A 115,343-nucleotide genomic window follows, 5' to 3' on the forward strand; every position below is an offset into this window, starting at 1 on the left:
GCGCGCAACATTATCTTGAGTTGCGAGTAGGGCTTGTGGGTCGATATCGGTTCCCGTGGCATGGCTGGCGCCGAGCAGTAGCGCGGCAATCCCGAGTATACCCGAGCCACAGCCATAATCGATGACGTTTTGTCCATCAAGCTTTTGTTCTGCTAGCCATTGCAGGCAAAGAAAGGTGGTGGGGGGGTACCTGTACCAAATGCTAGCCCTGGGTCGAGTAGCAGGTTTACAGCATTTGGGTCGGGCGAGGGGTCCAGCTCGGGCAGATCCACAGGTTGTCAGCACATTGAATTGGGTGGTAATGGCTCATCCACTCCCGTTCCCAGTCTTTATCTTCGAGTATGCGCCAAACGGCAGAATCCAGGGTTTCGCCTGCTTGTTGGTGATAACTTTCCTGAATGTTTTTCAGGGTTGTTTTTGTGTCGATATCGGCTTCGTATAGGCCTGTTACCCGAGTTTCCCGCCAAAGAGGGGTTTCACCCAGTTGGGGTTCGAAGATGGGTTGGTTCGCGTTATCTTCAAGGGTGACAGCCAGTGAGCCGCTGTCCAATAAGGCATCTTCCGCAATGGGAGCCTTGTCGCGCGAACTGTCTATTCGCAGCTGGAGCCAGGGCATAGGGGTACCTCAGGGGTGTGGGGTGCTGTCGCAACCCCTAGGGGTTGCGACATGGGTCGGTTAGAGGCCGAGTTTCTTTTCAAGGTAATGGATGTTCACGCCGCCATCGATAAAGGCTTCATCGCGAACTAGGTCCATTTGTAGACTGGTGTTGGTCTTGATACCGCTTATTACGAGTTCGTCCAATGCGCCTTCCATTCTTTTGAGTGCGCTTTTACGGTCTTCTGCGTGGGTAATGACTTTGGCAATCATGGAGTCGTAGTAGGGTGGTACTTTGTAGCCGCTGTAGAGGTGGGTGTCTACTCTAACACCCAGACCGCCTGGAGCGTGGAAATTACTGACAAGTCCGGGTGAGGGCATGAAAGTGGTTGGATCTTCAGCATTAATACGGCACTCGATGGCATTGGCCGTTTACGCGAATGTCTTCTTGGCGCAAACTTAATTTTTCGGCCTGCGCATATCACGAATTTGTTCCTTGATCAGATCGACGCCAGTGATCATTTCTGACACATGGGTGTTCAACCTGAATACGTGTATTCATTTCGATGAAGTAGAAGTGACCGTCTTCGTAGAGAAATTCGAAAGTGCCAGCACCTTTGTAGCCTATTGCGTTACAAGCTTTAATGCAGGAATCAAACACCTTTTGCCGGGCCTCTTCGTTTATAAGGAGGGGCTGGTGCTCTTCAATAACTTTTTGGTGGCGTCGCTGCATGGAGCAGTCACGGTCGAATAGGTGGACGGTGTTGCCTTGACCATCGGAAATGATCTGTACTTCTACGTGACGGGGATTTTGTAGGAATTTTCCATATAAACCGTATCGTCACCAAAAGCGGCTTTGGCTTCCGCTTTGGTTACTTGGACGGGAGGTCCAAAGGCTGGCTTCGGTGTGCACAACACGCATACCGCGACCGCCGCCGCCAGAGGCAGCCTTAATAATGACCGGGAAGCCAATTTTGCGGCCAATTTTTACGCAGGCTTCTGGGTCGTGGGGCAATGGGCCGTCAGAGCCGGGAACGGTCGGTACGCCTGCTTTCTTCATGGATTGAATGGCGGATACTTTGTCGCCCATTAGGCGAATAACATCGGCGTCTGGGCCGATAAAAACAAAACCGCTTTTTTGAATTTGCTCTGCAAAGTCAGCGTTCTCGGCGAGAAAGCCATAGCCTGGATGAACCGCAATCGAGTCCGTTACTTCCATCGCAGAAATGATGGCTGGGATGTTGAGATAGCTATCGGCGGATGCGTTTGGACCAATGCACACGGACTCGTCGGCTAGCCGAACATGCTTCAGATCTCTATCGGCTTTTGAGTAGACGGCGACAGTTGTAATGCCTAGCTCACGGCAGGCGCGAAGCACACGCAGTGCAATCTCGCCTCGGTTTGCAATGAGGACTTTATTGAACATGGTGTTTACCCTCTTTGCGTCTTAGGCAATAACAAGCAGTGGCTGATCAAATTCTACGGGTTCGCCATCGTCGGCCAGAATGGCTTCGATAACACCCGATTTGTCTGCTTCGATCTGATTCATCATCTTCATCGCCTCAACAATGCAAATGACATCGCCAGCTTTTACCGATTGCCCTACTTCAACAAAAGGTGAGGAGTCGGGGCTGGGGGAGCGGTAAAAGGTGCCTACCATAGGTGACACTACTTGATGACCACTGGGGGCCGCCGCTGGAGGTGCTTCAGCCGGCGCTACTGGAGCAGCCGCTGCTGGGGCGGCGGGTACCGGCTGATAGGCTGGTTGATACATCGGTTGCATCGCAGGGTTGGCCGCTGAGCGCGAGCCACGGCTAATGCGCACAGATTCTTCCCCTTCCTTGATTTCCAACTCTTCAACGTTGGATTCTTCCAGTAACTCAATCAGTTTCTTAATTTTGCGAATGTCCATTATGGCCTCTCGGTAACAAGCGCTTTTAGTTAGGGTGAAATATAGGAGAAAGCTATTCTTGGCTTTCTAAATGTATAAATGCTGCCTGCAGAGCTAATTCGTAACTCTGAGCGCTGAAGCCGCAGATAACACCTTTTGCCAAATCAGAAAAATAAGAATGATGACGAAAGGGTTCGCGGCTGAATACGTTAGACATGTGGCACTCCACAAAGGGGATATCCACTGCCGCCAGCGCGTCTCTAAGTGCGACGCTGGTGTGAGTAAAACCGGCGGGGTTGATCACAATAAAATCGACACCTTCATTGCGAGCGTCGTGAATGCGATCGATCAGTTCGTACTCAGCATTACTTTGAAGGGCGTGAAGATGATGTCCCTTTTCAATACATAGCGAGGTAAGCTTTTGGTTGATGTCGGCAAGAGTCGTAGAGCCGTAGACTTCGGGTTCGCGGGTGCCCAACAGATTTAGGTTGGGGCCGTGTAACACCAGAATCGTTGCCATTGGGCTTTTCCTACCTGTTTGAGTGAGAGAATGCTTTCGAAGTCAAAATTGATTCTAAATTGCGGCGATTTGTACCGATATTGTTATAGTCGGTGGATAAATGTGCTGCACTTTAGCGTTGAACGCGATTTTGCCCAAATTACCGCACCTTGTCTATTGAAAGTTGCGACTTAACTCACTTTCAGCGAAGTTGACCTCTAAATTAGCGAAGATCACGAAAAAATACCTAGTTAATACTCACTCGGCGATAGATCGGTTCAGCGCATCAATAATGCTATCGGGGGTTAAAAGTTGGGGCAGTATTTCCGGCTCCGCGTTGATTGTATTTGGGAATACCATATACAGAGGAATACCGCTTCGGTTGTAGCGTTTGAGTAATGCGGCAATGTCGTCATCAGGGTTGGTCCAGTCACCAACTAGAAGCGTTACGCCAAGCTCTTCCGCACGGGCAAAAAATGCCTTGGAACTGAAGGCTACAGTTTCGTTCACTTTACACGTTATACACCAGTCTGCCGTGAGGTTTACGAACACAGGTTTTCCTGTCTGATTTAAGGCCTGAAGGCGCGCGGGCGTATAGGGCTCCCAGTTTTCGTAGTGGTTGGATGCGCTTCCAGTGAAGGAGCGGATTTGCCAGGTGAGGTGTGCAGCTGCAAGGAGGCAGACAACAATAAGGCCGCGAAGCGCAAGCTTTTTCCCTAGAGTCTGAGGTGAAAACTGGGTAAGCCAGAGCGCAAAGGTGATGAGCAGTGCGCCGGTTAATACATACGCGGTTCCTGTGCTGCCTGATTGGTGGCCGAGCACCCAGAGTAGCCAGATGCAGGTTGCCAGCAATGGAAAGGCGAGAATCTGTTTGAGTGTTTCCATCCATGCGCCGGGTTTGGGCATGTAGTTCGCCAGCTTTGGGCTGTAGCTCAGAGCGAGAAACGGCAGTGCCATACCAAAGCCAAGGCTGGCAAAAATAATTAATGCTACGAATACCGACTGCGTTAGCGCCACTCCCAGAGCCGGAGCCATAAAAGGTGCCGTGCAGGGGCTGGCTACAACAGCGGCAAGCACGCCGGTAAAGAACGAGGACCGTACGCCGCTGCCAGAGGTAAGCGCCTGGCCGGCGCCCATAAACTGAGTGCCGATATGGAACATGCCAAACAGGCTCAAGCCCATTACCAAAAAAAGGTAAGCGAGAATGGCGACAAAGACGGGCTGTTGGAGCTGGAAGCCCCAGCCCAGCATTTCGCCTGCTTGGCGTGCGGTCAGGATAATAGCGGCCGCAACCAAAAAAGAGCCCACTACACCGGCGGTATAGGCCCAGCCATGGGTGTGCTGCTTGTGGTCGGCGTGGCCACTGGAGGCAAAGCTTAAAGCTTTGAGTGACAGAACTGGAAAAACGCACGGCATTAGGTTAAGAATGAGCCCTCCAAGTAGAGCACCTAAGATAATGGCGGGCAGAAATGGGCTTTCGGGTGGTGTGTTTTGAGCCTGCGTGACGGGGTTGGCGGCACTCGCTGTTGTTTTGAGCTGAGACCCCTCTAGTTCAGTGACTGCACCCTTGGCGTCAACTTGGAAATATTGTTTTCGCGGAGGGTAACAGAGGCCGGCGTCTGCGCAGCCCTGAGAGGTAACTTTTAATTCGTAGGGCATAGAAATGCTGGGTAATACACTGCGTAGGTAGGTGTTCAGGTAGTAAACTTCCAGCTCCTTGTCGAAGTACTCATCGAACTTGCGTTTTCCAGGCTCGAAAATCAGCTCAAGTGTTTCAGTTGATTTTGCATTTTTGGCTTCCAGTTTGAATTGATGCTGATACAGGTAGTAGCCCGGTGCTATTGTCCAGTGCATCTGGATCTGCGAGTCTGTTGTATCGACTAAAACCTGATAGGCATCTTCAACCCGAAGAAATTCGTCTTCGTTGCTGTCGGCAAAGCTAAAATCGTCCGCGAGGCTTGTCGTGCTAATCAGTGCCGTTAGTAGGCTTAAAAGGGTGAGCGCGCGAATTTTGGAAAGGCAAAGATTTGTCATGGGGTAAGCAGGCCAATTACGAATTTTGCGTATGGATCGCCAAAGCAGTAACCTCTCTGGCGCGACGGTTTAGTAAAGTACGGATCTATGACACTCGTTGGATTCTACCGTTCAGTGTAAACAAAGATACCCTAAACTGCCGTGCAACGATCACACAAAGAACGTTTTTGGTGCCAATATATAAGGTGTTAGCTGAAACTAAATGAAGAAGCAATATTCAATCTTTTGTACTTGGGTGTTATTGGGGGTAATCAGTATTCTGCCGGCTTGTGGTAACCAGCCTGTAAAATCCGTGGCGATAAAGCCGAGCGCCGCCATAGAAAGTAGCGCCGAAACATTTGTTGCCCGCCCCGACCCGGTGGCGGCAGCAAGGAGTACCTTGGAGCAAAAATTTTTAGAGCAGGCCGAGCGCGCGTTTGCCCGGGGAAGGCTAACCTCCCCGCCGCACGATAATGCCTATGATAAGTTTCATTCTGTACTGATGATTAACCCTAACAACCAGACCGCGCGCTCTGGGTTACAGGCGATTTTAATTCGCTATGCCGAAATGATTAGAAAAGCTCATGCCACTAGCCAATACACAAGGGCGAGAGTGTTAATGGCGCAGGCCGATGTTTATTATCCAGGGCATCGTTTACTGATGCAGCTCAAAAAGGATATTCAGCAAACGCGGAAGGTATACGAGCAGCCAGGCGTGAGGCCAATAGCGGATATTAAATCGTTACAGGAATTTGAGCTGCCTGCGGATACCCTTCGAGAGAATAAAGAGGCGTTATTGCCCTTGTTGGGGAGTATTGCACAGCGCATTAAGGCGACCGACGAAAGCATAATGATTTATGCGCGCACCGATGCCGAGGGCCGGTGGATTTATAGCCAGCTCAGGGAAGCTGTTCCCGGATATCGAGTAAGAGGGGATATTCGCTTGGCTAAAAGACCAAAAGTAGCCATTCTGCCGCCCTTGTGAGCTTGTTAAACCCGCACCTGCTATTTTTATAGACCAATGTGGCATTAACCTCTGCCTGGCTTAGGGCTACAATGGCAGGTGAACGTGTTAATCGATTGTGTTAAATGGCCAAAAACAACTATCTATGGAGAGATTTTAAACGTGATATTTCTAGGGTCTTTCACTGGCCGCTTCTTTGTTCCCCTGTTGCTTTTGTGCCTTATGGCTTGCTCTGAGCGAGGTTCGACGAACACGGAGGCTTTGCCGTTGGTTGAGCTACACTCTGCGGTGATGGCTGTTCCGCCACCGGGGCTGCATACGGGGGCGGTATATTTCGTACTGCGCAACAATTCTGACCAAACCTTGATCGTGAATCATATACATTCCCCCATATCCGATCATATTGAAGTACATCGAAACTATTATGAGGAGGGGCTTATGAAAATGCGGCCAGTTCCTCATGTTTCCGTTGTGGCTGGTGGCAAAATGCGCTTTGAGCCGGGCGGCTACCATTTAATGGTGTTCGATATGTCACCAACGCCGGAAATTGGGAGCTCTTTCGAGTTGACCATAGAGTTTGAAAACGGCATTACTGCCACTGGGATTGTAGTAGCCAAGAGATTGGCTCAGTAAAACATGGACTATGAATATGTTTAAGAAAATTTCAGGTTCTACAGAAGGCCTAAAGCAAGTGGTCGAAACGCGCTGGCAGGACTTTAAAAGTGATTTGTCGGAATCTAACCGCTGGATTCGTTTTGGTCTAATGGGGGTTGCTGTTTATTTACTGATAGCGGTGTCTGTGGGGGTATATTGGAGTTTCGAGCCCGATCTTATGGATTTACGCGAAAAGGCTTTGGCGGAAGTCGGTGGGGAAGAGGACCGCCTGGTAACCGGCGTTGCTACAACCGCCAGTTTAATTAGTGTGGTAGATACACTTCTACATAAGCCGGGTGGTTATCTGTCCAACGATATTGCGCCACCAGGTGTGTGGCTAGACAATATTCCCAACTGGGAATACGGCGTGGTAATACAGGTGCGCGACCTCGCTAAAGCAATGCGGGAAGCCTTTAGTCGTTCCCAGTCGCAGTCGACAGAAGATAAAGACCTAGCATTGGCTGAACCCCAGTTCAACTTCGACAATCGCAGTTGGTTGTTGCCGCCTACAGAAAAAGAATACCGGGAGGGCATGAAGTATTTGCGTTCTTATCTTTTACGGCTTACCGACGAAGAGCAGCAGAACGCGCAGTTTTATACGCGCGCTGACAACATCAATTATTGGCTGGGGACCGTTGAAACCCGGTTGGGCAGCTTGTCCCAGCGTCTTAGTGCCAGTGTAGGTCAGCGTCGATTGAATACAGATTTGGACGGAACACCAGGGGCTCACCAGTCGACCCGTTCGCCGAAAGACCAGGAAATAAAAACTGGTTTTTTTGAAATTGACGATGTTTTTTATGAGGCTCGTGGCAGCGCATGGGCTTTGACCCATTTTTTAAAAGCGATTGAAATGGATTTTGCTGATGTACTAGAAAAGAAAAATGCACGGGTGAGTTTGCAGCAGATAATTCGCGAACTGGAGGGCACACAACAGACGGTTTATAGCCCAATGATTTTAAACGGTAGTGGTTTTGGTATGTTGGCCAATCACTCGTTAGTGATGGCCAACTACATTTCCCGTGCCCATGCGGCGATTATTGATTTACGCGACTTGCTTTCCCGCGGTTAAACCGAGTTAAATACGACTAGCCCTCGAGCAGCTCCTGGTGTTGCTCTGGTGCCAGCCGTGGGCCGAACTGGGTTACCACTTTAGCGGCGGCCTTACTTGCCAAGGCTCCCGCACTAGCAAAGTCCATTCCTCTACTGATACCAAACAAAAATGCCCCTGCGAACATATCACCAGCACCGTTAGTGTCGATAGCGGTTACCGAGTGTGCCGACACTTCGGTGTGGTTTTCCCCATCAAATAGCAGGGCGCCTTTGTTTCCACGCGTAATCGCATAGGTGCGCGCCGATTTTTTCAGGGCTTCTGCTGCGTCCGTTAGGGTGTCTGTTTTGGTGAAATTTATTGCTTCTGCTTCATTACAGAACAGAATGTCTACTTTTTCGCCAATCATTTCTGTTAACCCTTCATGGAAATAGTTAACAATTGCTGGGTCTGAAAGGCTGAGAGCGGTTTTAACATTATTCTCTTCAGCTAGCTCTCGTAGCCTGATGGCGGCGGGGCGGCCAGTGGCAGAGGTTACTAGGTAGCCTTCAATGTAGGCGTATTTGGACTGTGTTAAAGCTTCTATGTCGATATCGTCTTCGGATATGTGTTCGCTTGTACCTAAAAAAGTATTCATGGTACGTTCGGCATCCGCTGTAATCATCACTAGGCATTTACCGGTAATCCCTTCGCTGGAGCCGTTCCGGTTGTGGTAATCAACCCCTGCAGCGGATAAATCATCGAGATAAAATTGGCCGTTATCGTCACTGGCAACACGACAGCTATAAAAATTTCTGGCGCCAAAATAACTTGCGGCGATAATGCTGTTTGCTGCTGAGCCCCCGCTTGCGCGCTTGGAGGCAACAAGGTGGGTGGAAAGTGCGCTAATCAGTTCGCGCTGACGCTCTTCGTCTACCAGAGTCATCACGCCTTTGTCTATTTCTAGGTCGGCTAAATCGAGATCAGTAACTTCAATCTCAGTGTCAACCAAGGCGGCGCCAATGCCGTAAATATCATAAATGCTCATGTTTCAACTCCAGAGTGTAGAACAGCGATTATAGCGTCAATGGACGAGAGAAAAAGGCTCGTTGCAGCGTTTAGATGAGGCCGACGGCAGAAATCTGCTGAGTTCTAAGTGTCTTTACGGCATTTTTAGCATATTAAAAATGATTTTTTCCTACGGACTAGTGCAATATGTATGCAGGTGGCGCGAAACACATTTTTTTTGACTGGGTTTTGTGGATAATGTAATGGCTATTAATGAACTGCAGTGGCTTCTGAGGTTATTTGCACTCTTTTACTGGCATCATGCGTAGAAGCGCTATAGTTATTTGGGAAGAACTCTTTAATGATGGTGAAGGTGGAGAGTTCCCTATGGCGCACCCAAAAGCCGAGCAAAAGATAATCGAGCTTCAAATGGGCATTGGTGCAAGTGACTTGTTCTGCTGAAGAAGCCACCGTGCCAGTACCATTGTTCGTACAAAATTGGGGAATATTAGAGGCGTTATGTCAAGACTTATCCGAGGTGATGAAGATAAAACAGCCGACTCTTCCGGGGAGCATGCTCCGCTTTTACTTCCGTTATCGAATTCGGCTGTTGTATCCCATTTAAAAGCTTGCCAAAGCCTCGCGGCGGATCATTCTCGGGACGCCTTTCGTCAATACCTCAAAGTGTTAGACGATGCTATTAGCGTTGAAATCGATGGCGCCAAGTCTGACCAGGAAGCTTCAGAGTTAGCCGAAGTTCAGCGCTCGATTCGCCAGAACCGGGAGGAGTTGGAGCGTTATTTTACCGGGTATCTGTCGGAAGGGTTTGTTAAGTTTAAGAAGCGCGAGCTACAAACCAGCGTGGGCGGTGGCGGTGAAGACGACCAGCTTTCATTGGTTGATAACGAAGACCTTGAAGAAACGATTGCCATTTCTTCAATTACCCAGCGAGCTGATTCCTATTTTGCTGAACCGATTTGGGCCCTGAATCAGCGGTTTGCTGTGCTTAATGGCGGTGAGCATGTTACTGAAGCCAGCAATCCCACCTCACCTATTCAGTATTGTGAATCGCTGCGTAAAGCGTTGAAGCTTCTTCCTGTCGATCAAAAGGTAAAGCAGCTCGCCTATCGGTTATATGATGATCAACTTATCGCCACGCTAAAAACCATTACGGAAGAAGTAAATCAATATCTGAAGCACGAAGGCGTGCTACCTAATCTGAAATACAGTACTCCCACGGGTAGCGCCCCGGCCTCTGCTCTTGTAGCCGGTGAGGATGCTCCTGCGGTAGAACAACAACAAATGACCGGGGCAGGTTTGCCGGACCCTAGTTTGCCGCCTGAAGAGTATCAAGGTAGCTTGGTTCAAGCGATACGGGGCCTGCAAAGTCAGCTTGTTGGGGCCGCGGGATCCCCACTGCCACCCGGCGGGGTTATGGTTTCCTCCGATGACCTAATGGGTGCTCTTCAAGCGCTACAGACAAGCGGCGCAGAGTCGTCCAGTATCGAAGGTGTACCGCAAGGTCAAATCGTACCACTGGATATCTCAGAAATAGTCGATCGCTTACATTCCCAGCTGCAGTCTGAAGAGAGTGATGGGGCTGTGGATAAGGGCGACATGCAAACCATCGATTTGGTGGGCTTGCTGTTTGAGTATATGCTCAATGACGAAAATCTACCGGATTCGGTAAAGGCTCTACTGAGCTATTTACACACCCCGTTTTTGAAAATTGCGTTTATTGATCCCGGTTTTTTCGAGCAGACAGAGCACCCCGCTCGTGTATTGCTGAATAGCTTGGCTGAAGCGGGTTCTCGCTGGGTGGGTAACGACGGCACTTGTCAGTACGACATGTATACAAAAATTAAGGATACCGTTAACCGTATTCTTAAAGAGTTTGATAACGACGTTAAATTTATTACAGAGCTTTTACTTGAGTTTAGTAGCTACACCAAAAATATTTTTCGTCGTCAGGAGTTGATGGAAAAACGCGCAACAGAAAAAGCCCAAGGTGAAGAAAAGCTACGAGAAGTAAAATTACGCGTGAACGATGAAGTGCAGGGGCGTACTGATGGTCGCGAATTACCCTCCGCTGTCCTGCTGTTTTTACTACAGCCATGGTCGGATTATCTGAGTTTTGCATTGTTACGTTACGGTGAAAAGTCAGATAAATGGGGTAAAGCGCTGGCGATTGTCGATGATATTCTTTGGTGTGTGGAACCAAAAGATGCCCCTGCTGATAAGACGCGTCAATTAGAAATTCATGATGACTTAATTGCCGCGATCAAATCGGGCTTCGAAACTATCGGCTATGATCAAGCCAAGGGCAATAAATTAGTTGAGGCGCTTTCGTCGCTGATTAAGTTGGCGATGCAAAGCAAAAAAGCTGAGCCAGCGCCGGCACCCATGCGAGATAAGCTCGAGAGAATTGCGGCGGAGAAAGCTGGAACCAAGGAAGCTCGAAATGAAAATTCAACCCCCGAAGAAAAGCAAATGGTTGAAAGCCTCAAAATGATTGAGTTTGGTACTTGGTTTGAATTTGAGGGCGGCAAGCGCTTGAAAGTTGCTTGGTATAATGCGCGTACATCCCATTACATGTTGGTAGATCAAATGGGTAAACGTGTGGATATGATGTCTGGCCTTAATCTTGCTCGACAGATGATTGGCAGCAAGGCAAAAATTATTTCGGGTAGCTCTAAGCCCTTCTTTGAGCGAGCGCTGGAAAATATTTTCCATAAGCTTAACGAAAAAGCAGAAGCCATTAAGCCGGGAGAGGAAGATGAAGCCAGCTGAAGGTGAAAGTCGGGAGCTCGAGCGAGTTCCCGTGCAGCAGATTATCTTAGTTCGCGATGTATTACGCGATATTGAGGTAGGGCGGTTGGTTAACCTTCACGAAGAAGGTTTTATGCTTCTCTGTGGTAATGAGGTCAAAGAAAACTGCCTGTACCAGCTATTATTCATGTTATCTCAGCCTATAGACGGTAAGTCTGAATTAAGTATTGGTGCCGAGTGCCTATGGATTCGTGAAACCGTGGGCGACGAGCGCAACTGGGCTGGCTTTTCTATCCTTGATATTTCCCCCGACGATTTAACGGTAATTTCTCGTTTAAAAACGCAGATAGATGCTTAATCGACTGCTATAGTCGCGCAAAGACTCTTCTAGCGGCCTCAACCGTAAACTCAATATCCGCATCGGTGTGTGCCGCCGACATAAAAGCCGCTTCATAGGAAGCTGGCGCAAGGTAAACGCCCTCCTTTAGCATGCCGTGAAAGAATTTATTAAATCTGTTTGTATCGCAGGCTATTACCTGTTGATAATTGGTAATGGTTCTCTCTTCAGTGAAGAAACCTCCCCACATAGTACCCACGTGGTTTGTGGTGAACGCAACGCCTGCCTGTGTGGCTACTGATTGAAGTTCATTTACCAGTTGTTGTGTTTTAGTAAACAGTGGTTGGTAAAAGCCTGGAGCAGAAATTTTTTCGAGGGTTTTTAAGCCGGCGGCCATTGCAACCGGATTTCCCGATAGCGTACCTGCTTGGTAAACAGGGCCAACGGGAGCAATGTAGTCCATTATCTCTTCTCGGCCGCCAAACGCACCTACAGGCATGCCTCCGCCCATGACCTTTCCGAGTGTGGTAATGTCCGGTTGAATACCGTAATAGCCTTGTGCGCCACTTAAGCCAAGGCGAAAGCCGGTCATAACTTCGTCCAGAATTAACTGCGCTCCAGATGCGCTGCACACTTCCCGTAAACACGCTAAAAAGCCTGGTAGCGGAGGGATGCAATTCATGTTTCCTGCCACCGGCTCCACAATTACACAGGCAATTTGGTCCCCCTGCTGCTGAAATACCTCTTTAACTTGTTCAATATTGTTATAGCTGAGGGTAATGGTGTGCTCAGCTAGGCAGGCGGGAACACCTGGTGAGCTGGGTACGCCGAGTGTAAGCGCGCCGCTTCCGGCTTTTATTAACAATGAATCTGAGTGACCGTGATAACAGCCTTCAAATTTAATAATTTTATCCCGGCCAGTAAACCCTCGGGCGAGGCGAATGGCGCTCATGGTGGCTTCGGTTCCAGAGCTGACAAAACGGACTTTATCCATCCCCGGCATAATCGAGCAAACCTTTTCCGCCAGCTCGGTCTCTATTTCCGTTGGCGCGCCGAAGCTCAAACCCGACTGCAGCTTTTCTGTTACTGCCGCGAGCACGTCTTCATCGGCGTGACCCAAAAGCATGGGGCCCCAGGAAAGTACATAATCAATATAGCGCTTGTCGTTAATGTCGTAGAGGTAGGCTCCCTTCGCGCGTTTGACAAAAATGGGCTCTCCACCAACGGCCTTAAAAGCACGTACCGGTGAATTAACACCTCCAGGGATGGTTTTTTGCGCACGGCTAAATGCGCTGGACATGTCCGTCATAATAGTCTCTTTTAAATCTGGTCGATTAGTGTAAATGCTTCAGTGGCTCTTTCGGGCCGCGGGCAGGTTTTGGGGCGATTCTATATTTTTATCGGCCCAAAAAAAACGGTGGGGCGTGCGTGCGTGAAACCCTAGTTCGCGAGAAGCGCACATGGTTTGCCAAGTAAAGTTTTGCGCCTGGTTCATTGCCATAAGCGAGTCGCCGCCATGGGCTAGATACGCGCACACACTCATGGCCAGGGTGCTACTGGCGCCGTGGCAGGTGGGCGGTTCCTGCTCCCAGTGATAGTGCTGTATAAGCCCCTTTTTGTTGAAGATACTGTTTTGGAAGTTGGGGTTCTCTGTGCCGGTTCCCGTAACTAGAGCGAAATCACAGCCGCTGCTGGTGATTGCATGTGCCGTGGTCGAAAGTGTGTCGGATTCCTGAGATATGGTGCGTGCTTCGTACAGTGAGAATATACCGATGTTAATGTTGGGTACAATTAGTGAAAGAAATGCATCTGGTAGGTCTTGAAGCTCCTCATCGTCGCTATCCCACAGGATAAGTGCTGGGTGAGCAACAACGGGTATGCCGGGGTAGTCTTGCAGAATTGTATGTACGGCCTCAACATTGACGACAGAACCCAAATAGCCCACTTTGATGGCAGCAATCGACATATTCTCCAGCACAGATCGGGCTTGAGAAATGAGTAATGTTGAGTCTACGGGGGCTGCATCGGTGTTTTCGCCAGCGCCTGCGGCAAACAGGCTCGTTGCAATCGGCGCACAGTGGCAGCCAAGGCTGGCGGCAGTTTCTATGTCTGCCTGAAGACCGCCAGCACCGGCCGGGTCCAGAGCGCTGAAGGCGAGAATGATCGGAGGGTTAGAGTTTCCTTGATTCATCATGGAGCATCGCTTTTATTGATCGAGTCTAGCACAAAGGGATATCGCCGCTGAAAAACTGCTTACTTGCTGCAAGCTATTAAGTGTCGAGTATTCGTCATATAGGTTGCTTAAGTACCACCAGAATAACGGATACCAGTAAAATTATCGTTGGAAATTCATTGAACCAACGAAAAAAAACATGACTCTTGGTGCATTGCTCATCGCGCAGTTGGCGTAGATAGAACCCACAAACATGGTGGTAGCCAACAAGTAGTATGACTAGCGCCATTTTTATCCAGAACCAGGTGCTGGCCGCATAGTAAGGCCACTGAAAGTGAACCAGCCACCCACCAAACAGCAGCGTTGCCCAAAGTGACGGTATACCAATGCCCCTGTAGAGTTTTCGTTCCATAATTTTGAGCTGGTCTTTTACCGCCTGATTATCACTCATGGCGTGGTACACAAAAAGCCGCGGCAAATAGAACAGCACTGCGAACCAGCAGATAACCGCAATAATGTGTAGCGCTTTAACCCACAGCATCAACATGTTTAAACTCCTTGGGTTGGTAGTAATTTTCGATAGCCGCGAGGGTAATAATACCGTGCAGGTGCCCCTTTAGTGGTGAGTAAGTTCGAGACACATAGAGTGCGTCTGTACCTGTTTTTTTCAGGTAATCCAGAGCCTCAACAAGGTTCGCGGTATCGTGGATAGGTTGCAGCATATAGCGGCGACCGGGAATTTCGAGTAAATCTATCTGTGGCTCTTGTGGCTTGGTTGACTCTGGTACTACTTCGGGTGTGTTGTCGGCGAGTACTGCGGCTAAGTCAGCTGCTCGTAAGGCAACCTTTGTGTTGTCGTGGTCAAATACCAGCCACATGGGCTTGGACACCAGTTTTTCCACAATTTCGTCTGTTGAAACTTTTTGTGAGCAAAGTACGAATCGGGTATCCATAATGCTGCGTACGCCGGCACGACGAAGTGCTTGGCGGGCAGGGCCAAAGTCTAGGTCGCGGCCGCTGTATTTCAATTGCTGTACAAAAATGCTGTCGAGCTTAAAAAATTGTCGAGTAGACACGCAGGCGACAACGATAACCAGCATCGCCGGGAAGATCATGTTGGGGTTGTAGCTCAGTTCCAGTACGGCTACCAGGGCTGCCAAGGGTGCATTGAGCGTTGCGGCCATCATCGCGGTCATACCAATGACAACGTAAAAGCTCGAGTCTGTTTCTAGCGATGGAAATACCCATTGAATGGCAATGCCCATGGCCCCGCCGATACACGCACCGATGACTAGGAGCGGGCCTATTACGCCGCCGGGAATACCAAGCCCAATAACCACCGGGGTGACCAGTAATTTAGCGACAGCAACCAGCAATAGGGTTCCAATCAGCATTTGGCCGGAGAGGGCGGCGTTAACCGTGTCGTATCCCAACCCCATAATTTCGGGAACAAATACCGCTACAGCCGCGGTGAGTGCGCCCGCTGTTAGCAGTCGTTGGTAGATTGATATGGCGTTGTAACGCAGCGCAAAGATATTGAGTCGGGTGTAGATCGCTGCACATACCGAAATGACCAAGCCAACCACGACCATGTAGGGCAGCTCCGTTAGGCTTTGCATGTCGCTGGCGCCCACTAACAGGCCACTGCTTTCGCCAAAAGCGGCCTGACTCATCATGGTACCCATCACCGATGCCAGAATAACGGGTACAAAACCGACAATGGTGTACTCCATCACAATCACTTCCATAGCAAAGATGACCCCGGCCATGGGGGTATCGAAGCACGCTGAAATGGCTGCCGCAACTCCGCAGCCAACGAGCGTGTGCATGCTGTTGTTAGGCAGCTTCAACCATTGCCCAAGTTGACTGGCGGCCCCTGCTCCAAGGTGCACAGCAGGCCCTTCTCTACCCACAGACTGGCCGCTGATCAAGGCAATTACGGCGCAGCTAAATTGCACCAGCCAGTTGGCTATGGGTAGTTTACCTTGGTGGTTGTGCAGGCGATCAAGAACATGGGCAACGCTGGTTTCGCTGTTTTTAACGCCCGCGAATTTAATGATCACGGCAATCAAAAAAATACCGGCAAAAATGAGGAAAATGCGGTCGCTGGCGGCTAGGGATTCAAAGTTGTCTGAATGTCCGCTGATCATGAGGCGCAGGGGGGTGTCGATAAGGAAGCGAAATACCACAATTATGGCACCGGTGAAGGCGCCTATGAGCAAACCGAGCAGGGTGAGTTGTGGCAGAGCATCAAAATAAGCCAAAGAGTGGCGAAAGGCGTTAAGGTGGTTGCTGAAGCGCTGTGTTAGTTTCTTTTTGCTGGATCTGTGTGAATCAGACATGCCTAACTGCTATCCCCGTGTTTGGGTGCCCTTTAGCTTTTGTTGAAAGAACTTTATCATACCCCGCTAATCTATTGTCGTCATTGGTAAAAATCTCTGGAGTAAAGACAGTGATCAAAGTTGGTATCGTGGGTGGAACCGGGTATACAGGTGTGGAATTGTTGCGTTTGTTGGCGCAGCATCCTGAGGCAGAGGTGGTTGTTATAACTTCTCGGGCAGAAGCCGGGAAGCCGGTGACAGAGCTCTTCCCTAATTTACGTGGGCACTATTCGCTGGTGTTTAGTGAGCCTTCCGTGGAGAGTCTATCGGCTTGCGACCTTGTTTTCTTTGCCACGCCCCACGGGGTTGCCCAGGCAATGATGAAGAGCTTGTACGACAGCGGTGTGCGCGTTATTGATTTGTCGGCCGATTTTAGAATTCGTAATATCGATACGTGGGAGCACTGGTACGGTCAAAAGCATGGGTGCCCAGAGCTGGTGGAGAAAGCGGTATACGGGTTGCCTGAAGTGAATCGCGAGGCCATAAAAAATACGCAGTTGGTTGCTTGTCCAGGGTGTTACCCCACTTCCGTTCAGCTGGGTTTTTTGCCGCTGCTAGAAAATGGGCTGGTTGACCCTCAAACGCTTATAGCCAACTCTGCTTCCGGTATTAGTGGTGCGGGCCGGCAGGCGAAGGTGGGGTTGTTGCTCGCCGAGGCTAGTGATAGTTTTAGTGCTTACGGTGTTGCGGGGCATAGACACTTACCTGAAATAGAGCAGGGGTTGCAGGGTTTCCAGCAAGCTGGCGACGCACCTGCGAAGGTGACGTTTGTGCCGCACTTATTGCCGACAATTCGCGGTATTCATTCTACTCTCTACGCTACTCTAAAAGGGGATGCAGGAGATTTGCAGGCGCTATATGAGCAGCGCTACGCCAGCGAACCTTTCGTTGATGTATTGCCAAAAGGCATGTTCCCACAAACACGAACGGTAAAAAGCACCAATATGTGCAGGTTATCTATTCTTGAACCACAGGAAAGAGGTACTGTGGTGGTGATGTCGGTCATCGATAACCTTACCAAAGGGGCTTCTGGGCAGGGCGTGCAGAATATGAACATCATGTTCGGTTTAAATGAAACGCTGGGCTTAACGGCTCCAGCTATTCTTCCTTAGAGAACCAAAATAGGTGACATAAATGACGGTGGTAAAGGGCAGTAAGCATTATCCGCTTCGTGTTGTTGAATACCGCCCCTGGACGCGTGTATTGATGTTGTCTGTGCTTCTGATCATTGTGGGTAGTGCAGTCATGTTCAGTTATTACCTCGGCCATCGAGAAGGTATGGCGGGTCAGGAGCAGGCGCTGGAGGATGCTGCGCGGTTAAAAGTAGAACTAGAGTCTACCAGTGGCCAACTAGAACAGCTTGAACAGAAAGTCGCAAACGTTAATATTGGAGCAGAAGTGGACCGTCAGGCCAACGAGTCTGTTCGCCAGGAAGTCATTGTGCTGAAGGAGCAGGTTGCGCAGCTTGAGGAAGATAACAGCTTTTATCGCAACTTGATGGCGCCCACAGGCAACAAAAGAGGCCTTACCTTTGGTGCAGTGGAGATTGTAGACACCGATGCGCCGCGCACCTACAGCTTTAAAATTGTTATGCAGCAGTTGGCAACCAATCATCAGTTGCTCAATGGTACGCTTACATTTAACGTGGTTGGGCGTCTTAATGGCGTGGAGGCAACGTTCAATTTGAATCAGTTGTCTGAGCAAGTAAATCAGGAGACCGTTCGTTTAAGGTTCAAATATTTTCAAACCATACAGGGCCGTATGTCACTTCCTGCCGAGTTCGAGCCAGAGCGTATAGAGCTGGTGGCGAAATCTACAGGCAAGAAACCGGTCACAATAGAAAAACGATTTGGCTGGCTAGTTGAGGAGTCCTAACAACATGTTTTCGAAGAAACAAGATAACCCATTCGCCAAAGGCGGGCATACCCTGCTTGACAACGCACTGGAAATAACCGGTGATGTTAAATTTGGTGGTATTCTCGATATTGAAGGCCGGGTGCGTGGCAATATTGGTGCCGAGCCAACCGGTGATGCTCTTGTTCATGTAAGAGTGAAAGGTGAGGTAACGGGCGAGATTCACGCTCCCCAAATCATCATTAATGGCCATGTTCATGGTGATGTTTACTGCACTAAACACCTAGAGTTGGCCGCCAACGCCGTGGTTAACGGTGATGTTCACTATAAAGTGATCGAAATGGTTAAGGGCGCTCAGGTGAATGGTAAGTTAATGCACATTACTGAAAATGTGGATACATCTCAGGCAGAGCCTGCTATGGCGGCGTCTGCGTCAACTCAGCCGAGAGGCGGCGTGGTTACCGAGGAGGGTACTTCGTCGACTAATACTTGACTGTTTTAGTGGGTTAAACGGATAATTTCACTTTAAAGGCTGTCCAACCTCCGTACCCTTACCTTAAAACAGGTGTAGTAACCCCTATGAGTGAAGCCCAAGTATTTGTGCCCGAGCCGTTATTAGTCACAGAAAATGCACTGTGTAAGGTGAAAGGCTTGATTGATGAGGAGGGTAATCCCGACCTCAAATTACGTGTGTATGTTACCGGTGGTGGCTGCTCCGGGTTTCAGTATGGCTTTGCTTTTGACGAAGCCTGCGGAGATGACGATGCAAGAATCGAAAAACAGGGGATTACCGTTGTGGTAGACGCCATGAGTTACCCTTATCTTGTAGGCGCCAAGCTCGATTACCAGGAGGGTTTACAAGGCTCGCGCTTCACCGTGGAAAACCCCAATGCATCTTCCACTTGCGGGTGCGGCTCTTCTTTTTCAATATAGGGTGTTGAGATAGCGATGGTGAGCGGGGTTCGAACGGATTTTTTGTTGTGTCAACCTGTTATTGCAAGGGTCATTCTATTCTTCTTAGTAAGCCTTAGCTGCGCTTCGCTGCTCGCTCAGTCCGGCAGCGATAAAGGGGGCGCTTCTGTCGGTGGATACTTTAATGCAGTGCCACCTTCACTATCCCCTCTTGGCTCCCTACCTTCGGGCTACCTCGCGCGTATCGAGCAGAATTCACCAGAAGAAATTGTTCAGGCTTTACTTCGCGCTGAGTCGCTGTTTCGCGACGGTGCTGCACTTCAGATAGCTGAGCCTCTGGTGTTTGTGCTGCACGGCCCTGAGGTTGCTATCTTCTTTCGAGAAAATTACGGTAAATATAAGTCTGTTGTAGATTTAGCTGCCAGGCTTTCGGCCCTAGAAGTGATCGATGTACGCGTATGCCGTACGCGAATGGGGGTGCTGGGGCGCGAAGACGGTGCCCTTGTTCCTTTCGTTACAACCGTGCCATTTGGTCCCGCTGAAGTTGAACGATTGATCGATAATGAAAAATTTGTCTATTTCTAACTGACTCTCCTTTAGCCTTTTGTTATGGTTGTCCGCTTGAGCTGGCTGGGCGATCGCGTGCACTGTAATTTTCGAATAACGGGGTACGAGGAAAGTCCGGGCTCCATAGGGTGGAACGCCAGGTAACGCCTGGGGGGTGTGAACCCACGGAAAGTGCAGCAGAGAGTAGACCGCCGATGGCGTTTCTTTCGTAAGGAAGGGGCGCACAGGTAAGGGTGAAAGGGTGCGGTAAGAGCGCACCGCGCAACTGGCAACAGTTTGTGGCACGGTAAACCCCGTTCGGAGCAAGACCAAATAGGAATCCTACAGGTGTGACCCGCACTGGATTCGGGTAGGTCGCTTGAGGCCTGTGGCGACGCAGGCCCTAGATGAATGATTGTCCTTGACAGAACCCGGCTTACAGGCCAGCTCATTTTTTTCTCTTGATTTGCCTCTTGGTTTTGGCATGAAGAGTTGTTGATTCAATAGGTTGCATACTTTAGTTGGATTGCTCTAGCGGTGAGTGGGTGCGACCATGCACTTTTTTAATACCGTCGGTTGCCAAATAGGGAGCATCATGCTTGATGTAATATGGGATCCGAAATCCTGCGATGTCGTTGATAAGATCGTTCTTGGTGAAGAAATAGCCAGGCATCAACGTAGCATGCTGGGCAGCGGCCAAGGATTTTGGGAGTGGGACCTCAGCACAAATAAATTGCGCTGGTATGGCATTTTTTGGCGCGAACTGGGCTACAACGAAGACGATATCCAGTTCATGAACGAGCCGGAGAGCCTGCTGAACTATATCCACCCTGATGATCAGGGAGCCTTTTACGATGCCATGGTTACCACCATCAAGGAAGGTGTGGGCATGGATCTCTGCTATCGCCTGCGCAGCAAGATGGGCTATTACCTCTGGGTTCGAGTTACCGGGCAAGCGTTTCGCGATGAAAATGGCTGGACACACCATGTTGCCGGCGTCAACCATAATATTTCTCAGCTAAAACAGGCCGAACAGGCTCTGCGAGCAAGTGAAGAGCGATACAGTCGTATCATTGCTGGAACCCGTGACGGGATTTGGGAGTGGGATATAGAGACTGATGAAATCGAGTTTTCCGATATTTGTTGGGAGCAGATTGGCTTCACCCCTTCCGATGTAAAAGCATTGAATTTACGCCGAATTACCGACTGGGAAGCGCGCATGAGCGAGCGTGACGTCGTGCGATTTAAAGAGGCGTTACGAGTGCATATCCTCGAAAAAGCGCCTTTCGATATTGAGTACCAGATTAAAGCGAAAGATGAATCTGTTCGTTGGATACGGGCTCGAGCGGAGGCTACCTTCAATGAGGGTGGGCGCGCGGTAAAAGTGTCCGGTAGCAACATGGAAATTACCGAGCTGAAAAACACCCAGTTGGCGGTAGTTCAGACGAAGGTTGCGGCTGAAAAGGCGAATCAGGCCAAATCAGAATTCCTTTCCAGCATGAGTCATGAGCTGCGTACACCGCTTAATGCCATTCTCGGATACGCACAACTTTTCGACTACGACAAGAACCTTACAATTGAGCAATCGGGCAATATTGCCGAAATTCGACACGCAGGTTCCCATTTGTTGCACTTGATTAACGAGGTTTTGGATCTCGCTAAAATCGAAGCAGGGAAGATGACTCTTTCGCTTGAGCCGGTAATTCCTAATCGCGCATTAGATGATTGCTTGAAGTTAGTATTGCCTATGGCGGAAGAGCGTGGCATCCATATTAGCGTGGATAGCGGAGCTAATGGGGAGCGGCCGATATTTGCGGATAATACTCGTCTGAAGCAGGCACTGATTAACCTTGTATCCAATGCGCTCAAGTACAACCGGCGAGACGGAAAGGTCACTATTTCGCTCGAGAAGATTGAATCCAGCATGATGCGCATTAGTGTGCAAGATACCGGGAAGGGTATTCCGGAAGATAAGCGTGACCAAGTGTTTCAGCCCTTTAATCGTCTTAATCAAGAACTGGGGGCGGTAGAGGGTAGCGGCGTTGGTTTGGTTATTACCCGTCGCTTAGTTGAAATGATGCAGGGCCGAATCGATTTCACCAGCGTGGAAAATGTTGGTTCTTGTTTCTGGATTGACCTGCCTCTGGCGGGTGACGGTGAGTTAAGTGTTTCCGCTAGAGCTGAAGATGTATTTTCCTCGCGCAGGCATGAACTCAATATTGAAGGATCAAGACGTATTCTTTATATTGAAGATAATCCAGCTAATACGCGCCTGTTTGCAAAAATTGTTGATCGTTTCGAGCAGTTGTCCGTTAGCACTGTCATGGAGCCGTTGCTGGGTATCTATGAGGCGCGTACGGCTCCGCCGGACCTAATAGTGTTGGATATCAATTTGCCCGACCTCGACGGTTATGAAGTGTTGGAGGTACTGTTAAACGATACGCGTACGCAAAACATCCCAGTGGTAGCGCTCTCGGCGAATGCCATGTCTGTGGATATCAACAAAGGCATGCAGGCTGGTTTTGTTGATTATTTAACTAAGCCTGTGGATGTAAACCGGCTTATTGAAGTGTTCAATACCCATCTGAAGTGACCATATTGTCAATAACAGCTGTTTTTATGCTGCTTTGATCTATGTCAGCCCTCTTTATAATCCCAAATAGTCTTGCTGTTAAAGTGAATTCTAGGAGTTCACTTTAACTTGTTGTGTTTGGTGACTTTTCTCTTTCTTTGTCAGCGCAAGCGCTGTTTATGCATCCTGTAAAACCTTACTAATTTCAATAGCTTAGCTTACTTGTTGGCGGTTCGTTCCTTGACTTTATTTGGGCGGCAAATATAGTGTGTAAAGTGGTGCAAAGTGGAGTTATGTGGTTTTTAGTGGGTGTTTGTGTGGATTCCCTATATACTTTCAGTAGGTATTTCATACATAGCGCTATTTAGCCGCTTTAGATAATTCAGTAAATGTGGCCCTTAATACCGGGGTAACACAGGAGCGAGAGAGTGTTTCAAGGCAGTCATGCCATCAATATGGACGCCAAAGGGCGCATGGCAATTCCGGCTAAGTACCGGGATTCGCTGGCGAGTGCCTGTGACGGACGCATTGTGATGACCGCCCACACTCAGGATCGCTGCGTGCTTGTTTATCCAGAGCCTGAATGGCAGACAATTTTGCCAAAAATAGAAGCGCTACCCACCTTTAATAAAGCATCGCTTAGAGCACAACGATTGCTAATTGGTTACGCCACTCCGCTGGAGCTGGACGGCAATGGCCGTGTGCTGGTACCACCCACGTTGCGTGATTACGCAAAACTGGACAAAAAGTTGATGCTCGTTGGTCTCGGAAAAAAATTTGAGCTTTGGAGCGAAGAAGCTTGGCTTGCATCTGTTGCAGATCTGGAAACTGAAGACGATCTGCCGGAAGCCATGATGTCCCTAACTCTCTGAGTAGCGGCGATGAAAAGTTCAAAACATTATTCGGTTCTGTTGCAGGAATCGGTGGACGCATTAGTTACAGATCCAGACGGCATCTACGTCGACGGCACTTTTGGTCGTGGCGGCCACAGCCGGGCAATTCTTGCGCAGCTAAGCGAAAAAGGCAGGTTGATCGCATTTGATAAAGATCCCGAAGCTGTTGCCGTGGCGAGTGAACTGAGTCAGGAGGACGGACGATTTAGAGTTGTTCATGAGTCTTTTGCAAAAATGGGTGAGCTGGAAGCCGAGGTTGGACATGTTAACGGTGTGCTGCTGGATCTGGGGGTTTCCTCTCCACAGCTGGATATTGCAAAGCGTGGATTTAGCTTTTTGAATGATGGCCCATTGGATATGCGCATGAACAACGCCGCCGGTCAAACGGCTGCGCAATGGTTAAACAGCGCCGAGGAGTCCGATATTGCATTTGTGTTCCGTGAGTACGGTGAAGAGAGGTTTTCCAAGCGAATCGCTAATGCGGTCGTTAAAGAGCGCGAGCGAGCGCCATTTGAGTCGACACTGAGGTTTGCCCAAGTTGTAACTGAGGCCAACCCCCGGTGGGAAAAGGGTAAGAACCCAGCAACACGTGTATTTCAGGCTGTGCGTATCTTCATTAATCGGGAGCTGGACGATTTAAAGGTGGCCCTAGAGGGGGCAGTAGAGTTACTGAAACCCGAAGGCCGGTGTGTAGTCATTAGTTTTCACTCGTTAGAAGACCGAATAGTGAAACGGTTTTTTCGAGAGCTGTCCCGTGGAAAGCAATTTCCTGCGGGTATGCCTGTTACCGATGACATGCTAGAGAAAAAATTAAAATTAATTGGCAAGGCATTGAAAGCGGGTGACGAAGAGTTACAGGAAAATAATCGTTCACGCAGTGCTGTACTACGTATAGCAGAGAAGCTGCACTAGAAAACTATTTGGCAGGCAAAGCGAATGTACGAAAAGCATAATAGTGGGCGAATGCACACAGCAATGATTGTACTGCTTTGGGGTGGTTGTCTGGTTTCCGCTTTGGGGGTGAGCTATACCGCTTTTTTGTCTCGAAAGTCTACCCAAGAGCTAGAAGTACTGAGGCGGGAGTCGAGTAGTTTACAAGTGGTTTCCGGACAGTACCTGTTGGAAAAAAGTACCTGGGCGGCTTACTCGCGTATTGAGCGAGTTGCTGTGACGGAGCTGCAAATGAAAGTGCCTGAATCGAAAAAAACTGTGCTGGTGTATAAACAGTGAAACAACAAAAGCAAATGTCATTTTGGCGGTTTTGGGTTCTAGCGGGAATGCTGGCCATTCTTCCGGCCCTACTCGTCTGGCATTTAGCTAAGTTGCAAGTTATTCCTTCGACAGAAAAAGGCTTTGAGTTTTTGCAAAGTGAAGGTGAAGCACGCACTTTGCGTAGCGAGGTGCTAAACGCATATCGTGGTGTGATTACAGACCGTAATGGTGAGCTATTGGCGGTTAGCACGCCGCTTAAATCGGTCTATGCAAATCCTGGACTATTAAAGGCCGAGCAGCTGCCCTTGCTCGCGAAGTTATTAGGCGTATCAACCGCACAGTTGAGTAAAAAATTAACGGTTTATGAAAATAAGCAGTTTGTGTATCTGGCGCGGCACCTTCCTCCGCAAAAAGCCGAAACTATTTTGGAACAACGGTTTTCGGGTGTGTCTGCGGAAACAGAATACCAGCGTTTTTACCCCGCTGGGGAAGTCGTTGCGCACATTGTAGGCTTTACGGATATAGACGATAGCGGCCAGGAAGGCGTTGAGCTTGCCTTTGATGGCCACTTATCGGGTGAGCAGGGCTATAAGCGTGTGGTTAAAGATCTAAAAGGCAATATCGTAAAAGAGACGGGTGTTTTAAAGGCGCCAGTCTCTGGGAAAGAGTTAATGCTGAGTATCGATTTGCGCTTGCAGTATTTGGCGCATCGCGAATTAAAAACGGCTGTTAATCGTCAAAAAGCAAAGTCAGGTTCGGTTGTGTTGCTCGATGTGAAAACGGGTGAAGTGTTAGCGATGGTGAACCAGCCATCCTACAACCCAAATGACCGCACGAGTCTGCGCCCAAGCCAATTGCGAAACCGGGCGCTAACTGATGTATTTGAACCCGGCTCTACGGTTAAGCCGTTGACTGTAATCGCTGCCCTGGAAACTGGGCGATATTTTCCAGGCACTACCATTAATACTAGTCCTGGTTATGTCATGGTTGGTACGAAAGCACTGCTTGATCCGAAAGACTACGGTGTTTTGAGCCTGACAAAAATTATTACTAAATCCAGTCAGGTAGGAATTACAAAGTTGGCGCTGGACATGAAACCGCAAGCTATTCGTGACATGTTTTTTCGTGCAGGTATGGGCCAAAGTACAGGGATTGGGTTCCCTGGCGAAAGTGTAGGCGTATTGCCTAACCGAAACCGTTGGCATCCTATAGAGCAGGCTAACTTAGCGTTTGGTTATGGCTTGAATGTAAATGCGGTTCAGTTGGCGCAGGCCTATGCGATGATCGCCGACAAAGGCAATTTTAAAAATGCCAGTCTGCTCAAATTGAATGAAGCGCCCATGGTTACGCCTGTTGTGTCGGCATCAATTGCCGCGAGCGTTGCAAAAATGCTTAAAACGGTTCCGCAGCCCGGTGGCACCGCAACGCGCGCGCAAATTCCGGCTTACCCTGTTGCGGGGAAAACCGGCACTGCGCACAAGGTGGGTGCTCAGGGGTACGTCGACGATAAACACATAGCACTTTTTGCCGGCTATGCGCCGGCAGATGACCCTAAGGTTGTGGCGGTTGTCATTATCAATGAGCCAACAGATGGTCATTATTTTGGAGGCGAAGCAGCGGCACCTGTTTTTGCCAGTATTGTTGAAGGTGCGTTAAAGATGATGCGCGTTCCACCAGCGCTTAATCAATCAATGGTTGCGGGGTTGTGAGTGATGAATGATCGCGCCGCACGGACAGCCATGAGTAAAGCGCCCCGTACATTGAATCAATTGCTAAGTGTGTTTACGCATATTGAGCTGGAAGCTGACCCGATAATTCAAGATATAACATTGGATAGCCGCAAGGTAGGTGCTAATGGATTATTCTTGGCGATACTAGGCTCGGTTACCGATGGCCGAGAATATATTGATCAGGCAATTGAAGCTGGCGCTGCGGCTGTTATTGCAGAGCTTGATGCTGAAACTGATGCCGAATCTGTTGAGCTGCTCAATAACATTCCTGTTGTACGGGTCCATAACCTTAACGAAAAAGTCGGTGTAATTGCTTCAGAGTTTTTTGGGCATCCATCGGAATCATTAAAAATAGTTGGCGTAACAGGGACAAATGGAAAAACTACCTGTGCGCAACTTATGCAACAGCTGTTTAAGTTGTTGGGGGAAAAAGCGGCGACGATCGGCACTATGGGTTATGGCGCCGACCTGTCGTCGCTTACAAATACTGCTTTGACAACACCTGATGCGGTTGCTTGTCAACGCATTTTACGGCAGTTTGCTGAAGATGGTATCGAACGTGTATGCATGGAAGTTTCTTCCCATGCCATCAGTCAGTCTCGGCATGGTTCCATAAAGTTCGAAGGCGCAGTGTTTACAAATTTAACGCGTGATCATCTGGATTATCACGGTGATATGAATACGTATGCGACGGCAAAGGCGTCACTGTTTGCGTCGAGCCAACGACAATATGCGGTGATTAATTTTTGCGATGCCTATGGAGCCGGTTTGATTCTCGACAGTATTCCAGAGAATGTTCAAACGTTGGGTTTTGCCATTGAAGATAGCGAATTTTCGTTGCAGCAAGAGCAATTACTGCATTCGGTGTTTGCCACTCAGGCTCGGTACAGTGCGGAAGGTATTCAAGCGCTAATAACGTCTCCGTGGGGCGAGGCAGAATTACATTGCGCGTTGCTAGGTAAGTTTAATCTGTTCAATGTGCTTAGTGCTATTAGCGTAGCCTGTGCAGCCGGTTATCCATTTGGCGATGTAATGACTAAATTACATTTACTCAAGCCAATTGCCGGGCGTATGGAGCGTGTTGTTTGTGAGGGTGCCGATATTACCGTGTGCGTGGATTATGCCCACACACCGGATGCGCTAGAACAAGCATTGAAGGCCGCGCGGCTTCACACACAGCATCAGCTTTGGGTTGTGTTTGGTTGTGGAGGTGATCGTGATAGTGGAAAACGGCCGCAGATGGCAGCAATTGCTGAGCGGTTTGCCGATGTCGTGGTGATTACTTCAGACAACCCGAGAGGGGAAGCGCCGGGAATTATTTTGGACGATATCGCGGAAGGTTTTAAATTAGCGCCGAAAGCGGTTGACGTTGACCGCAGAGCAGCAATTCAGTTTGCGCTTACTGAAGCTAAGTCGGGCGACTTTATATTGCTAGCAGGGAAAGGACATGAAAGATACCAGATCGTCGAAGGGGCGAAATTGCCGTTTGATGATCGTATTGTTGCGCATGAGTTGCTAAAAGAGAGAGTAAGCCAAAATTTCGTTAAGCCGGGAGCTGCAATATGATGCTTTCCGAGCTTGGCGCCCGTACAGAAGGGCAGCTTATAGGCGATGACCAATCGTTTTCAGTCGTGAGTACAGATACGCGTACCTTGTCTCCCGGTGATTTGTTTGTCGCAATTCGTGGTGACCGTTTTGATGGTCATACTTTCGTTGAAAAGGCTGTTGAATGTGGTGCTTGTGCGGTCGTAGTTGAATCTCCACAGGATCATGTGTATGCAACCCAGTTGGTCGTTAACGACAGTGTGGTGGCGCTTGGCCAGGCTGGTGCGCTAAATCGTACCGCATTCTCCGGAAAAGTTTTGGCTATTACGGGGAGTAATGGCAAAACAACCGTGAAAGGCATGCTGCACAGTATTATGTCCGAGCATTGCTCTACCTTGGCAACTGAAGCAAATTTTAATAATCATATTGGTGTTCCGTTAACACTCATGCGGTTGAACGACAGCTACGGTGCGGCTGTAATCGAAGCCGGAACAAGTGGAAAGAGCGAAATAGCTTACTTGGCAAATTTGATTCAGCCCGAAATAGCGTTGGTCAACAATGTTATGGCCGCGCATTTGCTGGGGTTTGGTAGTGAGGAAGCCATTGCTAAGGAAAAAGCCGAAATTTATTCAGCAGGCAAAGTTAAGGTGGGTGTTGTGAACCTCAATTGTGCCTACAAAGATGTTTTTATGGCTAAGCTCTCGGGCAAAAAAATATTTGGTTTCGCCGTTGAAACTCAGACAGAAAAGCGAATTATACTGACCCCAGTATTTGCCGAGCAGGGGAATGCTGTGGTAGTCGCGTTAGTCCAGCCCCTTGGGGAAAATGAATCGCTGTCGTTTAAATTTTTATGGCAGGGAAATGAGTTTCCTGTGCAATTAAACATTTGTGGTGCGCACAATATTGCGAATGCAGCGGCAGCGGCCGCATGCGCTTTAGCTGCGGATGTGCAAATAGAAAGCATAGTCTCGGGCCTTGAAAAATTTTCAGGCGTACCGGGTCGAATGCAGATAACACCGAGTGTGCGCTGCGCATTGCTTGTGGATGATACTTACAACGCGAATCCAGGCTCTATGCGAGCCGCTATTAACCATCTCTCGCAATATGACAAAAGCCTATTAATTGTAGGAGATATGGGCGAAATAGGTGAAGGTGAGTTAGCGGCGCACGAAAAGATGGGTTGTTACGCGCACGCCAAAGGTATTGAACAGGTTATTGGGGTAGGCGAGCTTAGCCGTACGCTTGTAAAGGCATACGGTAAAAATGGGATTTCATTTGGATCCTGTACTGAAGCAATCGAATACCTGGAAACAACGGATATTAGTGAGTTTAGCGTGTTGGTCAAAGGATCGCGTAGCGCCAAAATGGAGCGCATTGTCCAACAGCTTGAACAGAGTGGGGGGGGGATCTGATGCTGGTTTGGCTGGCGGACTATCTGCAGGGTTTTATAAGTGGCTTTGGTGTTTTTAGATATCTCACCCTTCGGGGAATACTGGGGATTATGACTGCTCTGGGGATATCCATGATTATGGGGCCTTGGGTGATCAAAAAATTGAATCATCTACAAATAGGGCAAGCCATTCGTGATGATGGCCCCGAGAGCCACCTTAGCAAGTCGGGCACGCCAACAATGGGTGGCACCCTGATATTGTTTGCAATTGTGACGTCTACTTTGCTGTGGTCCGATTTAAGTAATCGCTATGTACTGATTGTGGTGTTTGTGACTATTGCCTACGGACTAATTGGTTGGGTAGATGACTATCGAAAGGTGGTTGAAAAAAACTCAAAAGGGCTGCCGGCAAGATGGAAATATTTTTGGCAATCGATTGTTGGGTTGGTTGTTGCCGTTGCTCTATTTGTCACGGCGCAGTCACCGGCCGAAACTACGTTGTATATTCCGTTTTTCAAAAACTTTGCTTGGGAAATGGGAGCGGCATTCATTGTTCTTACCTATTTTATGATTGTTGGATTTAGTAATGCGGTAAATCTAACCGATGGGTTGGACGGTTTGGCGATTATGCCAACCGTTATGGTCGGCTCGGCGTTGGGAATTATTGCTTACCTAAGTGGGCATGCTAACTTTTCCGAGTATTTACATATCCCCTACCTACCAGGGGCTGGGGAACTGGTAATTTATTGCGGTGCTTTGGCGGGAGCCGGTTTGGGCTTTCTTTGGTTCAATACATACCCTGCACAAGTCTTTATGGGCGATGTAGGGGCGCTCGCGCTAGGTGCCGCTTTGGGGGTAATAGCCGTTATTGTTCGTCACGAAGTGGTGTTCTTTATAATGTCGGGCATTTTTGTGATGGAAACGGTATCCGTTATTTTACAGGTGGCGTCCTTTAAGTTGACGGGAAGAAGAATTTTTCGAATGGCACCCTTACATCATCATTTTGAATTAAAGGGCTGGCCGGAACCTAGGGTGATTGTTCGATTTTGGATCATTACCGTTATGTTGGTGCTTATTGGGCTGGCAACATTGAAAATTCGTTAGGAATATTTTGTACGTGAATGAATTAATTGCGACAGATAAACAGGTAGTTATTTTCGGTCTAGGTGTTACCGGGTTGTCTGTTGTGCGCTATTTGCTTGCGGAGAAAAAGTCATTTGTAGTTATAGACACTCGAGAAAATCCACCGGGTAAAGCTGAGCTGCGTTCGATAGCGCCAGAAGTAAAAGGGTATTTCGGCGAGGTCTCAGCTGAAGTTAGAAAGATCATTGTAGCGGCAAGCGAAGTGGTATTAAGTCCAGGTGTGCCCAGGGAACACCAAGAAATTCAAATAGCGCTTGAAGCGGGTGTGAGCGTTGTCGGCGATATTGAATTATTTTTGCGTGCAGTTAAAGCGCCGGTAATCGGTATAACGGGTTCGAATGGGAAAACCACGGTTACAACGATGATGGGTTTAGCAGCAGAGAAAGATGGGAAGAACGCGCGGGTAGCGGGGAATATTGGAACACCCGCGTTAGATGTGCTTGGTGAAAGCGTTGAGCTTTACATTTTAGAGTTGTCGAGTTTTCAGTTGGAAAGCATTGCAAGGCCGAATTTTACTGTGGCCTGTTTACTAAATGTTAGTGAAGATCATATGGATAGGTACGATTCGCTACAACGTTATTGCATGGCAAAGCAGCGAATTTTTCAGAGTGCCAACAACGTTGTATATAACCTAGAAGACAAGCTTACGCAGCCACCGGTTATTGAAAACGTAACGCGTTTTGGTTTTGGTTTGCGTGAGTTTCACGAGCAGGGTGAGCGTAAATACTGGTATAGCGAGAAGGGTGGCATGCTTTATGCCGAGTCTAATGCGGTTTTGTCGACTTCTCAAGTACAGCTGGTGGGCCAGCATAATGTTGCAAATATACTTGCGGTCTTCGCCATGTCTGATGCTATAGGCGTGAGCCGTGAAGCTGTGATTGAGATGCTAAAAACGTTTCCGGGATTACCGCATCGATGTCAAAAAGTAGCAGAAAAATACGGACTGGTTTTTGTGAATGATTCAAAAGCCACAAATGTAGGCGCAACTGAGTCTGCAATCGCTGGCTTGGCAAGAGACTATTCATCGATAACGCTAATAGCGGGTGGAGAAGGCAAAGGGGCGGATTTTTCCGCGTTAGCAAAGGTCATCGATGAGCGCGTAGATTTGCTCATCCTAATCGGTCGAGATGGAGCTCTAATAGCTGAGGGTGTTACCGATAAATCGCGTGTGCTATTCGCAAGCTCTTTAGATGAGGCGGTTGAGCTGGCGGTTAAAACAAGCCGAAAGGGCAGCTTGGTTTTACTTTCTCCGGCCTGCGCGAGCTTTGATATGTTTAAAAGCTTTGAAGACAGGGGTGAACAGTTTATTACCGCCGTAGAGAGGATGGTAGCGTGACGGCAGGCTCCCTAACGATAAAAGATTATATGCCGCCCATGGCTGTCGATAGAGGGTTGTTGGCGGCTGTCGCGGCGCTGGTGAGCATTGGTTTGATAATGGTGACATCGAGTTCTCTCGATTTTGCCGATGCTGTTTACGGTGACGCTTGGTATTTTGCCAAAAAACAATTTATTTATCTTTCCCTTGGCGTGGTCGGCGGTTTAGTGGTCGCGTCTGTGCCAACGCCAATATGGGAGCGTTATTCGGGCTTATTACTGTTGTTGGCTATTGTTTTTTTGGTGGCCGTTCTAATTCCCGGCATTGGTAAAATGGTTAATGGTAGTCGTCGTTGGCTTTATGTCGGCCCGGTATCTGTTCAGGCCTCTGAATTGGCAAAATTTTGTTTGATCGTTTACTTTGCCAGTTATTTGTCGCGAAAAAATCATGAGATTCGTTTTCAGTGGGGCGGCTTCTTCAAAATGATAGCGGTTATCGCTTTGGTTGTTTTTTTGCTGTTGTTAGAGCCCGATTTCGGTAGCGCCGTGGTTATTTGCTTTACGTTGGGTGCCATGATGTTTGTGGCAGGTGTTCCGCTATTACGATTTCTATTGCTTGCTTTATCTGGGGTTGCAATGTTGTCGGCGATGGCCGTTTTGTCTCCTTATCGGTGGAAGCGCTTAGTTGCATTTATGGATCCGTGGTCGCAGCAGTTCGACGGGGGGTATCAGCTGGTGCAGTCCCTGATTGCATTTGGCCGAGGTGAATGGTTGGGGATGGGGCTGGGTAACAGTATTCAAAAATTATTTTTCTTGCCAGAAGCCCATACGGACTTCGTATTTGCTATCTATGCGGAAGAGTTTGGGTTGGTTGGTGCATTCCTACTGATTTTGCTTTTTGGTTTTTTTGTTTGGAAGTTAATAATACTGAGTCGGTTAGCCTTTTCCAGGAAAAAATTGTTTAGCTGTTACTTGGTGTTTGGCATAGCAATGATGATAGCGATACAGGCGTTTATCAATATGGGCGTTGCATCAGGGTTATTACCCACAAAGGGGCTGACATTACCGTTTATTAGTTATGGAGGTAGTAGCTTACTTATTGCTTGTGCCTTGGTGGCGTTAATATTTCGTGTTTCGTGGGAAGAGCAATATGGCAACCACTAAACGTATACTGATTATTGCGGGTGGAACTGGCGGGCATGTATTTCCGGGGCTGGCACTCGCGTGCGAGCTGCAATTGCGAGGCCATGAGATTCATTGGCTGGGTACTCCTGCAGGTATAGAGTCACGGTTAGTACCTGCCGCAGATATTCCCTTGCACCTTATTTCGGTAAAAGGCATTCGAGGAAAGGGCATTAAAGCGATTTTAATGGCACCGCTCAATATAGTGCGGGCCATATGGCAATCGGTGGTGATTATTCGCCGATTGAAATGTGATTTAGTCGTAGGCTTGGGAGGCTTTGTTTCCGGTCCTGGTGGTGTTGCAGCAAAGCTTTGCGCTAGACCTTTGGTTATCCATGAGCAAAACGCTGTGGCGGGCACGACTAATAGATTGTTGGCAAGAATTGCAGACTGTGTTCTTACCGCCTTTCCTTCGGTTTTGGGTAAAGCTATATGCATTGGAAATCCTGTTCGGACAAATTTTTTCAGCCATGGGCAGCCGCAAGTCGAACAGCGTTCTACGATAAATATTTTAGTGGTAGGTGGCAGTCGCGGTGCGCGATCATTAAATCAGCTACTTCCAGCAGCACTGCAGTATTTGGTAGGTAGTGCTCAGGTAAAAGAGATTGCGATATATCATCAGACGGGTGACAAACTATTAGCCGAAACTGAGCAGGCCTATAAAGATGCAGGTGTTGAATTGGACTCTTGTGAAATGGAGCAGCTATCAGGCGGGAAAGTTTCGATTACACCTTTTATCGATAATATAGCGGAGAGTTATCACTGGGCCGATTTAGTGATTTGTCGTGCCGGTGCGTTAACGGTAAGTGAGCTGGCTGCATCGGGTGTGGCATCGCTATTGGTTCCGTTTCCGTTTGCTATAGATGATCATCAAACAGCGAATGGACATTTTCTTGTAAAGGCAGAGGCTGCTTTGATGTGGCAGCAAAAAGATTTGACGGCAAAGGCGTTAGCGAAAACTTTGGGCGGCTTTATTGACAATCCCGTGGTGTTAACGAATATGGGCAAAAATGCTGCTACCTGTAGCAAGCCAAATGCGGCAGTGGATTTTGCTGATGCTTGTGAGAATATTTTTAAAAAAACTGAAGTGAACAGGGTTTTACTATGAAAGCTGATCGCCTGCATCACGTACCGGAAATGCGCAGAATTCGACGAATTCACTTCGTTGGAATTGGCGGTGCTGGTATGAGTGGTATTGCGGAGGTACTACTTAATCAAGGGTACGAAATATCAGGCTCTGATTTAAAGGAGTCTGATATTACCCGCAGACTTTCGTTAATGGGCGTTGAAATATTTATTGGTCATCATGCTTCGAATATTGAAGGCGTTGATGTGGTTGTTAATTCAAGCGCTATTGCCGATGTGAACCCGGAGCTTATGGAGGCCAGAAGGAGTCGAATACCGGTAGTTCGTCGTGCCGAAATGCTGGGCGAGTTAATGCGCTATCGCCACGGTATTGCCGTTGCTGGTACGCACGGTAAGACGACCACAACCAGTTTGATAGCGAGTATTTTTGCCGAGGGTGATAAAGACCCCACTTTTGTTATTGGTGGTTTGCTGAACAGTGCTGGATGCAACGCAGGTCTTGGTGAGAGCCGATATCTTGTGGCTGAGGCTGATGAGAGCGATGCGTCGTTTTTGCATCTACAACCGATGGTTGCAGTGGTTACCAATATTGATGCTGATCACATGGAGACCTACGGCGGTGATTTCGCAAACGTTAAAAAAACGTTTTTGGAGTTTCTTCATAACCTACCTTTCTACGGTGTTGCCGTAGTGTGTGCAGACGATCCCGTTGTTACCGAAGTTATCCCAAAAATTTCCCGTGCAGTAATTACCTACGGTTTTTCTGAGGCAAGCGATGTTCAGGTATATGATCTTCAGCAAAATGCGGGGAAGCAGCGTTTTAAAATTAAACGCTCGGGTATGAGTGCGCCGCTGGAAATATCTCTGAATATGCCTGGAGAGCACAATGTGCTGAATGCCACAGCAGCCGTTGCCGTTGCAACGGATGAAGGGATTAGTGATGAAGCTATCCAGCAGGGTTTGGCGAAATTTATGGGGGTAAGCCGACGGTTTCAGATATACGGTGATTTTGACGTTGGTGATAAAGCTTCGGTGATGCTAGTCGACGACTACGGTCATCATCCTCGGGAAGTTGGCGCAACAATCAAGGCCATTCGAGATGGTTGGCCTGAGAGACGGGTACTGATGATTTATCAACCTCACCGTTATACCCGTACCCGGGATTTATACGAAGATTTTGTTGACGTGCTTTCAGGTGTAGACCAGCTGATATTGTTGGAAGTGTATTCGGCTGGAGAAGAACCTATTCAGGGAGCTGATTCGCGCCACTTAAGCCGTAGTATTCGCAATCGTGGGCAGGTAGATCCAATTTTTGTCGAAGGTATTGAAGGTGTGCCTGCTGTAGTAAAAGATATTGTACAGCCTGGTGATATTGTGATTACACAGGGGGCTGGCAATGTAGGCACCTTAGCCACAGAGCTGGCGAAGAGAAAATTTTGTTGAGCATATGGCAGAGTTAATGATGGAACAATATCAGGTTTCTTTCCGCAGCTTTTTAGCAGCAGGCAATAGCTTTGGGAAAGTGGCTGTGCTTTATGGTGGCACATCGGCAGAGAGAGAAGTTTCTTTACGCAGCGGTCGTGCGGTTGCTGCAGGATTAAGAGAGCAGGGTGTAGATGTTGTTGAATGTGATGTTAATGAAAATGTGGTTGCACAAATAGCATCGTTGTCTTTCGATCGAGCATTTATTGCGCTACACGGTACTGGCGGTGAAGACGGGAGAATTCAGGGGTTATTAGACCTGTTGGGCAAACCCTATACCGGTAGCCGGCACGCAGCCTCTGCGGTTGGCATGGACAAATTAACCACTAAGCAAATATGGTTGAGTGACGGTCTATTAACGCCTCAATATAAAGTTGTAAGTCAAAGTTCAAATTTTGATGAAGTAATGTTGGAGTTGGGTGGGGAGGCGTTTGTTAAGCCTGTTCATGAGGGTTCGAGTATTGGCATGCGTTGCGTAGCCACGGGGTCAGAGCTTGAAGGCGCTATTACTGAAGCACTTCAGTACGACAGTGTGGTACTTGCTGAGCGACGAATCAATGGGCCGGAATTTTCTGTCGGTGTGTTGAATGGCTTTGCCCTGCCTCCGGTAGGTTTACAAGCGAGTAATGCATTTTATGATTATGACGCCAAATACCATTCGAATGATACGGTCTATCAGTGCCCTTGTGATTTAAGCGAAGAAAAAATTCAGCAGCTGCGTTCTCTTGCATTAAGTGCATTTCAAAGTGTCGGGTGTGTTGGTTGGGGGCGCGTAGATGTAATGCAAGATGAGTGTGGAGACTTCTATTTGTTGGAAGTGAATACAGTTCCGGGAATGACAGACCATAGTTTGGTTCCAATGGCGGCGAAAGCAATAGGCATGTCGTTTAGCGAACTTGTTTGTGAGATTTTATACACCAGTGTGGATGCGTAGTAATGGCTGAACGGGCTAAAAACAATAAAAACAGCAAGGTTTACACGCCTCGAGGTTCTCGTTCTAACGTAAGCTCTGGGCGGCCGAATAGTCGCGGTGCGGTGCGTAAAGGTAGAGTACAGGGTGGCCCTATTGTCAGTATTCCTTGGGCGTTGTTATTAAAAGGTGTGTGTTTCTCTACGTTGTTGGCGTTCGGTATTTGGAAAATAGATTGGCTGGCAATAAGTAATAAGGTGCAGCAGCAAGTTAATAAACCTGTTGCCAACGTGTCGGTGAAAGGTGAGTTTACGCATCTGTCGCAGTCAGACCTTCAGGCTCTGGTAACGGCGCATATACAGGGCAACTTTATGCAGGTAGATATTGAAGATCTTCGCGCTAATTTGCATACCAACCCATGGGTACAAGCGGTACGTGTACAGCGCGTATGGCCAGACGGGTTATCGATTGACGTGCGAGAGCAAAAGCCCATTGCACGTTGGAATAGTACGGCTTTTATCAGCAATGAAGGAGAAGTTATAACCATCGGAGATAATAGTCATTTGGCGTATTTGCCACTTCTTGCTGGGCCAGTAAAGCAAAGTTCGCTTATTACGCGAACTTACCTAGATATGACGGAAATGTTGGCTAGTCGTAATATTGGTTTAACGGGTATTGATGTTGATGCCACACATGCATGGCGAATTAAGCTTAGTAACGGAATTGAAATTGTATTCGGACAATACGATGTGTTAAACAAATTGCGCAATTTTTTATTGGTGTTCGACCAAAAGCTTAGAGGTGTAAGTGAAAAAATTGTGCGCGTGGATATGCGCTACGACAGCGGAATGGCTGTGGCATGGAACAAAGATACTGAAAGCGATTTGCAGGCGAGTCGCTAATTGATATGAATGAATATAATCACAGAACAGGTGACTAAATGGCATATTCAAGCGGGGGGCGCATGATTGTCGGTCTGGATATTGGAACATCCAAGGTTGTTGCAATAGTCGGAGAGATCTCACCTGAGGGTGAATTGTCGATTGTGGGTATTGGTTCCCATAAATCCGTTGGCATGAAAAAAGGTGTAGTTGTTAATATTGAGTCCACGGTGCAATCTATTCAGCGTGCAATCGAAGAAGCTGAATTAATGGCGGGCTGTGAAATTCACTCGGTATATGTTGGCATTGCGGGGAGCCATATTCGCAGTTTAAATTCTCACGGAATAGTGGCCATAAAAGACCGAGAAGTTTTTTCTCAGGATTTGGATCGTGTTATTGACGCTGCGCAAGCAGTAGCCATTCCGGCAGATCAAAAGATTCTGCACATTTTGCCGCAGGAATATTTAATTGATGAGCAGGAAGGTGTTAAAGAGCCGTTGGGAATGTCGGGCGTTCGTTTGGAGGCAAAGGTACATTTAGTCACCTGCGCTGTAAATGCGGCGCAGAATATTGAAAAATGTATACGTCGCTGTGGTTTGGAAGTGGAAGACATTATTCTTGAACAGCTTGCTTCTAGTTATTCGGTGCTGACTGAAGACGAAAAAGAGCTAGGCGTGTGTTTGGTTGATATTGGTGGCGGAACAACCGATATAGCCATATTTACCGAGGGTGCAATTCGCCATACAGGTGTTATTCCAATTGCTGGCGACCAGGTAACCAATGATATTGCTATGGCGTTGCGTACACCTACGCAGTATGCAGAAGAAATTAAAATTAAATATGCCTGTGCGTTGGCAAAGCTTACCGGTGCGGAAGAAACGATTAAAGTGCCGAGTGTTGGTGACAGGCCTGCGCGGAACTTGTCGCGGCAGGCGTTAGCCGAGGTTGTAGAGCCTCGCTATGATGAGTTATTTACATTGGTGCAAGCCGAATTGCGCCGTAGTGGCTTTGAAGATCTAGTGGCCGCGGGAATTGTTTTAACCGGTGGTACCTCAAAAATGGAAGGTGTTGTTGAGCTGGCAGAAGAAATTTTTCATATGCCCGTGCGCCTTGGAGCCCCAATTTATGTCAAGGGGCTAAAGGACATTGTCGATAACCCAATTTATTCAACGGGTGTCGGCTTGCTGCTTTACGGTATGCAGCAAGGTGACGAAAGTGTTTATGGTTCTGAATCCAATGAAGGTTTTTTTAGCCGTATAAAGTCGTGGTTTCAGAAAAATTTGTGATTTATTGCTGACGTATGTTGGTAAGTTAGTTACGTTAGTTTTCAAGGGGAAAAAGAGGGGATCTCTTATGTTCGAATTAGTTGATAGCATTCCGCAAAATGCGGTTATTAAAGTTGTTGGTGTAGGCGGTGGCGGTGGTAACGCTGTTAAACACATGATCACGAATACGGTAGATGGAGTGGAGTTTATTTGCGCCAATACCGATTCGCAGGCGTTAAAAGACGTAGACGCTCGTACGGTGTTGCAGTTGGGACATGGTATTACAAAGGGATTAGGTGCTGGTGCAAACCCGGAAATCGGTCGTCAGGCTGCAATGGAAGACCGCGAACGTATTGCGGAAGTTCTTGAGGGTGCCGACATGGTGTTTATTACAGCGGGTATGGGTGGTGGTACCGGTACTGGCGGCGCACCGGTCGTTGCCGAGATTGCCAAAGAATTGGGTATTCTTACCGTCGCAATTGTAACTAAGCCTTTTCCGTTTGAAGGGCGAAAGCGAATGGCAATTGCTGATGAAGGTATAAAGCAATTACAGGACCGAGTAGATTCTTTAATTACTATTCCAAACGAAAAATTGCTAGCGGTATTGGGTAAGGCAACAACATTGCTGGATGCTTTTAAAGCGGCGAACGATGTACTGCTGGGTGCGGTACAGGGTATTGCCGATCTTATTATTCGCCCAGGCATGATAAATGTCGATTTTGCCGATGTTCGTACGGTTATGTCGGAAATGGGCATGGCGATGATGGGCAGCGGCAGTTCTACAGGTGAAAATCGTGCGCGGGAAGCGGCCGAAGCAGCTATACGCAGCCCGTTGCTGGAAGATGTTAATTTACAGGGTGCTAGAGGCATTCTGGTGAATATCACTGCCGGTATGGATCTTTCTTTGGGTGAGTTCTCGGAGGTGGGTGATACTATCGAAGAGTTTGCGTCTCACGATGCCACGGTTGTTGTGGGAACGGTCATCGACCCCGATATGTCCAATGAATTGCGTGTAACTGTTGTTGCTACTGGTTTGGGTAATCCAGCGCGTGCTGAAAAGCCTGTTGCTACGAAGGTTGTAGATAATACGCGCAGTGCCGATGGCCGCCCAAATTACGCCGAGTTGGATCGTCCAACCATTATTCGTCATAGCCAAACGGCCAAGGCTGCGCAGGCGGTTGAGTCGGAAGAGAAGGATCTGGAATATCTTGATATTCCCGCATTCTTGCGTCGTCAAGCGGACTAATTCGAATAAGCACATTTTGGTTAGCTGAAACAGTTGCTGTGGAGCGAGGCTTCGAGTACCCCGCTTCCCCCGATGATTTAGGGGGCACAGGACGTGGCTGCCCGCAGAACCTGGCGACAGGGAGCCGGAACTTTCTGAGTTTCGGCTCGTCTCAGCTAATTGTGTATATTTGCATCGAAAATTGATTTATCGCGAAGTTTTTGCCGCCAAAAGTGATAATCTTGGCAGCTACGCTTGGGAGAATTGAGTGGCTACCCGCCGTTTTTGGTGGGCGCTACAGGGAATCACTTTAACTACTTTTAAATTTGCTACTTGAATGAGTAGGGTAGGTAAAGTTGTAGGGGGGGAAGGCTTGGGCTTGTCGTGCGATTCGACCCAGCCGATGGAGCTGGTCTCAGGCGACCGAATGTGCTCTTGTATCCCCCTAAAGCGTGCTGTTCAATTATTAATCGACCCGGTTGGTTTGGGGTATGTCATCTGCTATGATGCGCGCCGCTTTCTGACCCACCCTAGAGATGTGATTGAATGATCAAACAACGAACCCTGAAAAATGAAATTCGAGCCACTGGCGTGGGTCTTCATACCGGTCAGAAGGTTTACCTGACCCTGCGCCCAGCTCCTATTGATGCGGGTATTGTCTTTCGTCGGGTGGATCTAAACCCGGTCGTAGAAATTCAAGCAAAAGCAGAGAATGTTGGCGATACCACCCTCTCTACCTCATTAATGAACGGTGATGTCCGGGTTTCAACCGTAGAGCATCTTCTTTCGGCTATGGCGGGCCTTGGCATCGATAATGCCATTGTCGAAGTCAGTGCCGACGAAGTGCCCATAATGGACGGTAGTGCCGGGCCTTTTGTATTCCTTATACAGTCTGCTGGTATTCAAGAGCAGGCTGCGCCGAAAAAGTTTATTCGTATTAAGAAGAAGGTTGTCGTCAAAGATGGCGACAAAGAAGCCTGCTTCCTGCCGTTCAACGGCTTCAAAGTGTCTTTTACTATCGATTTTGACCACCCCGTGTTTAAAGGGCGAAAGCTTGATGCCACGGTTGATTTCTCCAGCACCTCATTTGTGAAAGAAGTATCACGTGCACGTACCTTCGGTTTTATGCACGAGATTGAGTACCTGCGATCCAAAGGGTTGGCGAAGGGAGGTAGTGTTGATAACGCCATTGTTGTCGATAAGTACCGTATCTTGAACGATGATGGCCTGCGCTACGAAGACGAATTTGTAAAACACAAAATTTTAGACGCCATTGGCGATTTATACTTACTGGGAACCAGCCTGATTGGCGAGTTTAGGGCGTATAAATCTGGCCACGGTTTGAACAATAAATCGTTGTTGGAGCTGATAAAGCAAACGGATGCATGGGAGCTAGTAACGTTTGAGGATGAAGAACAGGCCCCCATTTCGTATGTTAAACCCCTAATGGCCGCTTCGTAGGTTGTTGTTGTGTAAGGCCCTTTTGTATAAAAACACCAAAACATAAGGGTTGAATCGAATATAGAGTTGAATTTTTGTGGTTAGGTGTGCCATAGTTTTGTCGATTTTGGCCTGCACATGAGCCATTTGGCGTTTAGAAGCCCGATTAGCTTGCGAGATGCTTCTATTTGCACAATTATTAACATAAAGAGTCTGACGAAATTTCGCGCGCTTTGTCGGACAAGGCTTTTCGAGCCCGCGCATTGGGCCTTGATAGACGATGAAAATAATCGTAGTGAGCAAACGACACGGCAGCACCCGCAGTTTTACGCTGGGTGGCTGGACACGTGCGTTGCTTTCAGCCTGTATTGTAGGTATTCCCGTTGGCGCAGCTACCTTCGCTGTCTCCTACCTCACTAACGAATCCTCAGACGTCATGACAGCCGATTCGGCCGTCGCTTGGAACGACTCCTTAGAAGAGCAAAAAGTTGACGTTGAACAAGCTCGCAACCTTGCCGAGAAAAAAGTAGCCGCCATTACCCTTCGGGTAGCCGAGCTACAAGCCCGGTTAGTTCGCTTAGATGCGTTGGGAGAGCGGCTGACCAAAATGGCTAAGCTCGACAATGGCGAGTTCGATTTCAGTAGTGCACCAGCGCTTGGCGGCCCAGAGCAAAATCTGGATGAATCCAGCTATGCGCCACCGGATTTTCAACTGGTGTTGGAGCAGTTGGGCCAACAAATTGAAGACCGACAGCAACAGCTCAATACCCTTGAAGCCTTGATGGCCAAGCGCAAGTTGCAAAATGACGTTTTCCTCGCCGGCCGGCCGATTAAAAAAGGTTGGATGTCTTCCCGTTATGGCCGTAGAAGTGACCCGTTTAATGGCCGTATAGCGTGGCACGCGGGTGTTGATTTTGCGGGTAAAGACGGTGCCGATATCGTCGCGGTTGCCGCAGGTGTGGTCACCTGGTCTGGAGAGCGTTACGGCTACGGTGAGTTGGTTGAAGTTAACCACGGTAATGGCTTCAAAACACGCTACGCCCACTGCAAATCAAACCTGGTCAAGGTTGGGGATGTAGTAAAAAAAGGGCAAATCGTTGCTCTAATGGGGTCTAGCGGCCGCTCAACAGGGCCTCACGTACATTTCGAAGTATACAAAAATGGTAGAACGGTCGATCCGTCTGCCTATATCCATCGTACGAACCGTTAAGTTCGCTTCCCTTTTACGAGTAATAACTGCATATTGCTCGCTCAAAATATTCCTCTATTAATCTCATTACATACTGCGGGGCGGAAAAGCCCTACTACTGGTTGGAAATCTTATGTTAGGCAAACTCGTAAGGGCTGTATTTGGCTCCAAAAATGATCGTGAGCTGAAAAGGATGGGCAAGGTTGTCCTCAAAATTAATGCACTTGAACCGCAAATGGAGGCGCTTTCAGACGAGGATCTAAAAGCCAAAACACAAGAGTTTCGCGAGCGCTACGAGAAAGGCGAAACGCTGGACCAGCTTCTGCCAGAAGCGTTTGCAGCCGCGCGTGAAGCCAGCCGCCGAGCCATGGGCATGCGCCATTTCGACGTGCAGTTAATTGGTGGCCTTACTCTGCATGAAGGTCGAATTTCCGAGATGAAAACCGGTGAGGGTAAAACCCTCGTCGCGACATTAGCAACCTATCTAAATGCCATTCCCGGGCAGGGCGTACACATTGTTACGGTGAACGACTACCTTGCTCGACGAGACGCAAATTGGATGCGCCCTGTGTACGAAGCTTTAGGGATGACCGTAGGTTCGATTGTTTCCATGCAGGACCAGCAGGAAAAATATGATGCCTATCGGGCAGACATTACCTATGGCACCAACAACGAGTACGGGTTTGATTACCTGCGTGACAATATGGCGCTGCGTAAAGAAGATCGTATGCAACGGCCGCTGTTCTTTGCCGTAGTGGATGAAGTGGATTCGATTCTCATCGATGAAGCGCGAACGCCTTTAATTATTTCCGGTGCTGCCGAAGACAGCTCCCTGCTTTACAAAAAAATTAATCAGATAATTCCTTCTCTGAAACGCCAGACGAGCAATGAAGAGGGCGAAGTACTAGAGCCGGGCCACTTCGGTATTGATGAAAAACTGCGTTCTGTTGAGATGACCGAAGATGGTCATCAGCTGGTGGAAGATATCCTTATTCGTGAAGGGCTGCTAAAAGAAGATGAAAGTCTTTATCAGGCGTCTAACTTGGGCTTGCTACACCACATTCAATCCGGTTTACGTGCTCACCACTTGTTTAGCCTCAATGTGGAATACATTGTTCAAGATAACCAAGTGGTTCTTATTGACGAGCATACCGGGCGGACTATGCAGGGTCGCCGACTCTCCGAGGGCTTGCATCAGGCAATTGAAGCAAAAGAAGGCGTTAATATTCAGGCAGAAAGCCAGACTATGGCTTCCACTACTTTCCAGAACTATTTCCGTTTGTACCCGAAGTTGTCGGGTATGACCGGTACTGCCGATACAGAAGCTTTTGAATTTCGTCAAATTTACGGGCTGGATGTTGTAGTTATACCCACTAACCGCCCGGTGCAGCGACAGGACCTCAACGATCTTATTTTCCTTAATATGGAAGATAAGTACGAGGCAATTATTGAAGATGTAAAAGCCTTCCGCGAAAAGAAAGCCCCTGTGCTGGTAGGTACGGCGTCGGTGGAAACCTCTGAAGAAATGTCAAAGCGCCTAAATCAGGCGGGTATTCACCACGAAGTGCTCAATGCAAAACAGCACGACCGCGAGGCCGATATTATTGCTGAAGCCGGCAGGCCAGGCGCCGTGACTATTGCCACCAATATGGCCGGTCGTGGTACCGATATTGTTTTGGGTGGTAAGTGGGAAGCCGAAATAGCCAAGCTTGAAAATCCGTCGGATGAGCAAATAGCGGCAATTAAAGCCGATTGGGCCATACGCCACGAAACAGTCATTGGCGCAGGTGGTTTACATATTATTGGTACTGAGCGCCATGAGTCTCGCCGCATTGATAACCAGTTGCGTGGTCGCGCTGGGCGTCAGGGCGATCCGGGGCTTTCGCGTTTCTACCTATCGCTTGAAGATAATCTAATGCGTATTTTCGCCTCTGACCGTATGCGTTCCATTATGCAAACGCTGGGTATGGAAAAAGGTGAAGCGATTGAGCATCGCATGGTGACCAATGCTATCGAAAAGGCCCAGCGCAAAGTGGAAGGCCGCAACTTCGATTACCGTAAACAACTACTGGAATACGATGATGTAGCCAACGATCAGCGTCGGGTTATTTACGCGCAGCGTAATGACTTGCTGGATGCTGATGATATTGCAGACGCAATTTCGGGTATTCGAGAAGATGTCGTTTTTGGGCAAATGGTTAACTACATTCCACCGCAATCTGTCGAAGAGCAGTGGGATATTACCGGTCTTGAAAAACGCATTAAAGATGACTACGGCCTGGAAATTCCGGTCCAAAAATGGCTGGACGAAGACAGTAATCTTCACGAAGATACATTGCGTGAAAAGCTTGTTGCCACGTTTGATGAATTCTATAAAGACAAAGAAGAAAAAATTGGGCCGGTTATTCGTACACTCGAAAAACAACTGATGCTCAATGTGTTGGATTCCTTGTGGAAGGATCACCTGCAGAATATGGACAACCTGCGTCAAGGTATCAATTTGCGTGCCTATGCACAGAAGAACCCCAAGCAGGAATACAAACGTGAATCTTTTGAACTGTTTGAGCAGTTACTTGAAACATTAAAGTTTGACGTAACGCGTGTTTTATTCCGTATTGAACCCATTAGTGAAGAGCAAATGGCTGAAATGGATCGTCGGCGCCAAGCCGAGGCTGAAGCTGAAGCCAGAAAAATGAAGATGCAACACGAGAGTTTTTCGGCAATGCAACCCGAAAGCGAAGAGACCATGGAGCAGGTTAAGCCCGAGCAACCCTATGTTCGCGGAGGCAAAAAAATTGGCCGCAACGACGTTTGCCCCTGCGGTTCCGGTAAAAAATATAAAGCCTGTCACGGTAAAATAGCGTAATTAGAGGGAGTTAAGTGCATGGCTGTGGGCGTTGAAAACTGGCCAAAAATATACCCGATTGCGGGCGTTAAATTAGGTGTGGCGGCGGCTGGCGTAAAGTACGCCAACCGCAACGACGTTGTGTTAGTAGAAGTTGCCGAAGGTAGTCAGGTGGCTGGGGTATTTACCCAAAACGCATTTTGCGCAGCTCCTGTGACCTTGGCAAAAGAAAGCTTAGCCATAGAAGATATGTCAAAGCGATCGGTTCGCTATTTTTTGGTGAATTCTGGCAACGCAAACGCCTGCACCGGGCAGGCGGGTATAGCTGCGGCAAAGCAAACGATGCAAACCGTTGCCGATTGCACCGGTGTAATCCCGCAAGCGGTTTTACCCTTTTCTACCGGCGTAATCGGAGAGCTTTTGCCCGCGGATAAAATTAGTGCAGCAATTCCCGAGGCGATCAATTCGCTATGTGAGCAAAATTGGCTCGAAGCGGCCAAAACCATAATGACAACGGACACTCGACCGAAAGGTGCGAGTATTCGGGTTGAAGTGGACGGTCAGGTTTTTCATGTAACCGGTATCGCCAAAGGCTCAGGCATGATTCGGCCCAATATGGCCACCATGTTGGGGTACGTAGCGACGGACCTGAAAATTTCCCGTGAAGTACTCCAAAACCTTTCCGCCTATGCGGCGAACAAATCTTTTAATCGTATTACGATTGATGGTGATACCTCTACCAACGATGCCTGTATGCTGGTTGCAACGGGCCTCTCGTCGGCACCCGCTCTAACCGATAGTGATGGGGCGTATTTTGAAAGAGTGCGCGATGCGATTGTTCAGGTATACCAAAGCTTGTCTCAGCAAATTGTTCGCGATGGTGAAGGCGCCACAAAGTTTGTTACCGTTAATGTTGCTGGTGGTGTAAACAATGACGAGTGTCTGCAAGTTGCCTACAGCGTTGCTCACTCACCATTGGTTAAAACGGCGCTTTTTGCATCAGACCCAAATTGGGGTCGTATTGTTGCCGCTATAGGTTATGCCGGTATACCTGATTTGGACGATACCAAAGTCAAGGTGTCGCTAGATGATGTTGCCATCGTTACCGATGGCGGAAGAGCATCTTCTTATACGGAGGAGGCGGGTCAGGAGGTTTTTAACAAGGAGGCGTTCTCCATCAATATTCATTTGGGCCGCGGTGCTGCGCAAGAAACCATCTGGACTTCAGACCTTTCTCACCAGTACGTAACGATTAATGCAGAATACCGTACGTGACCAATAAGGTTGTACATGTAGCGGTGGGTGTTGTGCTTGATCAACAGCAGAATATTCTGATCTCACAGCGTCAAGCTGGCCAGCATTTAGCCGGTTTTTGGGAATTCCCCGGTGGCAAAATAGAGGCTGGCGAGCTGTGTGAGCAGGCCCTGTTTAGGGAGCTGGACGAAGAGCTGGGGATACAGGTCAAAGTCTCTGAAGCACTGATTGTTATCGAACACCAATACGCCGAAAAACAGGTAAAGCTTGATGTTCGCCTTGTCACGCAATTTTCTGGTGTGCCGAGTGGGCGTGAAGGCCAGGCGTTTAAATGGGTGCCCGCGTCTCAATTAGGCGCTATCGAATTTCCTGCGGCCAACAAAAAAATCATTGCCGCTTTACAACAGCGGTTATGCCTCCGGGGGTAAGTCCTCCGACCAGCTGTCGCTTTCCTCCTCATTCCCTCCAATTTTGTTTTTCTCGGTAGCCCAACCACCAAAATCAATGGTTTTACAGCGGTCGCTACAAAAAGGACGCTGAGGGTATTCATTTGTCATCAGAACTTTTTTGCCACAGGACGGGCATTTAACAGCAATGGTTTTTACAGTCATAACTTTAAGTATTGTTGGTGCAGTGTTTCCACTTGTGTTTTGGTATGGGTAATGTCGCGGCTATTATCAATAATATCATCGGCTTTGGCTAGTCGTTGCTCGCGGCTCCACTGGCTATTCATGATGGCCCGAATGCTTTCACTGGTAGCACCGTCACGTGCTCCTGCCCTTGCCAACTGTAAGGCTTCTGGTACGTCCACAATCAATACTCTATCCACACGTGTGTTTTGCCCTACCTCAAGTAGCAGGGGAGCGGTATAAATACGATATGGGCTTGTTGTCAGAGAGAGTGCGTGTTGGGTGGCTTCTTGGATTAACGGGTGGGTAAGTTGTTCCAACCACGCCCTCTCGGAAGGCTGAGTAAAAATAATGTCCCGAAGTTTACGACGGTTTAAATGACCGTTGTGGTCAAGAATGTGGGGGCCAAAGTGAAGGGCAATTTTTTCTAGGCAAGCGGTACCGGGGGCTACAATATTTCTTGCCACGATATCGGCGTCGACAATAGCGATGCCTAGCTGAGCAAAAAAGTCGGTGACGGTGGATTTACCGCTACCAATGCCTCCTGTTATACCAATAGTGAGCATGGGCGATTAGGTTTAACCAACCTTGGAAAACTGTAAATAAGTGGCGGTAATGGTATCGCCCCAAAAAAAGGCGATCCAACCTGCGATAGCAAGGTAGGGGCCGAAGGGAATGGGCACGTTTTTATCTCGGCCCATAATGATAATACCGGCAATACCTATAACTGCACCCACGAGCGACGAGAGAATAATAATCAATGGCAACATTTGCCAGCCCATCCAGGCGCCTAGTGCGGCGAGTAGTTTAAAATCGCCATAGCCCATGCCTTCCTTGCCGGTTAACAGTTTAAACAGCCAGTATACGCTCCAGAGCACGCCATAGCCGAATATAGCGCCAAACACGGCGTGTTCGAGGCTGGCAAACAAACCGAATGAATTGGCAATTAAACCCATCCACATGAGGGGGAGGGTAATATCATCGGGGAGAAGTTTGTGGTCAACGTCGATCATGGTGAGTGCAATGAGGCACCATGTAAACAACACAGCCAAGCCACCTGTAAGGTTTAACCCAAGCGCATAAACACAAAATACTGAAAGAATAGCGGTTACAGCTTCAACAATAGGGTAGCGAATCGAAATCCCTGCCTTACAGCTACTACATTTACCCCGTAACAGCACATAACTAAGAATGGGAATGTTCTGCCAAGGTTTAATAGCGGCCTTGCATTTGGGGCAGTGAGAGGCGGGGAAGGCGATGTTAAATTTAGCATCGACTTCATTTTTGCCGTCTGGGTTGTCTTTTAAAAATTCTTTACATTCCGCTTTCCATTTGGCGAACATGGAGAGCGGAAGGCGGTATATGACAACATTGAGAAAGCTGCCTACCGTTAGGCTAACAACAGCCGTGCAAAACAGAACCAGAATAATCGCTGTTTGTGGGTTTAAATCTTCAAAGCCCGCCATTTTATACAACCTGACCAATCTGGAAGATGGGCAGGTACATGGCAATCATTAAGCCACCCACAAGAATACCCAGCACAGACATAATGAGGGGTTCTAGGAGGGATGTTAGGTTGTCTACAAGGTTGTCTACGGCTTCTTCGTAGAAGTTGGCAACCTTATCCAGCATTTCATCAAGCGCACCCGATTCTTCACCAATGGTGGCCATTTGAATTAGCATGGGAGGGAAAATGCCAGTGTTGTTGATAGCAACATTCAGTTGGGTACCAGTGGATACTTCGTCTTTAATACGAAGCACGGCGGCTTCGTATAATGTATTGCCTGTGGCACCCGCTACAGATTGCAAGGCGTCAATAAGGGGTACACCGGCGGCGAAAGTAGTGGAAAGTGTACGAGCAAAGCGAGCAATAATAGATTGATAGACAATGTCCCCTACAATAGGCGCCTTAAGCGCAGCCCTATCCACAAATTTTCGGAATGCCAGACTTTTTTCTTTTAATTTGCCAAAGCTCATTCCGAATCCAACCATCCCGAACAGAATGATATACCAGTAAGCCTGCGCTAGTTCCGAAAGGTTGAGCACAAATAATGTAAATGCCGGTAAATCAGCGCCAAAGCTGCTAAATGTCTCAGCGAATTGGGGTACAACCTTAACCAATAAAATACCCGTTACAACAATGGCGACCACTACTACGGCAATGGGGTAAGTTAGCGCCTTTTTAATTTTTGCTTTTAATTGCTCGGTTTTTTCTTTATAAGTGGCGATACGATCAAGCATTGTTTCAAGGGCGCCAGATTGTTCGCCGGACTCAACTAGGTTACAAAACAGTTCATCAAAATATTTTGGTCGCTTTCGAAGAGAGGCGGCAAAACCGCCGCCAGCCGCTACGTCTTCTTTAATGCCATTTATTAGGTCCGCCATTGTTTTATTTTCACTGCCGCCCGCAACAATATCAAAGCTTTGTACTAGCGGTACGCCCGCTTTCATCATTGTTGCCATTTGACGTGTAAAAAGGGCGATATCCATGGGTTTAATTTTTTTACCACCGCCACCAAACAAAGGCTTAGGCTTGCGGCGAACAGTCTTAGCTCTAACCCCTTGTTTAAGAAGTTGTGCTTTCGCTAATGCGGAGCTAGCACTGCTAACCTCGCCAGAAACTTTGTTGCCTTTTTTATCAACGCCTTTGTAAGTAAAAACTTCGGCGGTGGCTGTTGCTTGTGCTGTTGCCATACGGATTAATCCTTGGTAACTCGGTTGGCTTCTTCAAGGCTGGTTAATCCCGTGGCAGCCTTTCGAAGCGCAGATGTTCGTAAATCGCTAAAGCCTTCGTTGCGAGCAGCGTCGGCAATTTGGATGGAATTACCACCTTCCATGATAATACGTGAAATTTCTGGGGTGATGCTTACCACCTCGTACACACCAACACGCCCTTTATACCCTTCATTACATTTGTCGCAACCTACGGGGTGAAAGATTGTGAGCTCATCTCGTGGAATGCCTATGGTGTCGAAGCCCTCTTCCGATAAAATTTCATCGGGAATATCATCGGCGGGTTTTTTACAGGCAGGGCATAATCGGCGCGCCAAGCGCTGGGCAATGATCAGGCTAACGGTGGTGGCCACGTTAAAGGTGGGTACGCCCATATTCAGCAAGCGGGTCAATGTTTCAGGTGCGCTGTTAGTGTGCAGAGTTGAAAGTACTAGGTGACCGGTTTGTGCGGCTTTAATTGCAATTTCCGCCGTTTCGAGGTCTCGAATTTCACCCACCATCACTATGTCAGGGTCTTGGCGCAGAAAAGACCGCAAAGCCATCGCGAAGGTAAGCCCTACGCGGGTATTCATATTAACCTGGTTGATGCCTTCCAGGTTGATCTCTACAGGGTCTTCCGCGGTTGAGATGTTTCGCTCGGTCGTGTTGAGAATATTTAAGCCGGTATAAAGCGATACCGTTTTACCTGAGCCGGTTGGGCCCGTGACCAGAATCATACCCTGTGGTTGCGCCAGGGTGTCTAAGTACATTTTTTTCTGCTCTTCTTCGTAGCCGAGGGCGTCGATACCCAATTTTGCGCTTGAGGGGTCCAGAATACGCAGTACAATTTTTTCGCCAAACAGCGTCGGCAGAGAATTTACACGGAAATCGATCGCACGATTTTTGGATATCTTCATTTTGATGCGGCCATCCTGAGGAACACGCCGTTCGGAGATATCCATTTGCGACATAACTTTTAGTCGCGCCGCCAGCCTCGTTGCTAAGTTCACTGGGGGTCGTGCAACTTCTTTAAGAATGCCGTCTGTACGTAAGCGCACTCTAAAGGCCTTCTCGTACGGTTCAAAGTGTATGTCCGAAGCTCCAATTTTAATGGCATCCAATAGTACTTTGTTTACGAAGCGTACAATGGGTGCTTCATCAACTTCGGACGTATCCTCACCGCCTGCTGGCCCGTCTTCATCGACGGCCTCTATATCGAGGTCGTCGAGAGAATCTTCGTCCAAGCCACCCAGCGCATCGCCCAAGCTTTCTTCTTCCGCGTTGAGGAAAACTTCAATAGCCGTGTGTAACTTGTCTGCCTCAGTAATAAGTGCTTCAGTCGTTAGGCCTGTGTTGAACTTGATTTCGTCAAGCGCATGCAGGTTGGTTGGGTCTGAAAGCGCAACAAATAGTCGGTTTCCGCGTTTATGCAGGGGAAGAGCGTGGTGTTTTTTAATCAGCTTGGGGTCTACTACCCCCCTAGGAATGGCGTCCGTACTAATACTCCCAAGGTCGAATAAAGGAGTGCCAAATTCATCTGCCGCAGCAAGGGCGATTTGCTTGCCGCTAATGGAGCTGTTATTGACTAAAAAAAGAGGTAACGGCGTTTTTTCCCGTTTGGCGCCCTCAATTGCATTAATGGCGCCTTCTTCAGTAATCAGCTCATCACGAACCAATCGCCGTACGAGACCACTCAGGCTGACTGATGTGTTCATATCTTCTCTGGTTACCCTGTATCTTCGAGAGGTTTTTTGCTGCGTGTTCCACTCAATTGTAGGTTAGCACGGCAAAGCCTGGAGATTTCCAGCCAAACTTTACCACTTTTTTGAGGTTCGGCCAGTAACCTGTTGTAAGTTTTAGGATTTTAAGTGAAACAGAGCATAAATTCAGTTTTGCATAGTGGCAAATATTGCGGTAATTAAAAATAGGTAAACCCCCAGTTCAGCTGGAGCGACTCGTCTAGATTCTAACTAATGCCGGGGTATAAGTAGCCTCAGGTCTCGATCAAAAGACAATTAGAGAAACCTGTGCAAGGCCCTAAAGTTTGCCCCATACGCGTTGGGACTATAAGTATCACACTGTATTTATTCCGAAGAAAAGACAAAAGTTGATATTTGGAGCTATTGTTGAAAATATTTGGGTGGTGTTTTTCATGAATTAGCGCCTCAGAAAGGGAAAATTATAGGGGAGGGCCATTTGATGCCTGATCATGTTCAAATGCGCTTGAGTATTCCGCCAAAACTGGAGGTATTCAATGTGGCTGGATTTATAAAGGGTAAAAGTGCAATATCAAGCGTTCTACATTTTAAGGGTAAGAAAAGAAATTGTAAGGGTTAGGTTAGAGATTGTTATGCTTCCACTGTTAGTTTGAATGAAGGCATCATAAGGGAGCGTATTCGGAACTAGGGAGAAAATGATACTCATCGAAGTCAGTTGAATCTTGATGTGCTAGTTGCGCACGCCTTGGACGGCTACTTGGGCATTTTAGGGCATCAGTCAATAAGCCTCCGGCCTTACAGGAGGTAAGTTCACTTTGAGTTCGTCTTGCTGGCTGCAATTATTGTCTTTGTAGTGACAATAATTGTCATTTATGGCAGCCTCAAGTGCTTGCTAACGAAGCCTCTTTTAAACTGAACCTTTGAAAACAGCTTGATATTCAAGGGGTTGGCTGAGTTGGCATTGTTGTTGAATGTATGAGTTCAACTCTCAATCATTCCTGTTGGAGGAATTTACATGAAACAAGTACAGCAAGGTTTTACGCTTATCGAACTGATGATTGTTATTGCAATTATCGGAATCCTCGCAGCTGTGGCTCTACCGGCATACCAAGACTACACCGTACGCTCAAAAATCTCTGAAGTACTGATTGCCGCGACTTCACCAAAGGCTTTAATCAGTGAAGCTTTCCAGAGCGATGGTTTGACTGGCGCGCAAAATGCGGCTGCTGAGTATAACACCCGTAACGTAAACCAGAAATCTTCAAAGTTCGTTGCTGATATTACCATTGATGAAGCTACAGCTGGCATTACCGTGACCACTGGCGCGGCGGCTACATCAGGCCTGCCAACTGATGCAGCGGGGATGACTTTAGTTTTTAGCCCGAATGTTCAGTCGGCTGCACTTGCTCTTGGTGCAACGGGTGCAATTGACTGGGCTTGTGGTTCAACGACTCAAAATACTGCCGCTACTCGTGGACTTGGAAGTGCGGTTGCTGGAACACTTCCAGCTAAATACGCACCTTCTGAATGTCGTTAATAATACTGGGCGCTTGATTTGCTAAACCGCCCGATTTTATAGTAAAGCCCCGCATAGCCGGGGCTTTTTTATGTCTGCTACTTTGTGAAATTTGTTTCTGAGGAAACCTACTTTATATAGGGAGAGGTTTTGTGATCGTTAAGGTTAAATGTAAAGCCGCATTATGGCACTTCATTTTTACTGCATTTGTTGCAATTATTTCGGCAGGCATAATTTTTGTTGCGTGGTTTCCTGCGCCATTCACAGGTATTGCCGGAGGCTTGGAGCTTTGGAAAATATTGATTGTGGTGGAGCTATCATTGGGGCCGCTGATGTCTCTGGTCATTTATAACCCGTCTAAAGGCGTGCGCGAACTTATATTGGATTACAGTTTGGTTGCTGTTGTGCAGCTTGCTGCATTAATTTATGGGCTTGCGACGGTATACCAAGCTCGTCCGGTATTTTTTGTGTTTGTAAAAGATCGTTTTGAATTGGTGCTTGCTTCTGAATTCGATAAAGGTGATAGGCAGCAGGCTAATGCCTGGGAGCGACATTGGTATGGGGTGTCGTTAGTCTCAACCCGTCCGCCGCAAAACAGTGAAGAGCGAGCTGAGTTACTGTTTGGTGTAGTTGAAAGTGGCAGGGGAGTTCATCTCAGGCCAAAATACTACAGTGTCATCGATGTGGATTTGGTGCGTGAGCATGGACAGTCGCTAACAGCGTTACGCAACCTATTAATTCAAGCTGACGAGAGTTCTTTACTAACGGGTATACGCAATTTTGATGATGAGCATTATTGGTTACCCGCTGTTAACGGAAAGTCATATTTGATTGTTATTATGGATGGCTCAAACAAACCGGTAACCTTTCTCCCTATTGACCCGTGGGAGCTTATGAAATCCGCATAGACAAATCTACCGCCACCAGGTTCTTCGTTAAATCTCCAAACGAACAATAATCCACCTTAAGCTCAGTGCGCTTACCTAGATTGTCAATGGTTAAATTTCCGCTAAGCTCAAACTTGGATGCGCCTCGGTCTAGTAGCATGGCTTGTTCAATCATTGCTTCACTAAAGTTATCTAGCATTGCGATATCTGCGTTTGCGGCTATGGCTTCTTTGAGTTCGGATATGCTTTCTGTTTCTATTTCTACCTTTTTCGCTGGGGCGATTTCGCGGGCTCTTTTAATCGCGGCGCTAATACCGCCGCAGGCGGCAATGTGGTTTTCTTTAATTAAAAACGCATCAAACAAGCCTATGCGATGATTATGGCACCCTCCACAATTTACGGCATATTTTTGTGCGGTTCTTAAGCCTGGTATGGTTTTGCGGGTATCGAGTATTTTGATGTCAGTGCCCTCCACTAGTTTAGCGTAGTGGCTGGCTTTTGTGGCGATGCCGGAAAGTAGCTGAAGGAAGTTCATGGCGGTGCGTTCGCCGGTGAGCAGGGTGCGGGTATTACCCTGTAGGGTTACAAGTTTGGTGTTGGCTTTTATGCTGTCGCCGTCTTTTACGTGCCAGTCAATGGCTGTTAGCCCACCGAGTTGGTGAAAGGTTTCGGTTAGCCAGGCGGCGCCGCAGAAGGTGCAGTCTTCGCGGGTGATGATTTCGGCGGTATCGGTTTTGCTCGCGGGTATAAGCTCGGCGGTTATGTCGCCGTCGCCTACATCTTCTGTTAGGGCGTCTCTAACGTTGCGTTCAATATCGTCGCGAATCATGTCGAGCGTTATGTTCATGTAACCGGGTCTCTATATTTTTAGGTCAGGTCAGTTCAAGTGTTGGCGCAGGGTGAGGTACTTGCCCTGTTGGCTGAAGTCCAGCGTTTTCAAGGCGCTCATGCCGAGGAGTATTTCGTCGCCGTCCATACCGGGGTTTAGGGATGCTCGCACCTCGTTGAGTTTGATTGGGCCCAGTTCTAGGCTATCGATAGAGGTAGACCACACCTGAACAGTGCCATTGGCGGTGGATACGGGGAATCTAGCCCCCTGTTTTAGCTGAAGCTTACGCCCAAGGTTGGCGGGTATGGCCACGTGGGTGGCACCGGTGTCTAGCATGAAGGTGACCGGGTGGCCGTTGATTTTGCCTGTGGCCACGTAATGGCCGTAGCGATTGCGCTCCAATACAACTTCCCGAGCGCTTCCATTAATGCCGCCTTCGAGCTGCTGATTAGGGTTGTAGAGATTTTCTTCTCTACTGGCAAAGAAGAGCGTGAGCCCAGCCAGAACGAGTACCCAGCTGAGGGTCAGCATTCCCTTTCCAAGGCCTTTACCTGGCGGAGGATTGTCGGTCATGGGGCTCGCTGTACAAAGTGAAATAATGCGCTACTAGGGTTGAGGGATTTGATTATAACAGGCCTACCTTATTAGGACAGAGAAGTATTAAGTGTGTCACGCTTTGTGAACTTGCCTGTGATACATTTCTCGAACCAGCCACGTTACCGTGGGCGCATACCCTCCTTACATTATACTGACTGAATAAAAGCCGACAAAATGTGTCGTTACCCGACTCTCGCTCTTGTCGGCGTTACGTTATAGCGGTCCAATGGAGGCATTCTGTGCCCGAAAATGCCAAGCAACCCAAAAATATTAAGGTCGTGCATTTGGAACCCGAAAGTCAAAGAAGGGCGCGCGCGCGTTTAGCTCGCCTCCCTGCTGCAGTCCATGCCCTGCATGAGAAAGGTAAGTTTCAACTAGCCGAAAAACTTAAGGTGTTTTTTGATCAAGCTGATGACTCTTTGTTCAGTCTCGCCGATAAAGCCAGCTCTAACCAAGAGCAAAATATCTATTTTGATTCGATGCGCGAGGTGCGTGTTCAGCGCCGAGGCTTTGAAAACCGTTTTGGCAATGCCATTGACGACGCTTTCGCCGCGCTGGTGACAAATGCCCATGCGGCGGCCGAAAAAGAGCTGTTGCTCGCTGCGGATGAGCTTTCGCTCGTTAACCACGAAGAGCTGGAAGAAATGGTGGCTTTGGATTCGTCTGTTTCTCGTGCCAGCAGTGAGTTTGGCAACGAAATCCAAGTGTTATCCCTACGCCTAGATACCTTGGTGCCGGTAAAAGTGTATGAAAAAAACAACCCGCTCGGGCCGTCTGTAATTGCTGATGCGTTTATGGGGCAGGCGAAACGGTTGGATATCGATATCAAAGCCAAGCTGGTTTTGTTCAAGTTGTTCGACCGCGTGGTTATGCAAAATTTGGCGTCTCTGTATTCTGCCGTAAATCAGATACTGATCGACAACAATGTGCTTCCACAACTCAGCCAGGGCGTTTCTTCGCCGGGGGCTGCCGCAAGGGCTGTTCCGGTTAAATCGGTGCAAGCACCGGCTGGTACAACTGCACAGAGCCCCAGCGAAAATAGTGAGGTGGTGTCGCTGCTAAAGGAGCTGTTAGCTGAACGGCAAAAAAATACAGCAGCAAGTGCCCATTCATCTGTATCAGAAGTTGTTCGGTTGCTGTCGTTGGCCCAGCAAGCCCCCGCACAGGTCAGCGGTGGGTTGGAGGGCAAGACGGCGCTGGACCTCATTACAGACATACAGCAACGCAGTGGCAGTACCGTTGGTGTTGGGCGCACAGAGCAGGAAATCATTAACCTAGTGGATATGTTATTTAAATTTATCCTCGAGGATCGCAACCTAGCAGAAGAGATGAAGGCTGTTATTAGCCGCATGCAAATTCCGCTGGTAAAAGTAGCGCTATTGGACAAATCATTTTTCGCCAAAGGTGGACATGCCGCACGGCGCTTATTAAATGAGATGGCAACGGCGGCTCTAGGTTGGCAACCAGCCAAAGCTGGAGAGCAGGGCAGTAACGGTGACCCTCTCCATCAAAAAATGCAAAGCGTCGTACAAACGTTACTCAATCAGTTCGACACGGATGTGGCTATATTTACCGAGTTGTTGGCGGATTTCACATCGTTTGTTGAAAAAGATAGGAGGCGAGCTGAACTGCTAGAGCGGCGTACGCTCGATGCCGAAGACGGAAAAGCGAAAACCGAAATGGCGCGAATGACCGTTGCCGCCGAAATTGAGTTGAGAACTGTGGATGTGCAATTGCCACCGGTTGTTCTCAACCTTATCGAAGGGCCGTGGAATAACGTGTTGTTTGCAACGGTACTGAAATTCGGCAATGAATCTGAGGCTTGGCAAACGGGCTTAAAAACGCTGGAAGATCTTATTTGGAGCACGCAGGTACCGGCAACGGCCGAAGATCGAAAGCGCCTTATTGCTATGGTGCCAGATTTACTTCAGCGCTTAAGGGCAGGGCTCGATTATATCGCATTCAACCCGTTTGAAATGTCGGAAATATTCAAGGCGTTAGAGTCGGTACATTTGGAGTGTATCCGCGGTAAACACAGTGAAGTCTCTTCGGTGGCCCCAGCGCAGAAAGTCGTCAATCCAGTGAAGGAGAGTGTTGCTGGGGGTAAAATTCCGCAGGAAAAAACAACCTCCCAGAAATCCGCCCTGCATAAAGCTGTTTCGAGGGAGGTTGATCTTAACCCCATTCCCGGTGCAGAGGGAGACACAGCGCAGGCGGGAGCGAAAGCTCAAAATACAGGTGACAGTATAGATGAGAGTGCGCTGGAGCAAGAGCTAACAGCTGCCGATGCAGAGCTTGGTGATGTGGATGATTTCCTCGCGGATGTTGATGCTGCACTGGATTTCACCGCCCCAGAAGAAAAGAAGCTTCAAACGAAGACCGCGAGTGTAAAACCGGTAACTAAGACAATATCGAATAAGCCTAAAGCGGTGGAGAAAGTAGCCGAGGCGCAACTACCCGAAAACGACCCTTTTATGCAGCAGGTAGCGTCGTTTGTTCAGGGGGCTTGGTTTGATATGACCGACGAAGACAGTCATGTGAGTCGCTGTAGGCTGGCCGCCGTGATTAAGCCCACGGGAAAATACATTTTTGTTAACCGTAGCGGTATGAAAGTCGCGGAAAAACAGCAGCAAGAGCTGGCTTATCTACTTATGCAAAACCGTATTCGCGCATTGGATAACAGTATGTTGTTCGATCGTGCACTTGAAACGGTCGTAACAAGTTTACGTAAACCTTAATACCTTCTCCTCACCATAGCTTTTTTGCCTAGTAAGGGTGCGATTCACGGCTCTCGGCGTTATCATAAGCGCCAGAATTGGCCTGCAAGCGTAACCTACACACAAGCGGTACCTACACAATAGAAACCGTGCTGGCCAGTATTCGTACAATCTGTGGGATGTCGATAGATGGCGCAAGCAATCGAGCAAGGGTGGTACCAGCTGGCGGAGCAACAGGCTTCGCCAAATTGCAATCAGCGCCCTTCTAAAGTCGAAATATCTCTCCTTGTTATCCATAATATTAGCCTACCGCCTGGCGAATACGGTGGCGGCTATATCGAGCGTTTTTTTCTCAATAAGCTCCCCGTGGAAAAGCATCCTTATTTCGAAACCATCGCCAATCTGCAGGTGTCTGCTCACTGTTTAATCCAGCGCAATGGCGATATTGTACAATTTGTGCCCTTTCACAAGCGTGCCTGGCATGCAGGGGAATCTGTATTCCAAGGACGGGAAAACTGCAATGACTTCTCTATTGGTATTGAGCTGGAGGGGACGGACACAGAGCCCTATACTGATCAACAGTATCAGGCGCTGGTAGCCTTAACAAAAGCCATTATTGATTGTTTTCCAAACATAACACCGCAACGTATTAAGGGGCATTGCGATATTGCCCCCGATAGAAAATCAGACCCAGGCCCAGTGTTCAATTGGGCCCGGTATTTGTCTTTGCTATAAAGCAGTGGAGCTTTCATGAGCCTATTTATCGTGTTAATTGGTATCGCCTTTCTTCAGGTTTGGGGGGCGGCGAATCCTTTACACAAAGACCGGTGGTTTTATAGCTGGGTAAACCAAGTTGTTGGTAACAGCAAAATATCGGCCCAATGGAAAGCCGTTGTGGCGGTAGGTGTGCCATTGGCCATTCTTATAGCACTGGAAATTATTTTGGCTGAATTCTCGCAATGGTTACTGTTACCCTTGGGGGTTGTGGTGTTGTTGTACAGTTTCGGGCGTGGAGAGTTCGGCGATATTGTTGCTGAGTACACGAAAGCTTGCTACGTAGAAGACTGGCCCTCGGCGCTAGAGCGGGCCGGCCGTCTTAATGTTAGAACCGACGATTTACGTGAAGGCGACTGGTCCCAGTTACATGAGCATGTACTTGATGAAGCGGGCTACAGGGGCTTCGAGCGAATGTTCGCTGTGCTCTTCTGGTTTTTTGTTTTGGGGCCGGTTGGCGCTCTTTTGTACAGGCTTACATTCCTTTTTTCCCACGAAGCACAGCCAGAGGATGACCTTGGTCGGCGACTGCGCTGGATTCTAGAATGGCCTGCTGTGCGGTTACTGGGGCTGTCTTTTGCACTTACGGGCAACTTCGTGGGTTGTTTTCGGCGCTGGCGTGAATGTGTTTTTTGCGCGAAGCGAACGACATCGGCCATATTGAGCCCGTTGATTCTTGGTGCTTTGCTGGTGGATGAAGATCTTACGCAAACCTGTGAAGTAACCCGCAAGGAGTTAAACCTGCTTAACGGCCTTTATACTCGTACGCTGTGGTTCTGGTTGGCGGCAGCGGCAATACTGGTAATACTGATCTAGCCAAAAAGTGAATGCTCACTCTCTCGGCGGGCTATTAGTAGTATGGGCTGCGAGGCACATCTAAACCGCTGAGCGTGTTACTGAAACACTATTTGTTGACGGATATCGAAAACGGCTTGACCTTAGAATGCCATAGGAATAGTATTAACTTTCTTACCGGCTGGCTGTACATACATACAGTTCTCCTCCCTAAGCACGGATGCGGCCATAGTACCCTTGAGGAGCTTACCCGGCTCCTACCCTTGAGCTGCTTATGCAGTGCGCCAGTCGGTAAGGCTATTTTTCTTCTCCCTCTACCTTTATTCCGCTCTATTTCCCCATAGTGGCGCAACCCATATCAGAAGTACCATGCCGGGTATGGCAAGCACAGCGCATAGATAAAAGAAGCTTTCCCAACCGATGGTCTCCACAATATAACCCGTAGAGGCATTTGCTACGGTTCTGGGTAAGGTCGCTATGGAGGTTAGCAGCGCCAATTGCAGCGCCGTGTGTTTAATACTGGTGGTTTTGGCGATAAAGGCCACTATGGCTGCCGCCCCAAGCCCTACACCGAGGTACTCAAAGCCCACAACCAGCGCCAAAAGCCAGATTCCCGATTGAAAATGCGCGAGTGCGGCATAGCCAAATATCGATGTGAACTGAACAAGCCCGAATACCCAGAGTGCTTTATTAATGCCTATTTTAATCATGAGTAGGCCGCCGATGATACTGCCAAAGATCATCGGCCAAAATGCAGCATTTTTGGCGACAAGACCAATTTCCGTTTTGGTGAACCCCATATCGATGTAAAAAGGTGTGGACAGTGCCGTGGCCATACTGTCGCCCAATTTATAGAGCAGAATAAAGCCGACAATCTGTAGTCCTCGAGTAAAGCCTAATCTACCGAAATATTCCTTGAAGGGCTCAATAACCGCATCTTTTAAACGGGTGGGAGTGTATAGGTGCTCGGGCTCTTTTACCGCCAGCGTCATGCCAATACCCACCAGCATGAACAAAGCGGTAACGAGGAAAACCGTATTCCACGCAAAGTGGTCGGAAAGAATCAGGGAAAGCGAGCCGGGAATAAACCCAGCAATTCTATAGGCGTTAACGTGGATAGAGTTGCCAAACCCTAGCTCGTGGTCGGGTAATATTTCTCTGCGAAACGCATCAATGACTACATCCTGAGTGGCGCTAAAAAATACCACTAAAAAGGACACAGCCGCGATTAGCGTAAGTGATGACTGAATGGAGAAGAACGGCAGCATCGCAATTGAAAGCAACAGGCACACTTGAGTTAGCAGCAGCCAGCCTCGCCGCAAGCCGAGTAAAGGCAGTTGGAAGCGCTCGGTAAACGGCGCCCATAAGAATTTCAGGTTGTAAAGTAGCTGAATAGCCGCGAATAACCCAATTTCCTTCAGGCCAACACCCTCTGTTCGCAGCCAAGCGGGTACCAGTGTTATAAGAATATAAAGTGGCAAGCCAGAACTAAAGCCGGTGAATACGCACGTTAAGATGCGCCGGTTGAATACAGAAGACCAGAATGTGTTCAAATTCCCGCCAAATTATTGAATGAGCAGTGAGAAGGTTGGCCGCATTGTTACCAATGGGCCGAGGGAAGGCAAGGGCATACCCTTGAATAGCAGCGCCAGCAACCCCACTTGGTTAACAGATGTTCAGATATAGGAAGCTGTTTTGCGAGTTCTACTTGTTTTATTTGTACTAATTCCCATAGTCGAAATGTGGCTGCTGATTACCGTTGGTGGAATTATTGGCCCACTTCCCACTATTGGCCTTGTTCTGCTAACGGCCATGCTTGGGTTGGCGCTGTTACGTCAGCAGGGTTTTAGTACCTTAATGCGAGCTCGCTCGAAAATGGAAGGCGGGCAATTACCCGCCCGTGAAATGGCTGAAGGCATATTCCTGGCCATTGGGGGCGCTCTTTTACTTACACCAGGCTTTTTTACCGATGCCATCGGCTTTGCCTGCCTGATTCCGGGTGTACGCCAAGTCTTCATTGCATGGGGTATGCGCCAGTTTTCTGTGCGCACTAGCGGTTCTCACAGAGGCCAAGGCCAAGCGAACAACACGATTGAAGGTGAATTTCGCCGCGACGATTCAAAACCAGACTAGCGCACAAGCGTTTATCGGCTTGGATGCCCTTAATTGTTGGCCTATGTTGCTCTGGTTTGCGTTGATCGAGCTTGGGTCAGCTGAGTTAGGGGCTTCGTTGAGGCGGTTGCTTGGCTAATACGTAAAAGTGGCACTGAATATAAAGTTTTTACCATCAGGGGTGTTGAAATAAAAAATTAGGCACCCATTTAGGGGTACACAAAGGTTTTGGGGGCTTCGGAGCTATCCGAGGCCGTATTCGTTACATGCTCCACTTCAGAGCATTATGTGTTCAAGAAACGCTTATTATTGGAGAAATCATCAATGAAAATTCGTCCTTTACACGATCGTGTTGTGGTTCGCCGCAAGGAAGAAGAAGAAAAATCTGCTGGTGGCATTGTTCTGCCTGGTTCAGCAAAAGAGAAGCCAAATCAGGGTGTTGTAGTTGCTGTAGGTTCTGGCCGCGTATTGGATAACGGCGAGAGCCGTCCAGTTGATGTGAAAGAAGGTGACATCGTTGTTTTCGGTAAGTACGCAGGTAGTGACACCATTGAAATCGATGGCGAAGAGCTGGTAATTCTCAGCGAAAGCGACATAAAAGCTGTTGTTGAATAATCGGTAGGTAAACAACTTCCGAATTTAATACATTTAAATCAACAATTTGACTATTAGCTAGTAAGGAAAAATACCATGGCAGCTAAAGAAGTAAAATTTGGTGACGAAGCTCGCCAAAAGATGTTGGCAGGCGTAAACGTTCTGGCCGACGCTGTAAAGATTACTTTAGGCCCCAAAGGTCGCAACGTAGTACTCGACAAATCTTTCGGCGCTCCAACCGTAACCAAAGACGGTGTATCGGTAGCCAAAGAAATTGAATTGACCGACAAGTTTGAGAATATGGGCGCACAAATGCTGAAGGAGGTTGCCTCTAAGGCTTCTGACGACGCTGGTGACGGCACCACCACAGCAACTGTTCTGGCTCAGTCTATTGTAAACGAAGGCCTGAAATCTGTTGCTGCGGGCATGAACCCGATGGACCTCAAGCGTGGTATCGACAAAGCGGTTGCTGCGGCTGTTGCATTTGTTAAGTCCAGTGCTCAGCCCTGTGAAGACAGTAAGTCTATCGCTCAGGTAGGCACCATCTCGGCAAACTCCGATACGCAAGTAGGTGACATCATTGCCGAAGCTATGGGTAAAGTTGGCAAAGAAGGTGTAATCACTGTTGAAGAAGGTAACAGCCTCGAAAACGAGCTGGATGTTGTAGAAGGTATGCAGTTTGACCGCGGTTACCTGTCGCCTTACTTCATTACCAACCAAGACAACATGAGTGTTGAGCACGAAAGCCCATTCATTCTGTTGGTTGACAAAAAAATCTCCAACATCCGTGAATTGCTGCCTGTACTGGAAACCGTAGCAAAGGCTGGTAAGCCTTTGGTTATCATCGCTGAAGACGTTGAAGGCGAAGCTCTGGCCACTCTGGTTGTTAACAACATGCGTGGCATCGTTAAAGTTGCTGCCTGTAAAGCGCCTGGTTTTGGTGATCGTCGTAAGGCCATGTTGCAAGACATAGCCATTCTTACCGGTGCAACGGTTATCTCTGAAGAAGTTGGCCTAGACCTAGAAGGCGCAACTCTGGAGCACCTTGGTCAAGCCAAGCGTTTCAGTATGTCTAAAGAGATTAGCGTAATTGTTGACGGTGCTGGCTCTGCGGAAGACATTAAAGCGCGCGTTAATCAGGTGCGTGCTCAAATCGAAGAGACTAGCTCTGAATATGACGCTGAAAAACTGCAAGAACGCGTAGCTAAGTTGGCTGGTGGTGTTGCGGTTATTAAGGTTGGCGCGGCTACCGAAGTTGAAATGAAAGAGAAGAAGGCTCGCGTTGAAGACGCGCTGCACGCAACCCGTGCTGCCGTTGAAGAAGGCGTTGTACCTGGTGGCGGTGTTTCACTGATTCGTGCGGTTGCTTCAATTGCCGATCTTACCGGTGATAACGAAGACCAGGATGCCGGTATTGGTATTGCGCGTCGTGCAATGGAATCTCCGCTGCGTCAAATCGTGACCAACGCGGGCGACGAAGCCTCTGTAATTGCCGAGAAAGTTCGCAACGGCGAAGGTAACTTCGGTTATAACGCGGGTACCGGTGAATACGGCGATATGTTGGCAATGGGTATTCTCGACCCAGCAAAAGTTACCCGTACTGCTCTGCAGGCGGCCGGTTCCATTGCTGGTTTAATGGTTACCACTGAAGCTATGGTTGCTGAAAAGCCCGATGACAAGCCTTCTGCACCAGACATGGGTGGCATGGGCGGCATGGGTGGTATGGGCGGCATGATGTAATTCAGCCCCTCATACTTTGCTATGCTAAACGGCCCCGTTGGGGCCGTTTCTATGTGCACTAGATGAATGTTAGTGTCCACCATAAAATCTATTGTCACGTTAATAGTTGTTCTTAATTTCCATTTCGTCAGGACGGCTGTAGACTTCCCTCTATTAAATTGAACTTCATGTTCCTCAAGGAGTAATACACATGGCTTTTGAATTACCGGCTTTGCCATATGAGCGCGATGCGCTTGCCCCCCACATTTCCCCTGAAACCATCGACTTCCACTACGGTAAACACCACAACACCTATGTGGTTAAGCTGAATGGGCTGGTTCCAGGAACCGAGTTTGAAGGTAAAACTCTGGAAGAGGTTGTTAAAACCTCTAGCGGCGGAGTGTTCAACAACGCAGCACAAATTTGGAATCACACGTTTTACTGGAACTGCCTTGCGCCTAACGGTGGTGGAGAAGCCACCGGTGCCATTGCCGATGCCATAAACACCGCTTTTGGTTCCTTTGCCGAATTCAAAGAAAAGTTCACTGCATCCGCTATTAACAATTTCGGCTCTGGCTGGACTTGGCTCGTTAAAAATGCAGATGGTAGCGTGGCAATCGTTAACACTTCAAATGCGGCTACACCCTTAACGGATGATTCCGTTACGCCTTTGCTAACCGTAGATGTATGGGAGCACGCTTATTACATCGACTACCGCAATGCTCGCCCAACTTACATGGACGCATTCTGGAATTTGGTTAACTGGGAATTTGTTAACCGCAACGTTGCTGGCTAAAATTGTAGTTAGATATTCGAATAGGCCGCATTTGCGGCCTTTTTTTTAATTTGAAAAAAATGGGCGGTGGTATACAGTAGCCCGACAATAAATAGACGACTTGGGGTGATTGATGGAAATTGTAGACTTTTTATTTCGTTGGATGCACGTACTGTTCGGGCTTGTGTGGGTTGGCATGCTGTATTACTTCAATTTTGTACAAACCGAATATTTTAAAGAAGCCGAACCAGCCGCGCTTACGGATGTAAAGGCTAAGCTGGCACCGCGGGCGCTGTGGTGGTTTCGTTGGGGTGCGATGCTCACGTTCGTTACTGGGTTGATTTTATTTGGTGGCGTTCAACACAAGAGCGTGATGAACGATTACATCATTCTTGGCGCTACTCTGGGAACGCTGATGTTTCTCAATGTTTGGTTCATTATCTGGCCAAAGCAGAAAATCATTTTAGGTTTGGCAGAAGGAGACGCTTCGGCAGCGGCACCAAAGGCGGCGTTGGCTTCTCGCACCAATACGTTGTTTTCCGGCCCTATGTTGTTTTGTATGCTGGCATCACCGCATTTGGGTTATAGCGTGGATTACCTGGTGGCGGCGGAGGGAGCGGGTATTGGGTTATGGGTATCACTGGCATTGACAATATTGCTCCAAATCAACGCTATGGTAGGTAAGCTTGGCCCTCTGGCCAGTATTCGCGGTGTCATTCACATGAGCATTATGCTAACTGCGGTACTCTTCTTGATTAATTTATTCCTGTAAAATATGTGGGTACTCTTCGGGGTACCCTCATTCATTAGTGCAATTTGGTTTACCCCATGACAGAAAGAAAAGAGCCCACGCTTAACCCCATTCGCCCCGAGAAGGATGAAATTGTTCATCATCGTCAGCGGACTACCGCTCAACCGCGGCAGCCAGTGGCAGGTAATGCTCCCGTCCGCCCAGTGATCGTGAAGTCAAAATTAGCGCCCTTGGCATTGCTGTTATCGTTTGTGGGAATCGGTTTTGCCGGTTATGTTTTCTGGTTATTGATGCAAACTCAGCAAGAGCTACACACAGCCGACAAGCGTATTCTTGAGCTGGAGGGTCAGTTACAGATGACAGACGACGAAAGTTCAGCGTCTGTTACGGCACTTCAGGCAAAGGTGAAGTGGGCCGATTCAGAGATTCGCAAGCTGTGGGGTGTCGCTTACGATCGCAATAAAAAAGCGATTGAGGGTAATAAAACCCAAATTAACGTCCTTAAGAAGGGCGCGAAATCGGTTGATGCTAAAATTCAGGCCGCGCTAAAAAGCACTAATACCGAAATTCAGATGATCAACGATCTACTCGACTCGCAGCAATCGGCTTTGAGCAACATAGAGCGTGATTCACAAGCACACATTAATCAGGTTCAAGGGCTCTCAGACAGAATGCGCCAATTGAACAAAATGGAAGCTGATCTCAAAAAACGAATTTCAAGTAATGAAGAGGCTATTTTAGCGATAGATGCATTTCGTCGTAGCGTTAATCAAAAATTAATGCAATTGGACAGCTCCTCTGCTGCAATGCCTTAGGGGGGGGGGGCAGGCCCCTAAAAACCACCTATCGGTCGGTGTAGAATTCCCCCATATTCAGCGCAGATACACGCTAGCGTCTGATGTTTTGAGTTACATACATTAATGGGTACATCCATGACTACCATTATTCGCCAAGAAGACATCATCGCCAGTGTGGCCGATGCTTTGCAGTTTATATCCTACTACCACCCCAAAGATTTTATTGATGCCGTGCATGTAGCCTACGAGAAAGAGGCCAACCCTGCCGCCAAAGACGCAATGGCACAAATTCTGATTAATTCACGTATGTGCGCGCAGGGGCATCGTCCTATTTGTCAGGACACCGGTATTGTGACGGTTTTCGTAAATGTAGGCATGAATACCAAAGTTGAAGGCGATATGAGCTTCGACGATATTGTGAATCAAGGCGTTCGCCAGGCCTATCTAGATGTTGATAACAAGCTTCGAGCCTCCATTCTGGCCGACCCCGATGGCGCAAGAAAAAACACCGGCGACAACACCCCGGCGGTTATTCACTACAAGATGGTGCCGGGTAATACCATTGAGATACATGTAGCGGCGAAAGGCGGTGGTTCCGAAGCTAAAACTAAGTTTGCGATGCTCAACCCCTCAGACTCGGTTGTAGACTGGGTGCTGAAAATGGTTCCGCAAATGGGCGCAGGCTGGTGCCCGCCCGGAATGCTGGGTATTGGAATCGGTGGCACGGCTGAAAAAGCAATGTTGCTGGCTAAGGAGTCACTGCTCGAGCCGGTAGACATTCAAGATTTAGTTGAGAAGGGTGCCGAGAACCGTGCAGAAGAATTGCGTTTAGAGCTAATGGAGAAGGTTAATGCCTTGGGTATTGGCGCTCAGGGCTTGGGCGGCTTAACCACAGTGCTAGATGTAAAAGTAAAAGACTACCCCACCCATGCAGCAAATAAAGCCGTTGCTCTAATTCCCAACTGTGCGGCCACTCGGCATGCACATTTCACCCTAAAGGGCGCCGGCCCGGCACTGCAAACACCGCCAAGCCTTGAGGATTGGCCGGAAGTGAGCTGGGAAGTAGGTGAATCTGTAGAGCGCGTAGATTTGGATTCAATCACGCCGGAAGCCATCGCAAAATGGAAGCCGGGCCAAACGCTCCTGTTAAACGGCAAATTACTGACTGGGCGCGATGCTGCCCACAAGCGTTTGGTGGACATGATCGAGAAGGGCGAGGCGATGCCCGTCGATTTCACCAACAAGTTTATTTATTACGTAGGCCCAGTAGACCCAGTGCGTGATGAAGTGGTTGGCCCCGCAGGCCCAACAACGGCCACTCGTATGGATAAGTTCACCCGTACCGTACTCGAAAAAACCGGGTTAATCGGCATGGTGGGTAAGGCTGAACGCGGCCCTTTGGGTATCGAAGCCATTAAAGACAACAAAGCCGTCTACCTAATGGCCGTGGGTGGCGCCGCCTACCTGGTATCCAAAGCAATCGTGAAGGCCAGGGTGCTGGCATTCGAAGATTTGGGTATGGAAGCCATCTACGAATTTGAAGTTAAAGACATGCCGGTTACCGTAGCCGTTGATAGCGAAGGCGTGTCCGTTCATCAGACCGGACCGCAAGTGTGGAAGGCCAATATTCAAGCACTTAAACTCAAATAATTCTCACTCCCCCTCCTCTGTCAGCCTTGCTGGCAGGGGGATAGCCTCCTAATATTCCCGCATGGGAATTTCTCATACGTATGCGTAAATTTGTTACGGTTAACTGTTACGGAAGGTAACCGTGTGGCGATCTGGTCAGGCCAATTGCCTGGATTATTAATGTCTTATAAAACAAACGGTTAGCCGATGCCTGTGGCATGATTACCGTTTAGTTGACATTGATTGGTCAAGCCGGGTTGAGATTTTGTTCACACTATGTAACGATTGCCCAGGATTTTGGTATTACCAAATTGGGTCTTACTGGCCTGATACAGATAAAAAATATTAACGGAGAGCATATATGTTCAATAGACGTCTTTTGAGCCTAGTAGTTGCGTTGTCGGCTTCTGGCGCTCTACACGCCCAAGAAGCAACAGATGATGATGCGTTACTTGAAGAAGTGGTTGTTGAAGGTGTAAAGCAGGCGGAGCTTAACGCCCGTCAAGCCGAACGCAACAAAGAATCCTTCAGCTCCATTATTGCGCAGGATGATGCTGGTAACTTTGCGGACCAGAACGTAGCAGAGTCTCTGCAACGTTTGCCTGGTGTAACGTTACAAAAATCAGAGGGTGAAGGTCAAAAAATTAATTTGCGAGGCTTGGGGCCTCAGTTTGTGAACGTGACAATCAACGGTAGCGAGCTGGCGTCTGCGGGCGCAGATGATCGTGGCTTTGGGCTGGATGTGATTTCTAGCGATATGCTTGGGGGCGTTGTGGTTAATAAAACCATACTTCCAAGCATGGATACCTATAGCACAGCAGGATCTGTAGACCTTAAAACGATATCTGCTTTTGATACTAATCGCGATTCGCTGAAATTGAAGGCTCAGTTAAACCAGCAAAATTATCGTGGAGAATTAAACCCTAAACTATCTTTGAGCGGCACCAATTTGCTGGCAGATGAGACAGTCGGTATAGGGTATTCAGTCTCTGCGGAGACGCGTAAAACAGTTAACTATGAGAATTTGCACCACGACGACGAAAAGGCCCGATATTTTGATCCGTTAAATACTGGTTCGCCAATGTTGGTGCCTTATGAGTCGCAAGTTCGCCAAGAAGATGCTGAGCGTACTCGCTTGAGTGGATCTTTTGATCTTGGGTGGAGGCCAACTGATAATTCAGAATACACTGTTCGGCTCAGCCATACAGAGTACGAAGATGTAGATATCGCACTGCGCGAATATTACCGTTTCTATTCCGATCGTGAACCGTACTTTTCGGATCCTAGTAATAACTCATTTGCCGTTGGTGATGCAGAGCTACAACAACAGTTTTTTATTCAGGAATCTAAAGTTAAAACTGATGCCGTAGCATTCGAGGGTATGAATAGGTTTGCCGACACATGGGTTGTGGATTACAGTTTGGCTTATTCATCCAGTACTAACGACAAGCCAGATGGTCGCCGTGTACAGTTTCGCAAGCAAGATATGGCGATGATGGGTATTTATGGAGACAATTTCATTTCCGGAACACCTATCAGAAGTGGACAGCTAGCAGCGTTGACGGGTGATGATTACGAAGTTTCCGACCCTGACCGAGACTTCAAAATCTACGGAGCGGACGTGCTTGATTTTGACGGTGCTTACCCATCAGCTTATCAACCATTGATGGCTTACGATAATATTTTCATTGAAGATAGTGATCGCGAAGATACGATCGGTTCGTTCAATTTAAATTTAACGAAAGAGTTTGACGAAGGTATTGTTAAATATGTGAAGGGCGGTTTGCAGGTAAAAGATCGTGAGCGAACTCGAGATAGAAATCGAGTAAGCCTCAAACCATCTGACTTTTCTGATCTGTGTTTTGACAGTGATGGCACTTCAACGCCAGAAGAAATCGAGTGCTCTACTAAGGCAAGCACTACAAACTATGGGAGCGATTATATCTCGACGTATATGCCGTCGCATCCGGAGTTTAATTTTGAGCACATTACTTATGGCTCTGCCGAAGCATTGCTAACGTCTACTCGAGCGGTTGCGGATAATTTTGACCCATCGCAAACAGATCAGTCTAGCCGTGATGAGGACTACTCCATTACCGAAGATTCGAGAGCCTTGTATCTGGAGGCTAAACTTGAGTTTTCAGACACTATGTCAGTAATCACGGGTGTTCGTTATAACCAAACAGATTTTGAATCTGTCGGTAATTTCACAATCCGTAATGATCGCTTTGAATCTAAAAACGCAACAGAATCTTTAGATATTGTTGTGCCTTTGGAGGGTACGTCTAAAACCTATACGGATATTCACCCAAGTGTTCACTTTATATATGAGCCGTCGGATGAGTATATGGTTCGTGCGGCATTATGGACTTCAGGTACACGACCAGGCTTTGATCAAGCGCGCGCATTTGCACGGTTTGACGGCCGAATTAGTGTGTGTAACGACGATCCTGCAGATACTGAATTTTATGAACAGTGTTCTGACAACCCTGGTAATATCGGTGCGACTGACCTAGACGATATTGAAAACCGCTTTGTCGTTGATTCTGAGAATACTTTCGGTTTGGGTAACCCTCAATTAGATCCAATGTATTCGGTGAACTTTGATACATCTGTCGGTTGGTACCCTAATGAGGATCTTTACCTGCAGGCTGCGGTATTCTACAAAGACATTAAAGACTTTATTGTTGAGGTGCGTGGAAAGTCCTCGTCTATAGAAGACCTACCTGTTGGCCTACCAACAGATGAAGTGCCGTACTTTAATTTTGTACCTAATGTCGTTTATAGCGATGTAAACTTCTATGACAACGGTGACAGTGCGAATGTTTATGGTATCGAGCTAAGCTATGCGCAGTACTTTGAAAGTGATTTCTTTGTTCAGGCGAATGCCACTTTACTGGATAGTGAAGCGCAGATGGGGGATGACCTCCGTGCTGAAGCTATCAAGCTTCCCAATATGGCCGCATCAACACTTAACCTTGTGTTGGGCTGGGAGAATGACTTCGCGTCTGCGCGTATAATTGGTAATTACACCAGTGAAATTCTAGACAAGGTGGGTTCTTGTACTGCACAAGATATTGCAGATGATGCTGGTGGTGTACCCTATAACTGCGAAACGTGGAATGATGTTTACTACGATGCAGCGTTTAACTTGGACTTCAAAGCAACCTACCAAGCTACAGACGATATCAGTCTTTACTTGGATTTACTTAATCTGACACAGGAAAAAACCAATCGTTATATGGACGGTAATAGCTATTCAAATGGAAATATTATGTATCGTCATGAAGACTTTGGGACCAGTGTTCAGGTTGGCCTGAACTGGAAATTCTATTAATTGTTTCGCCGCTTAAGAAGGGGGAGTTTCGCCCTTCTTAAGTATTGAACGAAAAATAATGACATAAAATCGAAGGTGATTTATGAATAAGTTAAAGCTAATTTCAGCCATGACGTTGACAAGTCTGCTGGCGGCTTGTGGCGGGTCAGGTGATGCCGACCGCCAAACTCCAGATATTGATATTCCTACAGCCGAGCCTACGATTGCGCCTCCTGAATATCGTATTCCAACAACCCAAGCGCACATTCCATTTTTGGAAGACTTTAATGGTGCTTCTGATACCGCAGCTTTTTTCGACGCGGCGTATAAAGAGTTGGGTGGTGACTACCCAGGAGAAGATGAGTTCTTCTTTTCAACAGCAGGTGTTTTTGATTCTGAAGGTAATCTCGATCCAAGTGGTGGTAACTGGATTACAGCGGATAGCGATCAATCATTTCGCTTGGGTAATGCTCGTTTCAGCATGGCTCAAATTGCGCCTTTGGAAGGCGATGCTCGCACCAAAACTACAGTAGAGAACGAAACGATATTACGCGGAGAGATGGATCTGTCTCAGCCCTATCGCTTGTCGTTTTGTGTGGTAGACAGTTCGGGTGCAAGCTCTGGCTCTAGTGGATTCGAGTTATACGTAGATAACAACTCTTCCGGTAAATCAGCAGAGTCTATCCATGGTGCATCCTCTCGAGTGCTGAAGCTAAGTACTAATCAATTTATTGCAGGTAAGCGTGCAGAGATTAATATCCCTGGCGATACCATACTTGATGGTGCTGGTACCGTCGTCTCGACGGGTACTATTAACCCCGGCCTAGACACTTCGTTCTTACAGATACGTGTAAGTAGTGGCGGTTACATCGTTATTGACGATATGGTTATTGAGTATCAATCGGATACTTCATTGGGTGATGCGCAAACGGGCTGTGATACCAAAACAACTGATTATGCGACAGAGAACCCTTGGGTTGATGCCTTACCAACAGCTGAGCCTACCGTAGAACCTACCGTAGAGCCCACAATCCCTCCTGCTCCAACGCCTGAGGTTGATGTTTCCAGTGCTGTGTTTACTTCTTTCAATGGCAAGAAGCAGCCAACTGAGGTTGGTAGTATTAATACTGGTGCTAGCTTGGTTGAATTTGACGAAGGCAACGACAGTTTTCCCATTGCAGACTATTGGACGGCAGTAGAGGGAATAGGAACTCTGGATACAGAGGCTAACAAAGACATCAAAACTTATGCTGATTATGGCCCAATTGTTGAAGAGAGCTTCCCTAAAGCGTTTACTGTGGCCGCTCGTTTGGCCAACTTTAAGACCTTGGACAAAAGCTTTGAGATTGAAATGGCTTTCAGCGGTGACGATGGCAGCGGCAATGCGGCAAGAATTAAAATGATGCTGCGTGATGATCAAGTTCAATTTGATAAATTTGATTCGGCTACAAAACCAGCTTGGGATTTTCCTGAGGGCTTTGATGTAACAAAATACCACGACTATCAATTGCAAGTGAGAATGGAGTCGGTTCTATCAGGTTCAATTTGGTTGTACGTTGATGGAGAGTTGGTAATGACTGCTAGCTCCGCCAATATGAGTACAACAAGCGCTGACCGCAATGAGATTCGTATTGGTGAAAACAGTAGCTCTACATTCCATGCCTTGGTCGATTGGATCGTTTGGACCGGTAGTGATGGTTATTCTGCCGACGACCTAGTGGATAACTTGCCTGATGATGACTTGGGTGATACGTCCGGTTACGAGAGTGCTGCAGGTGGTACTCCAATTTCTTTTAATGTCTACAACGGTGTGTTAGCGCCTTTGAGTGATGACTCTATTACTCTGGATGATGGTACCAAAGCAAAATTCGAAGGTAGCAGTCAAGCCCCCGCTGATGCAGACTTCTTTACTGCCAATGATGATACCGATGGCACTGTGACCTTTAACTCCACCACTAATATCGCAGATAAAATGTATGCTAAGTACAATTTGGAGAAAGTAGACGCTGCAACCGGTTATCCGCGTTATCTTACTGCACTTATTCGTGCGAAAGGTGATGCTACTGACAAAACCATTGAGTTAGATATAGCCTTAGCGGATGCGGATAATGATGGTGCTCGAATCAAATCTATCCTTAACGGTAAAGATGGCGGCCTTCAACTTGAGAAGTGGGATGGCACTTTGAAGCCTGATGATTATTCGAAACCGTATGATGACTACCGTATTTATCAAGTAGCGATCACTTTAGACTCAGCCACCACGGGTAGCGTGAAGGTTTATCGTGACGGGGACGATACAGCTGTGATCGACGTTGCGACTGATCAGGACGCTACGACTCCTGTATCTCCAGCCTTTAAAACCGATTCGAGTGCCTATATCCGAATAGGTGATGGTGGTGGTAATGGCTATAACGGTGATTTGGATTGGGTAATTTGGTCTGATGAAGCTGCTTACAAGCCCAGCGACCTGAAAGGCAAATTGCCTAGCGGCTTAGGTGTTACTACCGGGTACTAATCGCTTCTAGAAACAAGCTCCTGGGCTCAACCGCGTGGGTTGGACCATTAGAACCGCTTCCTCACAAGGGAAGCGGTTTTTTTATGTACAGGATGTACGGAAGGGAATATAAAAAGGGAAAAAGGCGAATTCAGGAAAAAGAAAAGGAGGAAGAGAAAATAAATAGGACATCCAATAAAAAAATAAATAACGGGCTCTATTAATGTGTGCAACCATGACCCAAAGCCGCGAAACATTAATCTCTCTGGATTCAACGCCGTTTTACCATTGCTATGTACGCTGTGTTCGGCGTACATATTTGTGTGGTGACGATCATTCGACCGGTGAGAATTACGATCACCGCAAGCAGTGGATAGTATCGCGCTTGCGATTTTTGTCGTATGTGTATGCGGTAGATGTGTGCGCTTATGCGGTAATGAGTAATCATTACCATGTGGTGTTGCATGCGGATAAGGCTAGGGCGCAGGCATGGAGTAATAAAGACGTGGCCGAGCGCTGGATGCAGCTGTACAACGGTCACATGCTGGTGGATCGCTGGCTGGAAAACCCCGCTGCTATTGATGTTACTACGCAAGCGGCAGTGGATGACATTATCTAAAAGTGGCGTAAACGCTTATACGATATCAGCTGGTTTTACCCAAAGGGCACGCTGATGCGCGGCGTTAATGAAACCATAGCCCGCATGGCAAATAGCGAAGAGGGCTGTAAAGGCCGATTTTGGGAAGGGCGTTTTAAAAGTCAGGCTCTATTGGATGAAGCTGCATGGCCTATGTCGACCTCAACCCCATTCGGACTGCAATGGAAACGGATTTGATGGAGAGTGATTTTACCTCCATTCAGCAGCGTTTATTCGACTACGTAAAATACAAAAACACCCAATCCAAAAACGAGCAGCCGTTAAATACTCGTATTCAAAAGCAGCGTGAAATTAAAGCTGAAATGGGTTTGGATACCCTACCCGAAGCGCCGTTAATGCCCTTTGATGGTTCCTCCCATACCGATACTCACCATGCCTTACCCTTTACCCGTGAAGATTATTTTGAGTTGGTGGATACCACCGGGCGTATTCTGCGAGACGATAAACGCGGGGCTATTGCCAGCGAACTTCCGGCTATTGTGTCGCGGTTGGGTATTAATCCAAATAAATGGATCGACCACGTTCAAAACTTTGGGCGCCGTTACGGTTCCAGTGCCGGTTCGGTGGCGCGCATGGCCGATTATGCCCAGGTGTTTGAGCGTAATTGCGGCAAGGGTGTGGCGTGTTCGCAGGCTTTGTATTTAAGTACGGGTTAGTGTGTGTCTAAAAATAATTTGCCTTTATGCCTTTATGCCTTTATGCCATTAGAGCTAATAAGCCCTTGAGTTTATTGTTCTACCTTCTTAGCAATCATCACCGGCCCTTCATAAATGCCACCATCACCACCATGGTCGTACACCCGCACCTCCAAAACGTTATCTTCACGTAACAGCGAAGCGGGGAATTCGTATTGGCGTTCTATGCGGTAGTAGTGTGGGTCGGTGGTTTTGTCGGCGAATGTCAGGCTTCCTGTGCGGCCAATTAATTGGCCGTTGAGTTTTACTTCGTCGGTGTCGTCGATTTTTCCGAGGTATAAAACAAGTTCATCTTCAGCGCTAACCTTCAGCGCGCCGAATGATTTTTTGTAGTAACCCATACCGTTGTAATCGTTAAAACCCTGCGGCTCCCAATGTTGTGGTACTTGTACAATCTGATAGTCTTCACTTTCGTCTGTTCTAAACGCCCATTCGCCTTGAAGTTCTAACAGTGGGCGTGGCAGGTGCGAGGCGTAAACGGCGTGATCTTTACCGACTATGCCGCCGCCTTCTTGGGGGTCGTAAACACGTACCGCGATAACATTTTTACCGATGCGGGCTAGATTTTCGGGGATGGGGTATTCGCGCTTTAGGCTCCAAGCGCTTTCGTAGGTGGGCGGTAATCCACCGCCACCGCCTATTTTTACACCGTTGAAGTAGGCTTCATCGGCATCGTCGATAGTGCCTAGCGACACATAGAGTGGGCGTAGAAGATCTTTCTCGCTGAGGTTGACTTCATGCCGGTACCAGGCGAAGCCGTCGTAGTCTGAAAACCCTTGGTGCTCCCAATAACCGGGAACACCAATTGTTGCCCACTCCGAATCGTCAAATTCGAGCTCGCTCCACTCGGGTTGGTCACCAATGGCGAATTGCCAATAGCCTTCTAGGTCAGCCAAGCGCTGTGGTTCGGCCGATTTCGCTTTTTCTTCGTAGGCTTCGTTTTTTTGTAAACTGTTCCAGACAAAAAAGACACCCTGATTGTTCGATGCGTTGTATAGCGCGGCTGGAATAATAATACCAGCGCCGACAAGTGTGGCAATCAGGTTACGTTTAGCTCTATTGCTTTGCATAGCTTTGAGGGTTTTATTGGTTAGAGGTTACCGGTATAGGTGAAGATGTTATCTAATCATATTCAGGCAGAAGGTGAAACCGTAAAAGGGCAATTGTATATGTTGAGTTAAAGGCGCTGAAGTGCAGTGATTCGTGCGTACACAAGAGCGTATAAGCAGCCCTTATGTACGTATAAAAAAAGCAGTGGTGCTATAGCGCCGAGACGTCACTCTGCGAGACCACGCAGTTAGCGGTATTCCAACGTTCACCTATTTTAGTGGAACTGCCTTCGGATTTATCGACGCCGTTGTATTCAACACAAACCTGTGGAGACCCGGCAGAGTAATTTTCGATACTCAGGTGGGTAATGGTCGCTGTATCGTTATAGCCGGTGTTGCTGTTGATGCCGACAATACTGCCAATAGAACCCTCTATGCGTACGTCGTCGATAACTACGTGACGCGGCCCACCGTTATTGGTGCAGTTCCCGCAGGAACGATAGAGCTTGCCGTTTCTACCTTTGGCCGTGAAGTTGTTATTAATGGTCACGGTAGAGTTAATGTCATTGTGCTGGAAAATTTTGTCGGGGTTACCGCCCCAGCCACCATTGCCGTTAAATGCCCAGCCGCCAGAGATGGTCATAGTACTACCGGCTTTCATGGTTGCAGCATCTTCGCAGATATCTTCCCAGATCACATTTTCAAGTACGCAGTCGCCGGCGGTGCAGTGAATACCATCGGAGCCACCGCTAGCGACGAGAATTAAATGCTTAATGGTAGCGTTGTTCAGGGTAATTACCGGGGGTTGGGATTCGCTATCGCCGCTGCAACTCAAGCCAATGCGGGCACCGCCGCAATCGACGACTTCATTGCTAAAGGTTGCTCCAGCCACACAGTCTGAGTTGGGGGTTGGGTGTACCAGCCATGTCGGTGCGCTTGTGCCATCACAGTTAAGGGGCTCAATACCGCTGCCGTGCACATTCATATAATCAATGTTGGGTAGGCCGCCGGCTGTGGTGGCAGACAGGTCGATGGTGTTGTCGCCAGCGTCTAGTTGTAAAGTGACGGTATCCGTACTCCAGCTGTCCCACGCACCGGTTGCGATGAACTCAACGTTGCCGGTATCGGTGGCGCTTGTTGCTGTTGCGCTGTGATTCCCTGAGGCCGCCGCGTAGCGCCACTCCAGCGTGTAAGTATTGCGGCTAGGTACGGTTATACGCCATTGTGCAGAAGCGCCTGTGGCGTTGTTTGTATTCAAATAGCCACTGCCGGTATAGGCGCTATGCTCGTTTTCTACAGCGCCATCTACGCCGCAGTAACCAGGGTAATTCTCTTCTATTCGATAGCCTTCACTGGGCTCGGTCGTCGGTTCGGCGGTGGGCTGGGAGGTTGGTGCTGTAGTGGGGTTAATAACGACGAGCCCGCCATCATTATCGCCACCACAGGCCATAAGTGTAAGCGATATCAGTGTAATAGCCGTAAACTGAAGCGTGTTGTTCATAGCCGTTGCGTGCTCTTGTGGAATGTTAGTGTTGATTATCCCTTAATGGATTAAAGGGGCAACCCGTTTTCCGTTATCAGAAAGGCCATTTTAATATGGGTGACGTTGGAGGGTAGTGAGCGGCAAAAATGTTACAAATTTTGGAGGCTGCACCATGACTAATTTTTCAGACCCGCTGTTTCAAGCCGATCGTTTATCGCAGACCCATTGCGAAGCCTGCCGTGCGGATGCGCCGCCGCTGAGTCAGCATGAGTTGGAGGCTTTGCCGTCGCAGTTACCCCGCTGGACAATCATAGAGGATAGCGACGTTGCTCAGCTAAAGCAGGTATTTGCCTTCTCTAATTTTGTTCAGGCGTTGGCATTTGCTAATCGAGTAGGAGAGCTGGCGGAAGAGGAGGGTCATCACCCAGCACTTTTGGTGGAGTGGGGTCGGGTGACGGCGCGGTGGTGGACGCACAAAATTCGAGGTTTGCACAAAAACGACGTGATTATGGCAGCTAAAACCGACCACCTTTATGCTAATGAACCCATTTCTTAATTCCTACAGATTGTAAGTTTACACAAATTGGTAGCTATTTATTCCATAAGAAAAGTGTGATTAAAGGGGTTTATGCTGCACTGCAGCGCTATAATGACAGTATTGGCTTGGCATAGTTCTCATTGCTCGGGATGGAGTTGGGAATATGCGTATTATCGATATGAGTATCAGTACCAAACTCACACTGATTGCTTTGGCATCGGCGGCGGCGGCGATTTTGTGTGTGGTTATTGCGTTTGTACTTCAGGACTTGCGCCTTGTAAACCGTGTTAAAGACGAGCAAATAGCCACACGTAATGCGCTGATCGCGACGAACTTATCGGTTGCGCTGAACCAAAATAACCATCAGTCTGCCTTCGACCTACTCCGTGCTTCCAGCAGTGAGCATGGCATTCTCGCTGCCGCGGTTTTTTCGACTAACCATAAACTACTTATTACCTACAATCTGCCTGCACAGATAATTGAGCATATTAGCGTGCAAGCGCTGAGGGAATATGTTCAGCAGCAAGCGTTTGGGTTTGAGGTTAGTGTACATGAAATGACTGTGCCATTGGCCTCGGGTGAAAGTGCGCTTTTAGTCACGCTTGTTAGTCATTTAGATGTTCAGCAGCGAATTTGGTTTATGGCGGGGTACTCCGTTATGGCCATTGTATTGGCCCTATTTATTGCCTTTGGTATTTCGTGGTTGGTGCAGCAAATTGTGACCATTCCCGTGCGTCAGCTGAAGGATCTTTCACGCCGCGTTAAGGCAACAGGTAACTATGGCCTCCGTGCCAGTTTGGGTACCGGCGATGAGCTTGGTGAACTGGCTCAAGGGTTTAATGCCATGCTCGATCAAATTGCCCTACGCGATAAAAATCTCGAAAAACAGGTGCAGAGCCGAACCCGAGAATTGGAGGAGCTGGCTGAGGCTTTTCGTTATCGAGCATTGCACGACCCGCTGACTGGTTTGCCCAATCGCGCTTTGTTAACAGAAGCTTTTTATCGCGCGGTTGCACATGCAAAACGTTCAGGGAAATATTTTTCCCTGGTGCTGTTAGATGTCGACAATTTTAAAAATATGAATGACATTTATGGTCATGAATTTGGCGATGAGTTGTTAAAAGAAATTGGTAGACACATTCGTAGTGCGGTACGCGGGGAAGACCTCGTATGCCGTTTGGGTGGTGATGAATTTGTTATTTTAATGGGGGATATCAGCAGCGAAACAACCGTACAGGTAATTGGTGGTAATTTACTGCGAGACCTTAATGATGAACTAAAGCTGATGGGTAAACCTGTACCGGTGAGTGTGAGTATTGGGGTTAGTTTGTACCCGCAGCATGGGTATGATTTAAATGACTTGAAGCGCCGAGCCGATATTGCGATGTATTGCGCGAAAGAAAGTGGTAAAAATCGGTTAATGATTTTTCAAGATGACATGGAACTCGAAGCTCAGCACCGACTATTGGTGCAAGAACAATTAGAAGCGGGTATAGCTAACGGCGAGCTGGAGATACATTTTCAACCCCAGGTTAACGTTCGCACCAACAAAGTGGTTGCCGCAGAAGCCTTGGTACGTTGGCGAAAAGCCGAACATGAGCTGCTCTACCCAGCCGATTTCTTGGGTTATGCTGAAGAGCAGGGGTTGATTGGCAAAATAGACTGTTGTGTTGTCGAAATGGCGTGTAAACAAAGTGCGAAATGGTCGCAAAATTATGGTCGCAGGCTGCCTATTGCCGTTAATCTTTCGGGTGTGCATTTATACGGTGGTGCTATCATTCATTTTTTACGGGGCGTATTGGCCAAGTACAACATGAGCGGGTCTGATTTGATTGTGGAGTTACGCGAATCTATATTTAAAGCGCAAGAGGGTGTTGCTCTCGAAGTTGTAAAAAAAATTCGCGAGCTAGGCGTGCAAATTGCCATTGACGACTTTGGTGGAACCAGCGCATCGCTGCTTTTACTGCGGCAAATACCTGTGGATATTCTTAAGCTAGACAAAACCTTTGCCCGTTGCTTAAAACAGAAGGATCGGGATAGACGTTTGACCCGTGGAATAGTCGCGCTTGCTAAAGAATGCGGTGCGACTCTGGTAGTAGAGGGGGTTGAGAGTGAGTGGCAGGTGGAGCAAATGCAGGCACTGGGCTGCGAAGTATTCCAAGGCTACTGGCAATTGAAACCTTGTGAGGAAGAAAAATTTGATCTATGGTTGCAGTCCTTTGAGCGTGCGGCTTAAAGAATAAGAAACTAGCGGTGAGATTGGACGATGACAGATAGTAAGACGGATAAAGCGAGCGACAGCCTAGAGGCAGAAGCTAAGAAGAAGTCTGGCGAAAGTGAAGAGCGTTCCATGTGCCGCCATGGATTCCACGATTGGATGCCTATCGAAGACCAACCGGCCGATGATGCAGGTAAACCTGTTTCGATGCTCAAGTGCACTCGCTGCGGAAAAGAAAAATTGGATACGGCTGAATAGGCTTCAGCGCTCTGTTTAACGATAAATTTGGCCAGAACCTTCTGTTGCTGCAGTGCCCTGCCTCATTACACTCGATGACTGTTAGTTACACCGTTAAAGTTGCCTACGGCTGTTAGGCTTAAGTGCTGGGTAATTGGATAACACCAGGTTGCTTAATGGCCCGAAAACACATGGCTTATGGTTTGATAGCCTCGCCATCCAGTTTTGCTGCGCCATTTTCCATTGTAAGCCTACCGTCAGCGAACCAGCCAATTACGCAGGGGTAGAGTACATGCTCTTCCTTCAATACGCGTGCTGCGAGTTTATCGGCGGTATCGTTGTCCAGAATAGGAACGCGAGCCTGCTTAATGACCGGGCCGCCATCCAGTTCAGCTGTTACAAAATGAACAGATACACCGTGTTCGTTGTCGCCGGCATCGAGTGCGCGCTGGTGCGTGTTCAGCCCCTGATACTTGGGCAGTAGCGAGGGGTGAATGTTGAGCATACGCCCACGATAGTGGTTGGTAAATTCAGGCGTAAGGATGCGCATAAAGCCGGCGAGCACAACCAGGCCGGGGTTGTAGCCGTCGATAAGGTCGCGCAAAGATTTATCGAATGCCTCGCGGCTGTCAAATTGCTTGTGGTCAATAACGGCGGTTGCTATGCCGTTATTGACCGCTCGCTGCAGCCCTTGTACAGCGCTTTTGTTACTGATAACTGCTTTTATATCGATGTTGATACTGCCCAACCGTTGTTGGTCGATAATCGCCTGTAAATTACTGCCACTGCCGGAAATGAGCACCACTATGGGCGTTGGGGGTTGTTTTACCGACATTAAATATTTCTCAGTTCAACCTGCTCTTCACTTGGTTCGGCTGCGGCAATTTGACCAATGATAAAGGCCTGCTCGCCTTCGGCTTTCAGCTGTTCAATTGTTTTGTTAACGTCGGTTTCAGCTACACAGACCACCATGCCAACGCCGCAGTTAAACGTGCGGTACATCTCTGTAGCGTCAACATTGCCTTTTTCTTTCAGCCAAGCAAAAACATCTGGGAACTGCCAGCGGCTACATTCGATTACCGCTTTGCTGTTTTCGGGTAATACCCGTGGCAAATTTTCCGTGAGACCACCACCGGTAATATGGCACAGGGCATTTACGTTTACTTGCTTCATTAAGTTGAGTAATGGTTTTACATAAATACGAGTGGGCTCTAGCAGGGCTTCCGCCAGGGTTTTGGTGCCGAGTTTGGTGTTCAGGTCGGCGTTGCTTACTTCCAAAATTTTGCGGATCAGCGAATAGCCATTGGAGTGCGGTCCGCTGGAGGGTAAGGCAATTAATACATCGCCTGCGTTGACATTACTACCATCTAGAATTTTTGATTTTTCGACAATGCCAACACAGAAGCCAGCCAAGTCGTAATCGTCGCCTTCGTACATGCCGGGCATTTCGGCCGTTTCGCCGCCAACCAATGAGCAGCCAGACATTTCACAGCCGTTGCCTATACCTTCTACCACCTGCGCAGCGATATCGACGGAAAGCTTGCCAGTAGCATAATAGTCGAGGAAAAATAACGGTTCAGCACCGCCGACAATCAAGTCGTTAACGCACATAGCAACCAAATCGATACCAATCGTGTCATGTTTGTTTAGCTGCATGGCCAGCTTAAGCTTGGTGCCAACGCCATCGGTGCCGGATACCAAAACAGGTTCCTCATAGCCCTTGGGCAGTTCGAATAAAGCGCCAAATCCGCCGAGACCGGCCATTACCTCTGGCCGTTTGGTGCGTGCTGCAATAGATTTGATGCGTTCAACCAGGGCATTACCTGCGTCTATATCAACTCCAGCGTCTTTGTAGCTTAGGGAGGTAGGGGCGTTGCTTGAAGGTGGGGTGGTGTCTGTCATATCGATTTCGCTAAATCCGGTGGTACAGGCGGGAATTTAAAGGCGTGCATTCTAACAGCTTCACTCAGGCTTCGTCAGGGGGGCCAAGACTATTTTATCGGTGCTACGGCTGAGCTGGGAGGCTTATACTGCATGGTTTGGCTAGCTAATGGAGAAAAATGCGGCTGCACCGTGTGGGAAACCTAGTTGGAGGCTATCAGGCAGAAATTTTGTGTATTGGCCCCTATGGTTTTCACCACAAGTTGATACAATCGCAAATTGTATAAAAACATACGCACGAGACGGTAGGAGAATTCATTGACAAAGGTGTGGGCCAAAAAAACCGGTATTGTTCAGGTATGCTCCTTGGGGCGGCACGTTGCCATCATTTGGCTTGCCGTGGCGTTGGCGTTTCCCGCCTATAGTGCCCAAGATTTTTTTCAAGCGACAATTGCCGTAAGCAGTCAGTCCCCAAGTGTTCGTAAAGTAGCGGCCAAGAAGGCTTTTGCCGAGGTGATGGTTCGGCTGTCGGGTACCGAATTGGTGTTGGAAAACCCGCAAATTCACGCCGCCATGGGTAAGGCGATAAATTACGTTGAGCAGTTCCAGTACCACCCACAGGCCGATCCAAGTTTAGTGGCTGAGGGCCTGAAAGAGGAGATTTCTCTTACCTTCTCGCCCACAACCATTGAGCGCTTGTTACGTAAAAATGACCAGCCTTTCTGGCCGGTAAATCGCCCGTCTACCTTAATTTGGCTTGTTGAAGACAGTGTAGATTATGGCAAACAGTTTGTATCCAGTGAGCTGGCCCCAGAAGTGTTTGTGGGTATAGAAGCTGCTGCACAACGGCGTGGGCTGCCCCTGAGTTACCCGTTGCTGGACCTGCAAGACCAGACGAATCTCTCCGCTGAACAGTTGTGGCAGCTTGACGAGGAAGCGATATTGACCGCCTCCAGCCGCTATAGCGCCGATGTGATACTCGTAGGGCGTTATTCAGCGACTTCGCGAGGAGAGTTGCTGGCTACATGGCAGCTATTTCACCGGGGCGAAACCCGTGTTTACGACAGCCGCAACGATGCTTTAGATTTATTAGGTGCTATGGCGTTAGACCCACTCGCGGACTATTTGGGGCGCCGCTATGCGCTCATGCCCCGCGATGAATCTGCCGATGCGTTAGTATTACAGCTTAATGGTGTTGACACCTTTGCTCGTTACCGTAAGGCGCTAAGCTACCTCGAGGGCATAGCGGCAATCTCCGGTGTCGAGCTGGCCGGAGTACGGCAGGATACTTTGCTACTGTATTTGGATTCAGATGCGGACGTGGATAAGTTTAAAAGCGCTTTGGCAATAGATAGCCGATTGAGCGCTGAAGAATCAATAATGATGGCTGGCGAATTGCCGGTATGGCAGCAGCTGCCCCAAGGTACATTAGAAAACCCTTTACGCTACCGTTGGGTGCGTTAACCGATTAAGAGGTGTTATGTCTCCTGTTCAGCTAAGTCTCGGTGTTTCACTGCGCGACGATGCGACGTTCGACAATTATTTCACCGCAACAGAAAGTAATGACCAGGCCATTTTTGCCCTAAAAAAATTAGCGCAGGGCGCCGAGCAAAACCTGGTTGTCATTTGGGGGGCTCGCAGTGCGGGTTTAACCCATCTTGTTCAAGCGTTATGCCATCGGGCTGGTAATGCACAGCGCATAATTCAGTACTTTCCCATGGCGGATGTTCGCGGGTACGACTCTCAGGAGCTTTGCGAGGGACTGGAGGAAATGGATATCGTCTGTTTAGATGGTATTGAACATGTTTGCGGCAATAGGGCCTGGGAGCAGTCTTTATTTCACTTGTTTAATCGCCTGCGGGATGCCGGTAAATCACTTTTAATTTCGTCGCATGTCAGTCCACCGTCATTACCTATTTTGCTTCCCGATTTGAAATCACGTGTACTCGGTTGCGAGATTTATCACATTGAAAGTTTGACCGACGACGGTAAAAAAGATGCGTTGCGTATGCGCGCGGCAGCACGTGGAATGGAGTTGTCTGAAGAGGTTGCTAGCTTTATTCTCAACCGAGCATCGCGAGACACCGTAGAGCTTTTTCAGCTGCTGAACCGTTTGGATGATGCATCCTTGAGGGAGCAGCGAAAATTAACAATTCCTTTTGTCAAAGAGGTCCTGGGTTTATAAAGTTTTGGGGCTATAAATTAAGCCCCTCCTCAATTTAGATTGATGTCATAACACTATTGTTAATAGAGTGCCCTTAAGGTGCATAGCACTCTAAGCAGTGCGCCATGGTGGGCGGCTGCTCTCCGGCTTCAATGCTGACATTAAATGCTTGCGCCAATTTCATTAGGCTATTCAGTTGCCCTGTAATGGCGTTGTTCTCGTTAAGCGTTTTCAGAAGCATTAAATTTTGTAAAGGCCCGCTCAATGCACTGGTTTGTATACGCACGCTAACTTCGTCCATGAGTACACGCATAATTTCTTCCGATGCCGATAAAGGTTTTTCAATTACGGTGATTTGGTAATCGTCGAGGTTCTCGGTGCTGGCAACCGTATTAAAGAGGTCGTATAGGCTGCCAAGATTGTCAACCAGCCCCAAAGACTTTGCCGCTTCTCCTGTCCATACTCGCCCGCCGGCAATTTCATGCACGCTGGCGGGGTCGCTTTCTCGCGCTTCGGCAACAATGGTTAAAAAACGTGAGTACACATCGTTTACACCGCGTTGTATCAGATTTTTTGCTTTGCCCGAAAGTGGGCGCTCAATATGGTAAATGTCGGAAAGCGCCGTAGTGCCTACCCCGTCAGAATGAATACCCAAGCGTTCAATGCTGTCGGAAACATTGGGCAATAGCCCCCACACGCCAATTGAGCCGGTAATGGTGGCGGGCGTTGCCCAAATTTGTTTGGCTGGCGTGGCAATCCAATAGCCGCCGGAAGCGGCTACGCTACCCATAGAAATATACACAGGAAGGTTATCGTCGCCGGCCGCAACGATTTCATCGCGAATCATTTCAGAAGCAAAAGCACTGCCACCTCCGCTGTTAACACGTATAACCAAAGCTTTAAGTGATTTATCTTCTCTGGCTTGTTTGATCAGGGATATTAAGCTTTCGCCACCAATCATGCCCTTATCGCGATGCCCGTCTACAATTGTGCCGGTGGCGACAATTAGGCCAATAGCCGCTTTGTTGTTGGGCATGGAGAGGGTTGCGTTGCGATAGCGCTGGTAATCTACGGCTTTGAAATTCTCACCGTCTTCTTCTTTGCCTAGCAGTTCGACCAAGGCAAGATTGATGTCGGCGCGCGATCCTAGTTCATCCACCAGGCCAGCGGCTAAGGCTATGGAGGAAAGTGATTCAGCTTCAAGTGTAGGCTTTGTACCCAGGCTGCCAATGTAGTTGCTAACCAGTGTTTCGGGCTTATCGCGATTGCGCGCGATGGTGTTTGTGTAACGTTGCCAGAGTTCGTTGATCCAGCGCGCATTATGTTCACGCGATTCATCCGACATACCGTTACGCATATAAGGCTCAACAGCATCCTTATAATCGCCTACACGAAAAACGTGAAATTTAAGCGAGAGCTTATCCGAAAGTTGTTGGTAGTAGTTTCGGTACATGCCAAACCCGGTTAGTAACAGGTTACCCATATCGTTCATGTAGATTTTGTTGGCGTAGCTGGCGAGAAAATATTGTTGCTGCGAATAATTATCGGCAAAGGCGTATACGGGTTTTCCGCTTTCTTTGAAGTGTGTAATCGCTTGTCCTAATTCCTCCATTTTGGATAGACCGCCGCCAACAAATTGGTCGAGCTGAAATACCAGCGCGGTGATGCGTTTATCGTCCGCCGCTTGGCGAATAGTGTTGGTGAGTTCAAGTAAAGGTGTTTCAGCTACTCTGTCGTTAAAACCGAAAAGCATTTCACTGGGTGTTGGCTTGTAGGTGCGTTGGTCTACTAGATAGCCCTGTGGCGCAACAAGCAAAGCCGTTTCGTTGGGGATGCTTTTATCGGGAGCGGTAAAAACACTGGTTATAATGACGATAACGATCAGCAGGAAAATAAAATTAAATAAGAAAGTGCGCAGGCTTGTAACGCCTTGCCAAAAAAACTTCCAGGTCGCACCGATAAATTTAAACATTGGGGGTTCCTTTTTGTGATCGCTGTAACCAGCGGGCTGCGAGCATTGCCGATATGAATGTCGTTACGGTTAACCCTACAAATACAGCATCACTCCAGTTGCGGGTAGACATGAAAATACCGTCTACAGCCATAACAAAATAGATCAGCAGTAAAAAACATAGCCAGCTATAGCTGCGGTAATATTTTTTTGCTAGGCCAGGAAGAAGCAATAGAAGCGGCAGTGATTGTGCGGCCAATACTACCCAGTTGATGCCGCTGGTACGGGTAAAGTTCCAATACAAAAACAGTACAAATAGGGCCGCATAGCTTATGCCGGTTGCCCATAAACTGTAACGGGTTTTTTTTGCAAGGTGCGCGATGGGCTTAACAGCTTTTTCAGACATATAAGAAGAAAACGTCGTTAGGACAACTTGAGCGCCAGCTCGGCAATTCGTTTGCCAAGGGCTTTGCATAAATGCTGCTCGTCGCCGGTTATTGGGTGATTGTGGTGGCTACCGCTGTGGTGGCTGGCGCCGTATGGACTGCCGCCGCTTTTTGTTTCATGCAAAGCGTTTTCACTATAGGGCAGGCCGGCGATAAGCATACCGTGATGGAGCAGCGGCAGCATCATAGAGAGCAACGTCGACTCCTGTCCACCGTGCAGGGAGCCGGTGGAGGTAAAGACGGCTGCCGGCTTGCCAATAAGGTTGCCATTAAGCCAAGTGCTACCGGTATTGTCGATAAAATACTTTAGCGGGGCAGCCATATTACCAAAGCGCGTAGGGCTGCCTAAAATGAGCCCTGCACACTGATGAAGGTCTTCCTCGCTGCAGTACAGATCGCCTTGTTCGGGAATACTGGGCTGTGTTGCTTCACACACAGTAGATAGCGCAGGCACCGTTCGAATGCGGGCTTCTATGCCAGTGGCTTCTACGCCTCTAGCAATGAGTTGTGCCATTTCTTGCGTTGCGCCTTTGCGGCTGTAATAGAGTATGAGTATGTAAGACGCCATAATTATAATAATATGTTAACGTTCTCTGGAGGTCGGCCGAGTATGGCGTTATCGCCCTTCATAACAATGGGGCGCTCGATAAGTTTGGGATATTTCACCATAAACGCAATAAGCTGTTCATCATTAAGCGCTTTATTGGACAGTTTGTTTTCTTTGTAAGCATCTTCACCTTTGCGCAGTAATTCACGTGCGCCGATGCCGAGTTTGTTCAGAATACCGGTAAGTGCATCTGCACTTGGGGGGCTGTCCAAATAGAGCACAATTTCCGGTGTAATACCTGCCTCTTCGATGAGCGCGAGAGTTTGCCGGGATTTTGAACAGCGGGGGTTGTGGTAAATTTGCATATCAGCCATCAGGTGAGCACCTCAGGTTATAGAAGCGGCTATTCTAAACATTCACGGCTGTGCGCAACAAACTTATTGAGTTAATACTTATGAATCAGCCCCATGTAGCGCTTTTAAATCGCTTGAAAACACTTGCTCATTCGGTTGGGCACTTCTTTGGTGAACTCTACCGGGAGTTTATGGACAAGGGCTGTCAGAAGAGCGCGGCGGCATTAACTTATATGACCCTCTTCGCATTAGTGCCGTTAATGACGGTTACCTATGCCATGTTTTCGGTGATTCCAGCGTTCAATGGCGTTGCCGAACAGCTACAGAGTTTAATCTTTGCTCATCTTCTACCGGCTTCGGGTAATGATGTGGCCGACTATTTGGCCGATTTTTCGTCTCAAGCACGTAGCCTCACCACGGCGGGTGTGGCCATTTTGGTTGTCACGGCCTATTTGATGTTGCGTAATATTGAGACAACCTTCAATGCGATTTGGGGGGTGAAACAGGGGCGCAGTGGCTTATTTGGTTACCTGCTGTACTGGGCCATTTTAAGTATTGGCCCTCTGTTATTAGGGGCCGGGTTCGTACTGAGTACCTATCTTCTATCGTTGAACTTAGTTACGAGTGAGCTGGGTGATCTCGGTTTGGCTTCCGCCCTATTCGAATTGCTGCCTTGGTTAATGACCACAGTGGCATTCACTTTGCTATTTGTGGCAGTGCCAAATTGCCGGGTACCGTTTCGCTATGGGTTGATTGGCGGAATCGTTACAGCCATTTGTTTTGAATTACTCAAAAACTTGTTTGCCTGGCTGGTGGCCAATTCGAGTTTTAAATTGATTTATGGTGCCTTTGCTGTAGTGCCGCTGTTTCTGTTGTGGGTGAATTTTCTCTGGACCATTATCCTTGGCGGTGCCGTGTTGGTACGGACATTGGCCGAGCAAAGTTACTCCGCCCGAATTTTACGTTATTCCGACATGCTGGCCGTTTTACGGTGTTTGGCACTGTTTCGGGAGAAGGCTCGAACCGGCGATGTGGTGGGAGATAAGGATTGTGTGAAACTGGGCCTAGGGTTAGTGCATTGGTTACGATTGCGCTCGCTATTGGCTCAGAACCGCTGGATAGCGGTGACCGATGGCGGCGACTATGTGTTGAGCCGAGACCTAAAGCAAGCCAGCTTGTGGCAGGTGGCCGAGTTGGTGCGCTTGCCGGTAGATGAACAATTACCGGAAGATGAAGAGGGTATTCCAAACCCGGAGCCGTGGCTGCAAAGCTTTCTAAGCCGCCAAGCTCAAGTGGGCGCCAATGCAAGGCAAGTCTTTGGGCTATCTCTAGAGCAGATGTTTGCGGCAGGCGGCGCTGAGAGTGACGATTTAGGTGACAACGGTAAGGGCGGCGAGGGTGGCGGTTAATCCAAAGCGGCTGATCCCTGTATGTGGAGTGTGGCGGATGGTACCGCACATGGAAGTGGTATTCGCTTTCCTTTTTTTGATATTTGTTGAAGTGCTGGCTCAGTCGTTTTTCGTGACTATACTCAATGGAACACCATTGTAACCAGACCACTAAAAACGAGATTACATGGCCATACCACTGCTGATCTGTGACGACTCCAATATGGCGCGCAAACAGGTAGCTCGTTCCTTGCCGGAGGGCTGGGACGTTGATATAACCTTTGCTGGCAATGGCATGGAAGCTCTGGATGCCATTCGCGCGGGTAAGGGTGAAATGGTATTTCTAGACCTTACAATGCCGGAAATGGATGGCTACGGCGTGCTCGACATCGTCAAAAAAGAAGATCTGAATTGCGTAATAATCGTGATTTCTGGGGATATTCAGCCGGAAGCCATCGACCGAGTTAAGACGCTGGGTGCGCTAGAGTTCATTAAGAAACCTATCGATAAACAAAAGCTCAGCAGCGTGCTGGAAACTTTTGGGTTGCTGTAGCCCCAAGCCTCTTATTTCCCTACAATCCGTTCCTTTATCCGCGTCGTGCAGTTGCCGCTGAGCCGTTGTGGTCGATGCGTTTTAATCCTACATCTATGCTTTTGCCCGGTTCGCTTACCCGCTATACCGGTTAGCAACCCTTAAGGGAACCCATGAAACTTTCGTCATTTGGTCAACAGCTGTGCGGTGAATCTGGCATTGTGAGCTTAATGGAAGATTTGGGTACGGCGCTTAATGTTAACCCTGATATGTTATTTCTGGGGGGAGGCAACCCGGCAGCGGTGCCCGCTTTTGAGCAGCGAATTGCAGCACATATCCAGCGTGTAGCAGATGACCCGGCGCAGTTACACAAATTGCTGGGGGTCTACCAGTCACCACAGGGTAATGAAGAGTTTCTCGGCCTGCTAGCCACTTATTTACGTGAGCAGATGGGGTGGCCGGTGACCGAGGCCAATTTGGCTATTACCAACGGCAGTCAGTCGGCTTTTTTTCTGTTGTTTAATCTGTTGGCCGGTAAGTGTGATGATGGCAGTGTGCGTCAGATTTGCTTGCCAATGATGCCGGAGTATCTTGGTTACAGAGATCAATCCTTATTCGACGGTATGTTTCGCAGCTTTAAGCCTGCAATCGAATTGATTGGCGAGCATCGTTTTAAGTATCGGGTTGATTTTAAGGCTTTGACACTGGATAAATCTGTAGCGGCTCTGTGTGTTTCACGACCGACTAACCCCACGGGTAATGTGCTCACAGATGAGGAAATGCAGCACCTAGACGCCTTAAGCCTGGAGTGGGGCATTCCATTGATTGTCGACTGCGCCTATGGTGCTCCGTTCCCCGGCATTATCTATCAGGCCATTACCAGCGAATGGAAAGCTAACCAAATATACGTGTTAAGTTTGTCAAAGCTGGGGCTGCCCGGTGTTCGCACCGGTATTGTGGTGGCGGCTGAAGATGTTATTGAAAAGTTGGTACGTGCTAATACTATAGTGAGTTTGGCTAACGGTAACCTTGGCCCTGTGTTGGGGGCTCAATTGCTCAAGCATGATGACTTGAACCACATTTGCCAGCATGAATTGCTCCCTTATTATCAGCAAAAGCGAGCGCAGATGCTTGAGTTGCTGGCTGAACATCTTCAAGGCGTTGACTATCGTGTGCACGAATCCGAGGGCGCTTTTTTTGTTTGGTTATGGCTGCCAGAGCTTACTATTACGGCGCAAGAGCTTTATCAGCGATTGAAAGAGCGCAATGTACTGGTGATGGCCGGAGAGCATTTTTTCTTTGGTATAGACGAGCAATGGTCGCACCAGCGCGAATGTTTGAGGTTGAATTTTTGTCAGAGTAGAGCGGTAATGGATACTGCTTTGGGGATTCTTGCGGAGGAGTTAAGAGACCTTTAAAGGCTGCAAGTCGTTGAGCGCTGTGATTGAAACTATTTCACCCCATAGGCTTGCAGAATCCCCTCCTGTTGTAACCAGCTTACAACGCTGTCGACCAAGTTTGCTATGGGCTTGTGAATGTCGAGTTTCAACAGGTCGGTTTCGTCGATAGCGGGGTAGTCGAGTGTTTCAAATTGACTGTCAAGTAATGACAGGGGCATAAAGTGTTGCGAGCGGGCTTTCATGCGGCTATGAATGAGCTCGCGACTACCTTCGAGAAAGAGAAAACGTACCGTAGAACACCCCACTCTCAAAGCGTTGCGGTGGTCGCGGCGCAGCCCAGAAAATGCCAAGGCGCATGAACGGTTTTGTTGCGCCAGATATTCCAAGTGCTCGCGAATTTCCTTAACCCAAGGTTCACGCATACTATCGGTAAGAGGGTGGCCGCTGGCCATGTGTGCCTTGTTGGCGGCGCAGTGAAAATCATCGGCATCGAATGCCTGTAGCCCTATCGCCGATTCCAGCGTTGTTGCCAGTGTGGTTTTACCGCACCCGGATACGCCCATAACAACTAACGCCAGCGGTTTTCCCTTTAAGGTCGAAAAATCATACTTTTGGGTGGTGTTAATCATGGGGTGCTGCAAGCCGGTTAGTTGAAAAGTGGTATTTTAAATAGGTGGAATTAAGAGTGATAGCGCTATCATTTTTCTTGTGCTATCTTTTTTCTCGCTTCCCCACCCCGAGAGCGGGCAGTTTAGGGCCAAAATAATAAAAACACTAGATCTGGCGGTAATATTGGTGACCAAATAATGATAACTAGAAGGGTCACCCTGTCGGATGTAGCAAAACTGGCCTGTGTTAGCGCAATCACTGTGTCTCGCGTGATTAACCAGCCGGAGAAAGTCTCCGGGCCGGTGAAAGAAAAAGTTCACAGTGCCATCGAAAAGCTAGGCTATATACCGAATCGATCGGCTAGCGCGCTAGCCTCTGCCCGCTCCGGGGTCATTGGCGTTATTATTCCATCCTTATCGAACAACGTTTTTATCGAAGTGTTACGCGGTATCTACGAAATTGCCGGGCCTGCGGGTTATCAGGTATTGATGGCCGACTCCCACTATTCTCATCTCGAAGAAGAAAGCATGGTGCGAACCTTGTTGGGGCAGTCTCCAGAAGCCATGATCATAACCGGGGGCGGACAAACCGAATACACCAACAATATGCTCAGGTCGGCCGGTATTCCGGTTGTGCAATTGATGGAAATTTTGAATGAACCCATCGATATGAATGTTGGTATTTCTCATCGCCAGGCCGCTTACGATGTCGTTTCGCGACTCGTGGCATCCGGGTATAAGAAACTAGGGTTTGTTGGTGCTCGTATGGACCCCAGAGCGCAACAGCGGCTGAAGGGCTACCGTAAAGCCATGGAGAGCGCAGGGGTGTACCGGGGAGACTGGGTGATAACAACCCCAAAGCCATCGTCTATTGCTATGGGGGCCGAGTTGTTTACAAGCCTAATGGCTAAGTCTGCCGGTGAATGCAATGCTGTGTTTTGTGTGAACGACGATTTAGCGATGGGTGCTTTGTTTGAATGCCAGCGAATGCAGCTGGCGGTACCTGAAAGTATGGCTATTTGTGGTTTTAACGATACCGAGGCATCGGCGTTAATGAACCCTCCACTGACCAGTGTGAATGTGCCGCGGTACGACATGGGTGTAAAAGCCACTGAGATGGTATTACGAGCCATTAAAGGTGAGGCGCTCGACAATAAAGTCGTAGATTGTGGCTACCAGATAAAAATACGTGAATCTACCCAGCGCGCAATTTACTAGCAATTAAGCGGTAATTGTTTGTCGGCTAGGCAGCAGCGAAAAGTGATTAAAACCAGAGGAGTAATGTGTGTCTCAACTAGATAGCGCCAATGATCGAACAGCAAAACTCTCGTGGGGGGAAAAGCTCGGTTATGGTGTAGGTGATGCAGGTTTTAATTTCTACTGGATCATTATTGGCTCCTACCTGCTCTATTTTTATACCGATATTTTTGGCCTAACGCCTGCCGTTGCCAGTGTGATGTTTCTAGTCACCAAAATTGTGGACGCCTTTACCGACCCTCTCATGGGGGCGATTGCCGATAGAACAAAAACCCGCTGGGGGAAGTTTCGACCGTATTTATTATTCGGCGCCTTACCCATGGCCGGTGCCGCCACCCTAACAATGAGTACGCCCGACCTTGATGAAACGGGAAAAATTGTTTGGGCCTATGCAACCTACAGCTTAATGATGCTGACCTACACCATACTCAGTACGCCATATTCATCGCTTTCCGGTGTGCTTACGGCAGATACCCGCGAGCGAAACTCGATTTTTGGTATTCGATTTTTCTTTGCGTATTTTACCGGTATTCTTGTTGGTGCTTTAACCCCCGACTTGGCAGACTATTTTGGCAACGGTGATGATGCTACCGGCTGGCAGCGAACGATGTTGCTGTACAGTCTTATCGCCACCGTTCTTTTCTGGATTACTTTTTTTACCACCAAAGAGCGTATTCAGCCACCGGCAACGCAGCAACCGAATGCGATACAAGATATTCAAGATTTGTTACAAAACCGTCCTTGGCTAATTCTTTTCGCGTTAGCGCTAATCATAATGATTACCCTGACACTTCGAGGAAGCTCTGCGGCTTACTATTTTAAGTATTTTGTCGAGCGGCCCGACCTGATAGGAGCCTATATTGGTTTGCAGATGGCGGCCTACATGGTTGGTGCGGGTTGTACTCCGTTCCTAACCGCATGGATGGACAAAGCAAAGTTATTGGTTTTGCTTATGTCGATAGTGGGGGTGCTGTCTATTGCTTTCACCTTTGTACCTAAGCCCGAATCTAACGGTGTTCAATCGATACAATCTGAGAATAAGATTGTTTTGCAGGCTTCCAGTTTTATCGATGGTGCCATTCCCGAAAATGCCAAAGTCAGCTGGGAAGAGCACGAGAAAGTGTTTTGGGTAGTTAAAAAACGGTTAGTGATTGCCGATGCAGGTAAAACCCTAGTGTTGGAAAACGCAAAAGGTAAGGTGATTAGCGTAAAGATTAGCTACCGAGACCCGCAGGGTAATAGCGTAGTGGTAGACAGCGCCGATTTCCCCTCCGAGATTCTGGTCATGTTTTTGCTGAACATTTTGATCAGCCTATGTTTGGGGCCAAAATCACCTCTTACTTGGTCCATGTATGCAGATGCTGCAGATTACAACGAGTGGAAAACCGGTCGGCGCGCTACGGCTATGACATTTTCCGCGGCCACCTTTGCGCAAAAAATTGGTGGAGCGCTGGGCGCGGCGGCAATCGGCGCAATTCTGGCAACCATTGGCTATACCGCCAATCAGGCGCAGAGTGATGCATCCCAAATGGGCATAGTCATACTACAAACAGCGGTTCCAGGCGTATTTGCCTTTGTGGCAATTGTAGCGTTGAAATTTTACGATCTGAGTGGCGAAAAGCTGGAATCCATTCAGGCAGATTTAAAACGTAGGCAAGCTGAAACCGATTAATTTTCCCCTTGTTGCAGTGCGGTCCTCGTGGCCGCCAATTTTTTACAGTCACATCACCTCTGATATATAAGCTCTACTATTCGCTATGTTAGAACTCTCGAAAAACGGAAAACGCTATTCTCTGAAATCATCTACCGCAATGCCCAAGGCGTCGGGATTTTTGTGGAATAAAAATATGATGATTCAGGTTACTTGCCGCGGCTATGCTATCGCCCAGTTTATGCAGCCTGAACCTTCTAAATATACTTATCAGCCAATGGTTGAGGGCAAGATATTCATGCTGCCCGAGCAACCTTTTTTTAGTCATTCTCCGGGGCGTTTTTTTTATATTAAAGACGAAGAAACCGGCGAGCTTTTTTCTGTTCCTTATGAACCCTGTAGGGTTGATGCGCAGGACTTTGAGTTCTCTGTTGGCAAAGGCGATTTACGCTGGACTGTTAAGCATTTGGGGTTGGAAATAAGGTTGGAGCTCAGTATTCCAACGGCAGATGTTGTCGAATTATGGCTTTTGGAGGTTGTTAATACTTCAGGCCGTGCACGAAAGATTAGTGTCTACCCTTACATACCCTTTGGGTTTATGAGCTGGATGAACCAGTCGGCACAATATCGACAAGATTTGGGCGGCGTTGTTGGTAGTTGTGTAACGCCATACCAAAAGCTTGAAGATTACTATAAAAATAAAGATCTAAAGGATAAAACGTTCTTCCTGCATGATCGAACGCCAGATGCCTGGGAGGCGTGCAGAGATACGTTCGAAGGCGAGGGCGGCATACACAGGCCCACGGGTACTCAGCAAGAAATGCTGAATTGCGGTGATGCTCTATACGAAACACCGGCCGGTGTACTGCAGTACCGTCTACAGTTGGATGCGGGGCAGCAGGAAAAATTTCGTTTTTTACTGGGCCCTGCTTTTGATGATGCTGAGATTATGGCTACTCGAGACAAATATTTTGCCGACGAGGAGTTTGCAGGTAGCCGAAAGGCTTATGCTGAATATGTAGAGAGTTTTCGTGGGGTTATCAGCATAGATACACCTGACAAACATTTTGATAACTTCGTGAATGAATGGTTGCCGCGCCAGGTTTTTTACCACGGTGATGTGAATCGTCTATCGACCGACCCGCAAACCCGCAATTACTTACAAGACAGCATGGGCATGAGTTACATCAGCCCCGAGGTTACCAAAAAAGCTTTTCTCTGGGCGTTGGCACAGCAGGAAGAAAGTGGCGCCATGCCCGACGGCATATTGTTGCGTGAAGATGCCGAATTAAAATACATCAACCAAATTCCGCATACCGACCACTGTGTATGGTTGCCGGTTTGTCTGCGCGCCTACCTTAATGAAACCAACGATTTTGAGTTTCTACAAACCGAAGTGAAAGACTGGAAAGGCGATCGTGTACTTACCGTATTCGAACGCATTAGCGCCGCCATGCGCTGGTTGCAGATGGACCGGGATGAACGCGGTCTTAACTATATTGCTCAGGGCGACTGGAACGACCCGATGAATATGGTGGGCTATAAGGGGAAAGGTGTTTCCGGTTGGCTGTCGGTGGCAACCAGCTATGGTTTACAACTTTGGGCCGACGTTTGTGAGCAGGTAGGCGACCTTGTGTCGGCGTCACAGTTTCGCCAAGGTGCAGAAGAGATCAACCAGGCGGTAAATGAGCATATATGGGATGGCGACTGGTACGGGCGCGGTATTACCGATGATGGCGTTTTGTTTGGTTCAGCCAAAGATGCAGAAGGGCGTATTTTCCTCAACCCCCAAAGCTGGGCATTAATGGCGGGTACGCCCAGTGCAGAGCAAGCGCAAAAACTGCTGAACGCAGTAGATGAACAATTAAACACCCCTTACGGTGTAATGATGCTAGCGCCAGCATACACGGCCATGCGCGACGATGTGGGCCGAGTGACCCAAAAACACCCCGGTGCTGCGGAGAATGGTTCTATCTACAACCATGCTGCGGCTTTCTATGCTTGGGGTTTGTATTGTGTAGGTGATGCTGAGCGTGCCTATGATGTTGTACGGAAAATGATCGCAGGCCCGGATGAGGGCGACTTATTGCAGCGCGGGCATATCCCGGTGTCTATTCCTAACTACTACCGGGGGGCTTACCACCAATTCCCGAGAACCGCCGGTCGTTCGAGCCAGCTATTTAACACGGGTACTGTTTCCTGGGTGTATCGTTCTATTATTGAAGGTCTGTTTGGGTTACAGGGTTGCAGTAATGGTTTGTTGGTTAAGCCCAATTTACCGGCGCATTGGCCTACCGCACATGTGCTACGTGACTTTAGGGGCGCGAGCTTCGATGTTAAGTACACCCGTACAGGCGAGGTTACAGCGCTGCAGATAACGGTAGACAACAAGCGGCTTGCTGGCTCGGTTATCCAATCGATTGAGCGGGGAAAGGTCTATAAAGTGGTTGTACGGCTGCCTTTGTAGCGTCTTTCTTGGGCCCTCTGCGGGGCCCTGCTTGAACCTGCTGGGGAAAACCTCAATAATGACTGCCGCAAAATAATGACGAGCAGTACAGTGAAACAGCCCCTACAGCACCAGCACGACACGCTTTCCCCACTATTTCTGGTTACCCTTCTTGTGCTGGGGTCGTTATTGTTGGGCTACAACATAATGACCCATCTGGACGTTGGTCTGGGTGATGAAAATGTACATCGCTTCCAGATCAACTGGTTTATCAAAGGTCGTTTCGAGATCTTCAAGTACATCCCGATGCTGCCGCTGTACCACGGGGTTGTGGCGGCGATTGCTAAGGTAACCGGCTTACATGGGCTAGATGGGTTGCGTTTTGCGCATATGCTGTTTGCAGTTGGCGTAATTCCCGCAATGTATGCACTGGTGCGGTGCTTTCACCCCACTGAAGCTATGTCGCGCACGCTGTTACTGGTGTTTGTACCCTTTCTGTTCCCACTGTTCTTTATCACCTATACCGACTTGCCCTCCTTGATGTTTGTACTGCTCATGGTCGAGCGGGCCTGGAAAAAGTGCTATTTATGGGCAGCGGCCTTGGCGTTAGTGGCGGTTCTAATGCGCACGCCGAATATTATTTGGGTAGCGTTTACCACCAGTATGATTCTGCTGAATACCGCGAAAGAAATGTCGGTGGGCATACGCTTAAAGACCAATGGAGCCCAAAGGGGCCTGCTCGATAAGTCCTTCTTGCTTGCTGGCCTGCGGCGTATCAGTGGTTTTTTGGTGGTGTTCGCGTTATTTATAGTTTTTGTGATTATTAATGGCGGTGTTGCCATTGGTGATGCCGAGCAACACCCTGTTTCCTATAACCCCTCAAATTTGTACTTTTTTCTATTGGTTGCTTTCGTACTGTTTTTACCTTTTTGTGTGGAGCAAGTACCAGACATATACCGGTTACTGCGCAAGCATTGGTGGATAATCGGCTTATTAATACTCGTTTTTTTCTACTATTTTTATACCTACGAGCACCCGCATAAATATAATCGTACCTCGCTTAAGTATTACCGCCACAACCTGTTTATTCACTATACCAGCGACTATTTCTACATCCGTATAGCGAGTTTTTTCCCTATGGCGTGGATGGCGCTAAGCTTTGTTACTGGCGTACGCAAGAGTGAATACGGCTCAACCTTGTTGTTAATTTTACCGTTTGCACTCCTGTCGTTTATACCGCTGCCGTTAATAGAACACCGTTACTACGTAGTAACCTTAACGCTGTTTTTGGCGATTAGGCCGCGTATGTCCGCTTGGAGTACGGGTGCTACCTTAACGGCTTTTGTGCTTATCTGCGCTTATGTAATGTTTAATATTTCGCGACAACTCTTTTTCCTTTAATCCGCTGGCCACTGAATTATGTACGGAATATTCCTATTATTTACCCTCGCTTTCATCTGGTTTTGTGTGGCCGGTGGAACCTTGCTTGCTTCTCGTTTAGTGCCGGGCTTTGCATTAGCACGCAGCTTGGCATTGTTGTTTTTTGTGTTGGTGTTCTTCTTTGTTGAGCACTTTGTAGGCCTTGGCAATTTGCACTACGCACTGCCATTTTTTATGGCAGTGTCTGGCTGGGTATTTTGGAAAAACCTTGCGCAGGTCAAGTCACGTGAGTTTTTGGTGTCTGAGCTGGTGTTTTTGGCGGCTTTTTTATATGCCTTTATCTGGCGGTTTTCCTTTCCGTCGATTACGCCCTCATCTGAACGGATGACGGATTTGTTTTTTATCGCCAACTATCTGAGTGGGGTAACCTTGCCGCCGGTCGATATGTGGAACCCGCCGCATCTGTTCGACTACTACTACGCTTTTCAGCACTACGCTGCGGCACTGATGGGGCGTATATTTGCACTGGAACCGGGTGAAACCTATAACTACGCGTTCGCCTTGTTAGGGGCTCTACCCATAACGCTGGTTGCAGCTATTGGTCAAAAGCTTATTAGCAAATCTCAGTTCTCCACCTATCAACGTATTGGGCTTATCGCACTTCTTGTTTTGTCCATTGTTTTTGGTGGTAACGGCCTTACGCCCCTGTTGAAAATGGTTTACAAAGTTCCTGAATACAGTAGCTATGTAAAGCCAGGGGCTTCAGCGGAGGCTATTGAGCGTGGCGAAAGTCAATATTATTCCGCGTTAGGTAATAAAAGCCGTGATCAAATTATTGCTGCCGCGCGTTTTATTGGCAGTGAACGTGATAAACCCATGGCGAAAAACACCAAGGTATACGGTTCCACGGGTAGTCTTTTCTTTCCCGATACGCCAACGGTTATTAAAAGCAAGAGAATGGTGCTGCCCTCCGAAAATTTGGGCTATCAATACTTTCTGGGGGATTACCACCCCACGCTTGGGGGCTTCTTTCTGTTAGCGTTGGGGTTAGCCTTACTGTTTTCGTTACAGCCTGCTTCGGTGGAAATGGCCGCCGAGCCAAAAACACGGCGTTGGCCAAAAATGGCGCAGGCGCTTTTGGCACTATGTGTACCGGTAATGTTGATTACCAATACCTGGACCCTACCATTGATGGTGCTGTTGATTTGCGCCTGGATATTATTCCAGCTGGTTACCCGCCAAAAACTTGAATGGTTATGGTTAGTTGGGGGAGGCGTGGCGGGTACGTTCCTTATTTACCCGTTTATGAGCGGGTTTTTAACCAGCACTTTGTCAACACCGGTACAGTGGGTGCCGACTGAGATGCATACACCTTGGTCGCGCTTCCTTGCGCTGCAATGGCCAGTATTGTTATTCATTGGTTTGGGTTTCTGGGAGGGGCGCTTTCGTCGTATAGCCTGGATGTTCAGCGGAGTATGGTTATTCCTGCTGGTAATGTCAGAACTGATTTATATTGACGACCCTACAGGTGATTATTTCAGTCGTACCAACACCGTAATGAAATGGTGGGGTTGGATTCAGGTAGGCGTGTTTGTTTCTCTAGGTGCTTTGTTAATGAGTTCCACGCAAAAATGGCTGCGCTGGGTTACAGTGATCGTATTGCTGCTTATTACCACAACCGCTGGCTGGGAGTTGCAGCGCCACTGGCGCCATGCGGGTAAGTACAATGCGGGGCATCTAGAAGGCCACCACTGGTACACCAACAATGCCACAAATAGGCAGATGTTTGAATATCTGGAGTCTGCGCCCTACGGCGTGGTGCTAGAGCCAATATTAAAAAATGCCTACAGTAATACCAGTATTTACGGTATTTTTACCGGTAAGCCGGTACTACTAGGCTGGCCCTCACACCTGCGTACCTGGCATGGTAGCGTACCGCGCGTGTGGTTGATGAAAGAAGAAATAGAGAAGTTCTATAAAGGTGAAATGGCCGATACATTGAGTTGGTTGCAGAGTAATAAAGTGCAATACATTGTTTTTGGTCCAAAAACAAATAATAAAAATTTTGAGGCGATTCATAATCAAATTAAAAGTCAGTACGCTTGGCATGAGTATGAACATTCTCGTAAAAGGCATACGGGGCTTTGGGTTAAAATTGATTAGCTTTTTATGCGCAAAATTAGGTGTAAGTGATGAATAATAACGTACAAAAAAATAGCACTAACAAAAAGTTATCGCTGCTGGTTCCTATGTACAATGAATCCAGCGTTATTCCCGTTTTTTTTGAAACGGTGTTAAAAGTTCTTGAAACGGTTTCCTATGAAATTGAAATTGTTTGCGTTAATGACGGTTCGACCGATAACACGCTTGAGTTGCTCAAAGGCTATGCTGAAAAAGATAAACGCATTAAGCTGGTTTCCTTTTCACGTAACTTCGGTAAAGAGCCGGCAATGACCGCGGCGCTGGATTTTGCAACCGGTGACGCTATTGTGCCAATTGATGCAGATTTGCAAGACCCGCCAGAGCTTATTCATGAAATGCTAGAAGAATGGGAGCAAGGCTTTGATGTTGTATTCGCCCGCCGCTCTTCTCGCGATGCCGACAGCATAGTAAAGCGAAGCACGGCAGCTTGGTTTTACTCCTTGTTCAACAAGATGAGCGACACTTACATTCCATCGAATGTGGGCGACTACCGTTTAATGGATCGTAAAGTGGTTGAGGTCATTAAAAAACTGCCCGAAAAAGACCGTTTTATGAAGGGTTTATTTTGCTGGCCTGGCTTTAAAAGTACCACAGTTGAGTTTGAACGCCCCGAGCGTGCCGAAGGCGAAACCAAATTCAATATGTGGAAGCTATGGAACTTTGCCATTAGCGGCATTGCATCTTTTAGTACCATGCCTATTCGCCTAGGTATTTATTTGGGTTTAATTATTTCAGCGGCGTCATTTGTGTACGGGTTGTTCATTATTACCAAAACCCTGTTTATGGGTGTTGATGTGCCGGGTTATGCTTCTATTATGGTTGCGGTGCTTTTCCTTGGCGGTATTCAGTTGTTCTTCTTGGGCTGCTGGGTGAGTACATAGGGCGAATATATAAAGAAGTGAAAAATCGACCATTGTATGTAGTGGAAGAATCGATTGGCTTTGAATAATAAACTGTTGTATGCAGGTCGGTCGTATTGAGGCGCCCTTATGGTAATTACGTTTTTAAAACGTCAACTAAGCCGCGAATTAATTGTTCAGCTGTTCATTTTTGGGATAGTGGGCGTTACGGCTACGCTTACCCACTACTTCGTGGCGCTGGGCACCCATGAGGGTTTGTGGGTAGACCTTTATATAGCGAACCTATTCGGCTACGTGTCTGCGGTGTTGGTTTCTTACTTTGGGCATGGGAAGTTAACCTTCAGGCAGGAGTTAAGCTGGAAGGTGTTTATGCGATTTGCGTTGGTGTCTGTGTTGACCTTTTTACTCAGTGAAGTAATTCTTTATTGCCTAGGGACTTTTGCCAAGCTCCCCCACAGAGTGTCGTTGGGCGTGGTGGTGTGTATTATTCCACTGATTAGCTTCGTTTTGAGCAAGCTGTGGGTTTTTAAAGCAGAGCCTGTTGAGGCGCTACGTTAGCGTTTGGCAAATTCTAAGCCGTAGTAAACATACAGCCCCCAAGCAATCAATGCGGTAATCAGTGCGAGCGCTGCGCCAGGGTATAGTAGCCTGGAAGGGTAGCCTGATTCGCTGCGGTGTTGAATGCAGTAAACGAACGCTGCAGGAAAGCACAAAAATATTAACACGCCGTAGGCATAGCGTTTATTTCCTAGCGCCGTCAGCAGTGTCATTAAGACGCCCACCAGTATTAGCGCAAGGCCAATACTGCCGGTTATGGTTAAAATAATCATCCAGGCTGTGATCATAAAGTTTTCTGCTCTTCAGCTACTTCATCTACTTCAGGTAGAGGCCAGCCACCGAGTTGCTTCCATTTATTAACGATTAAGCAAAAAAGTTCGGCGGTTTTCTCAGCATCATAAGCGGCTGAGTGCGCCTCTCTGTTCGAAAATTCAATATTGGCGATTTTACAGGCTTGCGCAAGTACCGTGTGCCCAAAGGCAAGCCCTGCCATGGTTGCGGTATCCAAACACGAAAAGGGATGGAAGGGGTTGCGCTTAACATCACTGCGGGCAACCGCTGCATTCAAAAAGTTAAGGTCGAAGTGCGCATTGTGGCCAACCAAAACGGCGCGATTGCAGCCATTGGCCTTAACCAGCTTACGTATAGTTTGAAACGTTTCACTTAGGGCGATGGTTTCGGGTACCGGGCTTCGGCTTTCGCACTCGAGGTTAATGCCTGTAAAGTCCAATGCGGACTGTTCAACGTTGGCACCCTCAAAGGGTTCAACTTGAAAATCAATGGTTGGTTCACACTCGAGAATGCCCTCTTCGGTCATGCGCAGTGGCACCGCTGCAATTTCAAGAAGGGCATCGGTATTGGCATTAAAGCCACCGGTTTCAACATCAATAATAACCGGTAAAAAGCCGCGAAAACGCTTTGCTAAAAGCGATTTTTGTTTGTCGCCATTTTCAGTAGAGCTCACAAATATCCTAATTGTTTTATTTTTTCAGTTGCCAGTTTAATTGCTCACCCGCTTTAACGGGTACCAATTGTTCATTACCGTAACTCAGTGATTGTGGAACTTGCCAGCTGCGTTTTTCCAGAGTAATGGTACTGGTGTTACGTGGTAGGCCGTAAAAGTCGGGCCCATAAAAACTGGCGAATGCCTCGAGTTTATCCAGTGCGTTGTGCGCTTCGAATACCTCGGCGTACAGTTCCAGTGCGGCAAAAGCCGTGTAACTTCCTGCACAGCCGCAGGCAGCCTCTTTTTTACTTTTGGCGTGGGGCGCGCTATCGGTACCTAAAAAGAATTTAGGGCTGCCACTGGTGGCGGCTTTAATCAGCGCCTGTTGATGTAACTGTCGCTTCAAGATGGGTAAACAGTAGTAATGTGGGCGAATTCCTCCGGCAAGCATGTGGTTGCGGTTGTACATCAGGTGGTGCGCGGTAATGGTTGCACCGACATTGGCCGAGGATTCGGTCACAAAATCAGCCGCCTGCTGGGTGGTGATATGCTCAAGTACAATTTTCAATGCCGGGAAATCGTTCACCAATTGTCTTAGGGTGCGGTCTATAAATGTGGCTTCGCGGTCAAAAATATCGATGTTAGCGTCGGTAACCTCGCCGTGAAGCAATAGCAGCATACCCTGCTTTTGCATTTCTTCTAGGGCCGTATAGATGTGGTGAACATGGGTTACCCCAGAATCGGAGTTGGTGGTGGCACCAGCTGGGTAGAGTTTACAGGCTACAACGCCCGCTTTTTTAGCTTCGGCAATCGTTGCTGGGCTGGTGTTATCGGTAAGATACAGCGCCATTAGAGGCTCAAAATGTGAGCCTTCGGGCCGTTCGGTGATAATCCGGGCTTTATAGGCCAGTGCCTGCTCGGCATTCTGCACGGGCGGCATCAAGTTAGGCATGATAATAGCGCGGGCGAAGCTAGCGGCAGCGTGGGCAACGGTGGTTTTGAGTGCTTCCCCGTCGCGCAGGTGAATGTGCCAGTCATCGGGCGTTGTAATAGTGAGAGTGTCGGTCATTGAAACTACGGCTATCCTGATGTGTATTCGGAGGTTTTCTTCGAGGGTTTACGCGCCCTCGGGTAGGCGAATGCTACCGGAAATTCCCTCATCTTGCACTGGCAGTCTCAAGCGTTCGCCTTTTCAGCCGATAACCGTTAGAGGTAACCGGGTTAGGGTGGTAAAACGTGTCAGCTCATCTATACAGAAACATTGCGGTTTTACTGTTGCCATTGCTATGGCTACAGCCAGTATTCGCAACGGATTACACAAATGCCATCAATAACGGCCAATGGCAGGCCCATAGTTCGGTGTTTGAATGCTCACTGGAGCAAAAGGTACCCTATTTCGGCAAAGTGGTGTTTGAAACCCACGCGGGTAGAAACTCTTGCGTGTATTTGCAGTCTCGTCCCCACCGTTTTCGCGCGGGAGAGGCCCGTTTTCTTGCTCGGTCACCGGTGTGGATGGAGGAGCCCCAGGTATTTGAATTCGACAAGGTGGCGCTGAAGCAGGGGTTACGCCCTTTCTGGAAGGGCAGTGATTACGCCGAAAAAATGCTAGCCCAACTGCAGTCGGGTATGGAGCTGGAGCTTGAGAAAGACCAGTGGTTCGAACCCAAACAAAGCGCGCCATCTCGCGTAATTCTGACGCCGGTTGGTTTTCGCAGTGAGTACCGTCAATACCTGCGTTGCCTCGGTGGTTTGTTACCCGCCAATTTTGACCAAATGAAGCGTACTCCTCTTTACTTCCCTCCCGGCGAAATAGAAGAGCTGGACAGTAAAATGACAAGCAAACTCGACCGTATGCTTAAGCTGGTGAAGCATGACGCAAAAATCCGTTTGTTTTACATAGACGGCCATTCCGATGCTATGGGAGATCGTGCGGATAACCTAGAATTATCAAAAAAGCGAGCCGAGCTGGTACAGCAATACCTAACACGCCGAGGCGTACCGGAAGACTGGATCACCATGCGCTGGCACGGCGAGCGCTATCCCGTGGCTTCGAATGACAGTAAAGCTGGGCAGGGTAAAAACCGCAGGGTTACCGTAAGAATGGAGAGGGTGGAGGAGATAGAGGTATTGCCGTTGGCTTCCAACCCGTAGTGTTCCATTTTTTAATGAACAGCGCAACCGTGCCCCTACCAAACGGACCTATAAAATAAATGGGTCTTTATCATATTTCGCGTGATGGGTTCTATCTCGGCGTAAAGTAGACCGTCCTGTGTAGCTTAATAGCCATTGGGCATCTGCTTGCCTCTGTCAAAAAACAGATTGCCTTAAGTGCATATTCTAAATTAGCTGAAAGCTCATTCAGCTTTTGTGTGTGCCACAGTTTATATTGGATATGGTGACTTAGCTTGGTGCTGAAGATGTTTCCACTGAAGGTTTATGTTGGTGAAAATGGTTTGCTCAAGAGACTGTCACTAGTGCCTGCGCTATTCTAAGAAGTAAAAAATGAAGGGCATCCACAAACTTAAAACAGGGTTCAATTTCCGGGCGAAGTTGCATAAACATCCGCCCGGAATACACTACTCGGCTGTGACGGTGATGCTTATGCGAGGCACAAACGGGAGTGAATAATTAGTTTGGCGGTTCGCTTCGTGGTCGAACACTATTTCATAAATACCCGGTTCGACTATACCTGCATGTCGTAGCGCCATGGATGTGTTAGTCAGTCTCTCTGGCACAAGATCAAAGAGCTCATTATTCAGGCTGGTTTCGTTAGCGCTCCGGAGACCGGGAGACGCACCGAGCAAATTGTAGCCTTCAATCTCTATATAAAACGGATTACCTGCAGGCACGCTTACGCGGGATACGCTGGTAACCTGTGGAAAGGCTTTCTCATAAAGAACCTCTACATCGCTATCGGGAAATAGACCATTGTTATCTGATAGGGTAATTATTCCCGCACCGCTCACATTGTTAGGTAATGCAGCAAAAATTTCTATATCCACTGAAAATATCAAGTCATTCTGGTTAGAAAAATCACTACCTCCTGAAATCGGGAAAATGCCTTGATCGCGGTCTAGTACAAGCCATGGCGCTTGAGTGCTCGCCTGCCAGCTTCCTTCGATGCGTTGGGTATTATGTATTGAGATATAACCCCCTTCTGCGGGGAAGTATTCATTATCGAAGCGCAGAGGCCGCTCTAATTTAGAAGTTCCCCCGGATACGTAGAACCGACCGACTGTGATAAAGCCGTCAACAATATTTACCCCGATATCCACGCGGCCTATTACCTCATTGTCTACTGAGGCTTCTATTTGGCCAGAATATCGGCCATAAGCGGGTTTGTAGGGCGCATATACCTGAACGAATACGTAATTTCGTCCTGTGGTTAAGTCGGTTCTCCCTCTACCAGTGCGGGGAGTTTCGTCAAAGTTAAGATCGAACTCAATGCGCGCCAGATCAGCGCTATTTTCACCAACAAATAAAAACGGTGCCACAAAGGAAAAGTCATCGTGAAAAGGAGCATTAAGTTCAATCGGGTTTTCAAGAAAAATAACCTGATCACTAGCGCCGCTGTATCCCTCTTCAATGGAGTAAATAGTGTAGGGCATTACCATGCTGGAATGTGTAAAACCTAATTCATAATGGAATGTATGGGACGATTTTGTTGCGCGAAAGTTTTCGTCATAGGAAGGCGTCGTGATGGTAAATCCATCGCCACTGATGTCAGAAACCTGAAAATCCTCGAGCATTTTCTGAGGTAGTATCAGTTCACCCAGATCTTCAGACACTTCGGCTTCAATTCGTACCGTAGTGCTGGGCGTACCCGGAGCCTCTGATTCAGCATAAATTGCCATATAATCCTTACCGAAATCGATCACCGTGCGGTGTTCGCTATCTTGCTCGTTAATTATGGGTTCCAAGCGAAACTGGGAAGGGGGGAAGGTGATGTTATACGGCAAGGAGACGGGTGAGCCTGCAAGCTCATTGTTGCAGTCTTCATCGTTACACAAATGCATATTTACTGTACCGGAATAACTCCTTTCCCAAAGATTATTATGTGTTATTAACTCTAAGTGAGCGGATTTTCCATCAGTAGCATAAAGTAGGATTGAGCGAAAAACACTGTTGTCTAAGTCTGCGTATATGTGAAGGTTTGAAGCGTCAATATCCTCACCAACCGTGGCTACGATGTAAAATTGCGTCGCCTTCTCGCGCAGTGCTGGTTGGTGCTGGATGGCACTTGGAAGCAGGGTGATTTCCTCGGTGTTGTTGGTATTGACTGCCTTTCCTTCGGCGCCACCACAAGCGGTAATTGTGACAGATAGTAGGGCGCAAGAAAAAAGAACAAATAGAAGCTTAACATCCATAATTTAAACCTAAAGACCAAAGTTGGTCATTTATACTAATAATTGATAGCAATTAACGTATGTGCCGAATAGCCATTACATTCCAAGATTTTTTTTGAAGGTAACCACCTTGCGCTTGTATTGCGCTCGTTTAAAATATTTCTGGCAAGGCGAGTGTCGGATTATGTTATCTATGCTTGGCGCTGTATAGGTTTTAAGCGAAAGCAAGAGGGTTAGGGCGCCATAAGTCACATAAAGGATGACGTTTTTCACGGCAGCCTACTTCTTGGGCACCCTTACTAAAGTCTCAATTCATTAATGAAAAATTGGGTAAGTGTTTTGGTGTAAATGGGTTTAGACACCTTGCCTGAAGCGCAGAGAATGCCTTTTGATAGCTCGGCCTATACTGATCTCACCATGCCTTACCCTTTACCCGTGAAGGTTGTTTTGAGCTTGTGGATATCATCGGCCGTATTCTGCGAGACGATAAACGCGGAGCCATCGCAAGTGAACTTCTGACCATAGTGTCGCGGTTGGGTATTAAGCCCAATAAGTGGATCGACCATGTCCAGAATTTTGGGCGTCGTTACGGTTCCAGTGCCGGTTCGGTGGCGCGCATGGCCGATTATGCCCAGGTGTTTGAGCGCAATTGCGGCAAGGGTGTGACCTGTTCGAAGGCGAATTATTTAAATACAGGTTAATGCCTTCCCAAAAAATAAATAGTCTTTAAACGATTACAACCAGTGGGTTTTTGAGTCTTTGACTTTGCGGTGAATTAGTCTTGGGAGTCTTTCGAAGTTTGGCGCTAGCGTTGATTATGGTGTGGTGCTAGGAGAATTGGGGGTATTCGAAAAATGTTGGCGAAGCCGGTGCTATTATTATTTTTGAGCAAAAGTGTGCGAAAGCTAACTCTGTGTTTTCAAGGTGTTTTGTCTGTAGGGTTAATTATTGCGGCGGGTTCACTGTATCAACAGATGAGTCTGATTAACCAATTGGAGGTTGGCTATGAGAAACCCTCACGTTTGGTGATAAAAAATCTACCGAGTGAAGCCTTGTTTACGCCAGGAGATAACAGTTTATTAAGAGAAATAAAAAACCTAAATGGGGTCGAGCAGGTCACGATCACTAACACCGACTTAACCCACGACATGCAAGGTAACTTAGCCCTAACTTGGCCGAACGGGGAGCGGTTAGAAGGTATGCAGCCAACAGTGGCGACCGGCTATTATGCGGTTGATACATTGGGGCTAAATCTGCTCGCTGGACGTGATTTTTCTTCCGAGTTCGGTGGCGACTGGTATGAGGTTGATGCAGAGGGAAACGGTACCCTGGGCGTATTGGTGACTCGTCGTATGGTTGAACTTGCTGGCTACCAAGACCTAGAATCCGTAGTGGGCATGACCTTAATAAAAACGAGTGCTCAAATGAGCGCGAAAATTGTTGGCGTCATAGATGATGTCAAAATTGGCTCAGCTCGGCAGCAGGCTCTACCTGTGTCATTTAATTTGGGTTACAGTCTTCATAATACGGGCCACATTGTTGTAAAAACCACGAATGCGGATATGACTGAAATCAGTAAAAAAATACAGGAGATCATTAGTGACAAATTACATTTGAGTGATGTACAAATCACCCAGTTTTCAGAAGATTATGCTAATGTGCATAAGAATGAAAACCAAGCATTAAAAATGGTAACGATATTTAGTCTGCTTGCCATCTTCTTAACGTGCCTAGGCACCTTTGGGTTGTCATCTTTTGCAACTATGCGCCGACAAAAAGAAGTGGCTATGCGTAAAGTGCTAGGAGCATCGCGGATCAGCATAGTGAATTTGCTGGCGAAAGAGTTCTTGTTGTTGATGGCTGTGAGTATTCTAATCGCTTTGCCACTGAGCTATTGGTTGGTGGCCGATTGGTTAGAGAATTTCAATGAGCGTATTACGCAGTCTGTTTGGGTATATTTTTCATCTGCCGTTATTGTTACCGTTATTACTTGGCTCACCGTGGCAAGCCTTGGCTTCAAATCCGCCAGTAGTAGGCCTTCATTGATACTACGTCATGAGTAGTATCATCTAGACACGTATTTTCTACTGAAGCTGAGCTAGATGCAGAGCATAAATAATGACAAGGTTTTGGCGCTAAAAACGCTAAGGTTTTGGGTTTAGGCGTGGCTGGATAGGGCTGCGCCACTGCTGAAAGGCGATTTTTTCTTTGGCCTTTAATTTATTGCGCGAAGCGAAAGTAATAGGGCAATAAAAAATGTGGAAAAACGGAGTGGTTACGCCAAGATAAAGGTAGGTGTATTCGGTGGTGTCTGATCATGTCGCTCTTCTCCGATCTTGCGCTTCTGTCCGTTGATAGGTTTGTACTACAATTGAAAGCTCCTGCTATGCAAGCGACTCTTTAGGTAGCGTTTTTTACCTATCGTTATCGATATAGGTGATGGTCAATTCCTCAGCTGTAGCGGCCTGTATAACTTTTGGGTAAAAACGCTTGTAGGCAACGGCGCTGGACAAAACCTTCATGTCACCGGGTTCTGTAATGGCTTGAGAGCCAACAAGCAGGCAGCCAGCCGTGTCTTCGTCTGTATTCCCACAGTGAATCAAAATGTAAGTAAAACCGGGCACATCCTGTATGTGAAGCATTCCTTTGTGAATTTCGGCGAAACGTCTTTTATATTTTCCATGGTACCCACCTTCGGTTCGAAGTTTTATTTTATACGTTCCAGCAGGAATACGTGTTTCTCCGGCTACCTTTTCCTCTCGGTATTCGTCTTCCAGTCCGAAGCACTCAAATTTCCCGTCTATGAGTACACGGCTAACCGTAGTGTCTTCGTCTGCAATAAATCGATCAACTATTATTTCCATCGGTAACTCCTTAGTCGTTGTATAAGTAGATTCAAATATTAGGTATTCACCGTTATTTCTGCTTTTTAATTGACGCAATAAACCTGTTAACAATAGTAAACGATACCTTAATTCTGATTTGAAGGGGTAGCTAATTCTGTTTGCCCATCTGTATTGTCCTGCGTTTAATTTAACGCAATGAGTTCAGGTGCACAGGAGGTGTAAATGCTGGCGCGAAAGTAGACGGGGTTGGGCGCCTCAAAAATATAGGGTTAGGGGGATATGGTAAGTATGCGGCGCTGAGGTTAACGGCGATGTATTCGATTAACAGAATTTATGCTGGGTGAAATGTCCAGTTGTTGGGCCTATTCAGCGAGTCTGGCCCTCTCTCGACGAAAGCACGTATTGTGTAGGGGGTACTGTTGAAAACGACGCAAGCTCGTTTTAGCGGTGGATGTCAAAATGGCTAATCTCGGTGTTAACTCATCGCCTATGTTTGGCCAGTATTAACTGGACAGCGTGTGTCTGGGGTAATGCAACCTATAGCTGTCGCCTTTTCGGGCGTTTTCAACTGTTATCGTCTGTGCTGAATCGTTTTTTTGACTTACTGAGCGTCATCTTATGGCATAGTTACCTACACTTAAGCAATAGTCAGCCCCTATTGTCCGTATCCCGAATGAATGCAAATAACCGAAGATTGTTTGGCTTGGTCGCCATAGTCCTTTCTGTTATGGCGTTGTATTCCTATCGGTTTTTTCCTGAAAAGAAATATTTGTTAACCGCTGCTCCGGAAGTGAATCCCTACATTTATGGTGTTAATCTGCCGAATGGTCGCCCTTCAGGTTTATGGCTAAATGAGGGTGAGCGCAAGTTTCGTTGTATCTATCCTGCAGGTATTCCTGATTATGGATGCTACTGTAGTTTTAATTTGGGCTATGAAGTTGGAGAGAATAGGGTCGTAGACATTTCTCGTTATAGCGCTATAAATTTGTCTATTGAATATACGGGAACAGCCCCAAAAATGCGTCTTTTAGCAAGAAATTTTGATAAGCGATGCTCTAACTCTGAGGATATAAACAGTACAAAATACAATGTTATTTTGCTTTCTACAAAAGAACTGCGGCATGACTTTACTGTGAAATTGAGCGAATTCGTGGTTACTGAATGGTGGCTAATGACGTATGGAATAGACAGGCAGAATTCATACCCCCAGCTGAATAATGTTGTTAATTTCGGGGTGGATTTTTCCGATTCCATGACCGTTTGTAATCACGGCGTGAAGGTAAACAAGATTGAATTCGTTGGTGAGTGGATTTCGCGGTAAAATTTTTTATCTACTTATCGTTTGTGTATGGCTTGTAAGCGTTTTCTTCAATACAATAAACCAGTTAAGGATGTTTCGTAAAATAAAAGTACAAGATGAAAAAGTTATCTTAGCGTTAAATGAATCCAATAAAAATCTTACTAAAGAAACGGATAAATCCCGAAAACTTTCCACCGTCGATGCGCTTACGCAGCCTTACACTCGGTTTGGTATAGATCAGATTGTCTCTACACTGATAACGCCTGTAAAAGATGTTGCCGTTGATGAGCCGCCGTTTTCACTTATTTTGCTGGATATCGATCACTTTAAGAGAGTAAATGACACGCGGGGGCATGACGCTGGCGATAGGGTGTTGAAAAATGTGGCGAAAATCATTAATGGAAGCCTAAGGGAAGGCGACTATATCGGCCGCTGGGGGGGGAAGAGTTTGTTATTATTTTGCCTTTTACACGCCATGAATTTGCCATGGCATTGGAGGAGAAAATTCGCATTTCGGTAAGTCATTCAAGTTTTGAGCCCGAGAACCCTCTACTGATTACGGTAAGCGTGGGTGTAGGCAGTCTTCTTGGTGATGAGTCTTTCGCGGATCTGTTCAAGCGAGTAGATGAAGCACTTTATAGGGCCAAAAAAAGAGGCCGAAATTGCTGTATTGTTGCAGAGCCGCAATTCGTTGATTACCTCGGAGCAAAATTTTAGCTAGCCAATTCACGTAGAGGCTAAAGTGAATTAATGGCGGTAACCCTAATATTGCTACCAAATTCAGGTAAACGTGATCGATCAACCGATGAAATTGATTGGTTGTCTCATTACAAAGGGAACCAGCCTGTCTGTGAGTTATTATTTTGAGCGATTTTTTTTTTGGGGGGGTAGGCGGGTTTTACGCTCGCTCTGATAGGTTAATATCAGTTTGATGCTGTGTTTGAGTATTGCTGAGGCATTACTACACAATTGGCGGTTGTCGATTCTTGACCAAAACGTGTGATTTAAGCAGGCTTTCCTAACCGATTTTCGTGTATAGGCCTATGGCGTTCGCTATAGGGGCAATGGGCTCATTCAAGATCCTCATCTGCGCGCTGTCTAGGTCGCTGGGCTTAATGCGGGCCAGCTCAAGTATTTCACCGTGCTCATACGTCTGCTTGGCTCGAACACAGTGTGTGAGCCGAAGTGATATGCTGTATTACATGGGGATGACTGTCGGCGACACATTAGGACAGTTATCGAAAGCCTGCGTGCTGGTAGTTGAATAGTTACCAGGCGAACTATGCCTGTTTTCATAGCAATAGACATTGCTGTGTATTGGCGGCCCACTCTATAGATTGCTGCGCGTGCATTGTCGCGGTCAACGACGGATCTCCGCCGTTTACGCAAGTAGCGCAAGTAGCGCAATTAGCCGACAGGCGGAAACGGTTGAATTTGACGGGCGCCGGGGGCCAATTGGGACGTTGTTATCCCCTCCCGTTTTTATTGGCGTGGCATGTCTTGCGGGTAATATCTTAGCTGAGAAAGAGGCAGTAGATGGTTTGCGGCCGATTCGCTATATGATCGATACAGAAGAGCGTATGATTGTGTGCAAAGGTTGCAGCTGGTAAAAAAACGTGGCCTTTATGTTCAATTTGGTAGTGCCTTCTAGATTCCACTTGTTTTTTTAAGCGTACGTGCCAGCTCTCATGAACCAGGGGTTGACAGTGCTAGGCGGCCAAGCCAATTTTATCGTTGTAGTTTTTATTAATAGCTCAAAATATAGGAATCCCTGATGAATAAAGTAAGTATATTAGTTGTGAGTGCATCGTTTTTAGCGTTGGCCGCCTGCGGAGAACAGGATAATGCGACAGCTGGAATGGAGGCCGTAGAGGAAAAGGTTGTTGCTGGAAGTGAGATGGTAGCAGGAGACACGACTGAAGCTGCGGAGATGGAAGAAAAGCCGTCAATGGAGCTAAGTCGAGTGCGGACAATAACGGCGGAAGTGCTATCGGTTGACCATGAAACCCGTTTGGTTTCGCTCTCAGATGGTGATGGTGGGGCCGTAATGTTTACCGCTGGAGAAAATGTGCGCAATTTGGCGCAGGTTGAGCCTGGGGATTTATTGGAAGTGAACTATTTGCAGAGTGTTGCGGTAGAGGTGGTTGATGGAAAGGGTTTACAGGCGATAGCCGCAGAAGTGACTGATGCTGTACGAGCAGAAGACGGCGAAATGCCTGGTGCAGCGGTTGTTAATACCACTGTTGAGATTTTTATGGTGGAAGACATAAATCTTGAGAACAACACCTTCAAGCTCAAAAATGTGGCTGGCGAAATTAATGAGTTTCTGGCGCGCAACCCAGAGAATTTGAAAAAATCGAAAGTAGGTGATTCGGTTATTATCACTACAACTGAAGCTGTAGCTATTGAAGTACGTGAGCTGGAAGCCGAATAATTCATTCTCGACACGGGTAATTCTACGGGGTGCTTTATTAGGGCACCTCTATAAATTGCTTTTGGCCTGTGGTTTTGTGTGCGGGTTGGTGCGCAAGGCAAAATTTACAGGCATGCGGGAGGTTTGGAGAAAAATTTTAACGCCGTGTATGGTTTGCACACAAAGCCGCGAAGGGCGTGGCCACAAGCCTTATTGCCGCGTTGGCTGGTTTGGAAAGGCAACCAGCCTTTCGCTGTGCAGTCCGCCTTACTAGGCCACGCAGAGGCTAACATCAATTAGTAGAGCTGCCCTTATGTTTAAAATATTTGTTGTTGGTTTTTGTTTAATAGGCATCTCGATGGGGTCGTGGGCCACATCTCTATTTGATCCGCTTGATGGTCAGCTGGATTTTTCGCAATACTTGTCGGAAAACGCGTACGGGTTTTTACCCGTACCTATCATCATAACCGATCCAGCTGTGGGTGGCGGCTTGGGTGTTGTAGGCTTATTTTTTCATGAAGACAAAGACTCTCAGCAAGAGCGCCTTAAGTCAATGCAAAAAGCCGATGCTGATGCGGGTCGATACCTTCTACCCCCCAGTGTGTCTGCGGTGGCAGTAGCGGGTACCGGGAACGATTCCTGGTTCGCTGGTGGTGGGCATATGGGTTTTTTTAAGCAGGGAGACATCCGATATACAGCGGGTGGTGGCTATGGTGATGTTAATCTTGATTTTTATGGGTTTGGTGACATCAATTTGTCTAAACCGATTGAAATAAAAACCAAGGCCAGCATGGTTCTACAGAAGTTGAAATTTAAACTGCCGAACACCCGCTGGTTCCTCGGGGTTTCTCAGCAGTATGTCTCCGCAGAGATTTCCCCAAATTCGCTTGGTCAGTTAGATGAAGTGCTACCACCCGATTGGAGCGAAGAGCTACGAAAAATATTAACGAAGCGTATTACTACCTCTAGCGTGGGCTTAATCGCTGAGTACGACTCCAGAGATAATATTTTTACGCCGAGACAAGGGTATCAATATCAACTCGAATCCATGTGGTTCGATGAGTCGATTGGCAGTGATATCGATTATAGTTTGACCAGCTTTCAGGGTTTAAATTTTTGGCCTTTACGTAAACAGATACGTTTGGGGTTGAAAGTTGCTGCCGATTACGCGGATGCCGATGGTCTCTTACCACCCTATGCCACGCCGTCTATTCAGCTGCGTGGAATACCCGCTATGCGGTATCAGGGGCAATTTGTAGGAATGACCGAAGCTGAGGTGGTTTGGGAAGCTTCAAATCGTTGGCGAGCTGCTGTTTTTGCTGGTGCCGGAAAAGCGACCAATGATACGGGAAAATTTAATCAGGCAGACACCCGAAAGACCTACGGCGTGGGCTTTCGCTATCAGATTGCACGGCGTTATGGCTTTGATGTTGGTATTGATGTTGCAC

The 115,343-nt window shown here is 47.9% G+C and carries 100 protein-coding genes, 1 other RNA gene and 4 pseudogenes (1 of these 105 running past the window's edge); 71 read left to right on the forward strand and 34 right to left on the reverse strand.

The genetic code is table 11. From position 1 onward, the window contains the following. From H5336_RS23900 to H5336_RS17805, 7 genes and pseudogenes are all read right to left on the reverse strand, one after another. A partial coding sequence (locus tag H5336_RS23900; protein WP_376766553.1) for a 50S ribosomal protein L11 methyltransferase occupies nt 1-285 on the reverse strand: 285 nt, incomplete at its 3' end. Continuing rightward, nucleotides 227-616 carry a 50S ribosomal protein L11 methyltransferase gene (locus H5336_RS23905; protein WP_376766554.1) on the reverse strand — a complete coding sequence of 130 codons (390 nt, stop codon included), beginning with the start codon at nt 614-616 and terminating at the stop codon, nt 227-229. The genes H5336_RS23905 and H5336_RS23900, both read right to left, overlap by 59 nt. 60 nt (nt 617-676) lie before the next feature. Beyond that, entirely contained in the window at nt 677-976 is a 300-nt protein-coding gene (locus tag H5336_RS23095; protein ID WP_246439358.1) for an acetyl-CoA carboxylase biotin carboxylase subunit family protein, read from the reverse strand. A 100-nt stretch (nt 977-1,076) separates the two neighbouring features. Continuing rightward, nucleotides 1,077-2,021 (reverse strand): annotated as a pseudogene (locus H5336_RS17790) (ATP-binding protein). Between the two features lie 21 nt (nt 2,022-2,042). Continuing rightward, on the reverse strand, nt 2,043-2,507 hold the full coding sequence (gene accB / locus H5336_RS17795) for an acetyl-CoA carboxylase biotin carboxyl carrier protein (RefSeq protein WP_185235557.1): 465 nt from the start codon (nt 2,505-2,507) through the stop codon (nt 2,043-2,045). Between the two features lie 52 nt (nt 2,508-2,559). Continuing rightward, nucleotides 2,560-3,006, reverse strand: a complete 447-nt coding sequence (gene aroQ / locus H5336_RS17800; RefSeq protein WP_185235558.1) for a type II 3-dehydroquinate dehydratase — start codon at nt 3,004-3,006, stop codon at nt 2,560-2,562. 237 nt (nt 3,007-3,243) lie between these two features. Further along, nucleotides 3,244-5,019: a protein-disulfide reductase DsbD family protein gene (locus tag H5336_RS17805; RefSeq protein WP_185235824.1), complete on the reverse strand. Its 1,776-nt coding sequence runs from the start codon at nt 5,017-5,019 to the stop codon at nt 3,244-3,246. A 202-nt stretch (nt 5,020-5,221) separates the two neighbouring features. Here H5336_RS17805 and H5336_RS17810 point away from each other — a divergent pair, with 202 nt between their 5' ends. From H5336_RS17810 to H5336_RS17820, 3 genes are all read left to right on the forward strand, one after another. After that, nucleotides 5,222-5,983 carry an N-acetylglucosaminyltransferase gene (locus H5336_RS17810; RefSeq protein ID WP_246439359.1) on the forward strand — a complete coding sequence of 254 codons (762 nt, stop codon included), beginning with the start codon at nt 5,222-5,224 and terminating at the stop codon, nt 5,981-5,983. A gap of 201 nt (nt 5,984-6,184) precedes the next feature. Next, entirely contained in the window at nt 6,185-6,595 is a 411-nt protein-coding gene (locus H5336_RS23100) for a copper chaperone PCu(A)C (protein ID WP_512700775.1), read from the forward strand. Nucleotides 6,596-6,611: 16 nt separating this feature from the next. Beyond that, the gene (locus tag H5336_RS17820) at nt 6,612-7,685 is read left to right on the forward strand and encodes a DUF2333 family protein (RefSeq protein WP_185235826.1); all 1,074 of its coding nucleotides are present in this window, start codon (nt 6,612-6,614) and stop codon (nt 7,683-7,685) included. A 16-nt stretch (nt 7,686-7,701) separates the two neighbouring features. Here the strand turns inward: H5336_RS17820 and H5336_RS17825 are convergent, their stop codons facing one another. Next, entirely contained in the window at nt 7,702-8,691 is a 990-nt protein-coding gene (locus tag H5336_RS17825) for an adenosine kinase (RefSeq protein ID WP_185235827.1), read from the reverse strand. 281 nt (nt 8,692-8,972) lie between these two features. Between H5336_RS17825 and H5336_RS17830 the strand changes: the two genes are divergently transcribed. The 3 genes from H5336_RS17830 to H5336_RS17840 are packed head-to-tail and all read left to right on the forward strand — an operon-like array spanning nt 8,973 to nt 11,778. After that, entirely contained in the window at nt 8,973-9,113 is a 141-nt protein-coding gene (locus H5336_RS17830; RefSeq protein ID WP_185235828.1) for a hypothetical protein, read from the forward strand. Between the two features lie 57 nt (nt 9,114-9,170). After that, entirely contained in the window at nt 9,171-11,441 is a 2,271-nt protein-coding gene (locus tag H5336_RS17835) for a DUF1631 domain-containing protein (protein ID WP_185235829.1), read from the forward strand. Beyond that, nucleotides 11,428-11,778 (forward strand): hypothetical protein, encoded by a 351-nt coding sequence (locus H5336_RS17840; protein WP_185235830.1) that lies wholly within the window; start codon nt 11,428-11,430, stop codon nt 11,776-11,778. Before H5336_RS17835 ends, H5336_RS17840 begins: the two co-directional genes overlap by 14 nt. A 7-nt stretch (nt 11,779-11,785) precedes the next feature. Here the strand turns inward: H5336_RS17840 and hemL are convergent, their stop codons facing one another. The 4 genes from hemL to H5336_RS17860 form a co-directional block, all read right to left on the reverse strand. Further along, entirely contained in the window at nt 11,786-13,066 is a 1,281-nt protein-coding gene (gene hemL, locus H5336_RS17845; RefSeq protein WP_185235831.1) for a glutamate-1-semialdehyde 2,1-aminomutase, read from the reverse strand. Nucleotides 13,067-13,105: 39 nt separating this feature from the next. Further along, the gene (locus H5336_RS17850; RefSeq protein ID WP_246439363.1) at nt 13,106-13,951 is read right to left on the reverse strand and encodes a hydroxymethylpyrimidine/phosphomethylpyrimidine kinase; all 846 of its coding nucleotides are present in this window, start codon (nt 13,949-13,951) and stop codon (nt 13,106-13,108) included. A gap of 94 nt (nt 13,952-14,045) precedes the next feature. After that, nucleotides 14,046-14,471, reverse strand: coding sequence for a CopD family protein (locus tag H5336_RS17855; RefSeq protein ID WP_221628228.1), 426 nt, complete (start codon nt 14,469-14,471; stop codon nt 14,046-14,048). After that, the gene (locus tag H5336_RS17860; RefSeq protein WP_185235833.1) at nt 14,458-16,272 is read right to left on the reverse strand and encodes a chloride channel protein; all 1,815 of its coding nucleotides are present in this window, start codon (nt 16,270-16,272) and stop codon (nt 14,458-14,460) included. The genes H5336_RS17855 and H5336_RS17860 overlap by 14 nt, the downstream gene beginning before the upstream one ends. 110 nt (nt 16,273-16,382) lie before the next feature. Here H5336_RS17860 and argC point away from each other — a divergent pair, with 110 nt between their 5' ends. From argC to mutT, 27 genes are all read left to right on the forward strand, one after another. Next, the gene (argC, locus tag H5336_RS17865; protein WP_185235834.1) at nt 16,383-17,423 is read left to right on the forward strand and encodes an N-acetyl-gamma-glutamyl-phosphate reductase; all 1,041 of its coding nucleotides are present in this window, start codon (nt 16,383-16,385) and stop codon (nt 17,421-17,423) included. 22 nt (nt 17,424-17,445) lie between these two features. Continuing rightward, nucleotides 17,446-18,186: a DUF6776 family protein gene (locus tag H5336_RS17870; RefSeq protein WP_185235835.1), complete on the forward strand. Its 741-nt coding sequence runs from the start codon at nt 17,446-17,448 to the stop codon at nt 18,184-18,186. A gap of 4 nt (nt 18,187-18,190) precedes the next feature. Beyond that, a complete protein-coding gene (locus H5336_RS17875; protein WP_185235836.1) occupies nt 18,191-18,658 on the forward strand; it encodes a bactofilin family protein in 468 nt (155 codons plus the stop codon). Nucleotides 18,659-18,744: 86 nt separating this feature from the next. After that, nucleotides 18,745-19,098, forward strand: a complete 354-nt coding sequence (erpA, locus tag H5336_RS17880; RefSeq protein ID WP_185235837.1) for an iron-sulfur cluster insertion protein ErpA — start codon at nt 18,745-18,747, stop codon at nt 19,096-19,098. A 45-nt stretch (nt 19,099-19,143) separates the two neighbouring features. Further along, the gene (locus tag H5336_RS17885) at nt 19,144-19,662 is read left to right on the forward strand and encodes a DsrE family protein (RefSeq protein ID WP_185235838.1); all 519 of its coding nucleotides are present in this window, start codon (nt 19,144-19,146) and stop codon (nt 19,660-19,662) included. 37 nt (nt 19,663-19,699) lie between these two features. Continuing rightward, nucleotides 19,700-20,078: RNase P RNA component class A (gene rnpB / locus H5336_RS17890), an RNA gene on the forward strand. 140 nt (nt 20,079-20,218) lie between these two features. Continuing rightward, nucleotides 20,219-22,216 carry a hybrid sensor histidine kinase/response regulator gene (locus tag H5336_RS17895; protein WP_185235839.1) on the forward strand — a complete coding sequence of 666 codons (1,998 nt, stop codon included), beginning with the start codon at nt 20,219-20,221 and terminating at the stop codon, nt 22,214-22,216. Between the two features lie 407 nt (nt 22,217-22,623). Beyond that, the gene (gene mraZ / locus H5336_RS17900) at nt 22,624-23,067 is read left to right on the forward strand and encodes a division/cell wall cluster transcriptional repressor MraZ (RefSeq protein ID WP_185235840.1); all 444 of its coding nucleotides are present in this window, start codon (nt 22,624-22,626) and stop codon (nt 23,065-23,067) included. Nucleotides 23,068-23,076: 9 nt separating this feature from the next. Continuing rightward, nucleotides 23,077-24,000, forward strand: coding sequence for a 16S rRNA (cytosine(1402)-N(4))-methyltransferase RsmH (gene rsmH, locus H5336_RS17905; RefSeq protein WP_185235841.1), 924 nt, complete (start codon nt 23,077-23,079; stop codon nt 23,998-24,000). 24 nt (nt 24,001-24,024) lie between these two features. Then, on the forward strand, nt 24,025-24,318 hold the full coding sequence (ftsL, locus tag H5336_RS17910; protein ID WP_185235842.1) for a cell division protein FtsL: 294 nt from the start codon (nt 24,025-24,027) through the stop codon (nt 24,316-24,318). Next, nucleotides 24,315-26,009, forward strand: coding sequence for a peptidoglycan D,D-transpeptidase FtsI family protein (locus H5336_RS17915; RefSeq protein WP_185235843.1), 1,695 nt, complete (start codon nt 24,315-24,317; stop codon nt 26,007-26,009). Before ftsL ends, H5336_RS17915 begins: the two co-directional genes overlap by 4 nt. Before the next feature lie 3 nt (nt 26,010-26,012). Continuing rightward, nucleotides 26,013-27,596 (forward strand): UDP-N-acetylmuramoyl-L-alanyl-D-glutamate--2,6-diaminopimelate ligase, encoded by a 1,584-nt coding sequence (locus tag H5336_RS17920; protein WP_185235921.1) that lies wholly within the window; start codon nt 26,013-26,015, stop codon nt 27,594-27,596. Then, the gene (locus H5336_RS17925; RefSeq protein ID WP_185235844.1) at nt 27,593-28,987 is read left to right on the forward strand and encodes a UDP-N-acetylmuramoyl-tripeptide--D-alanyl-D-alanine ligase; all 1,395 of its coding nucleotides are present in this window, start codon (nt 27,593-27,595) and stop codon (nt 28,985-28,987) included. The genes H5336_RS17920 and H5336_RS17925 overlap by 4 nt, the downstream gene beginning before the upstream one ends. Further along, on the forward strand, nt 28,987-30,069 hold the full coding sequence (gene mraY / locus H5336_RS17930) for a phospho-N-acetylmuramoyl-pentapeptide-transferase (RefSeq protein WP_185235845.1): 1,083 nt from the start codon (nt 28,987-28,989) through the stop codon (nt 30,067-30,069). The genes H5336_RS17925 and mraY overlap by 1 nt, the downstream gene beginning before the upstream one ends. A 13-nt stretch (nt 30,070-30,082) precedes the next feature. Continuing rightward, nucleotides 30,083-31,444: a UDP-N-acetylmuramoyl-L-alanine--D-glutamate ligase gene (gene murD, locus H5336_RS17935; RefSeq protein WP_185235846.1), complete on the forward strand. Its 1,362-nt coding sequence runs from the start codon at nt 30,083-30,085 to the stop codon at nt 31,442-31,444. Next, the gene (ftsW, locus tag H5336_RS17940; protein ID WP_313557819.1) at nt 31,441-32,586 is read left to right on the forward strand and encodes a putative lipid II flippase FtsW; all 1,146 of its coding nucleotides are present in this window, start codon (nt 31,441-31,443) and stop codon (nt 32,584-32,586) included. Before murD ends, ftsW begins: the two co-directional genes overlap by 4 nt. Then, entirely contained in the window at nt 32,573-33,712 is a 1,140-nt protein-coding gene (gene murG / locus H5336_RS17945) for an undecaprenyldiphospho-muramoylpentapeptide beta-N-acetylglucosaminyltransferase (RefSeq protein ID WP_185235847.1), read from the forward strand. The genes ftsW and murG overlap by 14 nt, the downstream gene beginning before the upstream one ends. Next, nucleotides 33,709-35,133 carry a UDP-N-acetylmuramate--L-alanine ligase gene (murC, locus tag H5336_RS17950; RefSeq protein WP_185235848.1) on the forward strand — a complete coding sequence of 475 codons (1,425 nt, stop codon included), beginning with the start codon at nt 33,709-33,711 and terminating at the stop codon, nt 35,131-35,133. The genes murG and murC overlap by 4 nt, the downstream gene beginning before the upstream one ends. A 19-nt stretch (nt 35,134-35,152) precedes the next feature. Continuing rightward, on the forward strand, nt 35,153-36,106 hold the full coding sequence (locus H5336_RS17955; RefSeq protein WP_185235923.1) for a D-alanine--D-alanine ligase: 954 nt from the start codon (nt 35,153-35,155) through the stop codon (nt 36,104-36,106). Nucleotides 36,107-36,108: 2 nt separating this feature from the next. Then, a complete protein-coding gene (locus H5336_RS17960; RefSeq protein WP_185235849.1) occupies nt 36,109-36,984 on the forward strand; it encodes a cell division protein FtsQ/DivIB in 876 nt (291 codons plus the stop codon). 38 nt (nt 36,985-37,022) lie between these two features. Beyond that, complete coding sequence (ftsA, locus tag H5336_RS17965) at nt 37,023-38,249, forward strand: cell division protein FtsA (protein WP_185235850.1); 1,227 nt, start codon at nt 37,023-37,025, stop codon at nt 38,247-38,249. Nucleotides 38,250-38,316: 67 nt separating this feature from the next. Continuing rightward, entirely contained in the window at nt 38,317-39,474 is a 1,158-nt protein-coding gene (ftsZ, locus tag H5336_RS17970; protein WP_185235851.1) for a cell division protein FtsZ, read from the forward strand. A 525-nt stretch (nt 39,475-39,999) separates the two neighbouring features. Then, on the forward strand, nt 40,000-40,914 hold the full coding sequence (lpxC, locus tag H5336_RS17975) for a UDP-3-O-acyl-N-acetylglucosamine deacetylase (protein WP_185235852.1): 915 nt from the start codon (nt 40,000-40,002) through the stop codon (nt 40,912-40,914). Between the two features lie 259 nt (nt 40,915-41,173). Further along, complete coding sequence (locus H5336_RS17980; protein WP_185235853.1) at nt 41,174-42,103, forward strand: M23 family metallopeptidase; 930 nt, start codon at nt 41,174-41,176, stop codon at nt 42,101-42,103. Nucleotides 42,104-42,215: 112 nt separating this feature from the next. Continuing rightward, nucleotides 42,216-44,948, forward strand: coding sequence for a preprotein translocase subunit SecA (gene secA, locus H5336_RS17985; protein WP_185235854.1), 2,733 nt, complete (start codon nt 42,216-42,218; stop codon nt 44,946-44,948). 18 nt (nt 44,949-44,966) lie between these two features. After that, nucleotides 44,967-46,202 carry a bifunctional glutamate N-acetyltransferase/amino-acid acetyltransferase ArgJ gene (argJ, locus tag H5336_RS17990; RefSeq protein ID WP_185235855.1) on the forward strand — a complete coding sequence of 412 codons (1,236 nt, stop codon included), beginning with the start codon at nt 44,967-44,969 and terminating at the stop codon, nt 46,200-46,202. Further along, nucleotides 46,199-46,609, forward strand: coding sequence for an 8-oxo-dGTP diphosphatase MutT (gene mutT / locus H5336_RS17995; protein ID WP_313557832.1), 411 nt, complete (start codon nt 46,199-46,201; stop codon nt 46,607-46,609). Before argJ ends, mutT begins: the two co-directional genes overlap by 4 nt. Here mutT and yacG read toward each other — a convergent pair. The 5 genes from yacG to pilB are packed head-to-tail and all read right to left on the reverse strand — an operon-like array spanning nt 46,592 to nt 51,237. Continuing rightward, the gene (gene yacG / locus H5336_RS18000; protein ID WP_185235856.1) at nt 46,592-46,792 is read right to left on the reverse strand and encodes a DNA gyrase inhibitor YacG; all 201 of its coding nucleotides are present in this window, start codon (nt 46,790-46,792) and stop codon (nt 46,592-46,594) included. The genes mutT and yacG overlap by 18 nt on opposite strands. After that, a complete protein-coding gene (coaE, locus tag H5336_RS18005) occupies nt 46,789-47,376 on the reverse strand; it encodes a dephospho-CoA kinase (protein WP_185235857.1) in 588 nt (195 codons plus the stop codon). The genes yacG and coaE overlap by 4 nt, the downstream gene beginning before the upstream one ends. A gap of 12 nt (nt 47,377-47,388) precedes the next feature. Continuing rightward, on the reverse strand, nt 47,389-48,276 hold the full coding sequence (locus H5336_RS18010) for a prepilin peptidase (RefSeq protein WP_185235858.1): 888 nt from the start codon (nt 48,274-48,276) through the stop codon (nt 47,389-47,391). 1 nt (nt 48,277) lies between these two features. Next, nucleotides 48,278-49,504, reverse strand: a complete 1,227-nt coding sequence (locus H5336_RS18015; protein ID WP_185235859.1) for a type II secretion system F family protein — start codon at nt 49,502-49,504, stop codon at nt 48,278-48,280. A gap of 5 nt (nt 49,505-49,509) precedes the next feature. Further along, nucleotides 49,510-51,237: a type IV-A pilus assembly ATPase PilB gene (gene pilB, locus H5336_RS18020; RefSeq protein ID WP_185235860.1), complete on the reverse strand. Its 1,728-nt coding sequence runs from the start codon at nt 51,235-51,237 to the stop codon at nt 49,510-49,512. Nucleotides 51,238-51,566: 329 nt separating this feature from the next. Between pilB and tnpA the strand changes: the two are divergent. The 3 genes and pseudogenes from tnpA (at nt 51,567) to H5336_RS18035 (ending at nt 53,664) form a co-directional block, all read left to right on the forward strand. Then, nucleotides 51,567-51,928: pseudogene (tnpA, locus tag H5336_RS18025) on the forward strand (IS200/IS605 family transposase). A 327-nt stretch (nt 51,929-52,255) separates the two neighbouring features. Continuing rightward, nucleotides 52,256-52,777: a pilin gene (locus H5336_RS18030; RefSeq protein WP_185235861.1), complete on the forward strand. Its 522-nt coding sequence runs from the start codon at nt 52,256-52,258 to the stop codon at nt 52,775-52,777. 131 nt (nt 52,778-52,908) lie between these two features. Beyond that, nucleotides 52,909-53,664, forward strand: coding sequence for a hypothetical protein (locus tag H5336_RS18035; protein WP_185235862.1), 756 nt, complete (start codon nt 52,909-52,911; stop codon nt 53,662-53,664). Here the strand turns inward: H5336_RS18035 and nadC are convergent. After that, nucleotides 53,648-54,490, reverse strand: a complete 843-nt coding sequence (gene nadC, locus H5336_RS18040) for a carboxylating nicotinate-nucleotide diphosphorylase (protein WP_185235863.1) — start codon at nt 54,488-54,490, stop codon at nt 53,648-53,650. The two genes, H5336_RS18035 and nadC, sit on opposite strands and share 17 nt — an antisense overlap. Before the next feature lie 30 nt (nt 54,491-54,520). Beyond that, nucleotides 54,521-55,045, reverse strand: coding sequence for a retropepsin-like aspartic protease family protein (locus H5336_RS18045; RefSeq protein WP_185235864.1), 525 nt, complete (start codon nt 55,043-55,045; stop codon nt 54,521-54,523). Nucleotides 55,046-55,308: 263 nt separating this feature from the next. Here H5336_RS18045 and H5336_RS18050 point away from each other — a divergent pair, with 263 nt between their 5' ends. From H5336_RS18050 to H5336_RS18060, 3 genes are all read left to right on the forward strand, one after another. Beyond that, nucleotides 55,309-57,807, forward strand: a complete 2,499-nt coding sequence (locus tag H5336_RS18050; RefSeq protein WP_185235865.1) for a DUF1631 domain-containing protein — start codon at nt 55,309-55,311, stop codon at nt 57,805-57,807. A 168-nt stretch (nt 57,808-57,975) separates the two neighbouring features. Beyond that, a complete protein-coding gene (gene ampD / locus H5336_RS18055) occupies nt 57,976-58,521 on the forward strand; it encodes a 1,6-anhydro-N-acetylmuramyl-L-alanine amidase AmpD (RefSeq protein ID WP_185235866.1) in 546 nt (181 codons plus the stop codon). Nucleotides 58,522-58,536: 15 nt separating this feature from the next. After that, complete coding sequence (locus tag H5336_RS18060) at nt 58,537-59,376, forward strand: histidine kinase (protein WP_185235867.1); 840 nt, start codon at nt 58,537-58,539, stop codon at nt 59,374-59,376. 299 nt (nt 59,377-59,675) lie between these two features. Here H5336_RS18060 and H5336_RS18065 read toward each other — a convergent pair whose 3' ends face one another. After that, entirely contained in the window at nt 59,676-60,908 is a 1,233-nt protein-coding gene (locus H5336_RS18065) for an AmpG family muropeptide MFS transporter (protein ID WP_185235868.1), read from the reverse strand. 142 nt (nt 60,909-61,050) lie between these two features. Between H5336_RS18065 and H5336_RS18070 the strand changes: the two genes are divergently transcribed. From H5336_RS18070 to H5336_RS18115, 10 genes and pseudogenes are all read left to right on the forward strand, one after another. After that, nucleotides 61,051-61,488: an FxsA family protein gene (locus H5336_RS18070; protein ID WP_185235869.1), complete on the forward strand. Its 438-nt coding sequence runs from the start codon at nt 61,051-61,053 to the stop codon at nt 61,486-61,488. Between the two features lie 303 nt (nt 61,489-61,791). Continuing rightward, the gene (groES, locus tag H5336_RS18075; protein ID WP_185235870.1) at nt 61,792-62,082 is read left to right on the forward strand and encodes a co-chaperone GroES; all 291 of its coding nucleotides are present in this window, start codon (nt 61,792-61,794) and stop codon (nt 62,080-62,082) included. A 75-nt stretch (nt 62,083-62,157) separates the two neighbouring features. Then, a complete protein-coding gene (groL, locus tag H5336_RS18080; RefSeq protein ID WP_185235871.1) occupies nt 62,158-63,801 on the forward strand; it encodes a chaperonin GroEL in 1,644 nt (547 codons plus the stop codon). A gap of 190 nt (nt 63,802-63,991) precedes the next feature. Next, a complete protein-coding gene (gene sodB / locus H5336_RS18085; RefSeq protein WP_185235872.1) occupies nt 63,992-64,576 on the forward strand; it encodes a superoxide dismutase [Fe] in 585 nt (194 codons plus the stop codon). 112 nt (nt 64,577-64,688) lie between these two features. Next, nucleotides 64,689-65,327 carry a urate hydroxylase PuuD gene (locus tag H5336_RS18090; RefSeq protein WP_185235873.1) on the forward strand — a complete coding sequence of 213 codons (639 nt, stop codon included), beginning with the start codon at nt 64,689-64,691 and terminating at the stop codon, nt 65,325-65,327. Nucleotides 65,328-65,383: 56 nt separating this feature from the next. Further along, nucleotides 65,384-66,121 carry a hypothetical protein gene (locus H5336_RS18095; protein WP_185235874.1) on the forward strand — a complete coding sequence of 246 codons (738 nt, stop codon included), beginning with the start codon at nt 65,384-65,386 and terminating at the stop codon, nt 66,119-66,121. 117 nt (nt 66,122-66,238) lie between these two features. Then, entirely contained in the window at nt 66,239-67,753 is a 1,515-nt protein-coding gene (locus H5336_RS18100) for a fumarate hydratase (RefSeq protein WP_185235875.1), read from the forward strand. A gap of 340 nt (nt 67,754-68,093) precedes the next feature. Then, nucleotides 68,094-71,069, forward strand: a complete 2,976-nt coding sequence (locus tag H5336_RS18105; protein WP_185235876.1) for a TonB-dependent receptor — start codon at nt 68,094-68,096, stop codon at nt 71,067-71,069. 82 nt (nt 71,070-71,151) lie between these two features. Further along, nucleotides 71,152-73,563: a hypothetical protein gene (locus H5336_RS18110; RefSeq protein WP_185235877.1), complete on the forward strand. Its 2,412-nt coding sequence runs from the start codon at nt 71,152-71,154 to the stop codon at nt 73,561-73,563. A gap of 298 nt (nt 73,564-73,861) precedes the next feature. Continuing rightward, nucleotides 73,862-74,856, forward strand: a pseudogene (locus tag H5336_RS18115) (transposase). Nucleotides 74,857-74,927: 71 nt separating this feature from the next. Here the strand turns inward: H5336_RS18115 and H5336_RS18120 are convergent. After that, nucleotides 74,928-75,965 carry a glycoside hydrolase family 2 protein gene (locus tag H5336_RS18120; RefSeq protein WP_185235878.1) on the reverse strand — a complete coding sequence of 346 codons (1,038 nt, stop codon included), beginning with the start codon at nt 75,963-75,965 and terminating at the stop codon, nt 74,928-74,930. Nucleotides 75,966-76,155: 190 nt separating this feature from the next. Next, entirely contained in the window at nt 76,156-77,445 is a 1,290-nt protein-coding gene (locus tag H5336_RS18125) for a pectate lyase (RefSeq protein WP_185235879.1), read from the reverse strand. 154 nt (nt 77,446-77,599) lie between these two features. Between H5336_RS18125 and H5336_RS18130 the strand changes: the two genes are divergently transcribed. From H5336_RS18130 to H5336_RS18140, 3 genes are all read left to right on the forward strand, one after another. Next, nucleotides 77,600-77,983 (forward strand): 4a-hydroxytetrahydrobiopterin dehydratase, encoded by a 384-nt coding sequence (locus tag H5336_RS18130; RefSeq protein ID WP_185235880.1) that lies wholly within the window; start codon nt 77,600-77,602, stop codon nt 77,981-77,983. A gap of 145 nt (nt 77,984-78,128) precedes the next feature. Next, nucleotides 78,129-80,201, forward strand: a complete 2,073-nt coding sequence (locus H5336_RS18135) for a putative bifunctional diguanylate cyclase/phosphodiesterase (RefSeq protein WP_185235881.1) — start codon at nt 78,129-78,131, stop codon at nt 80,199-80,201. Nucleotides 80,202-80,231: 30 nt separating this feature from the next. Continuing rightward, nucleotides 80,232-80,441, forward strand: coding sequence for an NADPH-dependent FMN reductase family protein (locus tag H5336_RS18140; protein ID WP_185235882.1), 210 nt, complete (start codon nt 80,232-80,234; stop codon nt 80,439-80,441). Between the two features lie 175 nt (nt 80,442-80,616). On the opposite strand, the gene purN is transcribed toward H5336_RS18140, so the two are convergent. Further along, nucleotides 80,617-81,255 carry a phosphoribosylglycinamide formyltransferase gene (purN, locus tag H5336_RS18145; RefSeq protein WP_185235883.1) on the reverse strand — a complete coding sequence of 213 codons (639 nt, stop codon included), beginning with the start codon at nt 81,253-81,255 and terminating at the stop codon, nt 80,617-80,619. Further along, nucleotides 81,255-82,322, reverse strand: a complete 1,068-nt coding sequence (gene purM, locus H5336_RS18150) for a phosphoribosylformylglycinamidine cyclo-ligase (RefSeq protein WP_185235884.1) — start codon at nt 82,320-82,322, stop codon at nt 81,255-81,257. The genes purN and purM overlap by 1 nt, the downstream gene beginning before the upstream one ends. 306 nt (nt 82,323-82,628) lie before the next feature. On the opposite strand from purM, the gene H5336_RS18155 reads away from it, so the two are divergent. After that, nucleotides 82,629-83,765: a DUF2066 domain-containing protein gene (locus H5336_RS18155; protein ID WP_313557880.1), complete on the forward strand. Its 1,137-nt coding sequence runs from the start codon at nt 82,629-82,631 to the stop codon at nt 83,763-83,765. A 16-nt stretch (nt 83,766-83,781) separates the two neighbouring features. Continuing rightward, nucleotides 83,782-84,486, forward strand: coding sequence for a DnaA regulatory inactivator Hda (hda, locus tag H5336_RS18160; RefSeq protein WP_185235886.1), 705 nt, complete (start codon nt 83,782-83,784; stop codon nt 84,484-84,486). 73 nt (nt 84,487-84,559) lie between these two features. Here hda and sppA read toward each other — a convergent pair whose 3' ends face one another. Genes sppA through arsC form a run of 4 tightly spaced genes read right to left on the reverse strand, consistent with a single transcriptional unit; the run spans nt 84,560 to nt 87,783 of the window. Further along, nucleotides 84,560-86,437 (reverse strand): signal peptide peptidase SppA, encoded by a 1,878-nt coding sequence (gene sppA, locus H5336_RS18165; RefSeq protein WP_185235887.1) that lies wholly within the window; start codon nt 86,435-86,437, stop codon nt 84,560-84,562. Next, nucleotides 86,430-86,822 carry a DUF2069 domain-containing protein gene (locus tag H5336_RS18170; protein WP_185235888.1) on the reverse strand — a complete coding sequence of 131 codons (393 nt, stop codon included), beginning with the start codon at nt 86,820-86,822 and terminating at the stop codon, nt 86,430-86,432. The genes sppA and H5336_RS18170 overlap by 8 nt, the downstream gene beginning before the upstream one ends. A gap of 17 nt (nt 86,823-86,839) precedes the next feature. After that, entirely contained in the window at nt 86,840-87,430 is a 591-nt protein-coding gene (gene wrbA, locus H5336_RS18175) for an NAD(P)H:quinone oxidoreductase (protein WP_221628221.1), read from the reverse strand. A gap of 2 nt (nt 87,431-87,432) precedes the next feature. Continuing rightward, complete coding sequence (gene arsC, locus H5336_RS18180; RefSeq protein ID WP_185235889.1) at nt 87,433-87,783, reverse strand: arsenate reductase (glutaredoxin); 351 nt, start codon at nt 87,781-87,783, stop codon at nt 87,433-87,435. A gap of 80 nt (nt 87,784-87,863) precedes the next feature. Between arsC and H5336_RS18185 the strand changes: the two genes are divergently transcribed. The 3 genes from H5336_RS18185 (at nt 87,864) to H5336_RS18195 (ending at nt 91,100) form a co-directional block, all read left to right on the forward strand. Continuing rightward, nucleotides 87,864-89,171, forward strand: coding sequence for a YihY family inner membrane protein (locus tag H5336_RS18185; protein ID WP_185235890.1), 1,308 nt, complete (start codon nt 87,864-87,866; stop codon nt 89,169-89,171). A 166-nt stretch (nt 89,172-89,337) separates the two neighbouring features. Then, a complete protein-coding gene (locus tag H5336_RS18190; RefSeq protein WP_185235891.1) occupies nt 89,338-89,703 on the forward strand; it encodes a response regulator in 366 nt (121 codons plus the stop codon). 152 nt (nt 89,704-89,855) lie between these two features. After that, nucleotides 89,856-91,100, forward strand: coding sequence for a valine--pyruvate transaminase (locus H5336_RS18195; RefSeq protein ID WP_185235892.1), 1,245 nt, complete (start codon nt 89,856-89,858; stop codon nt 91,098-91,100). Between the two features lie 32 nt (nt 91,101-91,132). On the opposite strand, the gene H5336_RS18200 is transcribed toward H5336_RS18195, so the two are convergent. Further along, nucleotides 91,133-91,711 (reverse strand): gluconokinase, encoded by a 579-nt coding sequence (locus H5336_RS18200; RefSeq protein WP_185235893.1) that lies wholly within the window; start codon nt 91,709-91,711, stop codon nt 91,133-91,135. A gap of 180 nt (nt 91,712-91,891) precedes the next feature. Here H5336_RS18200 and gntR point away from each other — a divergent pair, with 180 nt between their 5' ends. The 7 genes from gntR to H5336_RS18235 all read left to right on the forward strand — a co-directional run bounded on the left by gntR (nt 91,892) and on the right by H5336_RS18235 (nt 102,044). Then, a complete protein-coding gene (gene gntR / locus H5336_RS18205) occupies nt 91,892-92,908 on the forward strand; it encodes an HTH-type transcriptional regulator GntR (RefSeq protein ID WP_185235926.1) in 1,017 nt (338 codons plus the stop codon). Between the two features lie 67 nt (nt 92,909-92,975). Further along, nucleotides 92,976-94,619, forward strand: a complete 1,644-nt coding sequence (locus H5336_RS18210) for an MFS transporter (protein WP_185235894.1) — start codon at nt 92,976-92,978, stop codon at nt 94,617-94,619. Between the two features lie 85 nt (nt 94,620-94,704). Continuing rightward, on the forward strand, nt 94,705-97,065 hold the full coding sequence (locus tag H5336_RS18215) for a GH36-type glycosyl hydrolase domain-containing protein (RefSeq protein WP_185235895.1): 2,361 nt from the start codon (nt 94,705-94,707) through the stop codon (nt 97,063-97,065). A gap of 90 nt (nt 97,066-97,155) precedes the next feature. Next, a complete protein-coding gene (locus H5336_RS18220; RefSeq protein WP_313557854.1) occupies nt 97,156-98,445 on the forward strand; it encodes a Dol-P-Glc:Glc(2)Man(9)GlcNAc(2)-PP-Dol alpha-1,2-glucosyltransferase in 1,290 nt (429 codons plus the stop codon). An 18-nt stretch (nt 98,446-98,463) separates the two neighbouring features. Beyond that, complete coding sequence (locus H5336_RS18225; RefSeq protein ID WP_185235897.1) at nt 98,464-100,587, forward strand: DUF2298 domain-containing protein; 2,124 nt, start codon at nt 98,464-98,466, stop codon at nt 100,585-100,587. A gap of 29 nt (nt 100,588-100,616) precedes the next feature. Continuing rightward, a complete protein-coding gene (locus tag H5336_RS18230) occupies nt 100,617-101,507 on the forward strand; it encodes a glycosyltransferase family 2 protein (protein WP_281385708.1) in 891 nt (296 codons plus the stop codon). Nucleotides 101,508-101,615: 108 nt separating this feature from the next. Further along, on the forward strand, nt 101,616-102,044 hold the full coding sequence (locus H5336_RS18235) for a GtrA family protein (RefSeq protein ID WP_185235898.1): 429 nt from the start codon (nt 101,616-101,618) through the stop codon (nt 102,042-102,044). Here the strand turns inward: H5336_RS18235 and H5336_RS18240 are convergent. The 3 genes from H5336_RS18240 to pyrC are packed head-to-tail and all read right to left on the reverse strand — an operon-like array spanning nt 102,041 to nt 104,059. Then, nucleotides 102,041-102,331 carry a hypothetical protein gene (locus H5336_RS18240; protein WP_221628223.1) on the reverse strand — a complete coding sequence of 97 codons (291 nt, stop codon included), beginning with the start codon at nt 102,329-102,331 and terminating at the stop codon, nt 102,041-102,043. The two genes, H5336_RS18235 and H5336_RS18240, sit on opposite strands and share 4 nt — an antisense overlap. Further along, nucleotides 102,328-103,008, reverse strand: a complete 681-nt coding sequence (gene rnt / locus H5336_RS18245) for a ribonuclease T (protein WP_185235899.1) — start codon at nt 103,006-103,008, stop codon at nt 102,328-102,330. Before rnt ends, H5336_RS18240 begins: the two co-directional genes overlap by 4 nt. A 16-nt stretch (nt 103,009-103,024) precedes the next feature. Continuing rightward, on the reverse strand, nt 103,025-104,059 hold the full coding sequence (gene pyrC, locus H5336_RS18250) for a dihydroorotase (protein WP_185235900.1): 1,035 nt from the start codon (nt 104,057-104,059) through the stop codon (nt 103,025-103,027). 167 nt (nt 104,060-104,226) lie between these two features. Here pyrC and H5336_RS18255 point away from each other — a divergent pair, with 167 nt between their 5' ends. Continuing rightward, nucleotides 104,227-105,141 (forward strand): MotY family protein, encoded by a 915-nt coding sequence (locus H5336_RS18255; protein WP_313557861.1) that lies wholly within the window; start codon nt 104,227-104,229, stop codon nt 105,139-105,141. A gap of 425 nt (nt 105,142-105,566) precedes the next feature. Here the strand turns inward: H5336_RS18255 and H5336_RS18260 are convergent, their stop codons facing one another. Further along, nucleotides 105,567-107,357 (reverse strand): hypothetical protein, encoded by a 1,791-nt coding sequence (locus tag H5336_RS18260; RefSeq protein WP_185235901.1) that lies wholly within the window; start codon nt 107,355-107,357, stop codon nt 105,567-105,569. 434 nt (nt 107,358-107,791) lie between these two features. Here H5336_RS18260 and H5336_RS18265 point away from each other — a divergent pair, with 434 nt between their 5' ends. Both H5336_RS18265 and H5336_RS18270 read left to right on the forward strand, forming a co-directional pair. Continuing rightward, nucleotides 107,792-108,037: a hypothetical protein gene (locus H5336_RS18265; protein ID WP_185235902.1), complete on the forward strand. Its 246-nt coding sequence runs from the start codon at nt 107,792-107,794 to the stop codon at nt 108,035-108,037. A gap of 195 nt (nt 108,038-108,232) precedes the next feature. After that, nucleotides 108,233-109,399, forward strand: coding sequence for an ABC transporter permease (locus H5336_RS18270; protein WP_185235903.1), 1,167 nt, complete (start codon nt 108,233-108,235; stop codon nt 109,397-109,399). Between the two features lie 351 nt (nt 109,400-109,750). Here H5336_RS18270 and H5336_RS18275 read toward each other — a convergent pair whose 3' ends face one another. After that, entirely contained in the window at nt 109,751-110,200 is a 450-nt protein-coding gene (locus H5336_RS18275; protein WP_185235904.1) for a DUF5675 family protein, read from the reverse strand. Between the two features lie 655 nt (nt 110,201-110,855). On the opposite strand from H5336_RS18275, the gene H5336_RS18280 reads away from it, so the two are divergent. From H5336_RS18280 to H5336_RS18300, 4 genes and pseudogenes are all read left to right on the forward strand, one after another. After that, on the forward strand, nt 110,856-111,503 hold the full coding sequence (locus tag H5336_RS18280; RefSeq protein WP_185235905.1) for a hypothetical protein: 648 nt from the start codon (nt 110,856-110,858) through the stop codon (nt 111,501-111,503). A 70-nt stretch (nt 111,504-111,573) separates the two neighbouring features. After that, nucleotides 111,574-112,199, forward strand: a pseudogene (locus tag H5336_RS18285) (GGDEF domain-containing protein). A 1,057-nt stretch (nt 112,200-113,256) separates the two neighbouring features. Then, on the forward strand, nt 113,257-113,916 hold the full coding sequence (locus H5336_RS18295; protein ID WP_185235908.1) for a hypothetical protein: 660 nt from the start codon (nt 113,257-113,259) through the stop codon (nt 113,914-113,916). 292 nt (nt 113,917-114,208) lie between these two features. Further along, nucleotides 114,209-115,343 carry the 5' portion of a BamA/TamA family outer membrane protein gene (locus H5336_RS18300; protein ID WP_185235909.1) on the forward strand. The gene runs 59 nt beyond the window's last position, so 1,135 of the gene's 1,194 nt are visible here — the first part of the coding sequence; its start codon is at nt 114,209-114,211; the stop codon falls past the right edge of the window.

The organism is Teredinibacter franksiae (assembly GCF_014218805.1).
Classification (GTDB): Bacteria; Pseudomonadota; Gammaproteobacteria; order Pseudomonadales; family Cellvibrionaceae; genus Teredinibacter; species Teredinibacter franksiae.

What these genes read in the sequence shown, in the direction of transcription:
- H5336_RS23905 (WP_376766554.1), bottom strand. Translation starts at nt 616, where the DNA reads ATGCCCTGGCTCCAGCTGCGAATAGACAGTTCGCGCGACAAGGCTCCC.
- H5336_RS23095 (WP_246439358.1), bottom strand. Translation starts at nt 976, where the DNA reads ATGCCCTCACCCGGACTTGTCAGTAATTTCCACGCTCCAGGCGGTCTG.
- accB (WP_185235557.1), bottom strand. Translation starts at nt 2,507, where the DNA reads ATGGACATTCGCAAAATTAAGAAACTGATTGAGTTACTGGAAGAATCC.
- aroQ (WP_185235558.1), bottom strand. Translation starts at nt 3,006, where the DNA reads ATGGCAACGATTCTGGTGTTACACGGCCCCAACCTAAATCTGTTGGGC.
- H5336_RS17805 (WP_185235824.1), bottom strand. Translation starts at nt 5,019, where the DNA reads ATGACAAATCTTTGCCTTTCCAAAATTCGCGCGCTCACCCTTTTAAGC.
- H5336_RS17810 (WP_246439359.1), top strand. Translation starts at nt 5,222, where the DNA reads ATGAAGAAGCAATATTCAATCTTTTGTACTTGGGTGTTATTGGGGGTA.
- H5336_RS23100 (WP_512700775.1), top strand. Translation starts at nt 6,185, where the DNA reads ATGGCTTGCTCTGAGCGAGGTTCGACGAACACGGAGGCTTTGCCGTTG.
- H5336_RS17820 (WP_185235826.1), top strand. Translation starts at nt 6,612, where the DNA reads ATGTTTAAGAAAATTTCAGGTTCTACAGAAGGCCTAAAGCAAGTGGTC.
- H5336_RS17825 (WP_185235827.1), bottom strand. Translation starts at nt 8,691, where the DNA reads ATGAGCATTTATGATATTTACGGCATTGGCGCCGCCTTGGTTGACACT.
- H5336_RS17830 (WP_185235828.1), top strand. Translation starts at nt 8,973, where the DNA reads ATGCGTAGAAGCGCTATAGTTATTTGGGAAGAACTCTTTAATGATGGT.
- H5336_RS17835 (WP_185235829.1), top strand. Translation starts at nt 9,171, where the DNA reads ATGTCAAGACTTATCCGAGGTGATGAAGATAAAACAGCCGACTCTTCC.
- H5336_RS17840 (WP_185235830.1), top strand. Translation starts at nt 11,428, where the DNA reads ATGAAGCCAGCTGAAGGTGAAAGTCGGGAGCTCGAGCGAGTTCCCGTG.
- hemL (WP_185235831.1), bottom strand. Translation starts at nt 13,066, where the DNA reads ATGACGGACATGTCCAGCGCATTTAGCCGTGCGCAAAAAACCATCCCT.
- H5336_RS17850 (WP_246439363.1), bottom strand. Translation starts at nt 13,951, where the DNA reads ATGATGAATCAAGGAAACTCTAACCCTCCGATCATTCTCGCCTTCAGC.
- H5336_RS17855 (WP_221628228.1), bottom strand. Translation starts at nt 14,471, where the DNA reads ATGCTGTGGGTTAAAGCGCTACACATTATTGCGGTTATCTGCTGGTTC.
- H5336_RS17860 (WP_185235833.1), bottom strand. Translation starts at nt 16,272, where the DNA reads ATGTCTGATTCACACAGATCCAGCAAAAAGAAACTAACACAGCGCTTC.
- H5336_RS17870 (WP_185235835.1), top strand. Translation starts at nt 17,446, where the DNA reads ATGACGGTGGTAAAGGGCAGTAAGCATTATCCGCTTCGTGTTGTTGAA.
- H5336_RS17875 (WP_185235836.1), top strand. Translation starts at nt 18,191, where the DNA reads ATGTTTTCGAAGAAACAAGATAACCCATTCGCCAAAGGCGGGCATACC.
- erpA (WP_185235837.1), top strand. Translation starts at nt 18,745, where the DNA reads ATGAGTGAAGCCCAAGTATTTGTGCCCGAGCCGTTATTAGTCACAGAA.
- H5336_RS17895 (WP_185235839.1), top strand. Translation starts at nt 20,219, where the DNA reads ATGCTTGATGTAATATGGGATCCGAAATCCTGCGATGTCGTTGATAAG.
- rsmH (WP_185235841.1), top strand. Translation starts at nt 23,077, where the DNA reads ATGAAAAGTTCAAAACATTATTCGGTTCTGTTGCAGGAATCGGTGGAC.
- ftsL (WP_185235842.1), top strand. Translation starts at nt 24,025, where the DNA reads ATGTACGAAAAGCATAATAGTGGGCGAATGCACACAGCAATGATTGTA.
- H5336_RS17920 (WP_185235921.1), top strand. Translation starts at nt 26,013, where the DNA reads ATGAATGATCGCGCCGCACGGACAGCCATGAGTAAAGCGCCCCGTACA.
- H5336_RS17925 (WP_185235844.1), top strand. Translation starts at nt 27,593, where the DNA reads ATGATGCTTTCCGAGCTTGGCGCCCGTACAGAAGGGCAGCTTATAGGC.
- mraY (WP_185235845.1), top strand. Translation starts at nt 28,987, where the DNA reads ATGCTGGTTTGGCTGGCGGACTATCTGCAGGGTTTTATAAGTGGCTTT.
- murG (WP_185235847.1), top strand. Translation starts at nt 32,573, where the DNA reads ATGGCAACCACTAAACGTATACTGATTATTGCGGGTGGAACTGGCGGG.
- murC (WP_185235848.1), top strand. Translation starts at nt 33,709, where the DNA reads ATGAAAGCTGATCGCCTGCATCACGTACCGGAAATGCGCAGAATTCGA.
- H5336_RS17955 (WP_185235923.1), top strand. Translation starts at nt 35,153, where the DNA reads ATGGAACAATATCAGGTTTCTTTCCGCAGCTTTTTAGCAGCAGGCAAT.
- H5336_RS17960 (WP_185235849.1), top strand. Translation starts at nt 36,109, where the DNA reads ATGGCTGAACGGGCTAAAAACAATAAAAACAGCAAGGTTTACACGCCT.
- ftsA (WP_185235850.1), top strand. Translation starts at nt 37,023, where the DNA reads ATGGCATATTCAAGCGGGGGGCGCATGATTGTCGGTCTGGATATTGGA.
- ftsZ (WP_185235851.1), top strand. Translation starts at nt 38,317, where the DNA reads ATGTTCGAATTAGTTGATAGCATTCCGCAAAATGCGGTTATTAAAGTT.
- lpxC (WP_185235852.1), top strand. Translation starts at nt 40,000, where the DNA reads ATGATCAAACAACGAACCCTGAAAAATGAAATTCGAGCCACTGGCGTG.
- H5336_RS17980 (WP_185235853.1), top strand. Translation starts at nt 41,174, where the DNA reads ATGAAAATAATCGTAGTGAGCAAACGACACGGCAGCACCCGCAGTTTT.
- secA (WP_185235854.1), top strand. Translation starts at nt 42,216, where the DNA reads ATGTTAGGCAAACTCGTAAGGGCTGTATTTGGCTCCAAAAATGATCGT.
- argJ (WP_185235855.1), top strand. Translation starts at nt 44,967, where the DNA reads ATGGCTGTGGGCGTTGAAAACTGGCCAAAAATATACCCGATTGCGGGC.
- yacG (WP_185235856.1), bottom strand. Translation starts at nt 46,792, where the DNA reads ATGACTGTAAAAACCATTGCTGTTAAATGCCCGTCCTGTGGCAAAAAA.
- coaE (WP_185235857.1), bottom strand. Translation starts at nt 47,376, where the DNA reads ATGCTCACTATTGGTATAACAGGAGGCATTGGTAGCGGTAAATCCACC.
- H5336_RS18010 (WP_185235858.1), bottom strand. Translation starts at nt 48,276, where the DNA reads ATGGCGGGCTTTGAAGATTTAAACCCACAAACAGCGATTATTCTGGTT.
- H5336_RS18015 (WP_185235859.1), bottom strand. Translation starts at nt 49,504, where the DNA reads ATGGCAACAGCACAAGCAACAGCCACCGCCGAAGTTTTTACTTACAAA.
- pilB (WP_185235860.1), bottom strand. Translation starts at nt 51,237, where the DNA reads ATGAACACATCAGTCAGCCTGAGTGGTCTCGTACGGCGATTGGTTCGT.
- H5336_RS18030 (WP_185235861.1), top strand. Translation starts at nt 52,256, where the DNA reads ATGAAACAAGTACAGCAAGGTTTTACGCTTATCGAACTGATGATTGTT.
- nadC (WP_185235863.1), bottom strand. Translation starts at nt 54,490, where the DNA reads ATGAACATAACGCTCGACATGATTCGCGACGATATTGAACGCAACGTT.
- H5336_RS18045 (WP_185235864.1), bottom strand. Translation starts at nt 55,045, where the DNA reads ATGACCGACAATCCTCCGCCAGGTAAAGGCCTTGGAAAGGGAATGCTG.
- ampD (WP_185235866.1), top strand. Translation starts at nt 57,976, where the DNA reads ATGGCGCAAGCAATCGAGCAAGGGTGGTACCAGCTGGCGGAGCAACAG.
- H5336_RS18060 (WP_185235867.1), top strand. Translation starts at nt 58,537, where the DNA reads ATGAGCCTATTTATCGTGTTAATTGGTATCGCCTTTCTTCAGGTTTGG.
- groES (WP_185235870.1), top strand. Translation starts at nt 61,792, where the DNA reads ATGAAAATTCGTCCTTTACACGATCGTGTTGTGGTTCGCCGCAAGGAA.
- groL (WP_185235871.1), top strand. Translation starts at nt 62,158, where the DNA reads ATGGCAGCTAAAGAAGTAAAATTTGGTGACGAAGCTCGCCAAAAGATG.
- sodB (WP_185235872.1), top strand. Translation starts at nt 63,992, where the DNA reads ATGGCTTTTGAATTACCGGCTTTGCCATATGAGCGCGATGCGCTTGCC.
- H5336_RS18090 (WP_185235873.1), top strand. Translation starts at nt 64,689, where the DNA reads ATGGAAATTGTAGACTTTTTATTTCGTTGGATGCACGTACTGTTCGGG.
- H5336_RS18095 (WP_185235874.1), top strand. Translation starts at nt 65,384, where the DNA reads ATGACAGAAAGAAAAGAGCCCACGCTTAACCCCATTCGCCCCGAGAAG.
- H5336_RS18100 (WP_185235875.1), top strand. Translation starts at nt 66,239, where the DNA reads ATGACTACCATTATTCGCCAAGAAGACATCATCGCCAGTGTGGCCGAT.
- H5336_RS18105 (WP_185235876.1), top strand. Translation starts at nt 68,094, where the DNA reads ATGTTCAATAGACGTCTTTTGAGCCTAGTAGTTGCGTTGTCGGCTTCT.
- H5336_RS18110 (WP_185235877.1), top strand. Translation starts at nt 71,152, where the DNA reads ATGAATAAGTTAAAGCTAATTTCAGCCATGACGTTGACAAGTCTGCTG.
- H5336_RS18120 (WP_185235878.1), bottom strand. Translation starts at nt 75,965, where the DNA reads ATGCAAAGCAATAGAGCTAAACGTAACCTGATTGCCACACTTGTCGGC.
- H5336_RS18125 (WP_185235879.1), bottom strand. Translation starts at nt 77,445, where the DNA reads ATGAACAACACGCTTCAGTTTACGGCTATTACACTGATATCGCTTACA.
- H5336_RS18130 (WP_185235880.1), top strand. Translation starts at nt 77,600, where the DNA reads ATGACTAATTTTTCAGACCCGCTGTTTCAAGCCGATCGTTTATCGCAG.
- H5336_RS18135 (WP_185235881.1), top strand. Translation starts at nt 78,129, where the DNA reads ATGCGTATTATCGATATGAGTATCAGTACCAAACTCACACTGATTGCT.
- H5336_RS18140 (WP_185235882.1), top strand. Translation starts at nt 80,232, where the DNA reads ATGACAGATAGTAAGACGGATAAAGCGAGCGACAGCCTAGAGGCAGAA.
- purN (WP_185235883.1), bottom strand. Translation starts at nt 81,255, where the DNA reads ATGTCGGTAAAACAACCCCCAACGCCCATAGTGGTGCTCATTTCCGGC.
- purM (WP_185235884.1), bottom strand. Translation starts at nt 82,322, where the DNA reads ATGACAGACACCACCCCACCTTCAAGCAACGCCCCTACCTCCCTAAGC.
- hda (WP_185235886.1), top strand. Translation starts at nt 83,782, where the DNA reads ATGTCTCCTGTTCAGCTAAGTCTCGGTGTTTCACTGCGCGACGATGCG.
- sppA (WP_185235887.1), bottom strand. Translation starts at nt 86,437, where the DNA reads ATGTTTAAATTTATCGGTGCGACCTGGAAGTTTTTTTGGCAAGGCGTT.
- H5336_RS18170 (WP_185235888.1), bottom strand. Translation starts at nt 86,822, where the DNA reads ATGTCTGAAAAAGCTGTTAAGCCCATCGCGCACCTTGCAAAAAAAACC.
- wrbA (WP_221628221.1), bottom strand. Translation starts at nt 87,430, where the DNA reads ATGGCGTCTTACATACTCATACTCTATTACAGCCGCAAAGGCGCAACG.
- arsC (WP_185235889.1), bottom strand. Translation starts at nt 87,783, where the DNA reads ATGGCTGATATGCAAATTTACCACAACCCCCGCTGTTCAAAATCCCGG.
- H5336_RS18185 (WP_185235890.1), top strand. Translation starts at nt 87,864, where the DNA reads ATGAATCAGCCCCATGTAGCGCTTTTAAATCGCTTGAAAACACTTGCT.
- H5336_RS18190 (WP_185235891.1), top strand. Translation starts at nt 89,338, where the DNA reads ATGGCCATACCACTGCTGATCTGTGACGACTCCAATATGGCGCGCAAA.
- H5336_RS18195 (WP_185235892.1), top strand. Translation starts at nt 89,856, where the DNA reads ATGAAACTTTCGTCATTTGGTCAACAGCTGTGCGGTGAATCTGGCATT.
- H5336_RS18200 (WP_185235893.1), bottom strand. Translation starts at nt 91,711, where the DNA reads ATGATTAACACCACCCAAAAGTATGATTTTTCGACCTTAAAGGGAAAA.
- H5336_RS18215 (WP_185235895.1), top strand. Translation starts at nt 94,705, where the DNA reads ATGTTAGAACTCTCGAAAAACGGAAAACGCTATTCTCTGAAATCATCT.
- H5336_RS18225 (WP_185235897.1), top strand. Translation starts at nt 98,464, where the DNA reads ATGTACGGAATATTCCTATTATTTACCCTCGCTTTCATCTGGTTTTGT.
- H5336_RS18230 (WP_281385708.1), top strand. Translation starts at nt 100,617, where the DNA reads ATGAATAATAACGTACAAAAAAATAGCACTAACAAAAAGTTATCGCTG.
- H5336_RS18235 (WP_185235898.1), top strand. Translation starts at nt 101,616, where the DNA reads ATGGTAATTACGTTTTTAAAACGTCAACTAAGCCGCGAATTAATTGTT.
- H5336_RS18240 (WP_221628223.1), bottom strand. Translation starts at nt 102,331, where the DNA reads ATGATCACAGCCTGGATGATTATTTTAACCATAACCGGCAGTATTGGC.
- pyrC (WP_185235900.1), bottom strand. Translation starts at nt 104,059, where the DNA reads ATGACCGACACTCTCACTATTACAACGCCCGATGACTGGCACATTCAC.
- H5336_RS18260 (WP_185235901.1), bottom strand. Translation starts at nt 107,357, where the DNA reads ATGGATGTTAAGCTTCTATTTGTTCTTTTTTCTTGCGCCCTACTATCT.
- H5336_RS18275 (WP_185235904.1), bottom strand. Translation starts at nt 110,200, where the DNA reads ATGGAAATAATAGTTGATCGATTTATTGCAGACGAAGACACTACGGTT.
- H5336_RS18280 (WP_185235905.1), top strand. Translation starts at nt 110,856, where the DNA reads ATGAATGCAAATAACCGAAGATTGTTTGGCTTGGTCGCCATAGTCCTT.
- H5336_RS18295 (WP_185235908.1), top strand. Translation starts at nt 113,257, where the DNA reads ATGAATAAAGTAAGTATATTAGTTGTGAGTGCATCGTTTTTAGCGTTG.